Below are 114,022 nucleotides of genomic sequence, written 5' to 3' on the forward strand. Positions count from 1 at the left end.
GTTCAATTCCTGCATCGAAATCAGTTCGTCGTTCTGACGCCGGCATGCGCCGGCTGCAACGGGCGATGGCGCACGTCGCGCCATCCGGCGCGATCGCGGCCGCACGCCGCCATAGGGCGGACGCGGCGCCCGCGCACACCGGCGGCACGCCGGCACGGGCGCCTTGCGGCGAACCGGACGGCTGCCGGACACCGCGTGGCACACGCGGAGCCCGACGCCAGCCGGCGCCGATCAAGCGTGTCGCGCTCGTACGCGACACGCCGTCATGCAGTTACGCAGCCGATTCGCGTGCGGCAGCGTCCTTGCGGGCGGCGGCAGCCGTCTGCTTGGCGCCGCGCGTGGCCGTTTCGCTGACCGCATCGAAACCGCTCTGCGCGGCTTCGATCGCCTGACCCGTCGCTGCACGCACCGAATCAGCCGCGGCCGTCGCCGCGGACAGCGCCGAATTCAGCGCGGCCACCACCGGTGCCGAGCCGGCCGGTGCATGCTTCGACAGCTCGCCGAGCGCGTCCTTCAGGCGCTTGTCATTCTGTTCGTACTGCGCCTGCGCGACCTTCGCCCATTCGGATTGCGTCGACACCGCGATGTCGAACAGATGGCGGCCATACGACACGACCTTGCCGGCCGCTTCCTGCGGTGCGGCGATCTGCTGCGCGAAGCCGGCGGCCGGATTGTTGCTGTTGAACGCGTTCTTCAGCTTGTCCTCGTACTCTTCGAGCGCCGTCCGGGCCGCCTGCAGGTTGAGTTCGACGACAGCCTCGAGACCGTGGATCGCCGGACGGGCAATCGCGAACCACGCAGCGATACCGGACTGATAATCGGCGGTGAGTTTTTCGGGGGCAAATACGGACATCGGGCACGCTCCTGTTAGCAATGCGAGAGACGACGTAAAGAAAAATGGAAGCTCGATCGACAACGGCTTCCTTATTGGCAACCCGTCACTCATTTGAGTGCGGGAAGTTGAAGGAGGCCCATTCTAGATCGATTAATTGTCAATTAAATGGCATTAATGCTAGGTATAAACCCTTATTACCGTTTCAGGCAGTCGCCGGAACCCGCGACTCGCCGACATCGCGGAGAGGATCCCTCAGACGTTCGATCCCGCAATGCCTTTTTACCTTTTTACAGGATAGCGCATCGTGACGTCGCGCAACATTTACCAATTCATTATTCCGTTTATTAGAAAACCGGCACGCATTGAAAATGGAGCAGTCACTTATGTAATCGTTTTTTCTGGATTTATTATGAAATCGTTTTCGGGATTATTAATGACGAAATCAATGATCGGACGAATTGCGGGTCGCGATGAAAATACGGCCGCATGAAGCGGCCGCGGTCGATGCGGGGAAAGCGTGGAATCAGCCGGCCAGTTCGCGATGCAATGCGCGGAATTCCTGCGCGAGCTTGTGCCCCGGCTCGAGATGGATCACCGGCGTCGACTGCTGATGCGACTCGCGGATCTTCACCGACGCCGACAGCCGCGACGCAAGCACCGGCAGCCCTTCGTCGACGAGTTCGTCGACCAGCCGTTGCGGCAGGCTTGCGCGCGGCTGGAACTGGTTGATGACGATCCCTTCCACCTCGAGCGCCGCGTTGTGGTCCTGCTGGATTTCCTTCACGTTCTCGAGCAGCGTGTACAGCGCACGGCGCGAGAAATCGTCGCAGTCGAACGGGATCAGGCAGCGCTCGACCGCGATCAGCGCCGAGCGCGTATAGAAATTCAGCGCGGGCGGCGTGTCGATGTACACGGCGTCGTAGGTGTCGAGCTCGTTCAGCGCGTCGCGCAGCTTGTAGATTTTGTAGCGCGACTCGAGCTTGCCGTGCAGCGTGTCGAGATCCGGATGCGCCGGCATCACGTCCAGCCCTTCGAACGGGGTCGGATGAATGAACGACGCGACGTCGACCGGACGAAAGTTGAAGGTCAGCGCGGTTTCGAAGAAGCCGGCGACGCCCGGTTGCGCGTCGGCCGCGGCATCGCCGAGCAGGTAGCGCGTGGAGTTCGCCTGCGCATCGAGGTCGATGACGAGCGTGCGCAGCCCTTCGCTGGCACTGATCGCCGCCAGGTTGCAGACGATCGTCGACTTGCCCACGCCGCCCTTCTGGTTGAATACGACCCGCCGCATGGTGTCTCCCTCGATCGAACGTCGAAAGGAACAGCTTAGCCGGTCAATAATGGCGGCCGCGTGACGCAGGTCGAATTGTGTGCGACTTGCGCGCGGCCTGTGTGCCGCGCGCATCAGGTGCGCGCCAGCGCCCCCGACACGTACCGGTTGCCGGGCACGCACCATCGCCACGGGAAATCCTGGCCGACGCGAATGCCGATGCGCGGCCCGGCTTCCGGATTGGCGGGCGGCGCCATGCCGTCGTCGACGATCGCGAACCCTTCGCGCGCATCGACCAGGTCGGCGCCGTCCTGCGCGCCGCCGATCCCCATCGCCTGGGTCAGCCGCGCCGGTCCGCGGCACAGGTCGCGATCGCGCGTCTGCGGCGGCCGGGCCGCGCGCATCCGGTCGAGGCCGTGCAGCGGCTCCAGCGCGCGGATCAGCACACCGGTGCCCGTGCCGTCCGGGCCGCACACGCAGTTGCAGCACCAGTGCATGCCGTACGTGAAATAGACGTACAGATGCCCCGGCGGCCCGAACATCGTCGCGTTGCGCGGCGTCCTGCCGCGATAGGTATGCGCCGCCGGATCGATCGCACCGGCATAGGCTTCCACTTCGACGATGCGGCCGGCGCGGCCGTCCGCTGCCGCGAGGATCTTGTTGAGCAGTTCCGGCGCGACGTCGGTGGCCGTGCGGTCGAAGAATGCACGCGGCAGCACGATGCCCGGCCAACGGGAAGCCGTCTCATTGCGCCGCATGCTGCGCCGTCTTCGTCGCGGCCAGGCAAAGCTGGCGGTACGCGTCGACCAGTTCGTCGAGGCTGAACGCGAGATTTCTCCCGCTCGGATTGGGGAGCACCCAGACACTCGCGCCCTGCATGCGGGCCGATTGCACCCCCCACGCGACTTCGCGCTGCCCCGACAGCGCCGAATACGCGGCCTTGCCGAGAAAGGCGACGAAGCGCGGCTGGTAACGCGCGATCTTCTGCTCGAACGCCGCGGCGGCGGCGACGAATTCCGCGCGCGAAAGCTGGTCGGCACTTGCCGTCGGCCGCTTCACGACCGCCGTCAGGCCGCAGCCGTACCCGAGGATCGCGCGATCGTCCTGCGGCGAGATTTCCGCCGGCGTGAAACCCGCGAGATGGATCACGCGCCAGAAGCGGTTGTTGCGCCCCGCGAAGTGATGCCCGGTCGCGGCCGCGGTCAGGCCGGGGTTGATCCCGCAGAACAGCACGTCGAGTTGTTCTGCAATGAGGTCGGGAAGTTCGTCAGCCACGTTTTACCCGGAGTGCGACGTACAGGAAAAGGGACAGGAACGACGTAAACGAAGCAGGGCCCGAAGACCCGGGCCAAGCAAGCGGCTTGACTCGGACATTCGGGCCCATCGTGATGCGGGATGCCGACTTGGCGATCAGAACGGGATATCGTCGTCCATCTCGTCGAAGCCGCCGCCGGCCGGTGCGCTCGGACGGCTTTGCGCGCCGCCGCCTGCACCGCCACGCGCCGCGCCGCCGGCACGACCGCCGCCGCCACCGCCGCGTTCCATCTGCTCGCCGCGACCGCCGCCACCACCACCGTAGCCGCCGCCGTAACCGCCTTCGTCACCGCCACCACCGCCGCCGCCGCCGCCCGCACCGCGGCCGCCGAGCATCTGCATCTGTTCTGCCACGATTTCGGTCGAGTAACGATCCTGGCCGTCCTGGCCCTGCCACTTGCGCGTGCGGATGCGGCCTTCGATATAGACCGACGAACCCTTCTTCAGGTATTCGCTGACGATTTCCGCCAGACGGCCGAAGAACGCGACGCGATGCCACTCGGTCATTTCCTTGAAATCGCCGCTCGTCTTGTCCTTGTAGCGATCGGTCGTCGCGAGACGGATGTTCGCAACCGCGTCGCCGCTCGGCAGGTAACGGACTTCAGGATCGGCGCCGAGATTGCCGACGAGGATGACCTTGTTGACGGATGCCATGTGTTTCTCCAGTAAATTCGATGCCGGGCCGCCCGCGCCTGTTGCCGGGACGGCCCGCCGGGCAAGCCGGCACGCGGCCGGTGCCTGCCCGAAATAAGGTTCAGGCCTTGCGCGGCGGCGCCTTCATATTGGCCGCGATTATAAGCCACGCGGCCACGAGCCCCGAACACGTGTAGAACACCGTGTTCGCGCCGCCGTGCTTCAGCAGCCAGCCGCCCACGATGCCGCCGAGCGCGAGCCCGATCGACTGCGTGGTGTTGTAGACGCCCGTGGCCGCGCCCTTGCGCGAACCCGGCGCGAGCTTCGACACGAGCGACGGCTGCGATGCTTCCAGGATGTTGAACCCGAGAAAGTAGACGAACAGAATCGCCGCCACAATCAGGATGGTATGCGGTGCGCTGCCGAGCAACAATTGACCAATCAGGATAGCCAGAATGCCGCCGAGCAGCACCGGCTTCATCTTGCCCCGTTTTTCCGCGACGATGATCGCCGGGACCATCATCACGAACGCGAGCCCCATCACCGGCAGGTAGACCTTCCAGTGCGCGGCGACCGGCAGCCCGCCGTCGACCAGCAGGCGCGGCACGACGAGGAACAGCGCCGTCTGCGTCGCATGCAGCACCAGCACGCCGAAGTTCAGGCGCAGCAGCTCGACGTTGTGCAGCACCTCGGCGAACGGCGCCGGCACGTGCACGGGCTTCGCCGCGTCGGGCACGATCCACAGCACCACGCCGATCGCGAGGATCGACAGCACGCCGACGATCGCGAACAGCCCGCTCATCCCGACCCAGTGGAACACGATCGGCGCGCCGACGATCGCGACCGCGAACGACACGCCGATCGACCCGCCGACCATCGCCATCGCCTTCGTGCGGTTCTGCTCGGAGGTCAGGTCGGCGATGAACGCGAGCACCGCGGACGATACGGCGCCCATCCCCTGGATCACGCGGCCGACGATGATCCAAGTGATGTCGTGCGCGGACGCGGCGACGAAGCTGCCGATCGCGAAGATCACGAGGCCCGTGGCGATCACCGGCTTGCGGCCGAACTTGTCGGATGCCCAGCCGTAGAAGATGTAGAACAGCGACTGCGTGACGCCGTAGGCCCCGAGCGCGATGCCGACGAGCAGCACGTTGTCGCCGCCCGGGATGGTTTTCGCATAGACCGAGAACACCGGCATGATCATGAACAGGCCGAGCATGCGCAGCGCGAAGATCGCCGCGAGCGACGTGGTCGCGCGCAGTTCGGGCGCGGTCATGCGGGAAGACGTGGCGGACGGATTGGACATCGGGAATGAATTTCGAATGATCGGAATGTCCGCCCGGCGGCGGGCGGCGGAAGATCAGGACCGGCGGCCCGGGAGGCCTGGCGGGCGACACGTCGGGGCACGATGCAGGCAGCCTGCGGGCCGCCCGGAACCGTGCGGCGCGACCGCTTTCCCCGGTGCGGGTGTCGCCTTGCTGCCACCTGCCGTAAAGGCGGGGGGCCGTAAACGACGGTCTCGAAAAGCCGTTATAGTAGCAGGTTTGGTTCCCTCCATTTTCGCCAGGTTCATGGAACAGATCCGTATCCGTGGGGCACGCACCCACAACCTGAAAAACGTCAATCTCGACCTGCCGCGCCACAAGCTGATCGTGATTACCGGGTTGTCCGGGTCGGGCAAGTCGTCGCTCGCGTTCGACACCCTTTATGCCGAGGGCCAGCGCCGCTACGTCGAAAGCCTGTCCGCGTATGCCCGCCAGTTCCTGCAGCTGATGGAGAAACCCGACGTCGACCTGATCGAGGGCCTGTCGCCCGCGATCTCGATCGAGCAGAAGGCGACGTCCCACAACCCGCGTTCGACCGTCGGCACGGTCACCGAAATCCACGACTACCTGCGACTTTTGTACGCACGTGTCGGCACGCCCTACTGCCCCGACCACGAGATCCCGCTCGAGGCGCAGAGCGTGTCGCAGATGGTCGACGCAGCGCTCGCGCTGCCCGAGGAAACCAAGCTGATGATCCTCGCGCCCGTCGTCGCCGACCGCAAGGGCGAGCACGCCGAGCTGTTCGAGGACATGCAGGCGCAGGGCTTCGTGCGCTTTCGCGTGCGCTCGGGCGGCGGCGCCGCGAACGAAGGCGTCGCGAAGATCTACGAGGTCGAATCGCTGCCGAAGCTGAAGAAGAACGACAAGCATACGATCGACGTCGTCGTCGACCGCCTGAAGGTGCGCCCGGACATGAAGCAGCGGCTCGCCGAATCGTTCGAGACGGCGCTGCGCCTCGCCGACGGCCGCGCGATCGCGCTCGAGATGGATACCGACAAGGAATACCTGTTCAGCTCGAAGTTCGCGTGCCCGATCTGCTCGTACTCGCTGCAGGAGCTCGAGCCGCGGCTGTTCTCGTTCAACAACCCGATGGGCGCGTGCCCGGAATGCGACGGCCTCGGCCAGATCACGTTCTTCGACCCGAAGCGGGTCGTCGCGCACCCGTCGCTGTCGCTCGCCGCCGGCGCCGTGAAGGGCTGGGACCGCCGCAACCAGTTCTACTTCCAGATGCTGCAGAGTCTCGCGGCGTTCTACGAATTCGACATCGACGCCGCGTTCGAGGACCTGCCGGAAAAGATCCGGAAAGTGCTGCTGTTCGGCTCGGGCAAGCAGACGATCCCGTTCTCGTACATCAACGAGCGCGGCCGCACAACGATCCGCGAGCACGTGTTCGAAGGGATCATCCCGAACCTCGAGCGCCGCTACCGCGAGACCGATTCGGTCGCGGTGCGCGAAGAGCTGTCGAAGTACCAGAACAACCAGCCGTGCCCGTCGTGCGACGGCACGCGCCTGCGCCGCGAGGCGCGCCACGTGCGGATCGGCACCGGCGACTACGCGCGCGGCATCTATGAAATCAGCGGCTGGCCGCTGCGCGACGCGCTCGGCTATTTCGACGGCCTGACGCTCGAAGGCGCGAAGCGCGAGATCGCCGACAAGGTGATCAAGGAAATCGTCGCGCGCCTCACCTTCCTGAACAACGTCGGCCTCGACTACCTGTCGCTCGAGCGCAGCGCCGAGACGCTGTCGGGCGGCGAGGCGCAGCGCATCCGGCTCGCGTCGCAGATCGGCTCGGGCCTGACGGGCGTGATGTACGTGCTCGACGAGCCGTCGATCGGCCTGCACCAGCGCGACAACGACCGCCTGATCGCGACGCTCAAGCACCTGCGCGACCTCGGCAACTCGGTGATCGTCGTCGAGCACGACGAGGACATGATCCGCACGGCCGACTACGTCGTCGACATGGGCCCCGGCGCCGGCGAGCACGGCGGCGTGATCGTGGCCGAAGGCACGCCGAAGCAGGTGCAGTCGAACCCGCAGTCGCTGACGGGCCAGTACCTGGTCGGCAAGCGCGTCATCGAATATCCGGACGAGCGGCTCGCGCCCGATCCCGAGCGGATGCTGCGCATCGTCGACGCGCACGGCAACAACCTGAAGCACGTCGACCTCGAGCTGCCGGTCGGCCTGCTGACCTGCATCACCGGCGTGTCGGGCTCCGGCAAGTCGACGCTGATCAACGACACGCTGTATCACGCGGTCGCGCGCCACCTGTACGGTTCGTCGGCCGAGCCGGCGCCGCACGAGGCGATCGAGGGCCTCGAGCACTTCGACAAGGTGATCAACGTCGACCAGTCGCCGATCGGCCGCACGCCGCGCTCGAACCCGGCCACGTACACGGGCCTGTTCACGCCGATCCGCGAGCTGTTCTCCGGCGTGCCGACCTCGAAGGAGCGCGGCTACGATCCGGGCCGCTTCTCGTTCAACGTGAAGGGCGGCCGCTGCGAATCGTGCCAGGGCGACGGCGTGCTGAAGGTCGAGATGCACTTTCTGCCGGACGTCTACGTGCCGTGCGACGTGTGCCACGGCAAGCGCTACAACCGCGAAACGCTCGAAGTGCAGTACAAGGGCAAGAACATCAGCGAAGTGCTCGACATGACGGTCGAGCACGCGTACGAGTTCTTCAGCGCGGTGCCGGTCATCGCGCGCAAGCTGAAGACGCTGCTCGACGTCGGCCTCGGCTACATCCGCCTCGGCCAGTCGGCCACGACGCTGTCGGGCGGCGAGGCGCAGCGCGTGAAGCTGTCGCTGGAGCTGTCCAAGCGCGACACCGGCCGCACGCTGTACATCCTCGACGAGCCGACCACCGGCCTGCACTTCCACGACATCGCGCTGCTGCTCGAAGTGATCCACCGCTTGCGCGACCAGGGCAACACGGTCGTGATCATCGAGCACAACCTCGACGTGATCAAGACGGCCGACTGGGTGATCGACCTCGGCCCCGAAGGCGGCGCCGGCGGCGGCCAGATCATCGCGCAGGGCACGCCCGAGCAGGTCGCGAAGACGAAGGCGAGCTTCACCGGCAAGTACCTCGCGCCGCTGCTCAAGCGTCCGACCCGCAAGGTCGCGGCCGGCTGACGCGCCGGCCCTTCCCGCGCGCGGCCGCCCGGCCGCGCGCGCGTCCCTCCGCGCCGCCCGACCGGCCTCCCCTCGTTTTCCCTTCTGCGTTTACACCACGCGCCAAACGGCCCGGTTGCGGACCATAATGGCAGCTATACTTTACGGTCGTAAGGTTCGCCGTACGCACCAATCCGGTGCGGCGCCGGGCGAACGCGGCTCTGCCGCGCATTCCGCGGCATGACACACGAACGACAGGAATCCACGATGGAGAAGCAACCAGACTCGTCGCGCGATGCGCAGAATCGCGAACCGCACCTGCGCAGCGTGCGGCTGACGAGCGACTTCAGCCTGCCGAAGCTGTCGGCGCTCGAGATCGGCAGCTACGTATTCGCGCTCCTCGCCATGTGGCTCGTGATCGAGCTCAAGCTGCTCGGCGGGATGCTGGCCGGCCTGCTCGTCTACCAGCTGATCCACACGATCGCGCCCGTGATCGAGCGCCACACCACGAGCATGCGCGCGCGCTGGGTCGCCGTCGTGCTGCTGTCGATCGCGATCGTCGGCGCGCTCACCGGCCTGACGCTCGCCATCATCGAGCATTTCGAGCACACGGTGCCGAACCTGCAGAGCCTGCTCGGCCAGCTGATGCAGATCGTCGAGCAAACGCGCGCACGCACGCCGGCCTGGATCGCGAACCTGCTGCCCGTCGACGTCGAGCAGATGAAGACGAAGGCGGCCGTGCTGATGCACTCGCACATGGACCAGCTCCAGCAGAGCGGCAAGAGCGTCGCGCGCGGCTTCGGCCACGTGCTGTTCGGGATGATCATCGGCGCGATGATCGCGATCGGCGTCGAGCACGGCAAGGTGCGCCGGCCGCTGTCGACCGCGCTCGTCACGCGCGTGTCGCGCTTCGCCGACGCGTTCCGCCGGATCGTGTTCGCGCAGATCAAGATCTCGGCGATCAACGCGGTATTCACGGGCATCTACCTGCTCGTCGCGCTGCCGATCTTCCACCAGCGGCTGCCGCTGTCGAAAACGCTCGTGCTCGTCACGTTCATCGTCGGCCTGCTGCCGGTGATCGGCAACCTGATCTCGAACACGCTGATCGTCGCCGTGTCGCTGTCGGTCAGCATGGGCACCGCGATCGCGTCGCTCGCGTTCCTCGTCGTCATCCACAAGCTCGAGTATTTCCTGAACGCGAAGATCATCGGCGGCCAGATCGAGTCGCGTGCGTGGGAGCTGCTGCTCGCGATGCTGGTCATGGAAGCCGCGTTCGGGCTGCCCGGCGTGATCGCCGCGCCGATCTTCTATGCGTACCTGAAGCGCGAGCTGTACCTGCTGCGGCTGATCTGAAGCAGACTGCCGCGCTCACGCAATAAAAAACGCCGCACTCCGCAGGAGGCGGCGTTTTTGTTTGCCGGGACCGACGGGGCCGACCATCCGGCCGCCGTCGCATCAGCGGAACACGACCGTCTTCGTCCCGTTCAGCACGATCCGGTGCTCGACATGCCACTTCACCGCACGCGCGAGCGTCACGCACTCGACGTCGCGGCCGATCGCGGTCAGCTGGTCGGGCGTCATGCTGTGGTCGACGCGCTCGACTTCCTGCTCGATGATCGGGCCTTCGTCGAGATCGGTCGTCACGTAGTGCGCGGTCGCGCCGATCAGCTTCACGCCGCGGTCGAACGCCTGGTAGTACGGCTTCGCGCCCTTGAAGCTCGGCAGGAACGAATGGTGGATGTTGATCGCGCGCCCGGCGAGTTGCTCGCACATGTTCGGCGACAGGATCTGCATGTAGCGCGCGAGCACGACCAGATCGGCCTGGTGCTCGTCGATCACTTCCAGCACGCGCGCTTCCTGCGCGGCCTTCGCGGCATCGGACGAGCCGCCGATCAGCGGGAAGTGATGGAACGGAATGTTGTAGCTCGCGGCGAGCTGGTAGAACTCCTTGTGGTTCGACACGATCGCCGGGATCTCGATCGGCAGCTGGCCGGTGCGATAGCGGAACAGCAGGTCGTTCAGGCAATGGCCGATCTTCGACACCATGATCACGACGCGCGGCTTCACGGCCGCGTCGTGCAGCTCCCAGCGCATCGAGAACTGCTCGGCGAGCGGTGCGAACTCCTTGCGCAGCGTGTCGAGCGCCGTCGCGGCATCCGTGCCGTTGCCGTCCTGCTCGAAGTGCACGCGCATGAAGAACTCACTGGTGCGGCTGTCGCCGAACTGCGCCGAATCGAGGATGTTGTTGCTGCGCTCGAACAGGAAGCCCGAGACCGCATGGACGATGCCGTGCCGGTCGGGGCACGACAGTTTCAAGATAAAGCTGTGATCGGTCGGCATGACCGCTACTCCCTTTGTTTCCGTATTCGTCAAATGGTCCGTTCGCCGCGGCTGCGTCACGCGGCCGGTGCGAACAGCGCGTCGATCCCGGCCGCATCGGCCGCCGGAATCCAGCGGTGGCGCAGCAGCGTGTCGAGCGTCGCGAGGCTCGCGTCCATCGTCGCGCGGCCGTCGCGCAGCCAGCCGATCACCTCGGGCACGCCGGCCAGCAGGTGCTCGGCCACTTCGCCGTCCTGGTTGCGCGGCGCGAAATCGTGCGGCAGCGGCAGGTCGTACACGAAGATCAGTTCGGACTGCGTGCCTTCCGGCAGCGAGTTCAGCACCTGCACCGCGCGGCCCGCGATCGCGCGCGCGGCCAGTTCGGGCGGAATGCCGGCTTCTTCCCAGCATTCCTTCGCGAGCGTCTCGTGAACGCCCAGCCCCCAGCCGATGCCGCCGGCGACGACGTTGTCGAGCATGCCGGGGTCGGTGGCCTTGGTCGCGCTGCGACGGCCGAGCCACATCCGCGGCACGGCTGCGGCGGGCGGCTCGCCCGGCGCAACCGCATATTCTACGATGCCGTTCACGTGCACCGCATAGGTCTGCGTGCCGAAGAAGCGCGATGCGGCGCGCTCGATGTACGCGAGCGGCGGATCGTCGAAGCGGTTGCGGATCGCGTAGATCTCGTCGCGCCAGCCGGGAATCGCGCCCTCGGCCGCCAGTGCGCCGATCGCGCTTGCGAGCGCCATGCTGCGCGCGTCGACCGAGTCGTAGCGCGCCGACAGCACGACGCGCTCGCAGGTCAGCTCGAACACGTCGGGCCAGCGCGCGAGCTTCGCGACGTCCTGGCGGCGCACCCAGCCGACCGCCTGGCCGGCGATCTCGAAACGCAGGTGCGCGGCCGGATCGAAGCGGCGCGCGGCCGCGATGCACGGAAACGTCATCGTGATCAGTCCTTCAGCGCGACGCGGATGCCGATCGCGATGAACGTCGCGCCGGCAATGCGGTCGAGCCACACGCCGGCCTTCGGGCGGCGCTTCAGCCACGCGCCGATCATGCCCGCGCCCACGCCGAACAGCGAGAAGACCACGGCCGTCTGCAGCATGAACAGCGCGCCGAGCTCGAACATCTGCAGCGTCACGCCCTGCGCGCCGTGCGGATCGACGAACTGCGGCAGGAACACGACGAAGAACAGCGTGACCTTCGGGTTCATCAGGTTGCCGATCACGCTCTGCCGGAAGATCGTGCCGAGCGGCTGCTGCGGGCGCGCATGCGCATTCGCGAGGCCCTGGCTGCGCAGCGCCTTGATGCCGATCCACACGAGGTACGCGGCGCCCGCGAGCTTCAGGATCTCGAACGCGACGGGCGACGAACGCAGCACGGCCGCGACGCCGAGCGCCGCGAGCGTCGTGTGGAACAGGATCCCGGCGGTGAAGCCGAGCGCGGCGACGAAGCCGGCCGCGCGGCCCTGCGAGATGCCGCGTGCGAGCACCTGGAGGTTGTCGGGACCGGGCGCGAACGTGATCGCGACCGACGTGGCGAGAAACAGCATGAAGTTGGGCATCGTGACCTCGCTGCGTAACTTGAACCAATGCGACGAACCCGGGCGACGTGCCCGGGTGGACCGGCGCTCAGTGGCCGGCGAATTCGGTAACGGTATAGACGGGCAGTCCGGCGTTGCGCAGCAGCGTCGAGCCGCCGAGATCGGGCAGGTCGATGATCGCCGCGCCTTCGACGACCACCGCGCCGAGCCGCTGCAGCAGGTTGCGCCCCGCCATCATCGTGCCGCCGGTCGCGATCAGGTCGTCCATGATGATCACGCGGTCGCCGGGGCGGCACGCGTCTTCGTGGATCTCGACCGTCGCGCTGCCGTATTCGAGGTCGTACGATTCCGAGCGCGTCTTGTACGGCAGCTTGCCGACCTTGCGGATCGGCACGAAGCCGACGCTCAGTTCATACGCGACGATCGGCGCGATGATGAAGCCGCGCGCATCGAGGCCCGCGACGTAGTCGAGCTTCGCATCGACATAGCGTTCGACGAACAGGTCGACGAGGATGCGCAGCGCCTTCGGGCTTTGCAGCAGCGTCGTAATGTCGCGGAACTGCACGCCCGGCTGCGGCCAGTCGGGCACCGTGCGGATCTGGCTGTGGATGAAGGCGACCGGATCGAGCGGTGCGCCCGGCGACGAATGCGGCATGAAACTCTCCGAAAAAAACGGTGCGCGAAGATCGGGCACCGTTTCGAATAAATACGGGTCGGGTTGTGAATCGCGACTCAGGCGGCCGCGGCCGGCGGATCGCGCCGATGGCGCGACAACCGCTCCTCCGCGAGCGCGAGCGCCTCGGGTAGCCCGCGCAGCACCACGATGTCGCTCGCGCGCAGCTTGGTCTGCGGATCGGGTTCGACGCCGCGGATGCCGTGCCGGCGGATCGCCGTGACTTCCAGCCCGAGCGCATACAGCCCGAGTTCTTCCAGCGAACGCCCGACCGCGTCCGCGCGCGCATCGACCGGCACCGATTGTAGCCGCACCTGCTCGTGGTCGTCGTCGTCCGCGTCGTCCGCGCCGCGGAAATAGCCGCGCAGCAGGCTGTAGCGCTCGTCGCGCATTTCCTCGACGCGCCGCACCACCTTGCGCATCGGCACGCCGACCAGCACCAGCGTGTGCGACGCGAGCATCAGGCTGCCCTCGACGATCTCCGGAATCACCTCGGTCGCGCCGGCCGCGAGCAGCTTCTCGAGATCGGCATCGTCGACGGTACGCACGATCGCCGGCAGCGTCGGCTCGAGTTCATGCACGTGATGCAGCACGCGCAGCGCCGACGGCGTGTTCGCATAGGTGATCGCGACGGCCGCCGCGCGGTGGATACCGGCCGCGAGCAGCGACTCGCGGCGCGCCGCGTCGCCGAACACGACCGATTCGCCGGCCGCCGCGGCCGCGCTCACGCGATCGGGATCGAGGTCGAGCGCGACGTACGAAATGCCTTCCTGTTCGAGCATCCGCGCCAGGTTCTGCCCGGCCCGGCCGTAGCCGCAGATGATCACGTGGCCGCGCTGCTTCAGGCTTTGCGTCGCGATCCGCGTCATCTGCAGCGACTGCTGCATCCATTCGGTCGACGACAACCGCATCACGATCCGGTCGGCGTTCTGGATCAGGAACGGCGCGGCGAGCATCGACAGCAGCATCGACGCGAGGATCGCCTGCAGCAGCGTCGAATCGACGAGATGGCGGTCGAGGATCAGGTTCAGCAGCACGAAGCCGAATTCGCCGGCCTGCGCGAGGCCGATGCCGGTGCGCATCGCGACGCCCGGCGTCGCGCCGAACAGCCGCGCGAGCCCGGTGATCGTCGTCGCCTTGAACAGGATCTGCCCGACGAAGAAGCCGAACACGAGGAGCGGGTGCTCCCAGATCACGCGCGGATCGAGCAGCATGCCCGTCGTCACGAAGAACAGGCCGAGCAGCACGTCGCGGAACGGCTTGATGTCCTCTTCCACCTGATGGCGGAACGGCGTCTCGGAAATGAGCATCCCCGCGATGAACGCGCCGAGCGCGAGCGACAGGCCGAAGCGGTCGGTGATGAACGCGGCGCCGAGCGTGACGAGCAGCAGGTTCAGCACGAACAGTTCCTGCGAGCGGCGCCGCGCGACGACGTTGAGCCAGCGCGTCATGAAGCGCTGGCCGATGACGAGCAGCAGCGCGAGCGCGATCACGATCTTGACCGCCGCGAAGCCGAGCGTGAGCGCGAGATCCTTCGACGATTCGGCGCCGAACGCGGCGATCACGATCAGCAGCGGCACGACCGCGAGATCCTGGAACAGCAGCACGCCGAAGATGTTGCGGCCGTGCTCGGTCTCGATCTCGAGCCGCTCGGCGAGCATCTTCGACACGATCGCCGTCGACGACATCGCGAGCGCGCCGCCGAGCGCGATGCTGCCCTGCCACGTGATGTGCACCCAGTGCTCGAACAGCGCGCCGAGCACGAGCGCGAGCACGAGGGTCGCGACGACCTGCAGCAACCCGAGCCCGAACACGAGCCGCTGCATCGCCCTCAGCTTCGCGAGCGAGAATTCGAGGCCGATCGAAAACATCAGGAACACCACGCCGAACTCCGCGAGGTGCTCGGCCCGTTCGAGATCCGCCGCGATGCCGAACGAATGCGGGCCGACCAGGATGCCGACGGTCAGGTAGCCGAGCATCGGCGGCAGGTTCAACGAACGGAATACGACGACGCCCACCACCGAAGCCAGCAGCAGCAGCAGAGTCATTTCGAGCGGGGAAATCACAGGCGAAGCGTCCTCGTTCGTCGGGGCCACGGCAATGCGGGCGCGGGTGGTGGCGGTGGACAGGCGGCATCGGACGAGTCCGAAGGCCCGGCGCGGCGAACAAACGCCTTTGCTATACTCCGCGCATGATAGCGAAAATCAATGATGATCGGGCGCTCGCGCTCGCCCGCGACGTGCTCGACATCGAGGCGGACGCCGTGCGCGCGCTGCGCGACCAGCTCGACGGCGGCTTCGTCCAGGCCGTCGCGCTGCTGCTCGGCTGCCGCGGCCGCGTGGTGGTGTCCGGTATCGGCAAATCGGGGCATATCGCCCGCAAGATCGCAGCCACGCTGGCCAGCACCGGTACGCCGGCCTTCTTCGTCCACCCCGCCGAGGCCAGCCACGGCGACCTCGGGATGGTCACCTCCGACGACGTCTTCATCGGCATCTCCTATTCCGGCGAGTCGGAAGAGCTCGTCGCGATCCTGCCGCTCGTGAAGCGGATCGGCGCGAAGCTGATCGCGATCACGGGCCGCGCGGGGTCGAGCCTCGGCACGCTCGCCGACGTGAACCTGAACGCGGCGGTGTCGAAGGAAGCGTGCCCGCTGAACCTCGCCCCCACCGCGAGCACGACCGCCGCGCTCGCGCTCGGCGATGCGCTCGCCGTCGCCGTGCTCGATGCGCGCGGCTTCGGTTCGGAGGATTTCGCGCGCTCGCACCCGGGCGGCGCACTCGGCCGGCGCCTGCTCACGTATGTGCGCGACGTGATGCGCTCGGGCGACGACGTCCCGTCCATCGGGCTCGACGCGACGCTGTCGGACGCGCTGTTCCAGATCACCGCGAAGCGCCTCGGCATGACGGCCGTGGTCGACGCCGGCGGCAAGGTCGTCGGCATCTTCACGGACGGCGACCTGCGCCGCGTGCTCGCGCGCGACGGCGATTTCCGCACGCTGCCGATCACCGACGTGATGACACGCGACCCGCGCACAATCGCACCGGATCACCTCGCGGTCGAAGCCGTGGAACTGATGGAGCGCCACCGGATCAACCAGATGCTGGTGGTCGATGCCGACGGCGTGCTGATCGGCGCGCTGAACATGCACGACCTGTTTTCGAAGAAGGTGATCTGATGAGCGCAGCGCTGACTGCGGCCGAACGCGCGAGCCGCGTGAAGCTGATGATTTTCGACGTCGACGGCGTGCTGACCGACGGCGGCCTGCTGTTTACCGCGACCGGCGACACGATGAAGTCGTTCAATTCGCTCGACGGCCACGGCGTGAAGCTGCTCGGCGAAGCCGGCATCGCGACCGCGATCATCACGGGCCGCCGCTCGGACATCGTCGCGGCGCGCGCGAAGGAAATGAAGATCGCGCACCTGTTCCAGGGCGTCGAGAACAAGCTCGCCGTGTTCGCCGATCTGATCGCATCGCTCGGCCTCACCGCCGACGCGTGCGGCTACATGGGCGACGACTGGCCCGACCTGCCCGTGATGCTGCGCTGCGGCTTCGCGACGGCCCCCGCGAACGCGCACCCCGAGGTGATCGCCCGCGCGCACTGGGTCGCCGAGGCCCGCGGCGGCCAGGGCGCCGTGCGCGAAGTCTGCGACGCGATCCTGCGTGCGCAGCGCCGCTACGACGCGCTGCTCGCAGCGGCCTGCGGAGCCTGACGGATGAGTACGCATTTCCGCTGGACCCAGCTGCTGCCGCTCGTCGCGGTCGCCGCGCTCGCGGGCATCACGTGGTGGCTGCTGCAGGCCACGCTGCCGCCGCCCGGCGAGGGCACCGTGCAGCCGAAGCGCCACACGCCCGACTATTTCGCGGACAACTTCTCGGTCACCGAGCTCGACCAGTCGGGCTCGACCCAGTACCGGCTGACGGCCGCGAAGCTGATCCACTACGAAGACACCGAAAACAGCGACCTGACCGATCCGGCCATGCGCGCGTTCCAGCCCGGCAAGCCGGTCGTCACGACCACCGCGAAGCGCGGCACCGTCAACGGCGACGTGTCGATCGTCGATTTGTACGACAATGCACGCATCCTGCGCGCGGCCGGCGGCGGCGATCCGCAGATGCAGGCCGATTCCCAGCATTTCCGGATCTTCGTCAATGACGATGTGATCCAGACCGAAAAGCCGGTTAAACTTCAGCGCGGCCTGTCGCTCGTCAACGCGACCGACGGCATGAAGTACAACAACGTCACCCGGGTCATCGAGCTTTACGGCAACGTGCGCGGCACGATTGCCGCCGCGGACACGTCCGGCGGCTCGAAAGGTCAACCCAAGTGACGCATCCCTCACGTGACTGCATGAACGAACCGTTCCCTCGACAGATTTCCGGCGGCGCTGCGCGCGCCGTCCGCGCCGCGCTCGCCGCGACGCTCGTGGCGCTCCCGCTCATCGGGCTGGCGCCGCTCGCCCATGCCGAGAAGGCCGACCAGAGCAAGCCGATCAACGTCGAGGCCGACAACCTGACCTATGACGACCTGAAGCAGGTCACGGTCGCGACCGGCAACGTCGTGATCACGAAGGGCACGATCATCATCAAGGGCGATCGCGTCGAAGTGCGCCAGGACCCGGAAGGCTATCAGTACGCCACCTCGTACGGCAGCGGCAAGAAGCACGCGACGTTCCGCCAGAAGCGCGAAGGCCTCGACGAATACATCGACGGCGACGCCGAGCGCATCGACTACGACGGCAAGCAGGACCTGACCACGCTGACGACCGCCGCGACCGTACGCCGCCTGCAGGGTACGTCGACTGTCGCCGACACCGTGCACGGCAGCGTGATCACGTACGACGGCCAGCGCGACTTCTACACCGCGAAGGGCGGCAAGGACGTCGCCGCGCCGGGCAACCCGAACGGCCGCGTGCGCGCGATGCTGTCGCCGAAGAACGGCGGCCCCGCGCCGCTGAACGGTGCGCCGGCGAAGCTGTCGCCGTCGACCACGATCCAGGGAGCGCCGGGCCAATGAACGCGCTACCGAACCGCCAGCCGGCCGGCACCACGAGCTCGCTCGTCGTCCGCAACCTGAAGAAGCGCTACGGCTCGCGCACGGTCGTCAAGGACGTGTCGCTCGACGTGAAGAGCGGCGAAGTCGTCGGCCTGCTCGGCCCGAACGGCGCCGGCAAGACCACGTCGTTCTACATGATCGTCGGCCTCGTGCCGCTCGACGCGGGCGAGATCTCGCTGAACGGCAGCTCGATCAGCCTGCTGCCGATCCACAAGCGCGCATCGCTCGGCCTGTCGTACCTGCCGCAGGAAGCGTCCGTGTTCCGCAAGCTGACCGTCGAGGAGAACATCCGCGCGGTGCTCGAGCTGCAGCACGGCGAAGACGGCAAGCGGCTGTCGAAGGACGCGATCTCGTCGCGCACCGAAGCGCTGCTCGACGAACTGCAGATCGGCCACCTGCGCGAGAACCCCGCGCTGTCGCTGTCGGGCGGTGAACGGCGCCGCGTCGAAATCGCACGCGCGCTCGCGACCAACCCGAACTTCATCCTGCTCGACGAACCGTTCGCCGGCGTCGACCCGATCGCGGTGCTCGAGATCCAGAAGATCGTCAAGTTCCTCAAGCAGCGCAACATCGGCGTGCTGATCACCGATCACAACGTCCGCGAAACGCTCGGCATCTGCGATCACGCGTACATCATCAGCGACGGCTCGGTGCTCGCCGCCGGCGCACCGAGCGAAATCATCGAAAACGAAAGCGTGCGCCGCGTGTACCTCGGCGAACACTTCCGCATGTAACTCCCCATCGTGGCTGGCTGCACCCCGCCCGGCATCGCCGTGCGGGGCCGCGCCCGGCTTTGCATCCACGCCCGCGGCCCTGCCCGCGGCCGGGCGGCGCGCCGCGCGTAATCGCGGATGGCTCAATGCGCCTGGGTCGTGGCAAACTGCCGGTATGACTCCCTCCTTGCCATGAAAGCCAGCCTTCAACTCCGCCTGTCGCAACATCTGGCGCTGACGCCGCAGCTGCAGCAGTCGATCCGGCTCCTGCAGTTGTCGACGCTCGAACTGCAGCAGGAAGTCGCGATGGCCGTCGCGCAGAACCCGCTGCTCGAGAACGACGACGAATGGATCGCGAGCCCGCTGCGTGTCGCGGCGGACGGATCGCTGATCGCGCAGACGCCGCCCGCGCAGAACACCGAACCGGCCGCGACCAACGGCAGCAGCACGTCCAGCGATCGCGCCGAGCGCGACGAGCCTGCCGGCGCCGACGAATACGACGGCTACGGGTCCGGCGACGGCAACGACGGCCCGCAATGGAATCTCGACGAATTCGGCCGCGCGAGCGGCGCGTCCGACGACGACGACCTCCCGCCGCTGCAGGTGCAGGAAGCCGCCACGTCGCTGCGCGACCACCTGTCCGCGCAGTTGCGCGTCACGCAGGCCGGCCCGCGCGATCGCGCGCTCGTGATGTTCCTGATCGAGTCGCTCGACGACGACGGCTACCTGACCGCGACGCTCGACGAAGTGCTCGCCGACCTGCCGCCCGAACTGGAGATCGACTGCGACGAACTGAACGCGGCGCTTGCGCTGCTGCACAGCTTCGACCCGCCCGGCGTCGGCGCGCGCTCGGCGTCCGAATGCCTGAAGCTGCAGCTGCTGCGCCTCGATCCGTCCCCGACGCGCACGCTCGCGCTCGAGATCGTGTCGCAGCATCTCGAACTGCTCGCCGCGCGCGATTTCACCCGGTTGCGCAAGCACCTGAAGGCGAGCGACGACGCGCTGCGCGACGCGCATGCACTGATCCGCTCGCTGGAGCCGTTCCCCGGCGCCGCGTACGGCAAGGCCGAAGCCGACTACGTCGTGCCCGACATCATCGTGAAGAAGGCCGGCCAGGGATGGCTCGCGGAGCTCAATCCCGAGGTCGTGCCGCGCCTGCGGATCAACAACCTGTACGCGAACATCCTGCGCAACAGCCGCGGCGATCCGTCGGCCGGTTCGCTGAAGCAGCAGCTCCAGGAAGCACGCTGGCTGATCAAGAATATCCAGCAGCGTTTCGACACGATCCTGCGTGTCGCGCAGGCTATTGTCGAGCGTCAGAAGAATTTCTTTGCGCACGGTGAAATTGCCATGCGCCCCTTGGTTTTGCGGGAAATAGCTGATACGCTGGGCCTACACGAGTCGACTGTCAGCCGTGTGACAACCGGGAAGTACATGCTGACCCCGTTCGGGACGCTTGAATTTAAGTACTTCTTCGGATCTCACGTCTCGACCGACACCGGTGGCGCCGCCTCGTCGACCGCCATCCGAGCCCTCATCAAGCAACTGATAGGAGCTGAAGACCCAAAATCGCCACTTTCGGACAGCCGCATTGCCGAGCTGCTGGCAGAACAGGGTTTCGTGGTCGCACGCCGCACGGTTGCGAAATATCGCGAAGCCCTCAAGATCCCGGCAGTGAATCTGCGCAAGTCTCTTTAAGCCTGCTGCCTGCCCGGCGGCAGGCGTGTCCCGGCCACCGCGCACACGGGGAACAGGCCGGACGATCTGTCCGCGATATACGCCGCTTCGTGCGGCACGGGCAAGTCGACCGGAGCGCCGCCTCGATGCGGCCGGGTGGCCACTCGCTTGGAGAAGCACTATGAACCTGAAGATCAGTGGACATCATCTCGAAGTCACGCCTGCAATTCGCGAATACGTGATCACCAAGCTGGACAGGGTGCTACGGCATAGCGATCAGGTGATCGATGGCACTGTGATCCTCTCGGTCGACAACCACAAGGAAAAGGACAAGCAGCAGCGCGCGGAAATCAACCTGCACCTGAAGGGCAAGGACATCTTCGTCGAAAGCGCGAACGGCAACCTGTACGCTGCGATCGATTTGCTGATCGACAAGCTGGATCGCCAGGTCGTCAAGCACATGGAGCGCCTGCAAACGCACGCGCACGACCCGATCAAGCTTCAACCGTCGATCGACCAGATCGAACTGCCGCCGCAATAACCTTTACCGCAACACGTACGCCGCCCGGTTCGCCGGGCGTTTTTTTTGCGACTCCGCGCAGGGGTGCAACCGGTCGGTCCGGGCTGCGCCACGCACGCGGCTGTGCTCTATAATGTTTCGGTTATCGCCGGGGGGCGCTGGGTGCGGTAGCTGCGTAGCAGGTTGCCGATGCCACATGCCTTGATATCGCCGAACATGGAAAATCAGTCTGCCGCAGCAAGGAGACCCCAGGCCGCCCAATCGCCTGCCAACATGAATCGCCTAGCCAAAATCCTGCCCATAGAGAACGTCGTCATCGACCTCTCAGTCACCAGCAAGAAACGCGTCTTCGAACAAGCCGGGCTGATGTTCGAGAATCAGAACGGCATCGCCCGCAGCACCGTCACGGACAACCTGTTCGCGCGCGAGCGCCTCGGTTCGACCGGGCTCGGCGAAGGGGTCGCGATTCCGCACGGCCGCATCAAGGGTCTCAAGCACCCGCTCGCCGCGTTCGTCCGCCTCGCCGATGCGATCCCGTTCGAAGCGCCCGACGGCCAGCCGGTCGGTCTCCTGATCTTCCTGCTCGTCCCCGAGCAAGCCACCCAGCAGCACCTCGAAATCCTGTCGGAAATCGCGCAACTGCTATCCGATCGCGACGCGCGCGAGCGTCTGCACAACGAAACGGATATCGCCGAGTTGCATCGCCTGCTCACTCAGTGGCAACCTTGAGTTGATCCGGGCGGAATTTTTTCCGGTACGAGGCGGCACATGCCGCCGTCCAGGGCCGCCCGGCGCCGGCCCGGCATGGCGACGCCCGTCGCCGCGCGCATGCACCGGCTCATTGGAGTGACGAGAGTCATGGATACGTCCAGCATCAACGCCCAGAGCATCTTCGACGACAACGCGGCCACGCTGAAACTGAGCTGGCTGACGGGGCATGAAGGCTGGGAGCGCGGCTTTTCCGCCGACACGGTCGGCAATGCGACATCGAGCGCCGACCTCGTCGGCCACCTGAACCTGATCCACCCGAACCGGATCCAGGTGCTCGGCGAAGCCGAAATCGACTACTACCAGCGCCAGACCGACGAAGACCGCTCGCGCCACATGGCCGAGCTGATCGCGCTCGAACCGCCGTTCCTCGTCGTCGCCGGCGGCGCCGCGGCCCCGCCCGAGCTCGTCCTGCGCTGCACGCGCTCGTCCACCCCGCTGTTCACGACGCCGATGTCGGCCGCCGCGGTGATCGACAGCCTGCGGCTCTACATGTCGCGCATTCTCGCGCCGCGCGCGACGCTGCACGGCGTGTTCATCGACATCCTCGGGATGGGCGTGCTGCTCACCGGCGATTCGGGCCTCGGCAAGAGCGAACTCGGCCTCGAGCTGATCAGCCGCGGCCACGGCCTCGTCGCCGACGACGCAGTCGATTTCGTCCGACTTGGCCCCGATTTCGTCGAAGGGCGCTGCCCGCCGCTGCTGCAGAACCTGCTCGAAGTGCGCGGCCTCGGCCTGCTCGACATCAAGACGATTTTCGGCGAGACCGCCGTCCGGCGGAAAATGAAGCTGAAGCTGATCGTCCAGCTCGTGCGGCGCCCCGACGGCGAATTCCAGCGCCTGCCGCTCGAAAGCCAGACCGTCGACGTGCTCGGCTTGCCGATCAGCAAGGTCACGATCCAGGTCGCGGCCGGCCGCAACCTCGCGGTGCTGGTCGAGGCGGCCGTCCGGAACACGATCCTGCAGTTGCGCGGAATCGACACGTTGCGCGATTTCATGGATCGGCAACGACTCGCGATGCAAGATCCCGACAGTCAGTTCCCCGGCAAACTGGTGTAACCCGCACGCGCCGGCCGCGCAACGCCGACGCGTCGAGCCGGTGCTATGATGAAACGTCAGGATTCTCTGCTTCCCATGCGCATCGTCCTTATCACCGGCATCTCCGGCTCAGGCAAGTCCGTCGCGCTGAACGCGCTCGAAGACGCAGGCTATTACTGCGTCGACAACCTGCCGCCGCACGTGCTTCCCGAACTCGCCCGTTACCTCGCCCAGAACGGCCAGCGCCGGCTCGCGGTCGCGATCGACGCGCGCTCGAGCGCGTCGCTCGACGAAATGCCCGGCCTGATCCGCGAACTGTCGGGCGAGCACGACGTGCGCGTGCTGTTCCTCAACGCCAGCACGCAGGCGCTGATCCAGCGCTTCTCCGAAACGCGCCGCCGCCATCCGCTGTCCGGCTCGCGGTCGCACGATGCGGACGTCGGCCTGCTGTCGTCGCTCGAGGAAGCGATCGAGCGCGAGCGCGAACTCGTCGCGCCGCTCGCCGAATTCGGCCACCAGATCGATACGAGCACGCTGCGCGCGAACGCGCTGCGCACGTGGGTCAAGCGCTTCATCGAGCAAAAGAACAACGACCTGATGGTCATGTTCGAATCGTTCGGCTTCAAGCGCGGCGTGCCGCTCGACGCCGACCTGATGTTCGACGTGCGCGCGCTGCCGAATCCGTACTACGACCACCAGTTGCGCCCGCTCACCGGGCTCGACCAGCCGGTCATCGCCTTTCTCGACGCACTGCCGATCGTCCACCAGATGATCGACGACATCCATGCGTTCCTGATGAAATGGCTGCCGCACTTCCGTGATGACAACCGCAGCTACCTGACCGTCGCCATCGGCTGCACGGGCGGCCAGCATCGCTCGGTGTTCATCGCGGAAACGCTCGCCGCGCGCCTTGCGCACGAGGCGAACGTGATCGTGCGGCATCGTGACGCGCCAGTGGATGTCGACGCGTCGTCGCGGCTCGTCTCCGAGGTCGCCCGACCCTAGCGACGCCCGCCCCCTTGTCAGCGCGCCATGTCCTCCCTATCGACCACCCTGATCGACCTGCCGCTGTTTCCACTGCACACGGTATTGTTTCCGGGCGGTCTGCTCCCGCTCAAGGTGTTCGAGGCGCGCTATCTCGACATGTCCCGCGCGTGCCTGCGCGACGACGCGCCGTTCGGCGTGTGCCTGCTGAAGAGCGGGCCCGAAGTCGCGCAGGACGGCGCCGTATCGGTGCCCGAGACCATCGGCTGCATGGCACGCATCACCGAGTGCGATACCGGTGAATTCGGGATGCTGTACCTGCAGGCGGTCGGCACGCAGCGTTTCGAGCTGCTGTCGTATCGCGTCGAAGGCAACGGGCTGCTGGTCGGCATCGCGGAGCCGCTGCCCGACGACATCCCGCTCGAAGGCGAGCAGGCGCTCGCGCAGTTCGGCTCGTGCGCCGAGGTGCTCGAGCGCATCATCAACGCGCTGAAGAAGTCCGATCCGGAGAAAATGCCGTTCGGCGAACCGTTCCGCCTCGACGATCCGAGCTGGGTGTCGAACCGCCTCGCAGAACTGCTGCCGCTCGACCTGCGTGCGCGGCAGAAGCTGATGGAGTTTCCGGACGTCGGGGCACGCATCGACGCCGTGCACCACGTGCTCGACCGGCACGGCTGGCTGTAAAACACGTCGGCCCGTCGCGTCGCGCCTGCCCGCCCGAAGGGCTCTCCTGCGTGACGCAAGCCCGGTAGTCCGACGCTTCCGGGCGTGCGACCGGCGCAGCGCCCTTCCCCCTTCGTGTTACAGCAGCGGCCCGCTCAGCGCGTCGAGCAGCTTGCGCACGGGCGCCGGCACGCCGTACGCATCGAGCCGGCCCAGCGGCACCCACGCGGTATCGGCGTCCCGTGCGGACGAAGGCAATCCGCCGCCGCCCGTCATGTCGCTCAGCCGCGGCTCGATCTCCAGCCGGAAATGCGTGAACGTGTGCGTGAGCGGCGCGAGCGGCACCGTGCCGCCGCCGCCGAAACCGCGCGCGAGCTCCGCGAGCGCGGCATCACCGTCCGCTTGCGGCAGGCTCCACAGCCCGCCCCAAATGCCGGTCGGCGGACGTCGCTCCAGCAGCACCGCGTCGCCGTCGCGCAGCACGAGCATCCAGGTCTTGCGTGTCGGCACGGCCTTCTTCGGGCGCGCGGCCGGCAGTTCGCGCTGGCGGCCCGTCGATTGCGCGACGCAGTCGCCCGCGAACGGGCAGCGCGCGCAATCGGGCTTGCCGCGCACGCACAGCGTCGCGCCGAGATCCATCAGCCCCTGCGTATAGGCACTCACGTCAGCGGCGTTCGCGGCGTCGGGCAGCAGCGATTCGGCGAGCGCCCACATGTCGTTCTCGACGCGCTTCTCGCCCGGAAACCCCTCGACGCCGAACACGCGCGCAAGCACGCGCTTCACGTTGCCGTCGAGGATCGTCGCGCGCGCACCATAGGCGAACGATGCGATCGCCGCGGCCGTCGAGCGGCCGATGCCCGGCAGTTCGGCCAGCGCGTCGGGCGTCGCCGGAAACGCGCCGCCATGCTCGGCGACGACGACCTGCGCGCAGCGGTGCAGGTTACGGGCGCGAGAGTAGTAGCCGAGCCCGGCCCACAGCGCCATCACGTCGTCGGTCGGCGCAGCCGCGAGCGCGGCGACGTCGGGGTAGCGTTCGAGAAAGCGCGTGTAGTACGGAATGACGGTCGACACCTGCGTCTGCTGCAGCATGATTTCCGACAGCCAGATCCGGTACGGATCGCGGGTGTTCTGCCACGGCAGGTCGTGGCGGCCGTGCTCGCGCTGCCATGCGACCAGGCGTGTGGCGAACGTGTGATGCAGCGGCGTGACGGGGAACGGAGCGGGGGCGATGCGGGGCGGCTTCAAGTTGTCTAATTGTGGAAAAAGGTTTCAACGCTGGCAGGTCGGACAGAAATAGGTCGACCGCTGGCCCTGCACGATCTGGCGGATCGGCGTGCCGCACACGCGGCACGGCTGGCCCGCACGGTCGTAGACGAAGCAGTCGAGCTGGAAATAGCCGCTTTCGCCGTTGCTGCCGACAAAATCGCGCAACGTGCTGCCGCCGCGCTCGATCGCGTCGGCCAGCGTCGCACGCACGGCGTCGGCCAGCCGCTCGTAGCGCGGCAGCGAGACCTTGCCGGCGGCCGTCGTCGGCCGGATGCCGGCGCGAAACAGGCTCTCCGACGCATAGATGTTGCCGACGCCGACGACCATGTCGCCCGCGAGCAGCGCCTGCTTGACCGACACCGTGCGGCCGCGCGTGCGCGCGTGCAGCAGCGCGCCGGTGAACGCGGGCGAGAACGGCTCGACGCCGAGGCTCGCGAGGAGCGGGTGCGCATGCACGTCGCCCGCTTCGCGCGGGTGCCACAGCACGGCGCCGAAGCGGCGCGGATCGCGGAACCGCAGCACGAATTCGTCGAAGATCCAGTCGATGTGGTCGTGCTTCGCGGCGACCGGCACGCCGGCCGCGGGCAGCACGCGCAGCGTGCCCGTCATGCCGAGATGGACGATGAACCAGCCGGCATCGACCTCGAACAGCAGATACTTGCCGCGACGCTCGACGGCGAGCACCTCGCGCGCGCGCAACTGCTCGGCGAACTCCGCCGGCACGGGCCAGCGCAGCATCGCGGTTCGGACGTCGACACGCTCGACGCGGCGGCCCGCGACAAAGGGCTCGATGCCCCGGCGCGTGACTTCGACTTCTGGCAACTCTGGCATGTTTTGGTGGTCTGAACCGAGGGTCTGGTTACATGTGGAACGCGCATGCGTTGCCACGAGAACGGCCGCTCGCGAGGCGCGCGACGCCGCGAATACTGACGTATTCGCATGGAGCGCAACGCGGCGAGCGGCCGTTCTCGTGGCAACCCCAAATTAAAAAAATCATGTCACGGGAATGCCCGAAATCGCCCGCCTGGCGGCGTCGCTCGTCGCTTGTTTGACTCGCCAAACGGCGCTCCTCGCTTCTTGCCAGGCGGGCGATTTCGGGCATTCGCATGTGCGTTCCACATGTAAACAGACCCTATCACGATCGTGCCTGTATTGTAGCGAGCGCGTTACAATCGGTTGAAACATCGAACGGATTTCCATGACTCTGCCCTCGAAGCTGCTTCAGAAGCGCCCCGCCGCCGTGCGCGGCGTGCACGCCTTCCCGGTCCGACGTGCGCTCGGCGCCGCGCTGTTTGCCGCCTGGACCCTCACCGCCTTCCCGGCCCACGCGCAAGATCCGGCATCGGACGACGCGGAGCCGCAGGGCGCGTTCGAGCATGTGATGCCGGACGAGCAGAAGAATCTCCCCGGTGTGCCGCTGACGAGCCAGATCGTCTACCAGGTGCTCGCCGCCGAGGTCGCGCTCCAGCGCAACCAGCCGGCGCCGGCCTACCAGACCTACCTCGCGCTTGCCCGCGATACGCGCGATCCGCGCATGGCGCAGCGCGCGACCGAGATCGCGCTCGGCGCGCAGAGCCCGGCCGACGCGCTGTCCGCCGCGAACCTGTGGCGCCAGTACGCGCCGGACTCGAACCGGGCGTCGCAGGTCGATGCCGCGCTGCTGGTGCTCGCCGGCAAGCCGGCCGACGCGCAGCCGATGCTCGCGCGCGAGCTGGCCCGCGCGACCGGCGAGACGCGCGGCCCGGCGATCCTCGCGCTGCAGGCGCTGCTCGTGCGCGGCTCCGACCGCGTCGGCGGCCTCGCGGTGCTGAAGGACATGCTGAAAAGCGACATGAACCGACCCGAGGCGCAGCTCGCGATCGCACGGCAACAGCTCGCGGTCGACGACAAGGACGGCGCCGCGCAGTCGCTGAAGCAGGCGCTGGCGCTGCGCCCCGACTACCTGCCGGCAGCGCTGATGCTGTCACAGATGGGCCCGGCGGAACGCGCGGCCGGCATCGCGTCGTTCGAGAAGTATGTTCAGCAGAATCCGAAGTCGCGCGATGCGCGGCTGGCGCTGTCGCAGCTGTATCTCGCCGACGATCGCCTCGACGACGCGCAGAAGCAGTTCGAGACGATGCGCAAGCTCGATGCGAAGGATCCGACGCCGCTGATGGCGCTCGCGCTGATCAAGATCCAGCAGAAGAAACTCGACGAGGCGACCGGCTACCTGAAGCAGTACGTGCAGCTCGGCGACAAGCAGCCGAACCTCGACGTCGGCCAGGGCTACATCTACCTCGCGCAGATCGCGATCGACCAGAACAACGACGCGCAGGCGTCGCAGTGGCTCGACAAGGTCGACCAGACGAGCCAGCACTACCTGCCCGCGCAGATCACGCGCGCGCAGCTGCTGCAGAAACAGGGCAAGACCGACGAGGCGCGCAAGGTGCTCGACAACCTGCCGATCTCGGATCCGCGCGACGCGGCCGTGGTCGCACGCACGGACGCGTCGATCCTGTTCACGGCGAAGCGCTATCCGGAAGCAGAAGCGCGCCTCGGGCAAGCCGTCCAGGACTTCCCGGACGATCCCGACCTGCGTTACGACTACGCGATGGCGGCCGAGAAGACCGGCCACTACACGACGATGGAAAAGCAGTTGCGCGAGCTGATTCGCACGCAGCCCGACAACCCGCAGGCGTACAACGCGCTCGGCTATTCGCTGGCCGACCGCAACCAGCGCCTGCCGGAGGCCAGCAAGCTGATCGACAAGGCGATGGCGCTCGCGCCGAACGACGCGTACATCATGGACAGCCTCGGCTGGGTGAAGTACCGGATGGGCGACACGGCCGGCGCGACGAAGGTCCTGCGGCGCGCGTACGAACTGCAGCCGAACGCCGAAATCGGCGCGCACCTCGGCGAAGTGCTGTGGAAGAGCGGCGCGCAGGACGACGCGCGTACCGCGTGGCGCGACGCGCAGAAGCTCGAACCCGACAACGACACGCTCGTGCAGACGCTGAAGCGCCTCCAGGTCAACGGCCTCTGATGCGGATGTTCCCGATGCTTTCCCTGTCCTCCCGCGCGCAGCGCACGCTGGCCGCGGCCGGCGCGGCGCTCGCGCTCGCCGGCTGCGCGAGCACACCGCCATCGGCCAGCGCGCCGGCGACGGGCGCGGTGCTGCAAACGGCCGCGACGCACGCTTACCACGGCCGCTTCGCGGTGCAGTACGACGACCGTCTCGGCAAGCAGCAGCACGTGTACGGCAACTTCGACTGGCAGGAGCGCGGCGACGACGTGTCGCTCGAGCTGCGCAGCCCGCTCGGCCAGACGCTCGCGATCGTGAAATCGACGCCGCAGGCGGCCTCGCTCGAACTGCCGAACCGTCCGACGCAATATGCACCGGACGTCGGCGACCTGATGCAGAAGACCCTCGGCTTCGAGCTGCCGCTCGCCGGCCTGCGCTACTGGCTGCTGCCGACGGCCGCGCCCGCGACGCACGCGGAAACCGTGCGCGACCCGGCCGACGGCACGCGCGTGAAGCAGATCCGCCAGGACGGCTGGACCATCGACTACCTTGCCTACGCGGATGCCCCGGCCACGGGCGTCAAACGCGTCAACCTCGTGCGCGCGACACCGCCGCTCGACATCAAGCTCGTGCTCGACCAGTGAGCACCGGCCCAGCCCAGACCTACGCATGACCGATTCGACCCGCTCGCTGCGCAACTGCCTTGCGCCCGCGAAACTCAACCTGTTCCTGCACATCACCGGCCGTCGTCCGAACGGCTATCACGATCTGCAGAGCGTGTTCCAGCTGCTGAACTGGGGCGATACGCTGCACTTCACGCTGCGCGACGACGGCCGTGTCGCGCGCGTCACCGACGTGCCCGGCGTGCCCGAGGAAAGCGATCTCGTCGTGCGCGCGGCCAACCTGCTGAAAGCGCATACGGGCACCGCGCACGGCGTCGACATCGAGATCGACAAGCGCCTGCCGATGGGCGCCGGCCTTGGCGGCGGCAGCTCCGACGCGGCGACGACGCTGCTCGCGCTGAACCGCCTGTGGCAGCTCGACCTGCCGCGCGCCGAACTCCAGTCGCTCGCGGTCAAACTCGGCGCAGACGTCCCGTTTTTTATTTTTGGAAAAAATGCGTTCGCAGAGGGTATCGGAGAAGAATTAGCTGAGGTACAATTGCCGACTCGCTGGTTCTTGGTTGTGACGCCAAGCGTTCATGTCCCCACCGCTGAAATATTTTCAGATGAGTTGTTGACAAGAGATACGAAGCCCGTCACAATTGCTGACTTTCTTGCACAGCAAACCAGCGATGCGGGATGGCCAGATAGTTTCGGCCAAAACGATATGCAGGAAGTTGTAACAAGGAAGTACGCGGAAGTTGCGCAGGCGGTTAAATGGTTGTATGATTTGGCCCCCGCGAGGATGACCGGCTCCGGAGCGAGCGTGTTTGCAGTGTTTCACAGCAAGCACGAGGCAGAAGCGGCGAAAGCCAAGCTGCCCGCCAGTTGGAATGGCGCAGTTGCCGAGAGTCTGAACGAGCATCCGCTCTTCGCTTTCGCGTCATGAAGTTTTACTTTGCCGAACGGCCTACACAAGTTCGGTGAAGCAGTCAGTTAAGTGTAGGGGAGTCGCCAAGTTGGTCAAGGCACCGGATTTTGATTCCGGCATGCGAGGGTTCGAGTCCTTCCTCCCCTGCCAAAAATTTTCCCGCATTTCCCGCCCAAGCCTGAAGCAGGTGCACGATGAGCAGCCACAGCCATGATGGCCTGATGGTCTTTACTGGCAACGCGAATCCCGCGCTCGCCCAGGAAGTCGTCAGTATCCTTGGTATTCCCCTCGGCAAAGCAATGGTCAGCCGTTTCTCCGACGGCGAAATCCAGGTCGAGATCCAGGAAAACGTGCGCGGCAAGGACGTCTTCGTCCTGCAATCCACGTGCGCACCGGCGAACGACAATCTGATGGAACTGATGATCATGGTCGATGCGCTGAAGCGCGCATCCGCCGGCCGGATCACCGCAGCCATCCCCTACTTCGGCTATGCCCGTCAGGATCGACGCCCGCGTTCGGCGCGCGTCGCGATCTCGGCGAAGGTCGTCGCGAACATGCTGGAAATCGCCGGCGTCGAGCGGATCATCACGATGGATCTGCACGCCGACCAGATTCAGGGCTTCTTCGACATCCCGGTCGACAACATTTACGCAACGCCGATCCTGCTGGGTGACCTGCGCAAGCAGAACTACTCGGATCTGCTCGTCGTGTCGCCGGACGTCGGCGGCGTGGTGCGTGCCCGGGCACTCGCGAAGCAGCTCAACTGCGATCTCGCGATCATCGACAAGCGTCGTCCGAAGGCGAACGTCGCCGAGGTGATGAACATCATCGGTGAAGTCGAAGGCCGCACCTGCGTGATCATGGACGACATGGTCGATACGGCCGGCACGCTCTGCAAGGCCGCACAAGTGCTGAAGGACCGCGGTGCGAAGCAGGTATTCGCGTACGCGACGCACCCCGTGCTGTCGGGCGGCGCCGCAGATCGCATCGCCGCATCGGCACTCGACGAGCTGGTCGTCACCGATACGATCCCGCTGTCGGCCGAATCGCTGGCCTGCTCGAAGATCCGCTCGCTGACGAGCGCGAGCCTCCTCGCCGAGACGTTCTCGCGGATCCGCCGCGGCGATTCGGTGATGTCGCTGTTCGCGGAATCCTGATCGCGAATCGACTGAACAAAGTATGCGCGGAAAGCGAAGCGGCGACGCTTCGCTTTTTGCACAATCGGACGGGATAGACGAAACCCCGGCCGTTTCATCAGGGGCCGCCGTTTGACGGCCCCGTTTTACTGCCTGGTCGCGGGCAGCTATTGGAGAATCATATGAAAGTCGTCGCTTTCGAGCGCCAAGAGCAAGGTACGGGTGCGAGCCGCCGCCTGCGCAACGCCGGTAAGACCACGGGTATCGTTTACGGTGGCGAAGCAGCCCCGCAAAAGATCGAACTCGATCACAACGCCCTGTGGCACGCCCTGAAGAAGGAAGCTTTCCACTCGTCGATCCTCGACCTCGAAGTGGCTGGCCAGTCGCAACAGGTCCTGCTGCGCGACGTGCAATACCACCCGTTCAAGCAACTGGTGCTGCACGTGGACTTCCAGCGCGTTGACGCGAAGAAGAAGCTGCACACGAAGGCTCCGCTGCACTTCCTGAACGCGGAAATCAGCCCGGCCGTGAAGCTGTCGAGCGCGATCGTTTCGCACGTCGCGACGGAAATCGAAATCGAGTGCCTGCCGGCTGACCTGCCGGAGTTCCTCGAAGTCGACCTGTCGAAGATCGAAGCCGGTCAATCGCTGCACGCGAAGGACATCACGCTGCCGAAGGGCGTCGCGCTGGTCGCGCACGTCGACGCGGAAAACCCGGTTGTCGCATCGGCGACGATCCCGGCTGGTGCCGTGTCGGACGCAGCTGAAGGCGAAACGCCGGCTGCCTAAGCGGCTGCCTGCTCGCCCCATCGATCCGTTTTACGAAACGGTCGACGCAACCCGCCGCGGCTTGCCCGGCGGGTTTTTCTTTTTCTGCGCCCAGGCGGCCGCTGCCGCCTTCGAAACGTCATGATCAAACTGATCGTCGGCCTCGGCAATCCCGGGGCGGAATACACCGCGACGCGCCACAACGCCGGCTTCTGGCTGATCGACCAGCTCGCCCGCGAAGCCGGCGCGACGCTGCGCGACGAACGCCGCTTCCACGGCTTCTACGCGAAAGCGCGCCTGCACGGCGAGGAAGTCCATCTGCTCGAGCCGCAGACCTACATGAACCGCTCCGGCCAGTCGGTCGTCGCGCTCGCGCAATTCTTCAAGATCCTGCCCGACCAGATCCTCGTCGCGCACGATGAGCTCGACCTGCCGCCCGGCACCGTGAAGCTGAAGCTCGGCGGCGGCAGCGGCGGCCACAACGGCCTGAAGGACATCACCGCGCACCTGTCGTCGCAGCAGTACTGGCGGCTGCGGATCGGCATCGGCCATCCGCGCGACCTGATTCCGGAAAGCGCGCGCGCCGGCGCGAAGCCCGACGTCGCGAACTTCGTGCTGAAGCCGCCGCGCCGCGAGGAGCAGGACGTGATCGACGCATCGATCGAACGCGCACTCGCCGTGATGCCGATGGTCGTCAAGGGCGAACTCGACCGCGCGACGATGCAGCTGCATCGCAACTGATCTCGGCTCGCACCGGCCCGGTGCACCGGGCCGTCCGCCCCACCGCGACGCGCACATGCGGTAATCTCGACGTTTTGCCCGACAGGAGCCAAGCGGTGAGCCGTTACTGGAGCGACGTCGTTCAGCAACTCGTGCCTTACGTGCCGGGCGAGCAGCCTGCGCTCGCGCACCCCGTCAAGCTGAACACCAACGAGAATCCCTATCCGCCGTCGCCGCGCGTCGTCGCGGCGATCGCACGCGAACTCGGCACGACCGGCGACACGCTGCGCCGCTATCCGGACCCGGTCGCGCGCGCCCTGCGCGAGACGCTCGCGGCCCATCACCGCATCGGGCCCGAGCAGGTATTCGTCGGCAACGGCTCCGACGAGGTGCTCGCGCACACGTTCCAGGCGCTGCTGAAGCACGACCGGCCGCTGCGCTTCCCGGACATCACGTACAGCTTCTATCCGACCTACGCGCGCCTGTACGGCGTCGAGACCACGATCGTGCCGCTCGCGGACGACTTCTCGATCCGCGTCGAAGACTATCTCGACGACGCCGGCGGCGTGCTGTTTCCGAACCCGAATGCGCCGACCGGGCGCGCGCTGCCGCTCGCGGACGTCGAGCGGATCGCGGCCGCGAATCCGTCATCGGTCGTCGTGATCGACGAGGCGTATGTCGACTTCGGTGCGCAGTCGGCGATTACGCTGATCGACCGTCATCCGAACCTGCTCGTCGTGCACACGACGTCGAAGGCGCGCTCGCTCGCGGGCATGCGCGTCGGCTTCGCGTTCGGCGATGCGGCGCTGATCGACGCGCTGAACCGCGTGAAGGACAGCTTCAACTCCTATCCGCTCGACCGGCTCGCGCAGGTCGCCGCGCAGGCCGCGTATGAGGACACCGACTATTTCGACGCGACCTGCCGACGCGTGGTCGACAGCCGGACGCGGCTCACGCACGCGCTCGACGCACTCGGCTTCGACATCGTGCCGTCGGCCGCGAATTTCGTGTTCGCGCGTCATCCCGCGCACGATGCGGGCACGATCGCGGCGAAGCTGAAGGAACGGGAAATTTTCGTGCGGCACTTCCGGCTGCCGAGGATCGACCAGCACCTGCGCATCACGGTCGGCACCGATGCCGAATGCGATGCGCTCGTCGCGGCATTGCGCGAGCTGCTGGCCTGATACGGAAGAACCGGCGCCGGACGGCGCCGATCTGAAAGCGGAACGCGCGCTCGCCAGTCAACGGGCGCGCGTCACCGCCGGATCACGACGCGTCGTCGCCTTTCACGGCGATCAACGCGTGATACTTCTCCATCAATTGCGCGTGCGATTCGTCATGCTGCGGATCGCGCGGAATGCATTCGACCGGACACACCTGCTGGCACTGCGGTTCGTCGAAATGGCCGACGCACTCGGTGCACTTGTTCGGGTCGATCACGTAGATGTCCGGGCCCATCGAAATCGCACCGTTCGGGCACTCGGGCTCGCACACGTCGCAATTGATGCACTCGTCGGTAATCATCAAAGCCATACTGATCTCACTTCTTCAGGCCAACGGCCGGCTTCACGACGAAACCGGCCGGCGCCGCATTACGCGGCAGGGCCTCCCATCGCCGTCACTTTCTCGGTCAGCCACTTTTCGACGGACGGGAACACGAACTTGCTGACATCGCCGCCCAACTGCGCGATTTCGCGCACGATCGTGCCCGAGATGAACTGGTACTGATCGGACGGCGTCATGAACATCGTCTCGACATCGGGCAGCAGGTAGCGGTTCATCCCCGCCATCTGGAACTCATATTCGAAATCGGACACGGCGCGCAGGCCGCGCACGATCACCCGCGCGTTGTTGGTCCGGACGAAATCCTTCAGGAGGCCGGTGAAACTCATCACCTTCACGTTCGGATAATGGCCGAGCACCTCGTTCGCAATCGTCAGACGTTCTTCGAGCGAGAAGAACGGCTTTTTCGCGCGGCTGTCGGCGACGCCTACAACCAGCGTATCAAAAATGCTCGACGCACGCCGCACGAGGTCTTCGTGCCCGCGCGTCAGCGGATCGAACGTACCGGGATACACGGCGACTACCATGTCGCTCCTCCTGTCATCACGCAAACGGGATGGCAGCCGCGCGATGCGCACGCCACTGCCGAGATGGGCATGCGTCGCCTTTGCGGCGCGCCGCCTCGTATGGAACGCGCATTATTCATCATTTTCGCGCCGCAGCAAATGATAGTGAACCGCCCCCGCCTTGCCGTGCTTCACCACCTGCCAGCCGGCGAGCGCGTCATGAGCGGCCGGGTCGAGTTCCGCCCCCGTTTCGACGTACAGCGCGCCGCCCGCCGCGACGAGCGGCGCCGCCAGCGCGATCGAGCGATCGAGCACGGCCGGTTCGCCGAACGGCGGATCGAGGAACACCACGTCGAACGCACCGGGCGTGAGGCCGGCCGCGAGCCGCAGCGCGTCGGCCTCGGCCACCTCGACCGAGCGCGCGCCGAGCTTGTCCTTGATCGCCCGCAGCTGCTGCGCGGCGCGCGGGTGGCGCTCGACCATCACGACGCTCGCCGCGCCGCGCGACGCGGCCTCGAAGCCGAGCGCGCCGGTGCCCGCGAACAGGTCGAGGCAGCGGCGGCCTTCGAGATCCTGGCCGAGCCAGTTGAACAGCGTCTCGCGCACGCGATCGGGCGTCGGCCGCAGGCCGTCGAGATCGAGCACCGCGAGCGGCGTGCGCTTCCAGTCGCCGCCGATGATGCGGATCGTGTGCGGCTTGCCGCGGGCAGGAGGGGCCGCCGGGCGGCCGGAAGAGGAACGGGACATACGGAATATCGACGACGGAGGGACCGGGCGCGCGCAGGGGCGCACCGCCAAACAGGCGCACGTTACCACAGCGGCGGCGCGCACTGACGCGGGCGCCACGCCGCACTGATAAAATGCACGGTTTCGGCCGCCGTGCGCCGCGCCCGCGCGAACGCAGAACGGCCCGTCCAGCGCCCCGCTCTTCTCGGCGGGCCTGCCCTCTTCCCGACGTCAGACCATGTTCAGTTTCTTCAAACGATTCAAGAAATCGCAGGAGCCCGATCCGGCGGAATCGCAATCGGCCGACGCGCAGCAAGCGGACGAATCGTCCGACGCGCCCGCGCTCGAGGCCCCGCCCGCGGCCGAGGTGCCGCAGGCGCCCGCGCAACCGGCCGCACCGGCCGTCGTGATGACGGTCACGCCGACCAACGACGGCCGCGACGAAGTCGTCGAGACGGTCGAGATCGTCCCGCCGCCGCTGCAGGATGCCTCCGCGAAGAAGTCGTGGCTCGCGCGCCTGAAAACGGGGCTCGCGAAGACGGGCTCGAGCATCACCGGCGTCTTCGTCAACACGAAGATCGACGAGGACCTGTACGAGGAGCTCGAAACCGCGCTGCTGATGTCCGACGCGGGCGTCGATGCGACCGAGTACCTGCTCGGCGCGCTGCGCGAAAAGGTGCGCACGGGCCGGCTGACCGACCCGCAGCAGGTGAAGGACGCACTGCACGACCTGCTCGTCGAACTGCTGGCGCCGCTCGAGAAATCGCTGATGCTCGGCCGCGCGCAGCCGCTCGTCATGATGATCACCGGCGTGAACGGCGCGGGCAAGACGACCAGCATCGGCAAGCTCGCGAAGCATCTGCAGAGCTTCGACCAGTCGGTGCTGCTGGCCGCGGGCGACACGTTCCGCGCGGCCGCACGCGAACAGCTCGCGGTCTGGGGCGAGCGCAACAACGTGACGGTCGTGCAGCAGGAAAGCGGCGATCCGGCCGCGGTGATCTTCGATGCCGTCAGCGCCGCGCGCGCGCGCAAGATCGACGTGATGATGGCCGACACGGCCGGCCGCCTGCCGACGCAGCTTCACCTGATGGAAGAGCTGAAGAAGGTGAAGCGCGTGATCTCGAAGGCGCACGACGGCGCGCCGCACGAAGTGCTGCTGGTGATCGACGCGAACACCGGCCAGAACGCGCTCACGCAGGTAAAGGCATTCGACGACGCGCTCGGCCTCACGGGCCTGATCGTCACGAAGCTCGACGGCACCGCGAAGGGCGGGATCCTTGCCGCGATCGCGCGGCAGCGCCCGGTACCCGTCTACTTCATCGGCGTCGGCGAAAAGGTCGAGGACCTGCAGCCGTTCAGCGCGGTGGAATTCGCGGACGCGCTGCTCGGCTGAACCGCGCCGGCACGCATCGCACGGGGCGCCTTCGGGCGCCCTTTTTCATGCGCGCCCGCTCACGCTCGCGGCGGGCGCGCCGCGCTCATTCCGCGTCGGGCTGCACGCCGGGCTCAGCAGCCTTGAACGCATCGAGCGTCGCGGCATGGTCGACGATCCGCTGGATCGTCGGAAAGCGCGTGGTATCGATCGAGAAGCGGTTCGCGTTGAACACCTGCGGCACGAGGCACACGTCGGCGAGCGTCGGCGTGTCGCCGAAGCACAGCTTGCCGGTGCGCGGATCGCCCGCGAGACGCGTCTCGAGCGTCTCGAAGCCGGCCTCGATCCAGTGCCGGTACCACGCGTTCTTCGCGTCCTCGGGCACCTTCAGCGTGTGCTTCAGGTACTTCAGCACGCGCAGGTTGTTGAGCGGATGGATTTCGCACGCGATCTGCAGCGCAACCGCGCGCACGTACGCGCGGTCGACCGGCTGCTTCGGCAGCAGCGCGGGCTCGGGATGGGTTTCCTCGAGATATTCGATGATCGCGAGCGACTGCTGCAGCGTCGCGTCGTCGTCGATCAGCGTCGGCACGACCGCGTCCGGATTCAGCGCGCGGTACGCATCCTTCAATTGCTCTCCGCCGTCGCGCAGCATGTGCACGGGGACATAGTCGAACGGCAGCTGCTTCAGGTTCAGGGCAATCCGCACACGGTACGACGCGGAACTGCGGAAATAGCTGTAGAGCTTCATGGGATGTCTCTCGTAGTCGTATTCGGCCGGCAACGGCACGGGCGCGGCGCAGCCGGCACGCGCACCGCCGGGACCCAGAGTGTAGCGCGGCACGATGCGCGCCTGCGCCCGTGCGATACTCGGGGCATTCCTCACCGCCCACCGCGCGGCCCGCTGCGGGCCGACCGCTCCACGTACCGATGACCGCTTCCCACGATCCCGCCACCGCTCCGTTCCCGTGCGCCCGCTTCATCAAGGAAATCGGCCGCGGCCCGAACGGCGCGCGCGCGCTGTCCGCCGAGGACACGTTCGAGCTCTATCGCGCGATGCTCGACGCGCGCGTGTCGGACGTCGAACTCGGCGCGATCCTGATCGCCTACCGGCTGAAGGGCGAATCCGCCGACGAGCTGGCCGCGATGCTCGCCGCCGCGCAGGCCTCGTTCGAGCCCGTGCACGTGCAGGACGCCGCGTTCCGCCCGGTGGCGATCCCGAGCTACAACGGTGCGCGCAAGCAGCCGAACCTCGTGCCGCTGCTCGCGCTGCTGCTCGCACGCGAAGGCGTGCCGGTGCTCGTGCACGGCGTGGCGCGCGACCCGGGCCGCGTGACGAGCGCGGAAATTTTCTCGGCGTTGTCGCTCGCGCCGTCGACGTCGCACGACGCAATCGAGGACATGCTCGCCGAGCGCCGCGTCGCGTTCGCGTCGATCGAAGTCCTGGCGCCGCGCATCGCACGCCTGCTGTCGATGCGCAGCGTGCTCGGCGTACGCAACTCGACGCACACGCTCGTGAAGATCCTGCAGCCGTTCGCGCCGGCAGGCCTGCGGCTCGTCAACTACACGCATCCGCCGTACCGCGACAGCCTCGCGCAGCTGTTCCGCGATCATCCGGACGCCGCGCTCGGCGGCGCGCTGCTCGCGCGCGGCACCGAGGGCGAAGCCGTCGCCGACACGCGGCGCCAGGTGCAGGTCGACTGGCTGCACGACGGCGTGTGCGACACGCTGATCGAGGCCGAACGTTCGTCGACCGACGCGCCGCCCGTCGCCCTGCCCGAATCGCGCGATGCAGCGACCACGGCCGCGTGGACAGACGCCGTGCTGCGCGGCGAGGTGCCGGTGCCGGACACGGTCGCGCGGCAGGTCGCGACGATCGTGCAGATCGCCCGTATCGCGCGCTGACGGCACGGGCGGCGACCCGCCCCTTTATCCCGACCATTTGACACACTGCCGCATCCTGGCATAGAGTGGTCGCCATGCGTTCCTTTCCGAACACCCTCCGAATTACCTCCGGCCGCCTAGCGCGGCCGCTATCGCTACGACTAGCCTAAGGCTGTCGTAGCGCCGTGTGCTGTCCGCACGGTCCCTCCCAGCAGTACCTCGCAGTACCCCTCTCGTAGTTTTTACAACCGAAGTCGTCAGCATTCGTCCGTCTATCCGTCGGCCGATTCGCGAAGATCATCCGCATCCGCGGCGCCGTTGCGCGCGGCGGTGCGAGGCAGCGCCAACCGTCGCCCATGCCGCCCGTCTTCGCTCGCGACTTGAGACCCGAGGTCCAGAAGATGCAGCGCAATCCGCAAGACAAGTACCGTCCGTTCGAGCCCGTCCGCCTCAATGGCCGCCGCTGGCCGTCCCGCACCATCGAGCGTGCGCCCGTGTGGATGAGCACCGACCTGCGCGACGGCAACCAGTCGCTGATCGAGCCGATGAGCATCGAGCAGAAGCTCGAGTTCTTCGAGATGCTGGTTGCGATCGGGTTCAAGGAGATCGAAGTCGGTTTTCCGTCGGCGTCGCAAACCGACTTCGATTTCGTCCGCAAGCTGATCGACGACAAGCGGATTCCCGACGACGTGACGATCGAGGTGCTCGTGCAGGCGCGCGAAGACCTGATCGCCCGCACGTTCGACGCGCTCGAAGGCGTGCCGCGCGCGATCGTGCACCTGTACAACGCGGTGTGCCCGTCGTTCCGCCGCATCGTGTTCGGGATGTCGAAAAACGACGTGAAGGCGCTCGCGATCGACGGCACGCGCATCATCAAGGAACACGCGGCCGCGCGCCCCGACACGCAGTGGACCTTCCAGTACTCGCCGGAAACCTTCAGCATGACCGAGCTGACGTTCGCACGCGAGATCTGCGACGCGGTCGCGCAGACGTGGCGCCCGACCCGCGATCACAAGATGATCGTCAACCTGCCGGCCACCGTCGAAGCCGCGAGCCCGAACGTGTTCGCCGACCAGATCGAATGGATGGACCGCAACCTCGCGTATCGCGACAGCATCGTGCTGTCCGTGCATCCGCACAACGATCGCGGCACCGCGGTCGCGGCGGCCGAACTCGCGCTGCTCGCGGGCGCCGACCGCATCGAAGGCTGCCTGTTCGGCAACGGCGAGCGCACCGGCAACGTCGATCTCGTCACGCTCGCGCTGAACCTTTACACGCAGGGCATCGACCCGGGCCTCGACTTCTCCGACATCGACGCGGTGCGCCGCGTCGTCGAGCGCTGCAACCAGATTCCCGTGCATCCGCGCCACCCGTACGCGGGCGATCTCGTGTTCACCGCGTTCTCGGGCTCGCACCAGGACGCGATCCGCAAGGGCTTCGCGCAGCAGCGCCCCGACGCGGTCTGGGAAGTGCCGTACCTGCCGATCGACCCGGCCGACCTCGGCCGCAGCTACGACGCGGTGATCCGCGTGAACAGCCAGTCCGGCAAGGGTGGTGCGACGTTCCTGCTCGAACGCGGCATGGGCTTCACGCCGACGCGCCGCGTGCAGATCGAATTCAGCCACGCGGTGCAGACGCTCGCCGACACATCGGGCGAGGAAGTGACGGGCGACGCGATCTGCGCGCTGTTCGCACGCGAATTCTTCGAGACCGACGGTCCGGCCGCGCGCAACGGCAGCGGCGCTCGCTGGCAGAACCGCGAGATCGCGGCAGCGGCGCCCGCCGCCGATGCGACGCCCGAAGACACCGTGCGACGTTTCGCCGCGGCATTCGCGGCGGCCGCCGGCGCCGCGATCGACGTGGCGTCGTGCGAATCCGTGCGCACGACGGACGGACGGTTCGCGGTATCGGCCGGCTGCCGGGTCGGCGACGCGCCGCTGCGGCACGGCGTCGGCCTGCATGCCGATGCGGCGAGCGCCGCGCTCGACGCGGTCGTCAGCGCGATCAACCGCTCGGCCTGGCACTGCGCGGATCGCCGCGCGGCAGCCTGACGGCCGGCATCGACTCATGGTTTCAAACGTCAGCGAGCGGGGCGTGACCGCCCGTGCGCCGCGCGATCCGCGCCGCACGGGCCAGCAAAAAGCGGCCCAGAAGGCCGCTCGATCGGGAGACACGAAAAGGAGCGCGACGCGCGCTCATGTCTCGGTTGCGCACCGCGTCGCCTGCCACGCGAGCAGGCACCAGCGCCCCTGCTCCTCGGTATGGACGGACGTATAGGCAATCGGAAATACCAGGCCGCCGTTGTTCGTTTCCATCTCGATCAACGCGCGCCCGGTGACGACGCAGGTTTCGCCGCCGGCCGGCAGCACGTCCTGCGACTGGATCTCGATCTGGCGGTAGCGGCGGCGACCGGCGACGATGGCATCGATGAACTGCTGCTTGGTTTCGCGTTTGCCGTTGGTGTGTACGAAGAACACCTTGTCCGACAGCAGCGCGTCGAGCGCCTCGCCGTCCCCGTCCACCATCGCCCGGAACCGATCGCGCTCGAGCGCGCGGATCGCATCGACCACCTTCGCCATCGCCTGACTCCTCGGCAACGCGCCCGCCGTGCGCGGGCGTGCGGATCAGAAGTTGTACTGCACGTAGAACTGGTGGAAATTTATACCAGGATTCGGCTCTTTGATACCCGCGTTAGACACATGTTCAAAACGGTAGCCGACCTGATACTGTTGCCGTTGGCCGAACTGCACGCCGACGCCCGCGGTCGGTGCGAACTGGAACGCGGTCGATAGCGAGAAATTGTTCGAAATCGTCGGATGAGTCAGGAGCCGGACGCCACCGCCGGCCTCGATGAACGGGCGAACCTCCCCCGCGCTCCTGATGAAGCGGAACATCGGCGTGACGCCGAATTCGCCGATGCTGCTGTGGACGTTGCCGCCCGTGTGCCAGTAGCCGACGTGCCCTTCGACGACGAACGCGAAGTGCCAGCCGCCGACCTGCCACCAGTTCCAGCCCGGATCCCACACGACACCGAGATCGCCCTTGTCGATCCCGCGGCGATCCGAAAACCCGCCGCCCGCCTGGATCCCCCATCGATCCGCGAACGCCGCGCCCGATCCGCCCAGAAGTGACGCCGCCAGCAACGCATGCAGCGCAAGCCGGCTGCGGGGTCGGCGATTCTTCTTGTTGTTCATTCTGACACTCCAACTTTTTGGGTTGAATGGAGCCGGCCGCGACGGCCTGGCCCGAGCGAACTGAATGGTATGGTAAAGGACTTTTCGGATCGGCATCACGAAGCGAAATGGCTTCCTTCCAAAACGACAAAAATCGAAATCGTCTACCGATTACCATCAGAAACAACGGCTTACGGAACTTCGCGCCCCACCCCGTGTCGCAGATTAGACTATCGATTCGACTTCTTTGATAGAAAAATCGGGAACTCGGATGCCCCCGCCCGCTCTAAGGAATTAGCACTCGTCTTGCGGGAGTGCTAAGATGGCCCACGGAATCTCATTCGAGACCGGGGGTTTGTCCCTGATTCCAAAGGAGTTTTTAGTGAGCAACGCCCTGACCCTCCCGAACACCCTGAGCCCGGCGCCGGCCAAGGCCGAATCGGCAGGCTCGCTGGCGCTCGCAGCCCAATCGATGTTGCCCGGCCAGCTCGGCAACATCGACGCGTATATCCAGGCCGTCAACCGCATCCCGCTGCTGACCGCCGAAGAGGAACGCCAGTACGCAACCGAATTCCGTGAAGACAACAACCTCGACTCGGCGCGCCGCCTCGTGCTGTCGCACCTGCGTCTGGTCGTGTCGATCGCGCGCAACTATCTCGGCTACGGCCTGCCGCACGGCGACCTGATCCAGGAAGGCAACATCGGCCTGATGAAGGCGGTGAAGCGCTTCGACCCGGCGCAAAACGTGCGCCTGGTGTCGTACGCGATCCACTGGATCAAGGCCGAGATCCACGAGTACATCCTGCGCAACTGGCGCATGGTGAAGGTCGCGACGACGAAGGCGCAGCGCAAGCTGTTCTTCAACCTGCGCAGCCACAAGAAGTCCATGCAGGCGATGACGCCCGAGGAAATCGACGGTCTCGCGCAGGAGCTCAACGTCAAGCGCGAAGAAGTGACCGAGATGGAAACGCGCCTGTCGGGCGGCGACATCGCGCTCGAGGGCCAAGTGGAAGACGGCGAGGAGTCGTACGCGCCGATCGCCTACCTGGCCGACTCGCACAACGAGCCGACCGCCGTGCTCGCCGCACGTCAGCGCGACATGCTGCAGACGGACGGCATCGCGCAGGCGCTCGAGGCGCTCGATGCGCGCAGCCGCCGCATCATCGAGGCGCGCTGGCTGCACGTCGACGACGACGGCTCGGGCGGCTCGACGCTGCACGATCTCGCGGCCGAATTCGGCGTATCCGCGGAACGCATCCGCCAGATCGAAGCGAGCGCGATGAAAAAGATGCGCACTGCCCTCGCCGAATACGCGTAAATCCCCGGCGATTCAGAGCGCCTCATCGAAAACCGCTGCCCCTCCGGCAGCGGTTTTTTTTCGCCCGTCTTTTCGCGTGTTTTCACACGCTTCCGCGCGTGTTTTTCCGCCTGCTTTTCCGCCTGTTTCTCCGCCGATTAATTGACCTGATTCATCAGGTATATGGTCGTTTCCGGGCCCCTTCCGCATAAGCTTGATCTGCCTCAACTTTTGCCCCGCGTTTCGCGACGGTCTGCCGCAGCGCAGCACTCGGCATCGGAAAGCCGTCCTTTTAAAATTGGCATGTCTGGCGCAAAAGGATTAAAACAGCTTCACGGCCGTCATAAATCCGACGTAAAGTCGCCCCAAATCCGACGTAAATCGATTCAGGATAATCGCCTTGATCTCGATCAATAAAAGGCCTGCGCCGCCGTCGTCCCCGCGACCGCCCGGCACGATCGGCTGGCGCGCGCGCATCGCCGCGTGGGCACGCGGCCCGACCCTCGCCCGCGACATCACCCTGGTGCTGATCGTCAAGCTGATCCTCCTGATGTCGCTCAAATACGCATTCTTCAATCATCCGCAGGCCGAGCACATGTCGCTTCCGCCTGCCGCCGTGGCCGAGAAGCTGCTCTCGGTACCGGCGCCTGCATCTACCGAGGGAGACCACCATGATAAGTAGTGAAGTCGTCGATCTGTCACGTCTGCAGTTCGGCATCACGGCGCTCTACCACTTCCTGTTCGTGCCGTTGACGCTCGGCCTGTCCTGGCTGCTCGTCATCATGGAAGCCGTCTACGTGATGACCGGCAAACAGGTCTACAAGGACATGACCCAGTTCTGGGGCAAGCTGTTCGGGATCAACTTCGCGATGGGCGTGACGACCGGCATCACGCTCGAATTCCAGTTCGGTACGAACTGGTCGTACTACTCGCACTATGTCGGCGACATCTTCGGCGTGCCGCTCGCGGTCGAAGGCCTGATGGCGTTCTTCCTCGAATCGACGTTCGTCGGCCTGTTCTTCTTCGGCTGGAACCGCCTGTCGAAGGTCAAGCACCTGATGGTCACGTTCCTCGTCGCGCTGGGCTCGAACCTGTCCGCGCTGTGGATCCTCGTCGCCAACGGCTGGATGAACAACCCGGTCGGCGCCGAGTTCAACTATCAGACGATGCGCATGGAGATGACGAGCCTGTTCGACGTGCTGTTCAACCCCGTCGCGCAGGTAAAGTTCGTGCACACCGTGTCGGCCGGCTACGTGTCGGCGGCGATGTTCGTGCTCGGCGTGTCGTCGTGGTACCTGCTGAAGAAGCGCGACGTCGACTTCGCGCTGCGCTCGTTCGCGGTCGCGGCCGGCTTCGGCCTCGCGGCGACGCTGTGCGTGATCGTGCTTGGCGACGAATCGGGTTATACGACCGGCGAAGTGCAGAAGATGAAGCTCGCCGCGATCGAATCCGAATGGGAAACGCAGCCGGCGCCCGCCTCGTTCACGCTGATCGGGATTCCGAACCAGGAAGAACAGCGCACCGACTACGCGATCAAGATCCCGTACGCGCTCGGCCTGATCGCGACGCGCTCGATCGACGAACCGGTGATCGGCCTGCGCGAACTCGCGAAGCACAGCGAGGAGCACATCCAGAGCGGGATGGTCGCGTACGGCGCGCTGCAGAAGATCAAGCAGGGCGACACGAGCGACGCGACCCGCGCGCTGTTCGACCAGCACAAGCAGTATCTCGGCTACGGGCTGATGCTCAAGCAGTTCACGCCGAACGTGGTCGATGCAACGCCCGAGCAGATCAAGGCCGCCGCGAAGAAGACGATCCCGCCGGTCGCGCCCGTGTTCTTCTCGTTCCGGATCATGGTGGCCCTCGGCTTCCTGTTCGTCGCGACGTTCATTGCCGCGTTCTGGTTCTGCGCGCGCCGCGAACTGCTGCAGGACAACCGCCGCTGGTTCCTGCGCTATGCGGTGTGGGCGATCCCGCTGCCGTGGATCGCGATCGAATTCGGCTGGATCGTCGCCGAACTCGGCCGCCAGCCGTGGACGATCGCCGGCGTGCTGCCGACGCACCTGTCCGCGTCGAGCCTGCAGCCGTCCGACCTGTACCTGAGTCTCGCGGGCTTCATCCTGTTCTACACCGCCCTGTTCGTCATCGAGATCAAGCTGATGTTCAAGTACGCGCGCCTCGGCCCGTCGTCGCTGCATACCGGCCGCTATCACCACGAACTCGCGGCCGCCAGCGAGCGCGCCCCGGCGTGAGCACGCACCTGAAACCGAACAAGGAATCGCTATGGACTATGCAACTCTCAAGCTGATCTGGTGGCTGCTCGTCGGCGTACTGCTGATCGGCTTCGCCGTCACCGACGGCTTCGACATGGGCGCGACCGCACTGCTGCCGTTCCTCGGCAAGACCGACGACGAGCGCCGCATCATCGTCAACACCGTCGGCGCGACGTGGGAAGGCAACCAGGTGTGGCTGATCACGGCCGGCGGCGCGATGTTCGCCGCCTGGCCGCTCGTCTACGCCGCGTCGTTCTCCGGCTTCTACTTCGCGATGCTGCTCGTGCTGTTCGCGCTGTTCTTCCGGCCGGTGGGCTTCGACTACCGCAGCAAGCGGCCCGATCCGCGCTGGCGCGCCGGCTGGGACTGGGGCCTGTTCGTCGGCGGCTTCGTGCCGGCGCTCGTGTTCGGCGTCGCGTTCGGCAACCTGCTGCAGGGCGTGCCGTTCAAGTTCGACAGCGACCTGCGCGTGACCTACTACGGCGGCTTCTGGGCGCTGCTGAACCCGTTCGCGCTGCTGTGCGGGCTCGTCAGCCTCACGATGCTCGTCGCGCACGGCGCCGCGTTCATCAAGATGAAGACCGACGGCGTGATCGCGCGCCGTGCGTCGATCGCGCTGCGCGTGGCGTCGTTCCTCGCGGTCGTGCTGTTCGCGCTGGCCGGCGTGCTGATCGCATCGTATGTCGGCGGTTTCCACATCACGCACGCCGCGCCGAACGACACCGTCGCGAACCCGCTGCTCAAGGACGTCGCCGCCGGCTCGGGCCTGTGGCTCGCGAACTACGGCGAATTCCCGTGGATGATCGCGGCGCCCGTCGTCGGCATCGCGGGCGGCCTGCTCGCGATGCTGCTCGCCGGTTCGAAGCAGGAGAAGACGGCGTTCTTCTGCACGGGGCTGATGATCGCCGGCGTGATCCTGACCGCGGGCTTCTCGATGTTCCCGTTCATCATGCCGTCGTCGCTCGACCCGCGCAGCAGCCTGACCGTGTGGGATTCGACGTCGAGCCACATGACGCTGCAGGTGATGCTGTTCGCGGTGATCGTGTTCCTGCCGATCGTGCTGCTCTACACGAGCTGGGTGTATCGCGTGATGCGCGGCAAGGTCACGCGCCAGACGCTCGAGGAAAACAAGCACTCGATGTATTGAAGAACCGGGCCGGGGCGCGCCCGCGCCCTCGCCCACCGTTTCGCAAGGAGTCGGACCATGTGGTATTTCAGCTGGATTCTCGGTATCGGCGTCGCGCTGTCGTTCGGCATCGTCAACGCGATGTGGCTCGAAGCGCGGCAGAAGGCCCAGGAAGCGCCCGCGCGCGCGCGCCGCGACTGACGATGCCCGCCTGACACGTGCGGCCGAGCGCGCCGCCGCCGTCCGGAACGAACCTCGCCTCGTGCGAGGTTTTTTTTCGTCCGCCCCGTGCGGACAGGCGCTTCACGTCGATGCCAATTTAGCGCCAGATTGATACCACTTGAATACCAATAAAAGGTTTCATAAGATCGTTGGACACGGCCGCCGACAGGCCGATTCCTTCTGGTGGGGGAGACATGCGAATCCCGTATGTGGCGCGCGCCTGCGCGCCGTGTCGACGTCCGCGCACCGCGGCGTCTGCCGTCGCGCTCATGCGCGGCCGGCCGCGTGCCGTCGGCTGCGGCTGCAGTTGCGTCCACACCGCGGCGATTGCCGCGCACCGACGATGATCATGCGCACACCACCCCGCCGATCCGATCGGCACGCGTGTCCGCCTCCCGTTCCGTAACGCACGCCTTTGCGTGCAGCGTGCGCGCGGTGCGGCCGTATCGCCCCGCGTGCCGGTATCTCCCGCAGCGCCACTGAAAGACCCGATCGCAGCGACGTCGCCCCACGACGCCGCTACGCCCCCTTTTTTGTGAGGAGTTCGAATGAAGCGCACCTTGCCATCCCTCATTGCCGGCCTGCTGATCGCGGTGCTGCCGCCCGCTGCGATCTCCGCGCAGCCGGCATCGCCCCCCGCCATCGCAATCGCCGGCACCGCGCAGTCGGGCGCATCGGCGGCCAGCCTTGCGACGCTGCTGTCGAACGGCCTCGCGTTGCGCGTGGCCGTCGACAACAACCATGCGGCCACGGCCGGCGTGCCGTGCGCCGATCTCGGCGCCGACGGCGCGGCCTGCGCGACGGGCCGCCTGATCCTGCAGAACCGCGGCCACCAGGCAATCGCCGACGGCGGCTGGAAGCTCTACCTGCACAGCATCCGCCGGCTGCTGCGAATCGACCGCCCGGGCTTCGCGCTGCGGCGGCTCACCGGCGACCTGTACGAACTGACGCCGCAGCCGGGCTCGGTGCGGCTCGCACCCGGCGAGCGCATCGAGCTGCCGTTCGTCGCCGAATACTGGCTGCTGCGTTACAGCGACGTGATTCCGCGCCCGTATGTCGTCGTCGACGGCGCGCCGCCGGCCGTGCTCCGCTACAACGACACCGACGACGAACTGCGCTACGTCGAATCGCTGCCGGCCGACGCGCAGAACAACTCGACCGGCAATGCGCCGCCCGTCGCCGCACGGCCCGACGCGAGCCGCGCGCTGCCGAGCGTGAAGCGCGAACAGCCGCTGCCCGGCACGCTCGACCTGCGCGGCGTCGAACTCGCGCTGCCGGACCTGCCGGACGCGCAGGTCGCGGCGCTGCGCGACCGCGCGACGACCCTCGGGCTCGACGGCGCGCGCGTGCCGGTGCGCGGCGCCGTCGCGCCGCGCCGGCTGCCGGCCGACATCGCGACGCCGGGCGGCTACCGGCTCGCGATCGGGCCGCGCGGCGTGCTGATCGAAGGCTACGACCGCGCGGGCCTCTACTACGGCGTGCAGACGCTCTACTCGCTCGCACCGGCCGGCGGCGGGCCGATCCCCGCGATGCTCGTCGAGGATGCACCGCGCTTCACTCATCGCGGGATGCACGTCGACCTCGCGCGCAACTTCAAGCACCCGGCGACGCTGCGCCGCCTGATCGACCAGATGAGCGCATACAAGCTCAACCGCCTGCACCTGCACCTGTCCGACGACGAAGGCTGGCGCATCGAGATTCCCGGCCTGCCCGAGCTGACCGAGATCGGCGCTCGCCGCTGCCACGACCCGAGCGAGACGCGCTGCCTGCTGCCGCAGCTCGGCTCGGGACCGGACAACCGTTCGGGCGGCGGCTACCTGACGCGTGACGACTACGTCGCGCTCGTGCGCTACGCGGCCGCACACTTCGTGCAGATCATTCCCGAGATCGACATGCCCGCGCATGCGCGTGCGGCCGTCGTGACGATGGAGGCGCGCTACCGGCGGCTGCATGCGGCCGGCCGCGAGCAGGAGGCGAACGCGTACCGGCTGCTCGATCCGCAGGACACGACGAACCTGACGACGGTGCAGTTCTACGACCGGCGCAGCGACCTGAACCCGTGCGTGCCGGGCGCGCTCAATTTCGCGTCGAAGGTGATCCGCGAGATCGCGGCGATGCACGCGGACGCGCAGGCGCCGCTGCACACCTGGCACTACGGCGGCGACGAAGCGAAGAACATCTTCCTCGGCGGGGGCTTCCAGCCGCTGAACGGCACCGATCCCAACAAGGGGCGCATCGACCTCGCCGCGCAGGACAAGCCGTGGGCGCGTTCGCCCGCGTGCACGGCGCTGCTCCAGCGCGGCGAGATCAAGTCGATCGACGAGCTGCCGACGCGCTTCGCGAAACAGGTGAGCGCGGCCGTCAACGCGAACGGGATCGACACGATGGCCGCGTGGCAGGACGGCATCAAGCATGCGAACGGGCCGCAGGACTTCAGCACGCGCCACGTGATGGTGTCGCTGTGGGACACGATCTTCTGGGGCGCGTCGGACAGCGCGCGCGACCTGAGCGGCAAGGGCTACCTGACGGTGCTCGCGCTGCCCGACTACCTGTACTTCGACTTCCCGTACACGCTCAACCCGCGCGAGCGCGGCTACTACTGGGGCTCGCACGCGACGGACGAGTACAAGGTGTTCTCGCTCGCGCCGGAGAACCTGCCGCAGAACGCCGAGGTGATGGGCGACCGTGACGGCAATCCGTTCGAGGTGACCGGCACGGGCCCCGCGCCGCGTATCGAAGGCATGCAGGGCCAGGCGTGGGGCGAGGTGATGCGCAACGACACCTTCCTCGAATACATGGCCTATCCGCGACTGCTCGCGCTCGCCGAGCGCGCGTGGCACCGGGCCGACTGGGAGCTGCCGTATGCGGCCGGCGTGCGCTTCAAGCGCGGCGACACGCATCACGTCGACACGGCCGCGCTGCAGCGCGACTGGGCCGGCTTCGCGACGCTGCTCACGCAACGCGAACTGCCGAAGCTCGACCGCGCCGGTGTCGGCTACCGGAAGCCGACCTTCACGCTGACGAATCCGTGATCGGCTGAACGCACGGACGACGCGCGAGGCGGGCGAACGCAGCGCGCCATCGCCCGCGCCAAGGAAAAACGGCTTGCGACGCGTACGTCGCAAGCCGTTTTCGTTTTACCGCCCGGCCGGACCCGCCGCGCGGATCCGGCCGGTGTTCATCGCATCAGGCCGGTTGCGCGGCCGCGCCACCGCTCGACGGCGGCAGGCGCGCGCCGAGCTGTTCGGCATAGCGTGCGGCCGCGTTGCCGCAGACGATGTGGAACGTGTCGAGCGACACCCATGCGACGTCGAGCGCAGCGAGGCGATCGCGATCGACCGCCGACGGATCGCGCACGACGACGCGCAGGCGCGTGGTCGCCACCGCGTCGAGCGATGCGACGTTGGTCGCACCGCCGAACACCGCGAGCCAGCGCGCCGGTTCCGGGTCGAGCGGGCCGGCGGCCGCGCCCGTGACGGGCTGCGCGGCGGCGGCCGTCGCGGTCGACGCGACACCGGTCGCGCCGCTGCCGATCGCGGCACGCATCTCGTCGGCGATGATGTCCGCTTCCGGCCCGATGATCACCTGCACGCTGTTGCCGCCGCGCTTGAGCACGCCGCGCGCGCCGATCGACTTCAGTTCCGGCTCCGAGACCTTCTCCGGATCGACGACGGTCAGGCGCAGGCGCGTCGTGCAGGCGTCGACGACCGACAGGTTGGCCGCACCGCCGAGTGCCGCGATGTAGCGTTGCGCGCGCGGTGCGGCGGCCGTCGCAGCGGCGCCGGCCGCCGGCGCGACGAAGCCGCCCGATGCATACGATTCGGCGGCCGCATCGGCCGATGCCGGCTCGCGGCCCGGCGTCGCCATGTTGAACTTGCGGATGAAGAAGCGGAACAGCCCGTAGTACGCGACGCCATACGCGATGCCGAGCGGAATCGCGATCCAGCCCTTCGTCGACAGCCCGTAGTTCAGCACGTAGTCGATCGCGCCGGCCGAGAACGTGAAGCCGAGCTTCACGCCGAGGATCTGGCAGATCGCGAGCGACAGCCCCGTCAGCACCGCATGGATCACGTACAGCACCGGTGCGAGGAACATGAAGCTGAATTCGATCGGCTCGGTCACGCCGGTCAGGAACGACGTCAGTGCCATCGAGAACAGCAGGCCGCCGACCATCGCGCGGCGTTCCTTCGGCGCCTCGTGCAGCATCGCGAGACACGCCGCCGGCAGGCCGAACATCATGATCGGGAAGAAGCCGGCCATGAAGGTGCCTGCAGTCGGGTCGCCCGCGAAGAAGCGGTGCAGGTCGCCGTGCACGATCTCGCCGCCGGCCGGCGGCGTGAAGTTGCCGAACACGAACCACGCGAGCGAGTTGATGATGTGGTGCAGGCCCGTGACGAGCAGCAGGCGGTTCAGGAAGCCGAACACGAACGCACCGATCGCGCCCGCCGTCGTCAGCCACTGGCCGGCCGCGTCGATCACATGCTGGACCGGCTGCCACACGTATCCGAACACGATGCCGAGTACCACGCACACCAGCCCCGTGATGATCGGCACGAACCGCTTGCCGCCGAAGAACGCGAGGTAGTCCGGCAGCTTGATGTCCTTGTAGCGGTTGTACAGCAGGCCCGCGACGACACCCGCGATGATCCCGGACAGCACGCCCATGTTCAGCTTGGGATCGATATCCTTCATGATCGCGGTTTCGATCAGGTAGCCGATCGCGCCCGCGAGCGCCGCCACGCCGTTGTTGTCCTTCGCGAAGCCGACCGCCACGCCGATCGCGAACAGCAGCGGCAGGTTGTCGAAGATCGCGCCGCCGGCGTCGGCGATCATCTTGATGTTGAACACGTCCGGCTGGCCGAGTCGCAGCAGGATGCCGGCGACCGGCAGTACCGCGATCGGCAGCATCAGTGCCCGGCCCAGGCCCTGTATTTTCAGAAACGGATTCCCGTTCATTCAGTCCTCCAATCCTTGTCTCGTCGTTGATCGTCGTTGAGCTGATGGCTTTCGTCGTAATACGGGTCGCGAACCTGCCGCCGACGTTCAGTCGAGCGGCCAGACCTCGCGACTTGCTGCCCTTACCGCCTGTGCCGAATCGAGCGCGAGCAGGTCCTGCGCGCGCTGACGGCACAACTGGTAATCGAGACGGCGCACACGCGCCTTGATGCCCGGCACCGATACGGGGTCGACCGACAGTTCGGTCACGCCGAGGCCCACCAGGATCGGCACCGCGAGCGGATCGCCGCCGAGGGCGCCGCACACGCCGACCCACTTGCCGTGCTTCGCGGCGCCGCGCACCGCGATGTCGACCAGGCGCAGCACGGCCGGATGCAGGCCGTCGGATTGCGCGGCCAGGTCGGCCTGGCAGCGGTCCATCGCGAGCGTGTACTGCGTCAGGTCGTTGGTGCCGATCGACAGGAAATCCGCGTGCTGCGCGAGCTGGTCGGCCAGCAGCGCGGCTGACGGTACCTCGATCATCACGCCGACCTCGATCGGCTCGGTGCGGCCCTGCGCACGCGCGAATTCGTCGATGCGCCTGCGCAGCCGCACGAGCTCGCCCGCGTCGGTGACCATCGGCAGCAGGATGCGCACCGCGCCGAACGGCTTCACCGCGAGCAGGCCCTGCAGCTGGTCGTCGAGCAGATCGGGGCGCACCTGCGCGAGGCGGATGCCGCGCAGGCCGAGCGCCGGGTTCGGTTCGGGCGGCAGCGTCAGGTAGTCGACTTCCTTGTCGGCGCCGACGTCGAGCGTGCGGATGATCGCGGTGCGACCCTGCAGCGCGTCGACGATCGACTGGTAGCTCTGCTGGTGTTCGACGACCGTCGGTGCGGCCTGGCGATGGATGAACATCAGCTCGGTGCGCAGCAGGCCGACCGCGTCGGCGCCGTTGTCGACCGCGGTGTTCGCGTCGTCGAGCGTCGCGATGTTCGCGGCAACCTCGATCGCGCGGCCGTCGACCGTCTCTGCTGCGACACCGGCCAGTTGCCGGTTCGCCTCGCGCACGCCGTCCAGGCGCTGGCGCTCGTGCCGCGCGCGTTCGACGTCGAGGGCGGTCGGCGCGTGTTCGAGCCGGCCCGCGCTCGCATCGACGACGACCTGCGTGCCGTCCGGAATCGCGTACAGCGCATCGCCGACCGCGACCAGCGCCGGAATGCCGAGCTGCCGCGCGATGATCGCCGCGTGCGACGTCGCGCCGCCGCGCGCCATCACGAGCGCGGTCACGCGCTGGCGATCGAGCGACGAAAGATCGGACGGCGTGAATTCCTCGGCCGCGAGCACGGCCTCGTCGGGCAGCGCACGCGCGGCGCCGTTCGTGTGGCCGAGCGCGCGCAGCACGCGCTTCTCGATGTCGCGCAGGTCGGCCGCGCGTTCGGCGAGCAGCGCGTCGTCGAGCTTCGACAGCGTGTCGATCTGCGTGCGGATCGTCGCGCGCCATGCAAAGCCCGCGCTCTTGCCGAGGCTGATCAGGTCGCGCGCCGCGTCAATCAGCGTCGGATCCTCGAGCAGCACGCGATGCACCGCGAAGATGCCCGCTTCGCCGACCGCGCCGCGCGCCGATGCGTTGCGCACCGTTTCGTCGAGTTCGGCATCGACCGCCTTCAGCGCCTGGTCGAGCTGGCGGCTTTCGGCGGCCGGTGTGCCGGCCGCCTGCTCGGGCGGCACGATTTCCGCATGGTCGAGACGCACCAGCGTGCCGACCGCGATGCCGGGCGCCGCGCACACGCCGGCGAGCGTGTTCGGATCGATGGGTGCGCCAGTGTTGCGTGCGATCGTCTGCGGCACGGGCGACGACATCCGCGCCGGCCGCTCCTCGACTTCGCCGTGCGCTTCGCGCAGCAGCTCGTGCTCGACCGCCTCGACGGCCTGTTGCGCGTGCGCGCCGCGGCCGACGAGTTCGACCGTCGCGCCTTCGCCAGCGCCCAGGCCGAGCAGGCCGACGACGCTCGCGATCGACGCCTTGCGGCCGTCGAACAACACGTCGACGGTCGCGTCGAACCCGCGCACGGCTTCACGCGCACGCGCGGCCGGCCGCGCATGCAGACCGCCCGGCTGCGCGAGCACGATCTCGCGGCGCACTTCGTTCATGGCCGCCGCGCCGGTTTGCGCCGCCTGCGCAGCGGCTGCGCCCTTGCCGCGCAGCGCGAGCAGCGGCGTCTCGCCGGCCGTCGCGAAACCGCTCGCGCGATCGACGACCTCGAACGCGTCGGAGTTCGCGATCGCGACCACCGACACGAGCGAATGCGCATTGCGCGCCACCGCGTCCTGGTCGAACTCGATCAGCAACGCGCCGGCTTCGACGCGAGCGCCGGCCTCGACGTGCGCGATGAAGCCCTGCCCGTTCAGCTCGACCGTGTCGATGCCGATGTGCAGCAGCACTTCCGCGCCTTGCGGCGTCGTGATCGTCACCGCATGGCCCGTGCGCGCGAGATGCGACACGACGCCCGCGCACGGCGCGACGAGTTTGCCCGCGAGCGGGTCGATGCCGATGCCGTCGCCGAACATCCCGCCGGAGAACACCGGATCGGGCACGTCGGCCAGCGCGACGATCGGCCCCGTCATGGGGCTAAGCAGGACGATCTGATCGTGGGTGGGGCTCTTCAACTGGGACTCCTCGGCGCGTCTCATCGGCTGTCTCGGCTATCAGTGCGTTTCGGTGACTTTGTTCAGGTGGCGCGGCGTGTCGGGATTGCGGCCGCGCGCGACGGCGAGATCGGCTGCCATCACGTAGAACGAAAGAATGGCGGCGATCGGGTCGAGCGCCGGATGGGCGGACTGCGCGAGCGGCAGCACGGTGCCCGATACGCCGGGCGTGCCGGCGGGCGCCGCGAGCAGCACGGCCGCGCCGCGGGCGCGCATGTCGTCGGCGAGCTGCAGCAGGCCGGCCTGCTCGGGGCCCGGCGGCGCGAACACGAGCAGCGGATAGTCGCGGTCGATCAGCTCCATCGGGCCGTGGCGGACTTCGGCGCTCGAGAACGCCTCGGCCTGGATGCCGGACGTTTCCTTCAGCTTCAGCGCGGCTTCCTGCGCGATCGCGAGGCCGAGGCCGCGGCCGATGACGATCATCCGCTCGACGCCCGCGAGCGCGGCGACGGCCTGCGACCAGTCGAGCCGGCCGGCCTGCGCGAGCACGTCGGGCAAGCCGCGCAATGCGGTGATCAGCGCGGCGTCGCGCTGCCAGTACGCGACGATCTGCGCGGACAGCGACAGCATCGCGATATAGCTCTTCGTCGCGGCGACCGACAGTTCGGGGCCGGCGAGCAGCGGCAGCTGGTGCTCGCATGCATCGGCGAGCGGCGACGGCAGCACGTTCACGGCGGCGACGGTGCGCGCGCCGGCTTCGCGCAGCGCGGCCATCGTGTTGACGAGATCGGGGCTCTTGCCCGACTGGGAGAACGCGATCGCGAGTTGATCCTGCACCTTCAGCGGCGCCTGCTGCAGCGTCGCGACCGACATCGGCAGCGACGCGACCGGCACGCCGAGGCGGCTCATCGTCAGGCTCGCGAAATAGCTCGCGGCGTGATCCGAGCTGCCGCGTGCGACCGTCAGCGCGACGGCCGGCGGGTGATCGAGCAATTGGCCGGCGAGCGCTTCGACGCGCGAGGTGTCGGCGATCTGCGCGGCGACGACCTGGGCGGACTCGCGCGCTTCCTTAAGCATATTCGACAATCGATTCTCCTTCGACGTAGGTCGCGGTGAGGTTCAGGTCGCGGTCGAACACCGCGAGGTCGGCCCATGCGCCGCGCTCGAGGCGGCCGCGATCGGCGACGCCGAGGTAGTCGGCCGCGTAGCGCGACATCCGGTTCGACACGTCGGCGATCGGCAGGCCGAGCGACACGAGGTTGCGCAGCGCCTGGTCCATCGTCAGCGTGCTGCCGGCGAGCGTGCCGTCGGCCAGCCGCACGCCGCCGAGGCACTTCGTCACGTGCTGGCTGCCGAGGCGGTATTCGCCGTCGGGCATGCCGGTGGCCGACGTGCTGTCGGTCACGACGTACAGGCGCGGAATCGCGCGCAGCGCGGCACGAATCGCGCCCGGGTGCACGTGCAGCAGGTCGGGGATGATTTCCGCGTATTCGGCGTGAGCAAGCGCCGCGCCCACCAGGCCCGGATTGCGGTGATGCAGCGGCGACATCGCGTTGAACAGGTGCGTGAAACCGCATGCGCCGTGCTTGAGCGCGGCGACCGCGTCGTCGTAGGTCGCGAGCGAGTGGCCGAGCTGCACGCGCACGCCGCGCGCGGCCATCTCGCCGATGATCTCGATGTGGCCCGCGATCTCCGGCGCGAGCGTGACGACGCGGATCGGCGCGATCGACAGGTACTTCAGCACTTCGTCGAGCACGGCCGATACGGCCGCGTCGGGCTGCGCGCCGAGCTTGCCGGGATTGATGTACGGCCCTTCGAGGTGCACGCCGAGCACGCGCGCGCCGCCCGGCGTACGCGTGCGCGCAACGGTGCCGAGGTTCGCGACGACCTGCATCAGCTCGTCGCGCGGCGCGGTCATCGTCGTCGCGAGCAGGCTCGTCGTGCCGAATTGCGCGTGCGTGCGGGCGATCGTCTCGATCGCGTCGCCGCCTTCCATCACGTCGGCGCCGCCGCCGCCGTGCACGTGCAGGTCGATGAAGCCGGGCAGGATGTACGGCGAGTCGTTCTTCGCGGGATCGACGGGCGTGCCGTCGAGCGTGGTGATGCGGCCGTTCTCGCTATCGAGCGAACCGTGAATCCAGCCGTCGGGGGTGAGGATGTTTCCAGTCAGCATGACGTTCTCTTGATGATCTGGTGACGCGGGCATCCGCGTCGTGATTTGCAAATTCGGTGCGATTCATTGCGCGCGATTGCGTTCCATCGCGCGTCAGCGTTTCAGTTCGGCGACGAAGTCGTAATAGTCGTCGCGGCAATACGTTTCAGTCACTTCGATCGCGCGCTGGTCGGCGCCGTAGCCGATTCGCGTGATCACCAGCAGCGCCGAGCCCGGCTTCACCGCCATCCATTTCGCGATCGCATGCGGCGCATTCGCCGCGCGAAAGTGCTGCAGCGCGCGCACGACGGTCATGCCGCGCGCGTCGAGGAATTCGTACAGCGACGCGCCGAGCGCCTGCGGATCGGGCACCACCGCGGCCGGCAGCGTCGAATGCTCGACGGCCATCACGATGCCGTCCGCGCGGCGCAGCCGTTCGAGCCGCGCCACCGACGCGCCTGGCGCGAGGCCGAGCCGCGTGATCTCGTCGCGGCTCGCGGTGCGCAGCGTGCGCGACAGCCACACCGAATCGGGCACGAAGCCGCGCTGCTGCATCTTCGCGGTGAAGCCGACGAGGCGCGACAGCGGATCGGCGACACGCGGCGTGATGAAACTGCCGGCCCCGCGCGCCCGCTTGATCAGCCCCTGCTCGACCAGCAGCGCCAGTGCGCGACGGGCCGTGATCCGCGACACGCCGACCGACACCGACAACAGCCGCTCCGACGGCAGCGCCTCGCCGGCCCGCCACGCGCCGCCGTGAATCGCGCTCGCCAGGTTGCGGGCGAGCTGCAGATAGAGCGGCGTGTCGTCGAGGGGATCGGGCGCCAGTTCGGACCAGCCGGTTTCCATGTGCCTCCGGGTGTCGGACGACGGCCTCGGGCCATCGAAAGTGAACGCATTATATAACCACCATAATACCAGTCAACGAACTGGTATTAGCGTCGCGAAAATCTCCGAAAGCCTTGCCCCGCAAGCGTTTTAGTACTGAGAAAACCTTTGTTTACAACGAAGTGCGGGATAGGGATTTACCCGGAGTGGTATGCAAGGGGACAGTTCCAGCGTGCGGTCCGGCCAGGTTTTGGGTGCGGATATGAGACCGGAATAGAACCAATTTGAGCAACTGGTATGCATCGGCTGCGGGTGTGCCGTGCGACTCGCGTGTCAGTGAAACTCGCGGCTCGACGTGCGCAGGCCGCCGAGCAGCGGCGTCAGATCCTCGAAATGCTGCACGACGAGGTGCCTCACGTCGCTCGCGACCTGCCACACGCCGGACGCCGCGAGCAGCCGCGAATCGAGGGTTTCGCGGCGCTGCCGTGCGAGCAGCTCGGGCCGGACGATCAGGTTCACGCAGCCCGTTTCGTCCTCGAGCGTCATGAACATCACGCCTTTCGCGGTGCCCGGCATCTGCCGCGCGGTCACGAGCCCGCACGCTCGCGCGAGCCGGCCGTCGGGCCGGTCGTGCAGTTCGGCCGCGGACGACAGCCGCCGCGCGCGCAGCGCGGGCCGCAGCAGCGCGACCGGGTGGCGGTTCAGCGTGAGGCCGGTGGTGTGATAGTCGGCGAGGATGTCGTCGGCTTCCGACGGCGCGCCGAGCGCGGGTTTCTCCGCTTCGTCGATCGGCGCGGCAGCGAGCAGGTCGCGCTCCGGCGCCGCGGCGACGGCCTGCCACAGCGCGTCGCGGCGATGGCCGGCGAGCGTCGCGAGCGCATTCGCGGCGGCGAGCGCTTCGAGGTCGCGGCGTTCGAGCTGCGCGCGGCGCGCGAGCGTGTCGACGCTGTCGAACGGGCCGGCGGCGCGTGCGGCTTCGATGCGGCGCGCGGCGGTTTCGCCGAGGCCGCGCACGAGCGACAGGCCGAGCCGCACGGCCGGCTGGCCGTGCGGCGGCAGCTGGCCGGGCAGCGCTTCGAGCGCGGCTTCCCAGTTGCTGTGCGTCACGTCGATCGGCAGGACCTGCACGCCGTGGCGCTTCGCGTCCTGCACGAGTTGCGACGGCGGGTAGAAACCCATCGGCTGGCTGTTCAGCAGCGCCGCGAGGAAGATCGCGGGTTCGTGGCACTTGAGCCAACTGCTCGCGTACGCGAGTTTCGCGAAGCTCGCCGCGTGGCTTTCGGGGAAACCGTAATCGCCGAAGCCCTTGATCTGCTCGAAGATCTGCTCGGCAAATTCAGGCGGATAGTCGCGCTCCCGCATCCCGTCGACGATCTTGCGGTGATACTGCTCGAGATTGCCCTTGCGCTTCCAGGCGGCCATCGCGCGACGCAGTTCATCAGCCTCGCCGGGTGTGAAGCCTGCCGCGATCATCGCGATCTGCATCACCTGCTCCTGGAAGATCGGCACGCCGTACGTACGTTCGAGTGCAGGCTTCAGGTCCTCCTTTGGATAACTGACCTTTTCGATGCCCTGGCGCCGCTTCAGGTAGGGATGCACGGCCCCGCCCTGGATCGGCCCCGGCCGCACGATCGCGACCTCGATCACCAGGTCGTAATAGGTACGGGGCCGCAGGCGCGGCAGCATCGACATCTGCGCGCGCGATTCGATCTGGAACACGCCGACCGTATCGGCGCGGCAGATCATGTCGTAGGTCGCTTCATCGTCCTGTGGAATGTGCTTCAGCGTGAACGGCTCGCCGTCCGGTTCCGGCGGCCCGCGCCACGCGGTGCGCATGTCGAATGCGCGATGCAGCGCCGACAGCATGCCGAGCGCGAGCACGTCGACCTTCATCAGCTTGAGCGATTCGAGATCGTCTTTATCCCACTGAATCACGCGACGCCCATCCATCGCCGCGTTTTCAACCGGCACGAGCCGCGTGAGCTTGCCGCGACTGATCACGAACCCGCCCGAATGCTGCGACAGGTGGCGCGGAAAGTTGAGGAGCCGCGCGGCGAGTCGGGCCCATGCCTGGATGAGCGGCGTCTGCGGATCGAGCCCGATCGTCCCGAATTGTTGCAGCAGATCGCGACTACCGTCGAACCAGCGGTGCCCCTTCGCGACACGATCGACCAGCATCGGATCGACACCGAGCGCCTTGCCGGTTTCGCGCAGCACACCGCGCGGACGGTAGGTCGATACAGCGGCCGCGAGTGCGGCACGGTCGTTCCCATATTTCTTGTAGATGTGCTGGATCACTTCTTCCCGGCGCTGATGCTCGAAGTCGACGTCGATATAGTACCTGTGTGCGCTCTACTGATTTTCGCGCATGCGGGCACAACCGAACCGCTCTGACACATAACGGTGGATGAGCGATATGCGGCTTCCGGCCAATAGTTCCCGCTCGCTCGTCGCTCAAACCCGCCACGCGAACGGCTTATTCACTATGTGGATGCAGCCCGCCCGATGCTCAATGCAGGAATCCCGACCGTCGTGACAAAAGCACCGAGGGTGACATACGACTAACCAGCTGAAACAATATTCCGATCAACTCTGATTTCGTCCCCGAAGGATTTCGCGACGGCATGCGCACATGGATTAGATCACTTGGCGAACATCCTTGACTTGCGAGAATCGTTGTGAAAGTATCCATCCAACAATACGGGTACCACACTTTCGGGGAAGGTATGGAGCACATCCGGCAGGTGCAATCGACCCACGTGTTCAGTCGCGCAGCTCCTGAAGCCGTGCTACTGCTTAATACGGACAACCTTCCCTATTTGGCAGATATCCGTCTCACCTTCTGGCTAGAATCCACATTCCCCTCAAGCAATCTGCAGACTAGTGAAATCTCAGACCTTCGCATCTATCTCGATGGCGAAGATATCTCCGCTGCTGTCGCGAGTGGATTGGCTGATGCCCTAAGAGCGAGTCCAACCGCGACGACTCAATACGCAGCAGCCCTCAACCGATGGCTGACGGTCTTTGACAGAGAAGCCCCACTTGCTGGCCTATCTCCCGAAATGGTGTCACAAACCAAGACCTTAGCATCGAAGTATCCCACTCTGGATTGGAGCACCTTCTTCAGCAAGTTGGCGACAAAGGGCTTTGGCTACCGTGGGGGACTACATCCTCTCCATTTCATTCATCGCGACATTGTCATTGCGCCACTGTCTTTACGCCAGATTCTGTTTCCAAATACAAAGGATGAGGAACGACCATTCAGCAAACTTCGCGACTCGCGACTTGTGTTTTCACACGGCCCATCGAGATTCTATTCCAGCTCCTGGAGTCCCGTTGATTTGCAGTATGAAGGTCTGCTGACCGCCTCTGCTGCGTCGGTATTTGACGATGCTTGGGAAGAAGAAATGCGTGAGCGCATGCTCCAGCTAGCGTCTAAAATGGCTGACATATCCGACCAAGTGACAGAACTCCGGAAAATGTATTCGGACTTTGAAAAGCGTGCGACGGAATTCAAGGCGATATCTGATGGTATAGACTCCTCATTGCAAGAACTGATTACCTGCCGAGACCAGCCCCAAGGGGGATAACGTGCAAACTCGTGAAGAGCGCCGTTACAACACCTTCAGATTAACGGTCGATGCACTGATGTTCGACCTTGAGCAGCGCTCGGCACTCGTTCAACGTTCGCTGGCTGCTACGATAACGGCGGCAAGTTGCGTTCCGGAGTTGTTGACCCCAGTTGAGAAGAATCCGCTGCTGGCAAAGCGGGCGGCCGTTCGCAAGTATCTTTGGCCGCTGATTGCCGGTAGTCACACTCTCGAAATATGCTTGGACGTGCGACATCCGAGCCTCTTTCAAAAGCTGCGTGAAAGTCTAAGTAACCTCGCGGGAAGCAATGTAGCGCTTCTGGAGTCAACCATTGCGACTAGCAGTGGAGATCTACCCCATGCCGGCTTACGGGTCGACGAGGTCATCTTCTCGCAGAAGCTGTTTGTGAGGTACCCGCAGCCCTCCCAGGCCAACGCCAGCGCTACTCCCTCATCAGCGGCGGGCGCGGCAGATGAACAAGGTGTCGAACTGTTAGTGCACCAATCGTTTTTCATAAAACTTCCTCGCGACACATCGAAGAAGCCCGCTGTAGAAGCACTTTCAACCCCCATCGTCGTCACCAACTCCCCTGACGGCGAATTGCTAGTGCCTGCATTGGAGTCGAAACTCGTCAGCAGCATATTTGCCGGCGAGATACAGGGAAACATTCCAGTGGATCTCCCGAAGGAACTCTCGACACTGGGCCTCAGTCTACACGCGGTGCGTCTTCAAGGCGGCCTTGGCCGACTCTACTACTCCAATCGCAACAGAACCCCCGTCGGGCATGACGCCCCTGCCCCTGCGGTGAAGGAGCAAATTTCTATCAAGTTGACCGCCCAGCTTCTTGTTGACGTGTTTCGACCAAAAGTAATTGCTGCTTTGACCAGCTCTGGAGTTTCACTCGAAAGTTTGGCGATTCTGCCTAACGTTGCGTCGCAGGTCCTCGTCGCGATGATTGTAGGAAGCCAGCGTGAATCCAGCTACGTTGGCATGGTCAAGTTCTGGGGAAAGGGCGCAGCAAGAGTAAAGCAAGTGATGAAAGCAGCTGCAGAGTTCGGCAACATTAGGATGCGGTCCGTCGGCTCGCCTGCGACGGTAGGCGAGCCGTGGGTCATGGAAGCTGGAGCCCACCTCGATACAGGAATTGGCGGAGGCGTTGGCGTCTCGTTGCCCGACGAGGCAGTTGATATTCTGTACAAGTTGGCGAAATCGGTCGGCCTGAGGCTACCTGTTTCATTGCCAAACTCAACGTTTGCCGAATCCATTACGATGTCGCCATTTGGGGTGGTGGAGGTGCAAGTTCGTGATACCGACATCATTTTGACGCTAGAGAATTAGAGAAATGACGGGTCGCGACGAACCTTAGTTATTGGGAGTGCGTACCGAGACGAACAGATGTCGAAATCCCAAATGAGTGACTAGGCCTACGAAAAACAACGACTGGGGGCTACCGGCCCCTTGTGCTACGGCGATCATTAGGCAGATGCCGGCGGTGAAGGACAAAAGTGCTTCCATCTTCTGCAACTCCACCCGGGCGCGTAACCCTGAAAACATTCGAAGTTTCGTAGGATCGGACGTCCATCCACAGCATCCCAGCCGATAACAACCTTGCTTGGCACAACCATAGCTAAGCAAGAGGAGCGCCCCGGCGCATCCTAAATATCTGTCCGAAAGGTATTTCGCAAAACCCAGCTGAATTATCAAACTTACGACGATGAAAAGGTGCATTGAGCCGTCCCAGGTCCTGAGTTGAGGTAGTTGGGAGTGGTTCCTGGAAAAGGCTAACCAGCTTATGGCCCCGGGCATTCCACCAAAAAATATAGCTGCCAGTTGCAGCATAACGGTTACCGTCGTGATTACAGGACGACCGTCATGGTAAATTTGAACCCCAGCGCTTGCGAGAGCAGCAATAGCAATCAAGAACCTGCGCCCGTATGTCACTTCTTGGGAGGCGTACATACGTCTTTGTACTTCGTATTCATCGCTTGGCTTGCGGCCTCCATAGAACGGAAGCCGCCCGCAACTACTGCGTACTCATTCATGGGCGGAGGATTGCTTGGCTTCACTTCTAAGATCGAGCACGTTCCTGAGGTAGGAGGAACGACCCGTCTAACGATTGAATAGGTTGTGTTCACCTGGTCATCGGAGCCGACGCCTCCATTTCCGTCCGTACAAATCCCGTTGCAACATACCGAAGTGTTCGCGGCCAACAGCATTACAGCCTCCGCGGTCGATAACTTGTCCGTTGACGCAAGCGTGACCCGTGCGAGTGCTGAATGTCCAGTGAAGAGTTGCATCTCCAATAGACCAGTGTTCACTGAGTTCGAGAGCACAATCCGTGTTCCATCCGCTTTGAACGAGAGTGCTTTTACCCGTAAGGACTTGGGCATAAAGAGATCTTGTGGGATATTCCAGATGACTACCTGTGCCAACTGGTCATCATTCCCTTCAAAGTCGAATCGAATTTCTTCCGCGGATGTTACGTATTTCGCAGAAAGTCGCGTAGGAAGAATGACAGACACCGCCCCGATGGCGTCGTCCTTGAAGTCTAAGGAATCGTACTTCCCCTCTGCCACTGCGATACCCGACGCAAAAGCGACGTCACTACGTTTGGCTAGGCGCTGAAAGGCATCTGGCGTAGTTGGATTGAGCGGAAAGTACCACATCACCGAGGCGACGGGAAGGCTACCGCCCGCCTTGGCAGAATCTTGCAGCAAGTCAAAAAAACTGCGAATCCCAGAAGTATAGTTGGTTGCGTTGATGCGCCATACTCGATTGCCGTCTGCTCGGGCAGATAGACCTAGAAGCCCCGAAACGGCGTACACGAAGAGCGAAGTTATCGGCAACCCGAGGAAGGTCCGGCGGCGCAAAGGGAACCCCATCACTTTCATTTACCCCTCCCCGAAGGTTTCGGCGTTTTCATGCACTATAGCCTTAGACTGGGGAATTTTCACCATCCGTAGATCGTATTAGTTATGTCACCGCTACGGCAGTACATATGTCACAACGCCCTACTGGTTGAGAATCGCCGGTGTCGTTATGCGACCTGCACTTGCACGCTGAAGCACGTGAGCACCTAGCACACGCTATCACATCGGAAACGACCGACTTGGAATACATACTTCAATATGTTCGTTGCCATGCTCGGATTTTCAACATTCGATGATGCACGGAAGATGCTGGTGCGGAGTTCCGAACGTTCCACCAACAGCTTACGCTACGCACTATCCGGCAACCGATCTGGACGCCAAGACCAGGTTGCACATCGACATTCTTAGGCAGGATAACGAGAGGCTTGCGCGGGAAAACAAGAGATTAGCGCGGCTGCTCGAGCGAGAATCCCTGCGGTGCCCTTTTTCGTTGACCGAGGCATTTAGCCATGCTCCCACGGAAGAGCTAGGACTGGATATCAAGCCGTCCGGGGAGCGTCGTGACGTCCCTCCATGCCTGCTGGACGCCTTGGAAGTTGTGTTTAACAAGCAGCCTCCACTAATCCAAATCCAGCGACGAGGACAGTCAACCCGACTCTCGTGTGAAGCAGACGGAATTGTTCAGACGTTACTCACCCCCAGCTCAATGGGCCGAGACACTCCAATGGGTCCAGACCGAACGAGACAAGGGGTAGGGACACGTCCCCGCTAGCTCGACCACGGGTTTCCGGACCACGCCGTCTTACCCCCTTGCCAGCTTTCGTGAATGTACGCGGTCGCTACATCCAGAGGTTGCAGAGCTATAATCGTTTTCGCTCTGCGAGAACTAAGAACAAGGAGGCGTATGGGCGAGGGGGAATGGTTTGCCACCTTCTGCAGCAACCTGCGGATCGGTCGAGAGAAACGCGAATCAATCGCGTATAGAACTGCGCGCATCATCACTCAATTGAATAGTGACCTTCGTGGTCTTACGTCAGGTAACGCAAACCGCTTCTACGCCGGATCATATGGCCGAAACACTGCAATTCCCAGCGTCAGTGATGTGGATCTCGTGTACGAACTTCCGGCCACACTATATCAACGGTTCAACAACCATGTTGGTAATGGTCAATCTGCATTGCTGAGTTTGATCAAAAACTCCATCCGGAACACGTATCGCGTCACTGATATGGTTGGAGACGGCCAAGTCGTCGTGATCAGGTTCGATGATGGTACCCGGTTCGACGTCTTGCCCGCCTTTCTAAATGTCGACGGTTACTACACCTTCGCAGACTCGAACAACGGTGGAAGTTGGAGGGCATGCAAACCCAAGCAAGAGATGGAAGCATTCTCGTTACGTGACGGAACGTGTAACGGCAACCTCATAGAATTAGGCAGGATGACGCGGGCTTGGCGTGATTGCAACAACGTTGGGATAAGCGGCATGCTAATCGACACTCTGGCCTACCAGTTTCTCGCGACGTGGGTGTATCGCGACAAGTCGTATGTCTATTATGACTATATGACTCGGGACTTCTTCCACTTTCTCGCAAACCTCAACATCAACCAAGGATACTGGTTGGCCCCCGGAAGCAACTCCTACGTTTCACGTGGGCTAGTGTTCCAGCACAAGGCGCGTTCGGCCGAGCTGCGCGCGCTCGAAGCTATCACTCATCAGCTTCGTGGTGAGAATTGGTCTGCTCGAAAGAAATATAGGGAAATATATGGAACAGCTTTCCCAGCATAGCGCGAACGTGGGCCTGCCCGAGGCAACGCTTGATGGTCAGGTACGCGAGATGTATGGGCGTGTCGCGTACACCCACAAGACCCATGAGAAGATGGCGGATCGATATACCACTCGACATCGTATCTTCAAGTCGGTTGAAATTCTGCTCTCGGCAATCACTACCACCAGCCTACTTTTGGCCGTTTTTGGCGACACCCATTCTGGCACGGTGGTTGGTGCAGTATGTTCAACGATACTGCTAGGTGTTACGCTGTACTTTAAGGAAGCCAGCCTCGCAGAAAAGATTCAAAAGCATAACGAAGTTGCGTCGAAACTTTGGGCCGTTCGCGAGGCATTGCTATCACTTCTGGTGGACCTGAAGGATGGACGCGAACTCGCCGAAGTCAGGCAGGAGCGTGATCGGTTCAACGCAGCACTCGAGGCAATTTACGGCGTTGCACCCCGGACAGATGCGGCGGCTTATCTGGCTGCACAGAAAGCGCTCAAGGATGCCGAGGAGTTGTTCTTTACCGATGAAGAACTTGATCGAATGCTTCCTCGACAACTGCGCAAATCCGATTCTTGACGAACAATACTTGCTCCAGAACGATGGACGATATTGTGCTTGCCTAGCAGACGGGCTTCGTACCATGCCATGCGCAGTTGCTCAACGAACGTACAGTCTGCGTACGGCAGCCTAGCCCGACAGTACATGGTAGGCGTCGGGTGACGAGGGGTTGATTGGATACTTCCGCATGTAGTCCATCAAACTGTATTGCTCAATGAGATGCTCACCATAGTCGACGGTAAACACCAGTGGCAAGTCAATTGGAGGTTGAGGTAGGCCGTGGCCAAGCGCCACGACTTCGACTTGGGACCCATACAACCGTGTCGCCAATCCGACGCCGCATGTTTGTCCGTGCCATGGATGAGCTGAGATCAAAAAGCCATGATGCGTGTTAGGCAACCCTGAAAAGAACATTCGAAAAGGGGCCTTTGCTTCGTCCATGTAGGGCGGAATAGATGGCTCACCTGTCTTGATCGCTTTCTTGATGTTCTGGAACGCTGGGTGCCCGACATAGTCTGCCCCCAAGAGATGCCCCAGAATATTAAGTCCAGTCTTGGCGAGTACTCGAGCGGTCACATCGAGTTGAAATGAGAAGCCTATGTTGACGAGAGGATTCCGGAGATCGCTTTCCACAAGCGTCGCTAGATCAAGCCCCTCGACGACCTTTCGGAATGCGGTCAGAGCTTTGTCGAGCGGCAGGTCGTTCCTAAGACGCAATACTACTTGTCCGTTAGGACGCCGGAAGAGTCTGCTGTTGGACGTGAATTTTCCGTGCTCATTTGGCTCGATGGGAAAGTGCAGAAAGCTGGCGGCCGGTAACTCGTCTGCGGCAATTTGACTATGTTCTATGTAACTCCCGTCTTCCCACACAAATGCTGTGATCTTGAACTTGCGTGTTGACGTCCCGCCGAGCTTGGACGCACATGATATCGATGCCCCCAATCCCTCCTGAACCTGGGAAATGAACCGATCGAACTCCTCTTTTTTCGAGCCTGTCACACTGCACTGATGCTCATCAACGAGAATCATCTGCGGAAGAATTGTCGCTTTACCTTGGTAGCCTATTTCTGCCTCGGCTGTATAGCCTTCCGGCGTAACTACGACCTTCGTTCCTGCCCCTAGTTTCGGCGGGTTTTCCTTACTACCGCGCTTTCGCCCCTGCGCCTGCATAAAAATTCGGCCGATCGCCGTCGGAGAGTTCCGCAACCACTCAAGTTCGAGTGGTGAGAAGACGGTTGTGTTGCACGTCTTGCAAACCATGTTGCGAAGAAGATATCGCTTGTCGTCAGCGCCTAATCCCGCGGGAATCATATGCTCGGCACTGAATGGCCCAAGGCTCGAACAGTAAATGCATCTGCTCTCGATGCTTTGTGTCGACATCGTGTTCTCCTCCTCGTTGATTTCTCTCTAGTGAAAATTACGACTGACCGTCGGCAACTCGCCTAGAAGATGGGAGAGATCCACCAGACGCTTGGCAACCAGATGTTGCACCCCGTCAACACTTTGCCAAACGCCCAACGCCGCTAACAGCCTAGCACCAAGGACTTCCTTACGCTGCATCTCTATCAACTTCGGCCAGATAATAACGTTCACGTTTCCGGTTTCGTCCTCAAGCGTGACGAAGATTACGCCCTTCGCGGTTCCCGGCCGCTGTCGTACGGTGACCAACCCACATGCACGCGCAAGCCTTCCGTTTGGGTAGGTGTTTAACGTAGCGGCCGGCATGAGCTTCTTCGCATGTAGCATCGGACGCAGCAACGCTAGGGGGTGTCGTCGCAGCGTCAGCCCCATAGACTGGTAGTCACTCTGTATCTCGTCCCCTTCGGATGCCCATCCGAGATCAGGTGTTTCATCAACCACATTTGCTGAAGCAAGCAGATCCTTGTCCGGAGCAGCGACAACGGATTCCCACAGCGCACTTCGACGACCGCCAGCCAGCGACGCAAGCGCATCGGATCGAGCCAGAACATGCAAATCATGTCGATCCAACTGAGCCCGCCGAGCCAGATCTATCGTTGACGAAAATAGCTCAACGGCTCGGGCCATTTCAATGCGATCAGCCGCCTCCGCTCGCATCCCGTGCAGAAGAGAGAGACCAAGCCGAACAACGGGACGACAGCCCACTTCTGGATATTCCAGAGACGACTCCCAGTTGCTGATCGCGACGTCTGCAGGCAAGACCGTAACCCCATGACGTTTCGCATCTTGGATAAGCTGTGAGGGCGAGTAGAACCCCATTGGCTGGCTATTCAGTAACGATACAAGGAACGCCTCTGGTTCGTGACATTTCAACCAGCTGCTGACATAGACAAGCAACGCAAAGCTTGCCGCATGGCTTTCCGGGAAACCATAGTCGGCAAACCCCTTTATCTGAGCAAAGATCGCTTCGGCAAATTCCCTTTCGTAGCCTCGTATCAACATGCCACTCACCAGGCGATCGTGATATGGCTCCAGCCCGCCTTTGCGCTTCCAGGCTGCCATCGCGCGCCGTAGTCCGTCGGCCTCCCCGGGAGAAAAACCGGCCGCGAGAATTGCGACCTGCATCACTTGCTCCTGGAAGATCGGCACGCCGAGCGTTCGAGCTAGTGCTGTTTCCAGATCCTTGCTCGGATAGCTAACCGGATCTATTCCTTGACGTCGCTTCAAATACGGATGGACAGCACCTCCTTGAATCGGACCAGGACGCACGATCGCCACCTCAATTACGAGGTCGTAGAACGTCCGTGGCTTCAATCGTGGCAACATCGACTGTTGCGCTCTCGACTCGATCTGAAATACGCCAACCGTATCCGCGTTCGAGATCATGTCGTACGTCTCCGAATCCTCTGACGGGATATTCTGCATCTCAAACGGTTCACCACGGTGCAAGGATATGAGATCAAGCGCCCGACGAATGACGCTCAGCATTCCCAACGCCAACACATCCACTTTGAGCAACCCGAGCGACTCAAGGTCATCCTTATCCCACTGAATCACGCTACGGTCCTGCATTGCTGCGTTCTCGATCGGCACAAGGCGTGACAACTTTCCTCGACTGATGACAAAGCCACCGGAGTGCTGGGAAAGGTGTCGAGGAAAACCACACAGCTGCGCAGCAAGCGATGCCCACGTTTGAATGATGGGTGCTGATGGATCAAGCCCTGACTCCGAGAATCGCTCGAGTAAGTCTGCCGTACCGTCGAACCAGTGATGTGCCTTGGCAACTCGATCGACAATCTGCGCATCAACACCGACTGCCTTCCCTACGTCCCGAAGCACACCTCGTGCACGGTAAGTCGATACCGCGGCAGCGATAGCTGCGCGGTCACGTCCATACTTTCGATAGATGTATTGCATAACGATTTCTCTCTTTTGATGCTCGAAATCGACATCTATGTCCGGTGGACTATTGCGTTCCCGGCTGATGAACCGTTCGAACAGCATCGTCGATCGCGCAGGATCCACCTCCGTTATGCCAAGGCAATAACAGACCGCGGAATTGGCTGCTGACCCGCGGCCCTGACAGAGAATTCCTTCGCTACGTGCGAATTTGACGATGTCGTACACCGTCAAAAAATATGGCTCGTAGCTCAATTCCGTGATGAGCTCTAGCTCATGTTCGAGCTGCGCCTGCACGTTGAGAGGGATGCCGTTCGAGAAGCGACGATGCGCTCCACTGTATGTTTCTTGTCGTAGATATTCGGTTGGTGTGAGCCCAGCCGGCACTAGTTCATCGGGGTACTCGTAACGCAACTCATCGAGCGAGAACCCGCAACGTGAAAGAATCGCGACCGTCTCGTTTAACGCGTTTGGATGATGGAGATGCGCCAAGCGCATCCTCGACCGCAGATGCTGCTCGGCATTCGGTGCAAGCTCATAGCCGCATTCTGCGACGGGCTTACCTATACGGATCGCCGTCATTGTGTCCTGGAGCGGCTTCCTGGAACGGACATGCATGGTTACATGCCCGACCGCAACGACTGGGACACCGTTGCCATACGCTATGTGCTCGACAACACCAGCATGGGGATTGTCCATTGCGCGCTGATGCAGACATAGGCCGACCCATGCACGCCCTGGGAACGTCTCCAACAGCCACTCAACTTGAGCGTCCAGCGCTTCCGGTTTCGCGGGGAACTTGGGAATCAGGATCGCGAGGCACCCTGGCATGCCTCTCAGATGGGCATGCGCCTTCTCCGGTTTCAAGAGATCCTGTGGCGTGAGGCGATATCCACCTTTGGGTGATCGCATGCGTGCCAGCGTAATGAGCTCGGACAGATTGCCATACCCTTCGCGGTTCTGGGCCAGCAAGATTAGGTCAAGGGCAGGAGACGAATCGGCCTGAGTCAGCTTGAAGTACGAACCGATGACCAACGGAAAATTTAGGTCCTTGGCCGCTACATGCGCCCGTACAACCCCCGCCAAAGAGCATTCGTCCGTGATGGCAATCCCGGAGTAACCCAGCTGAGCGGCTCGCTTGACCAACTCCTCCGCATGCGAAGCCCCCTCCAAGAAGGTGAAGTTCGATAAGCAGAAGAGTTCGGCATATGCCGGCAACGAGAGAGGCAATGTGTTCATGAGATGTACAACCGATGCAGAACATTTCCATCGAACAAGGCATCCGGGCGCATCGTGTGGCCGACGCCCTGGAAAACGGTGCTCTTTCGCGCTATCCCGATTGATTCCGTATATCTACCGATTCATCTAAGGGGGTGAAGTACCGAGACAAAAGGCTGACAGGCAAACGCGCCGCTCATCGGTAGAAAACAGGGTTCTATATACGTCGATATCGGGCGGCTCGCCCCGCTCCGCGCTGATGAAGCGTTCGAACAGCATCGTGCTCTGCTCGGGATTCACCTCGGTGATGCCGAGGCAGAAGCAAACGACCGAGTTCGCCGCCGAGCCTCGCCCCTGGCACAGGATGTTCTGGCTGCGCGCGTATTTGACGATGTCGTAGACGGTCAGGAAGAACGGTTCGTAGCTCAGCCGCGCGATCAGGTCGAGTTCATGGCGGATCTGCTTCTCGACTTTCTCCGGGATACCCTGCGGATAGCGCTCGGCCGCGCCTGCCAGGGTTTCCTGCTCCAGATAACTCGTCGGCGTATGCCCCTTCGGCACGATCTCGTCGGGATACTCGTAGCGCAGCGAGTCGAGTTCGAAATCGCACGTATCGAGAATCGTGCAGGTCTCCTCGATCTCCGCCGGCGAATACAGATTCCCGATCCGGTTCCGCGCGCGCAGATGCTGTTCCGCATTCGGCGCCAGCGCATAGCCGCACGCCGAAACCGGCATGCCGACGCGGATTGCCGTCATCACGTCCTGCAGCTCCTTGCACGAGCGCCGGTGCATCGTCACGTCGCCGAGCGCAACGACACGCACGCCGCGCCGCTCGGCCGCAGCGCGAATCTCCTCGCGCTGCGCGCCGTCCAGCGCACGCTGCAACTGCACGAGCCCGAGCCGCGCACGCTCGCCGAACGTCGCGCGAAACCACGCGACCTGCGCATCGAGCACGTCGGCCCGCACCGGGTACGCGGGCACGAGAATAGCGAAACAGTCGGGCATGCCGCGCAAGTGCGCAAACTCCGCAGGCGGTGCCGACAGCATCCGCGACGTCAGCTTGTAAGTCCCCTTCGGAGACGCCATCCGCCGCCACGAAATCAGTTCGGACAGGTTGCCGTACCCCTCGCGGTTCTGCGCGAGCAACACGAGCCCGAACGCACCGGGGCCCGGGTCGTGGCCGGGCGCGACGTCATCCGGCGTGACTTCGAAGTACGAACCGATGACGAGCGGCAGCCCTTTCGCCTTCGCCGCGACATGCATCCGCGGCGCGCCGGCGAGCGAGCATTCGTCGGTGATCGCGATGCCGCGATAGCCGAGTTCCACCGCACGTTCGACCAGTTCGTCCGCATGCGACGCGCCATGCAGGAACGAAAAGTTCGAACGGCAGAACAACTCCGCGTAATCGGGCAGCCAGCTGAATTCCGCCACCATCTCCGTTCACCCGAACAAGCCGTGCAGGAACCAGTGCGGTTCGATCCCGCCACTGCTGCTCGGCAGTTCCTGAAAAATCCAGTAGCACGCACCGGCTTCGTCCTGCGCAACGTAGTAATCGCGCGCAGCGAGCTGGCCATCGAACCATCCGGCCTCGATCCGCTCCGCCGACGACATCCTCCTCAGCGGTGTATGGAATACCGGCCGCTCGCCACGCATCAGGAGCAGCAACGGCTCGGCCAGCAACCACGCCGGCCGCGGCGGCACCGCCGGCGGCCCGCCGGCCGGCTTGCCGGCCTGCGCATCGAGCGGCAGCCAGCGGTTCGCGGCCTCGGGCCGGTGATCGGCCACCGGCGCCGCGCGCAATACGTTCTCCGCACCCAGCCGCGCGACCAGCAACTCGAACAGCCGCGCACGCGTCTCGCGCGTGCCGCCCGGCTCGGGGAAAAGATCGTCGGCCGGCGGTGCGACCGATTCGACGCGCGTGGCCTTCAGACGCACCGCGATCACGGCGGCCGGCAATTCGACGCGCGCGAGCCGCTCGCCGAGCAGCCGCATGAAGTGCACCTCGTCGCGCACCGGCGCGGCGAATGCCAGCTCGAGCGGCGTCGGCGGCACGGCCTGGCGGCCGCGCTCGTGTTCGAGATCGAACGTCATCGCGGCCAGCGACAGCTGCCGCGCGGCCAGCCAGCCGCACAGCTGCACGACGAGCCGGCGCGCGGCGAACAGCACGGCTTCCGCGTATTCGACGCGCTCCGGCAATTCGAGCCGCACGTCGAACACGGGCGGCACCGCCATCCATGCCAGCGGCTCGACCGCGTCGCCGTACGCGCGATCGAGCGCGGCCAGCAGCGCGGGGCCGCAACGGCGCTGTAACCCCGCGCGCGGCAGGCCGCGCAGATCGGCGAGCGTGCGGCAGCCGAGGCCGTCGAACCAGCCCGCATACGGACGCGCATCGGGCAGCAGCACGCAGGGCAGCCGGTCGAGCGAACGGACGAGCGAGGCCCGGCCGGCGACGCGGCGCCGGATGCGCGAGCGCGCCGACGTGCGCGCGAGCAGCCACGCACCTTGCCCGGTCGGCGCGGCGGACAGGCGCGCCGCATAGCCGAGCGCCGCGAGCGTCGCGCGCACCTGGCGGCACAGCGACGGCAGGCCGCCGAACAGGCGCAGGCTCGGGCCGACGTCGACGAGCAGCGTGGCTTCGTCGTCGAGCGCGACGCACGGCGAGAAACGCAGCAACGCGAGCGCGACCGCGCGCAACGCGTCGGCCTCGCGTGCGGGATCGCGTTCGACGAGCTGCGTCTCGGGCGCAAGCGTGAGCACGCCGCCGCGCTTCATGCCCGCGCGCACGCCCTGCCGCCGCGCGGCCGCATCGGCGATCAGCACGACACCCTGCTCGAGCACCGCACGGCCCGCGCCGCCGGCCGCTGCGTCAGACGGCGGCGGGGCGCACACGTCGAGCGGCAGGCGCGGCAGATGGATGCCGAGCAAGACGCGCATAGCGGCTCTCCACGATAGGCGACGGCAGGTCGAGCACGAGCGGCTCGCTGCGCGCGGGCCCGCGACGCTTGACGATGTCGAGCGACACGCCGCCCGGCACGGGATACAGCGCGACGCGCAGCACGGCCGGCGACGGCTGCCGCGCGGCCGACAGCGGGCGCAGCATCACGAACAGCGTGTCGCCCGTGCGCGCGGCCGCGAGATGCAGGCGCCGCAGCGCATCGGGTCGCGCGTCCTGCCAGAGCAGCAGCGCGCCGCAACAGCCGGTCCTGAGTGCCTGCTCGGCGGCCCACAGCGCGTCCGCACGGCTGCCGGCGCGCAGCCACAGCAGCGCGTCGGCCGGCACGCCGAGGCTGGCGAGCGCGGTTGCATGCGGCGATTGCGGCGGCGCGACGAGCGCGAGCGGACGCCGGGCGCTGACGGTGCGGGCAAGCGCGGGCGCGAGCAGCCGCATCTCGCCGCAGCCCGGCTGCGCGGCCAGCAATTCGACGAGCCCGCCGACCGGCCAGCCGCCGCCCGGCAGCTCGGCCGACAGCGGCGCGAAGCCGGTCTCGATCGTGCGCGGGCCGCCGCGCGCGAGCTGCGAGCCGCGCCAGAGCGATGGATGAAGGGATTCGGGAGAAATGGAGGATGCGAGCATGACGCCACCCACAACTGTATGGATATACAGTATATGGCAATGCGCCCGCGTCGCACAGCACCGGTGCGAAACCGATTTTCGTCAGAGGAAAAGCGGCGCAAAAGCCGGTGCGGCCATCATGTTACGCCGCATCGGAGCGGGTGCGGCCGGATCGTATCGCCCGGCAGAACCCGCACGCCCACCCGAAGGCAAACCGGCACGATGCAGCACCTCGCACCGCGCCGGCCGCCCGTCAGCCGAGCAGCAGCGCGTCGTCGTCGAGCTGCTCGTGACGCACCTTCTCGAACATCTGCAGCAGGTCCGGCACGTCGAGCCCCTTGCGCGCGTCGCCCGACACGTCGAGCACGACCTGCCCCTGGTGCAGCATCACCGTGCGGTCGCCGTAGTCGAGCGCCTGCCGCATGCTGTGCGTGACCATCATCGTCGTCAGCTTGCTCTCGGCGACGATGCGTGCGGTCAGCTCCAGCACGAACGCGGCCGTCTTCGGGTCGAGCGCGGCCGTGTGCTCGTCGAGCAGCAGGATCCGCGACGGCCGCAGCGACGCCATCAGCAGGCTCACGGCCTGCCGCTGGCCGCCGGACAGCAGCCCGATCCGGTCGGTCAGCCGGTTCTCGAGGCCGAGGTTCAGGAGCCGCAGCTTGTCGCGGAACAGCTCGCGCGACGGCCGGTCGAGCGCTGCGCGGAAACCGCGCCGCACGCCGCGCGCCATCGCGAGCGCCATGTTCTCCTCGATCGTCAGCGCCTCGCAGGTGCCGGCCATCGGATCCTGGAACACGCGCGCGACGAGGTGCGCGCGATCCCACGCGGCCTTGCGCGTCACATCCGTGCCGTCGATCGCGATGCGCCCCGCGTCGACCGGCTGGTCGCCGCTGACCGCATTGAGGAAGGTCGACTTGCCGGCGCCGTTCGAGCCGATCACCGCGACGAACTGGCCGTCGGGAATCTCGAGCGACAGCCCGCGCAGCGCGCGTGTCTCGATCGGCGTGCCGGGATTGAACGTGAGTTTGAGATCTTGTGCGGACAGCATGTCATGCCCCTCCGTTCTTGCGCGCGAACAGCTTCTTGCGCGTCGCCGGCAGCACCAGCGCGATCGTGACGAGCGCGGCCGTCACGAGGTTCAGGTCCTGTGCCTTCAGGCCGATGAATTCGCTGTTCAGCGCGAGCGCGATGAAGAAGCGGTAGACGATCGCGCCGAGCACGACGGCGAGCGTCGTCAGCACGAGCCGGCGCGCGGGCAGCAGCGTCTCGCCGATGATCACGGCGGCCAGCCCGATCACGATCGTGCCGATCCCCATCGAGATGTCCGAGCCGCCCTGCGTCTGCGCGAACAGTGCGCCGGCGAGCGCGACGAGCGCGTTCGACAGCGCCATCCCGGCGAGCGTCGCGCGGCCGGTCGCGATGCCTTGCGCGCGCGCCATCCGCGGGTTCGCGCCGGTCGCGCGCATCGCGAGGCCGAGCTGCGACGAGAAGAACCAGTCGAGGCCGAGCTTCGCGACCACGACGACGATCGCGAGCAGCGCCGGGCGCAGCACGTAGTCCGGCATCCAGTCGGGCTGCAGCACGGTGAACAGCGTCGGCTCGGTGATCAGCGGCACGTTCGGCCGGCCCATGATCCGCAGGTTCACCGAATAGAGCGCGATCATCATCAGGATACTGGCGAGCAGATCCATGATCTTCAGGCGCACGTTCAGCCAGCCGGTGATGAAGCCGGCCACCGCGCCCGCGACGATCGCGATCAGCGTCGACGTGAACGGATCGTAGCCGGCCGAGATCAGCGTCGCGGCGACGGCGCCGCCGAGCGGAAAGCTGCCGTCGACGGTGAGGTCGGGGAAGTTGAGGATGCGGAACGAGATCAGCACCCCGAGGGCGACGAGACTGAAGATCAGGCCGATCTCCAGCGCGCCCAGAAACGAGAACAGAGACATGATGGGGAAATCCTGTTGCTTCCCGGCCGGACGTGTACGGCCGGGCGAAGCGAACGGGCGGCTCCGGGTGGGAGCCGCCCGTCCGGCGATGTCGTCCAGGCCCCGATCGGGCCTGCAAGCGCGGCAGTCGGCCGCTTACTTGATGACCGTCTTCGCTTCCTTCACGAGATCCGGCGCCAGCGTGACGCCCTGCTTCGCGGCCGCGCCCGTGTTCGCGAACAGTTCGAGGTTGCTGCTCGTCTCCGATGCGATCGCGCCCGGCTTCTCGCCCTTCAGGATCCGCGCGACGACCTTGCCCGTCTGGCGGCCGAGGTCGCCGTAGTTGATGCCGAGCGCCGCGATGCCGCCGCGCTTCACGCTGTCGGTGTCGCCCGCGACGAGCGGGATCTTCGCCTCGTTCGCGACCTTCACGAGCGCTTCGTACGCGGACACGACGTTGTTGTCGGTGTTCGTGTAGATCACGTCGACCTTGCCGATCAGGCTCTTCGCGGCCGGGCCGATGTCGACGGTACGCGGCGCGGCCGCTTCCTTCAGCGTCATGCCCTGCTTCGCGAGGATCTCCTTGAGCGCCTTCACGACGACGACCGAGTTCGCCTCGCCCGGGTTGTAGACCATGCCGACCGTCTTCGCATTCGGCACGACGCGCTTGATCAGCGCGACCTGGCGATCGAGCGGCAGCTTGTCGGATACGCCCGTCACGTTGGTGCCCGACGGGCCCCAGCCTTTCACGAGTTGCGCGACGACCGGATCGGTGACGCCCGAATAGACGACCGGCACGCTCTTCGTCGCGGCAACGACCGACTGCGCGGCCGGCGTCGCGATCGCGACGATCACGTCGGGCTTGTCGCCGACGAACTTGCGCGCGATCTGCGCGGCCGTGCCCGTGTTGCCCTGCGCGCTCTGGTATTCCCACTTGAGCTTGTCGTCGCCGTAACCTTCCGCCTTCAGTTCGGCGCGCACGCCGTCGCGGATCGCATCGAGTGCCGGATGGTCGACGATCGACAGCACCTTGACGGTCTGTGCATGCGCGGCGCCTGCCAGCGCGAGTGCGGCGACGCCGGCCGTGATCGAACGGATGGCGAAATTCTTGAAACGCTGCATGGGTGTGTCTCCCCCGTATTGTGTTGGTTCTGGATGATGGATTCCCGCCGCCGTCGGGCGGGCGCCGCCGCACGTACGAGACGCGGCGAGCGGCCCGCGCACGCTCCGGGAAAGCGTGCGGCGGCGAACGCACGAGGATACCATTTCCGCAGACCACCGCCTGACTACCTGCTTTCGCCAGACACGCCGATGCGCAGCCGCGCTGCGCTGCCACGAAATGCCTGGGCAGCCCGGCTGGCGGCGCTCGGCGCCGATCCAGGCGCAACGCGCCAGCCGCGTCGACAGCTTTACGTTATGCTGTCCGCCGACCCGATCCACCCCATCGGAGGGGACATGAAAAGAACGATTCGTGCGATCGCATTCGCAGCCGTCGCGCTGGCGCTGCCCGGTGCGGCATTCGCGCTGACCGACGGCAGTGAGCAATACGACAACTGCATGCTCAATGCGCTGCGCGAGAGCCGCAACGGCGCGGCGGCGCAGCTGATCCAGCGCTCGTGCGACGCGCTGTACCGCAACAACGCGATGCTGCTGCCGCGCGAACGGCGCTTTCACGAGTGCGTCGTGCAGTCGCTGCCGGGCGTGCGCGACAACTACGCGATCCAGCAGATCATGTCGATCTGCTCGCGGCGCGGGGAGATGTGAACGGGCGGCGGACGCCGCGCCGTCGCCCCGCCTTCACGCGCACCGATATGAAAAAAGGGGCTGCGCGATGCTTGCATCAACGCCGCACGGCGCCCCCCTCAGGCCGCAGGCAAACCCGGTGAGCAGTCAGTCGTAGAGCCAGCGTCCCGCTTTTGCCGATGCGATCAGCATTCGAATATTCAGATCCGGTACACGATGGATCACTTTTTTCTTAAATGGATTGATCAAGTCAAGAAACGAAGAATCGTCCTCCGGATAATACTTTTTTATATCGAATCCACTTATATCAACATTGAATTTCATCGAATACTCCCGCATCAGATCCTCGACCTCACAATCGTCAAAATCCAAGTCCAGATCCAAATCGGTACTTTCCGTTATCTCATCAGCCATGAACGATATAGAGAATCCGGACTTTTTCCTTATAAATTCAATCACCTCCTTCTCAAGATCTACCATAGCCCATCCTCCTCCGTTGCAACTCTATTGTAGTGAGCCACCGTCTTGCCAGCAATAATGGAAATATCCCTTGCAAGAATTACCCAACCCAGCACGGGGATCGTTCTTCCTGCAAAGGTTCCGATGTTTCTGACCAACCTGATTTTCAAATTTCTCACCGGGCCGCCCACCAGTGTTGGCAATTTCAAACCAAACGGGAATTGAGCCTTTTGAAAAACTCTTCTAGAGTATTTGCTTGCAAGCGAAGTTCCCTGTATCGCGCCGATCGGCTTTGTCCTGGTCGGCAAATTATTTCTACCAAGCAAGATCATGCCAACCGACACGGCATCATCGACGCCCAACTGATTCATCGTTTCGTCGACCATGATCCAGAAGAACAGTTCTCCCGCAGTCAAATTGACCATCCCATAATAATGGTAAGCCCCATTCAATTTCCCGACAGCATCCATTCAGCGTCCTCGTTCATAATTTTTAAAACTGCTTTTTAGTCTAACGAAGACATACGGTTACCGTGCCGACAAACCCGGCCGATCGATTGGCTGATCGCACCGCAACGATGGCGGAATTTCACGCGAAAAGAATCGTTATTCGGCTCGGCGTGAACAACGACGGGACGCGGCGGGATGCCGGAGAGAGAATGTGCATACCGATTCCGAATTGGAGCGGCCGTGCACACTCGCCATATGAACGTGACGAACCGTTATCAAACGGCTTTTATCCATGAGCGCCAATGCCATTGCGGCGTGTAATCTTCAAGCTGCTCCTGAATCTCGAAAGCACCCCGATCGCACATAAAAAAAGGCCTGCATATATGCAGGCCTTCGTTCGGTCGCCCGATCGCGTTCAGAACGACGCGACCATCGAGCCCTTGAACTGCTTCTTGATGAATTCCTTCACTTCCGGCGACTGGTACGCCTTGACCAGCTTCTTCACCCACGGCTGATCCTTGTCCTTCGCGCGCACGGCGATCAGGTTCGCATACGGGCTCGTCAGCGCTTCGAGCGCGATCGCGTCCTTGGTCGGCTGCAGGTTCGCGGCCAGCGCGTAGTTCGTGTTGATCACGGCGGCGTCGACGTCCGACAGCACGCGCGGCAGCTGCGCGGCGTCAAGTTCGGAGATCTTCAGCTTCTTCGGGTTCTCGGCGATGTCGAGCACCGTCGCGTTGTTGCCGCCCGTGCCGGCGCCGGCCTTCAGCTTGATCACGCCTTGCGTCTGCAGCAGCAGCAGCGCGCGGTTCTCGTTCGACGGATCGTTCGGCACCGCGATCTTCGCGCCTTGCGGCAGGTCCTTCAACGCCTTGAACTTCTTCGAGTACACGCCGATCGGCGAGATGTAGGTCAGGCCCGCGCTGACGATCTTGTAGCCGCGCTGCTTCACCTGGCTGTCGAGGTAGGGCTGGTGCTGGAAGCTGTTCGCGTCGAGGTCGCCCGAGTCGAGCGCCGCATTCGGCTGCACGTAGTCGTTGAACTCGATGACCTTCACGTTCAGGCCTTCCTTCTCCTTCGCGACCTTCTGCACGAGCTGCCACACTTCCGAATCCGGGCCCGCGACCGTGCCGACCTTGATCACCTTGTCTTCGGCGTGCGCGCCTGCCGACAGCGTCAGCGCGGCGCCGGTGGCCAGCACGGAAAATACCTTCAGGAGACTGCGACGCTTCATCTGTTTCTCGCTTTCTTGCTTGACTGAAATGGGGCGCGATACGGGTAAGCCCCGACTCGCAGGAAGGGGCAAATGGTGTCACAGGATCAGCGGGAAGTGAAATACATCCCGCTCATATGGGTATGCACCGCAGCGGTGCTGCCGGTCGCTGCACGACTCGTCCGTTAGTTGCGTTTCTGGCGTGCCGCGCCTCGGCCGGCCCGCGTCACATCGCTACCGCCTCGTCGGCCGCCTGCCCGCCGGTCCGACGCAGCGCCAGCCCGCCGGTGTCGCGGACCCGGAACGCGCCGACCGCGTCGCGCAGCCGCGCGGCCTGTTCCTGCAGCGACGCGGCGGCCGCGGCGGCCTCCTCGACGAGCGCCGCGTTCTGCTGCGTCACCTGGTCCATCTGCGTGACCGCGCGCCCGACCTGCGTGATGCCGCTCGCCTGCTCCTCGGACGCGGCCGCGATCTCGCCCATGATGTCGGTCACGCGCGCGACGGCCTGCAGGATCTCGCCCATCGTCGTGCCGGCCTGGCCGACCAGCGTCGAGCCGTTGCGCACGCGCTCGACCGAGTCGACGATCAGCTCGCGGATCTCCTTGGCGGCCGTCGCACTGCGCTGCGCGAGCGAACGCACTTCGCCCGCGACCACCGCGAACCCGCGGCCCTGCTCGCCCGCGCGCGCGGCCTCGACCGCCGCGTTCAGCGCCAGGATGTTGGTCTGGAATGCGATGCCCTCGATCACGCCGATGATGTCGGCGATCTTGCGCGAACTGTCGTCGATCTCGCCCATCGTGCCGATCACGCGGTTCACGACGTCGCTGCCGGTGCGCGCGATGTCCGATGCGTTGTTCGCGAGCCCGCTCGCCTGCCGTGCGTTGTCGGCGTTCTGCTTCACGGTCGCGGTCAGCTGCTCCATGCTCGCGGCCGTTTCTTCCAGCGACGCGGCCTGCTCCTCGGTACGCTGCGACAGGTCGTCGTTGCCGGCCGAGATCTGGCGGCTCGCCGACGCGATCGATTCGGCCGACTGGCGGATCCCGCCGATCGTCGCCTGCAGCCGCGCCTGCATGTCGTGCATCGCGGCCATCATGCTCGTGCGGTCGCCCGCGCGCACCGGCACCGGCTGCGTCAGGTCGCCCTGCGCGATGCGCGCCGCGAGCGCGGCCGCTTCGTCGGGTTCGCCGCCGAGGCTGCCGCGGACGTTGCGGATGATCACCAGCATCGCCGCGCTGATCACGAAGCCGATCACGAACACCACCGCGAGGTGGCCCAGAAGCGTCCGGTAATAGAGGGTGTCGATGTCCTTCAGGAACACGCCGCTCGAGATGTTCCAGTCCCACGGCGCGAACCGCGTGACATAGCTGATCTTCGGCACGGCCGTCTCGCTGTGCGGCAGCCGCCCGCGGTATTCGGCGAAACCGCTGCCGGTCGCCTTCGCGGCGTTCAGGATCGTCACGAACAGCGGCTTGCCGTCCGGATCGAGATAGTCGCCGACCTGCGTGTCGACGAGCTTCGGCAGCGTCGGGTGCATCAGCACGACCGGCTTCGAGTCCATCACGAATACGTAGCCCGAATCGCCGTAGCGCATCGCGGCGAGACGAGCGAGCGCATCGCGCTTCGCGTCGGCCTCGGGCAGCGTGCCGCTCTGCGCGAGCGCGTGATACGCCTTCACGATGCCGGCCGCGGAATCGACGAGATTCGCGATGCCTGCCTTGCGTTCGGCGAGCATCGTCGCGCGCGTCTCGTACGCGCTCCATGCGCCGACGCCCAGGAGACCGATCCATACCAGCGCAAGCGCGAGCCACAGCTTGCGGTTCAAACTCATTTTGCTCATCTGCGTGCCTCTGTCGATGTCGATGCGCGCGAACGGCCTGTCCCGCGCAAACGGTTGCTCATTTATTTACGGCAACGAGGCTTACAACTTGAATACACGCCCGCATGGCGAACCGGCGCACGACGGGCCGCGCCGGCGCGACAGCCGCGATCCGCTGTGCTACAAAGACCGGCTGACCGGCGCGCCACGCGCCGGCGTCATCCAGGGCCATCCATGTACGTCATCGACATCCACTACACCGCGTCGCTCGAGCGCATCGACGACGCGCTCGAACGCCACCGCGCGTATCTGCAGCCGCAGTTCGACAAGGGCATCTTCATCGCGGCGGGGCCGAAGGTGCCGCGCGAAGGCGGCGTGATCCTCGCGGCCCGCATCGATCGCGACGAACTCGACGCGATCCTCGAGACCGACCCGTTCGTCACCGAAGGGCTCGCGACGTATCGCGTGACCGAATTCCGGATCACGCGCGCCGCGTCCGGCTTCAACGTGCCGGCGCTGCCGTAACGCGACACCGGCGCATCACGCGCGCAGGCAAACGCGCCGCCCGGCGGGCAGCGCGTGCAGACAACGGGAAAGGAGGGAAAGCGTGACGGCGCGGGTTGGCCGTCACGTGATCGCCGGGCCGTGCGCCCGGCGGCTGCCGGTCAGCCGACCAGCAGCTTCAGGTCGTGGACCCACGGGGCGGGACCCTGGCCGTCGCGCACGAACAGGCGCAGCTTGCCGTCGCGGTCGAACACATAGCTCGCGGCCGTGTGATCCATCGTGTAGCTGTCGGGCGTCTTGCCGGGCACCTTCGCGTAGTACACGCGGAAATCCTTCGTGACCTTCTTCAGCGCCGCTTCGTCGGCCGGCCGCAGGCCGACGAATGACGGGTCGAACGCGGGCACGTACTGGCCGAGCAGCGCCGGCGTGTCGCGCTCCGGATCGATGGTGACGAACAGCACCTGCACGCGCTTCGCGGCATCGGGCCCGAGCTGCTTCAGCGCTTCGGACAACTCGGCCATCGTCGTCGGGCACACGTCCGGGCAGTGCGTATAGCCGAAGAACATCACGACGGCCTTACCCTTGAAATCGGCGAGCGTACGCACCTTGCCGGCCGTATCGGGCAGCGAGAAATCGCTGCCGAACTGCGTGTTGCCGGTGATGTCGAGATTCTGGAATTTCGGCGCGTTGTCGCATCCGGCGAGCAGCAGCGCTGCCGTGAATGCGCACGCGAGCATCCAGCCTTGGCGCGCGCGGCGCCCGAACCGTGAATGGAGCATTGCGTTCAAACCGTGCGGTTACACGCCGAGCAGCGGGCGTGCGTAGTGATCGACGAGCAGCGCGGCGAACAGCAGCGACAGGTAGACGATCGAGTAGCGGAAGGCCTTGCGGGCAAGTTCGTCCGAATAGTCGCGGTGGATCTTCCACGCATACGCGAGGAACACCGCGCCGAGCAGCACCGCGCTCGTCAGGTAGACGGCCCCGCTCATCCCGGAGATGAATGGCATCAGCGTGACGGCGAACAGGATCACCGTGTACAGCAGGATGTGCAGCCGCGTGAATTTCTCGCCGTGCGTGACGGGCAGCATCGGCAGCCCCGCGTTCTCGTAATCCTTGCGGCGATAGAGCGCGAGCACCCAGAAATGCGGCGGCGTCCACACGAAGATGATCAGCACGAGGATCCACGCGTCGCCCGGCACCGCGCCGGTGACGGCGGCCCAGCCGAGCGCCGGCGGCATCGCGCCCGACGCGCCGCCGATCACGATGTTCTGCGGCGTCATCGGCTTGAGCAGCAGCGTGTAGATCACCGCGTAGCCGACGAACGTCGCGATCGTCAGCCACATCGTCAGCGGGTTCGTGAACGTATAGAGCGTCCAAGCGCCGACGCTGCCGAGCACGGCCGAGAACAGCAGGATCTGCGGCGTCGTGATCTCGCCGCGCGCGGACGGGCGCCACGCGGTACGGCGCATCATCGCGTCGATCTTCTGTTCGACGAGGCAGTTGATCGCGAACGCGGCGCCGGCCAGCAGCCAGATGCCGACCGTGCCGCCGATCAGCACATGCCAAGGCACCATGCCCGGCGTCGCGAGGAACATGCCGATCACCGCGCAGAACACCGCGAGCTGCGTGACACGCGGCTTCGTCAGCGCCATGTACTGGGAAAAGCGGCTACCGGGCGATTGGGAGAGGGTGCTTTGCATGGGGACGGTCACGCCGGGGCGGCGTCGCGCGCAGGCTGCGCGACACGGCCGGGGCGGCTTGAAAGGATGCGAAAGTTTAACATGACGACGAGCAGCAGCAGGACCGCGGCCCCGCCGTTGTGCGCGACGGCGACCGGCAGCGGCCACTGCAGCACGATGTTGGTCAGGCCCGTCACGAACTGCAGCAGCACGACCAGCAGCACGCCGTTCGCGGGCCGCCGCAGCGATTCGAAGCGGCGCATCTTCAGCGCGAACGCGACCAGGTACGCGACCACGACGAACGCGAACGTGCGGTGCGTCCAGTGGATCGCGACCAGCGCGTCCTGCGTGATCGCGTCGCCGTCCTTCGTCATCCCGAGCGCGCGCCACAGATGGAAGCCGTGCTGGAAATCCATCGGCGGGATCCACTGGCCGTTGCAGGTCGGGAAGTCGGTACACGCGAGCACCGCGTAGTTGGTGCTCACCCAGCCGCCGAGCGCGATCTGCACGACCAGCAGCACGAGCGCCGCGAGCGCGGCCGCACGGAAGCGCCCGGCCTCCGGGTCATACGACGGCAGCGGGGTCTGCCGCGCCGCGAGCCAGCCGAGCGTGCCGAGCAGCATGAGGCCGAGCAGCAGGTGGATCGTGACGATCACCGGCTGCAGCTTCATCGTGACCGTCCACGCGCCGAACGCACCCTGCACGAGGATCAGCAGCAGCAGGCTCGTCGGCCACCACGGCGACACGTGCAGCGGGCGGCGGCGCAGGCGCGCGGCCCACGCGATCACGACCTGCGCGATGATCAGCACGCCGATCGCCATCGCGAAATAGCGGTGGATCATCTCGATCCACGCCTTCGTCATGCTGACCGGCCCCGTCGGCATCGCCTGGTGCGCGGCCGAGATCGCGGCGTGCGCGATGAACGGCGACGACGTGCCGTAGCAGCCGGGCCAGTCGGGGCAGCCGAGCCCCGAATCGGTCAGGCGCGTGAAGCCGCCGAACATCACGAGGTCGAGCGTCAGGAACGTGGTGATCCACACCAGCTTGCGAAACTTGTCGTCGTCGGCCTTCACCCACACGTACGACAGCGGCAGCAGCGCGATGCAGAAGCCGATCAGGCCGAGTTGCAGTAGATACGACATCGGAATGGTGCCTCGTTCTCTCGCCTTAACCGATGCTCGACCACTTCAGCAGCTTCGTCACGTCCGACTTGATCTTGCTGGGATTCGGGTCTTTCGGGAAACGCATCATCAGGTTGCCGTTCGGATCGACCATGTAGATGTGGTCGCTGTCCTTCGTGCCGGCGTCGGCCGGCAGCCATGCGGCCACCGCGGCCGGATCGGCGACGAGCCGGCGCGTGTCCGGATAAGCATCCAGCACCTTCTGCGGCGTCGCGCCTGCGTCGCTGCGCAGCCACACCATCGTGATCCGGTGCCGCTCGCCCGCCTGCGTGACGCGGATCTGGCGCATGAAATAGAGCTTCTGCGCGCACGCGTCGTCGCACGCGCTGCGGTCGGTCATCACGAACAGCCACACGCCGCGCAGCGACGACAGCGGCACCGTCTTGCCGGTTTCGTCGGTCACCTGCAGATCGGCCGGGATCGGGCGCTGCGGCTCGATCAGCGTGCCGTAGTTCGTCGACCCGCCCTTCGGCTTGATCACGTAATAGGTGAAGTACGACGCGATCATCGGTGCGGCGCACACGAGACCCAGCAGCACGAGCATCCAGCGGCCGCGCTTGCGGGCCGCAGGCGAGATCGGCGCAGCGGCCGGACCCTGACGGGAAGATTGCATGGACAAATCAGACCTCTCGAAACGAACCCGCGGCGCCGGCGCCGCGTCCTGGGATGGCGCTCATGCGCCGGCCGACTTCTTCGCCGCACGCCGCGCGGCGTACAGGCCGAAGCCGAGCGCGGCCGCCGCCATCGCCCACCACTGAAACATGTAACCGTAATTGCGCTCGACGCCGGTCGTCGCCGCCGGCCAGTCGCGCACGAGCTTGTCGCCGTCGTCGCTCGTCTGCTGGATCACGAACGGCTGCAGCGGCAGCCCCGTTTCCTTCGCATACGCGGCGACGTCCAGGTTCTGCCGGATCTTCTGGTGCGCGGCCGACCCGCCTTCGCCGAGCTCGAACGCACGCGATGCGTCGGCACGCGCGATGCCGACGATCTCGACGTCGCCCGCCGGCGTCGCGAACGGCTCGATCGCCGTGCGATCGGCAATATTGCGCGGCAGCCAGCCGCGGTTCACGAGCACGACGCCGCCGCCCGTGAGTTTAAACGGCATCACGACGTAAAAACCCGGCTGGTCGTTATACGGCCGATTGTCGAGGAACACCGCCTGCTCGGGCAGGAACCGGCCCCTGGCCCGCACGCGATGAAACTCGATCGACGCGAGCGGCATCGGCTGCGCGCCGACGTCGACGGGCACCGCCTGCTCGTAGCGCGCGATGCTCGCCTGCAGCGCTTCCTTCTGGTGCGCGCGGTCGCGCTGCCAGAACCCGAGCCGGATCGTGACGGCGACGACGACGAGGATCAGCAGCGCGGGCAGCCAGCGGATCTTCATCATGCGGCCCGCCCGGCACCTGCGCGAAAGCGAAGTGCGATAATTATCCTCTTCCTTTCGAATTGCCGTCGTCCGGTTCGCGTCATGCACATACTCGTTCCCATCGCCTTCGTCCTCATCATTGCCAGCATGGGCTCGGCGCTCTACTTCATGATGCACGACCGCGGCCACACGAAGCGCATGGTCTGGTCGCTCGCCACCCGCGTCGGGCTGTCGGTGTCGCTGTTCCTGCTCATCCTGGTTGCGAACTGGATGGGCTGGATCCATTCGACCGGCCTGCCGATCGGGCGTTGATGCCGTTGCCGCGGCCGCCGCTGTGACATTTCGCCGCATGGCCGCGCCACCAAGCAAAAGCGCCGCCTGACTGAGTCGCGGCGGCGCCAGGGTGGTATCGGCAGGCAGCGGCGCTGCCCGGCGACACCAATGAAAACGGCCCGCGCATTGCTGCGCGGGCCGTTGTTCCATTTACAGCCAGTAGACGACGACGTACAGGCCGAGCCAGACGACGTCGACGAAGTGCCAGTACCACGCGGCGCCTTCGAATGCGAAGTGATGATCGGGCTTGAAGTGGCCGCGGATCATCCGCACCAGCACCACCGCGAGCATCGTGCCGCCGAGGAACACGTGGAAACCGTGGAAGCCCGTGAGCAGGAAGAACGTCGAACCGTACACGCCCGAGTTCAGCGTCAGGTTCAGTTCGTTGTACGCGTGGTAGTACTCGAAGCCCTGCAGGAACAGGAAGCAGATACCGAACACGAGCGTCGCGGCCAGCCAGGCGATCGCCTTCTTGCGATGATCGTCACGCAGTGCGTGGTGCGAGATCGTCAGCGTCACGCCCGACGACAGCAGGAACGCGGTGTTCAGCGTCGGGACCGGCCACGGGCCCATCGTCTTGAAGTGACCGGCGAGCGCGGCGGGGCCTTCGTTCGGCCACACGGCGGAGAAATCCGGCCAGATCAGCTTGTAGTCGAGGCTGCCGAGCTGGTGCAGCGCGATTTCACGTGCATAGAACAGTGCGCCGAAGAACGCGCCGAAGAACATCACTTCCGAGAAGATGAACCAGCTCATGCTCCAGCGGTACGACTTGTCGACGTTCTTGCCGTAATGACCGCCTTCCGATTCGGCGATCGCGTCGCCGAACCAGTGATACAGCGTGAAGAGCAACCACAGCAGGCCGAGCAGCGCCGTAAACGGCGCCCAGTCGTGACCGTTGATCCACAGCGCCGCCGATCCGAGCATGACCAGCAGGCCGATGGCTGCACTGATCGGATGGTGCGACGGATGCGGCACGAAATAGTACGGGGTCTGGTTTTGACCGCTCATGCTTGATTCTCCACTTCTGTCCAATTTGTGTACCGGAAACCGCTCCGGCTTTATTTCTTGCGCGGCACGACTGCACCGCTCTTTCCTGCGCGCAGCACCGTGGCGCCGCGCACTGCATTCTTTCGTGGCCGCCGGCCGCTCTAGCCGCTGGCCGCGCGCCTCAACCCACGACGGCACGCACGATCAGGATCAGCACGCCGATGAACATGCCGGCCGCGAGCAACGCGACGATCAGCACGTGCAGCGGATTGAGCTGCGTCGCGTCGGCCTCCAGGTCGCGCCGCTTGCGCACCCCGAAGAACGACCAGAGCACCGCTTTCAGCGCCTGGCCGAACGTCCCGCTCCGCTTAACTTCCGTCATCGCCCCGCCTCCGTCGTCATGCGTCCGGCTTCGCCGCGCCCTGCGCCGCGGTACTCCGCTGCGCCGGCGCCGGCGTGGCCGGCGTATTCAGCTCGAAGAACGTGTACGACAGCGTGATCGTCTTCACGTCCTTCGGCAGTTTCGGATCGATCACGAACACCACCGGCATCTTGCGCGACTCGTTCGCGGCCAGCGTCTGCTGCGTGAAGCAAAAGCACTCGATCTTCTTGAAAAACTCCGTCGCCTGCTTCGGCGCGTAGCTCGGAATCGCCTGCGCCACGACCGGCCGGCCCTGCCCGTTCGTCACGTCGTACACGATCGTCGTCAGTTCGCCCGGATGCACGTCGAGGCTGTTGTGCTCCGGCTTGAAACCGAGCGGCCCGCGCGCGTTCGCATCGAACTCGACCGACACCGTACGGCTGGTGTCGACCTGCGAGTTCTTCACCTCGCGCTCGCTGACGTCGCGCTGCACCAGGTTGTTGATGCCGGTGATCTGGCAGATCGCCCGATACATCGGGATCAGCGCGAAGCCGAAACCGAACATCAGCGCGGCCACGACAAAGAGCTTCACCAGCATCGAACGATTGAACGCGCGATCGACGGCGCCCTCTTCCGGCTTCGACATACGACTACTTCCTCGCTACTGCGTCAGTTACTGCATCAGTGAGTGGACAGCCACCACTGCTTGATCACGACACCCACAAAGAAAACGGCGGCGATGACGAGCAGGATGAGGCCGAGCCGCTTGTTGCCCGCGCGAATCTGCTCGGGCGTTCGTCTTTCTTGTGGATTCCGGGTCATCTGAAACTTCGCTGAAACTTCAGTTCCGCGCCCGCCGCGCCTGCCTGCACGGCAGGCAGCGGCGGAGCGCACTGTGCAACTTACTCGACGTGCGGCGGTTGCTCGAACGTGTGGAACGGAGCCGGGCTCGGCACCGTCCACTCGAGGCCCGTCGCGCCATCCCACGGCTTGTCCGACGCCTTTTCCAGCTCGCCGCCGCCACGGTAGGCCGGCAGCGCGACTGCGAACAGGAAGTACACCTGCGCGAGGCCGAAGCCGAATGCGCCGATCGTCGCGACCTGGTTGAAGTCCGTGAACTGCGCCGGGTAGTCCGCATAGCGGCGCGGCATGCCCGCGAGACCGACGAAGTGCATCGGGAAGAACGTCAGGTTGAAGAAGATCATCGACGCCCAGAAGTGGATCTTGCCGCGCGTCTCGTTGTACATCCAGCCCGTCCACTTCGGCGCCCAGTAGTACCAGCCCGAGAACAGCGCGAACAACGAGCCGGCCACCAGCACGTAGTGGAAGTGCGCCACCACGAAGTAGGTACCGTGATACTGGATGTCGAGCGGCGCCATCGCGAGCATCAGGCCCGTCAGGCCGCCGAACGTGAACACGAACAGGAAGCCGATCGCGAACAGCATCGGGGTTTCGAACGTCATCGAGCCGCGCCACATCGTCGCGAGCCAGTTGAACACCTTCACGCCCGTCGGCACCGCGATCAGCATCGTCGCGTACATGAAGAACAGCTGGCCGGTGACCGGCATGCCCGTTGCGAACATGTGGTGCGCCCAGACCATGAACGACAGGATCGCGATCGATGCCGTCGCGTACACCATCGAGCTATAGCCGAACAGCGTCTTGCGTGCGAACGCCGGGATCACCTGCGACACGATCCCGAACGCCGGCAGAATCATGATGTACACCTCGGGGTGGCCGAAGAACCAGAAGATGTGCTGGTACATCACCGGATCGCCGCCGCCTGCCGCGTTGAAGAACGACGTGCCGAAGTGGCGGTCGAACAGCACCATCGTGATCGCGCCTGCCAGGACCGGCATCACGGCGATCAGCAGGTACGCGGTGATCAGCCACGTCCACGCGAACATCGGCATCTTCATCAGCGTCATGCCCGGTGCGCGCATGTTCAGGATCGTCACGACGATGTTGATCCCGCCCATGATCGACGACGCGCCCATGATGTGGACCGCGAAGATCGCGAAGTCCATGCCCGGGCCCATCTGCGTCGACAGCGGTGCATACAGCGTCCAGCCGGCGGCCGTCGCGCCGCCCGGCGCGAAGAACGAGCCGACCAGCAGCACGGCCGCGACCGGCAGCAGCCAGAAGCTGAAGTTGTTCATCCGCGCGAACGCCATGTCGGATGCGCCGATCTGCAGCGGAATCATCCAGTTCGCGAAGCCGACGAACGCCGGCATGATCGCGCCGAACACCATGATCAGGCCGTGCATCGTCGTGAGTTCGTTGAAGAACTCCGGACGCATGATCTGCAGGCCCGGCTCGAACAGCTCGGCACGGATGCCGAGCGCCATCACGCCGCCCGACAGGAACATGATGAACGAGAACAGCAGGTACAGCGTACCGATGTCCTTGTGGTTGGTGGCGAACAGCCAGCGACGCCAGCCGTGCGGCATTTCGTGCGCGTGGTCGTCGTGCGCGTGGTCCGCGGCTACGTCGTGCCCGATGCTAGACATGAGAATCTCCTAATGCGAATACGTCGACTAACTCAGCGACACGTCAAGCCGCCGGACCGATCTCGACACGCCGGGCTTCCTTGGCGTCAGCCCCGCCCGTGATCGTTTCCGGCTTTTTCATGATGATGTGGTCTTCCGCCACGCCTGCTGCCTTCAGCGCGTCGCGCACGGCCTGTGCACGATGCTTCGCCAGTTCGGCGTTTGCGTCGGCCGAGCCCGTCTTGTCGGTGAAGCCCGACAGCGCCAGCTTCGCGTCCGGATGTGCCTTCGCATAGTCGACTGCGGCGGCGATCGCCGCTTTCGCGTCGGCCGGCAGCACGCTCTTGCCCGTTTCGAAGTAGATCGTCGACAGCGCGGCCGATGCCGCTGCAGCCGGCTGCTCGGCGGCGCCCGACGCGGCTTGCGCCGGTGCCGAAGCCGCTTCCGCCGGAGCGGCTGCCGCGCCTGCCGTGTCTTCCGGCATCTTGCCGTTGCGCGCGTCAGCCACTTGCTTCGGCTGCAGCAGGTCGTTCTTGTGGTTGCCCCACGAGTTGCGTTCGTACGTGACGACCGAAGCGATGTCGAGGTCCGACAGTGACGCCCACGACGGCATCGCGCCCTTGCCGTGCAGCACGCGCTCGACGTGCGCGGCGATCGGGCCGTTCACGATCGGGCTGCCGTCCATGGCCGGGAACGCGCCGAGGCCCTTGCCGCTCACCTGGTGGCAGGCCGCGCAGTTCGCCTTGTAGACTTCCTCGCCGTGCGCGACGAGTTCGGCCATCGTGTAGACCTTGTTCGGGTCGACCGCCGCGCTGGCCAGCTTGGCCTTCTGCGCGGTAACCCACTTCGCGTAGTCGTCTTCCGACAGCACTTCGACCACGACCGGCATGTACGCGTGTTCCTTGCCGCACAGCTCGGTACAGAAACCGCGGAACGTACCGACCTTGTCGGCCTTGAACCACGTGTCGCGCACGAAGCCGGGGATCGCATCCTGCTTCACGCCGAACGCCGGCACGTACCACGAGTGGACGACGTCGTTCGCGGTCGTGATGATGCGGATCTTCTTGTTGACCGGCACGACGAGCGGGTTGTCGACTTCCTGCAGATAGGTGTCGGTGATCGGCTTCTTGCCCATCACTTCGTCACGCGGAGTGGTCAGCGTCGACAGGAAGCCGATGCCCTCGCCCGGGCCCTTCACGTAGTCGTAGCCCCACTTCCACTGGTAGCCGGTGACCTTGATCGTGAGATCGGCGTTCGTCGTGTCCTTCATCGCGACGACGGCCTTCGTCGCCGGCAGCGCCATCAGCACGACGATGACGAACGGCACGATCGTCCAGATGATCTCGACGGTCGTGCTTTCATGGAAATTGGCGGCCTTGTGGCCCTTGGATTTGCGGTGCGCGAAGATCGAATAGAACATCACGCCGAACACGCCGACGAAGATCACCGTACACAGGATCAGCATCATCGTGTGGAGATCGTAGAGCTCCTCGGCGATCTTCGTGACAGGCGGCTGAAAGTTGATCTCGTTGACACGGGGGCCGCCCGGGCTATCACCGACCGCCAGGGCCGCACCGGCAAAGAGCAATCCGCTGCATGCCAGCACGCCCGCGAGGGCTCGCTTGATTGTTTTCATAGCATCCTTACCCAAAATTTCCATTCAAACCCTCCCCCGTCGCAAGCCGCCGGCCTGTTCCCGGCCGGTGCCCGCGCCTCGTCAGCCGCAGCGCCTGAGCGACACGCGCAGTTCGTCGGCGAACTGCGCGCGCTTGTACTGCGCGAGATGCTGCCCGATTACGACGGTCTGCCCGCGCGATACCAGCCGAATCGGATCGCGTGGCGTCGCACCCGGCTCGACCCGCACCCAGCGCGGGTTGAATTCGATCTGCGTGAGCCGCTCCGCATCCATCCGCTCGATCACGAGCCGATGCGGATACAGCCTGATGCGCTCGTAGTCGACCGCATGGCGAGCATAGATCGCAAATGCGACACCCACTGCCAGCAACTCGACTCCGGTAAAGGGCATGACGAGCCAGGCCCCTCTCCACATCAGCAACGTCGCGATCGCCAGCGAGAAGCCCGCGAGCGACGCGTAAAACAGCACGAACTGGCGTGGCGACACCGAACAGTTGCGTTTCATCAGCCAGTCTTCGAGAACCGGCTCGCCGTTCGTCGTCTCCGCCGAAACCCTCGCTGCTTCCATCGCCGCCTCACGCGAATGGCATGCGATGCATGCCTGCATCGGACTCGTCGCCCCGTATTGCGGGGACCCCGGGACGACAAGCTGACGCATTATAGGCGGGTTCAATGGCATCCACAAGCAAGCGGCTATCGCCCGCCAAGCCAAGCGCGACAAGCTTTTCGGCCATTTTTCGCGCCATTTCGACCGCGCCTCGCGCCGCTAATTTCAGACATAACAAAACCCCTCTTTACCGCTTTACCGATTCTTCGGACGCCCCTTGCCGATATCCTCGATGCGCACGATCCCGTGCCCTTCGGCGGTCGTGCGCGGTACGGCCTTCCATGCGTGGCCGTAGATCACCTCGAAGGTCAGCGGAATCGTGCCGTCCTCGCGCCGGCGCGCCTCCAGCGCGTCGCCGAGCGCCGCGCGAAAGCGCCGCGTCGCGTGCCGCGGCGCCGTGCGCTCGAACGGATAGGCGCCCCAGCGGCGCACGTCGGCCAGCAGGGAATCGGGGGATTTGTAGGTGACGGTCAGCACTTCCTGATCCATCACGGGAATCTCGAAGCCGCTCTCGACGAGCATGTCGCCGAGGTCGTGCATGTCGACGAAATCGATCACGCGTGCGGCCGGCGGCGCCATGCCGAGCGCCGCTTCGGCATCCGCGCAGGCCGCGCGCAGCTCGCGCAGCGTGTCGGGGCCGAGCGTGCTGAACATCAGCAGGCCGTTCACGCGCAGCACGCGCTGCCATTCGGGCAGCACCGCGTCGGGACGTGAATGCCAGTGGAGCGCGAGATTCGACCAGATCAGGTCGAATGCGCCGCCCGGGAACGGCAGCGCGGCGAAATCGGCCTGCGCGACGCGCGGGCCGCGCTGGCCCAGCGCGCGGCCGAGCGACGCCGGCAGCCAGCGGCGCCAGCTGGCCTGCTCGACCTCGCGCTGACCGGCCCGCGCGAGCATCGCGCCGGACAGGTCGACGCCGAACACGGGGGCTTCCGGAAAGCGCGCACGCAGCGCCGGCAGGTCGTCGCCGGGGCCGCAGCCCGCATCGAGCACGGCCGCGGGGCTCACCTTGATGTATTCGAGACGCTCGTTCATCCGCTGCGCGATCTCGCGCGGCAGGAACGCGACCGCGTCGAAGGTGGCGGCGCGGCGGTCGAAGATCCGCCGCAGGCGCCTGGCGTCATTGGCCGGACGGCCGGTGGAAGTCGAAGCTGGGGACATGTCGGGCACACTGGCGAAGAGCCCGAAGTATACTCGCTCGCCCCGGAAGCTTCATTGAGGCGGGGTGGCAGGAGTGTTGCGATGATCCGCAGTTCCGCCGAGCGCACGATGCGCGTCGTTTTGTCGCAGGTTCGCGTGCTGGCGACGAAGGTCGCCGCCGTCGCGCTGCCGAATCGCTGCGCACTGTGCGGCAATTTGTCACATGCCGTGATATGCGATGCTTGCGACGCCGCGTACTGGAATGAAGCGCGATTGCGCTGCGACGCCTGCGCGCTGCCGCTGGGCGTCGGGCAGGCGCATGCACGCCGTGGCGCGGGAACTGCCGCCGGCCACCCGGCCGCGTATCGGTGCGATGCGTGCCGCACCGCCCCGCCGCCGTTCGATGCGACGCTCGCGCTCGCGGATTACCGCGCGCCGCTCGACGGGCTCGCGCGCGGCCTGAAGTTTCACGCGCGGCTCGCGCTCGGCGCCGAATTCGCGGCGCGGCTCGCGCGGCTGGTCGACGATACGCCGGACGCGAGCGGTTTCGACCTGGTCGCGCCGGTGCCACTGTCGCGCCGGCGGCTCGTTGCACGCGGCTACAACCAGGCGTGGGCGATTGCACGTCCGCTCGCCCACCGGCTCGGCGTCCGCGCGGACGCGGCACTGCTCGCGCGCGTCGCCCACACGGCACCGCAGTCGCGGCTCGACCGGCAGGCCCGGCGCGACAACGTGACAGCAGCGTTCGCGGTGGCAGGCGACGTCGCCGGTCGCCACGTCGCGCTCGTCGACGACGTGATGACGTCCGGCGCGACGCTCGCGGCCGCCGCGCACGTGCTGAAGGCGGCGGGCGCCGCGCGCGTGACGAATCTGGTTGCGCTGCGCACCGCCAGGGATTAATTAGATAGGGAGGCCGGCCGCGCCAACGCGGCCGCTGCCGTCACGAACCGGCCGGCCGGGAACGCGCACGTTGCGCCGCCCCGGCCGGCCCAGCCAAACCGAAATATGTTCAACGTCGTCCTCGTCGCCCCCGAAATTCCGCCCAACACCGGCAACGTGATCCGCCTGTGCGCCAATACGGGCGCGCACCTGCACCTGATCGAACCGCTCGGCTTCCCGCTCGACGACGCGCGGATGCGCCGCGCCGGCCTCGACTATCACGAGTACGCGCAGATGCGCGTGCACCGCGACTGGGACGCATTCGTCGCGTCCGAGGCACCCGATCCCGCGCGGATGTTCGCGTTCACGACACGCGGCTCGGGCCGCTTCCACGATCATGCGTTCCTGCCGGGCGACTGGTTCGTGTTCGGTTCCGAGACGCGCGGCCTGCCCGCCGAACTGCTCGAGCGCTTTCCGAACGAACAGCGCGTGCGCCTGCCGATGCGGCCGGACAACCGCAGCCTGAACCTGTCGAACACGGTCGCGGTGGTCGTATTCGAGGCGTGGCGCCAGGCCGGCTTCGAAGGCGGCGCCTGACGCTCGTCGGCCATCACCCGCCGCGCGGAAGGCATCAGGCCCGCGTGAGCCGCACGCGATACAGGTCGTAGATGTCGGGGGAAAAGCACGCGAACACCACGCGTGCGAGGCTCGGCGCCTGCGGCAGCATTTCGGCGACGGTGCCGACCGCGATGCCGACGGCCTCTTCAACGGGATAACGGTAGATTCCGCAGCTGATTGCGGGGAATGCGATCGACGTCGCCGCGACCTCCTCGGCCAGCTCGATCGCCCGCCGGTAACACGACGCGAGCAGGTCGGCCTCGCCGCGCCCGCCGCCGTACCACACGGGGCCGACCGCATGGATCACGTAACGCGCCGGCAGCCCGTGGCCGCGCGTGAGCTTCGCGTCGCCCGTGTCGCAGCCGCCGAGCGTGCGGCACTCGGCGAGCAGGCCGGGGCCGGCTGCGCGATGGATCGCGCCGTCGACGCCGCCCCCGCCGAGCAGCGAGCCGTTCGCCGCGTTGACGATCGCGTCGACCTCGAGCGCCGTGATGTCGACGACCTGCGCGTCGAGCGTGGTGGAACCGATCTGCAGCATGACACCCTCCCGAAACGCCGGAGACTGTTCAAGCGTAGTCCGCTTTGGCGCCGCGCGCCCGGTGCAACCGCACCGGGGAGCAGCGGTTCGCGCTACTCGGCGCGCGCGTCGCGCCGCAGCAGGCCGCTGACCGCGTCGCGCGGTGCGATGCCGTCGAACAGCACGCCGCACACGGCTTCGGTGATCGGCATTTCGATCGACTGCGCACGCGCGAGCGCCAGCACGGCCTGCGCGCAGCGCACGCCTTCGGCCACGTGGCCGAGCGCACCGAGGATGTCGTTCAGCGTGCGGCCGGCCGCCAGTTGCAGGCCGACCGTGCGGTTGCGCGACAGGTCGCCCGTCGCGGTGAGGATCAGGTCGCCGAGGCCCGTGAGGCCCGTGAAGGTTTCCGCGCGGCCGCCGAGCGCGACGCCGAGCCGCGACATTTCGGCGAGGCCGCGCGTGATCAGCGCGGCGCGCGCGTTCAGCCCGAGGCCGAGGCCGTCGGCAATGCCGGTCGCGATCGCCAGCACGTTCTTCACCGCGCCGCCGACCTCGACGCCGACCACGTCGTCGCCCGTATAGATCCGCATGGCGCCGTGATGGAACGCGGCGAGCGTGCGTTCGCGGCACTCGGCCGACGTGCTCGCCACCGTCAGCGCGACGGGCAGCGACTGCCCGACCTCGCGCGCGAAGCTCGGGCCCGACAGCACGCCGTTGCTCTGCTGTTCGGGCAGCTCGGCCGCGATCACCTGGTGCGGCAGCAGATGCGTGTCGGCCTCGAAGCCCTTGCAGACCCAGACGATATGCGCAGGCACGCAGCCCGCGTCGCGCATCGCGTGACACAGCGTGCGCAGCCCGGCCACCGGCGCGGCGATCACGCACAGCGCGTCGTCCGCGGCGCCATGCGCGAGCGCGGCGCCGAGATCGGCGTCGTAGCGCAACGCGTCAGGCAGCGCGATGCCGTCCAGATAGCGGGAATTTTCGTGCCGGGCCTGCAGCCCGGCGATGAGCGCGGCATCGCGCGCCCACAGAAGCGTATCGTGCCGCGCGGCCAGATGGCCCGCGAGCGCGGTGCCCCAGGCACCGGCGCCGAGAACGGCTACTTTCATACCCAGCACCGGTCCGAGTGAAACGTCAGTTCAGCGTCGTGCCGTTCGGCGCGCCTGCTGCGGCGCCGGCCTGCTGCTGAAGCTGCGCGAGACGCTGCTCGTACAGCGCCTGGAAGTTGATTTCCGCCAGGTGGATCGGCGGGAAGCCCGCGCGCGTGATCGCGTCGGCGATGTTCGAACGCAGGTACGGGAACAGGATCGTCGGGCATGCGATGCCGACGAGCGGGTCGAGCTGTTCGTCCGGAATGTTGCGGATGTCGAAAATGCCGGCCTGCTTCGCTTCGATCAGGAACGCGACCTTGTCCTTCACCTTCGCCGTGACGGTACCCGACACGACGACTTCGAACACGCTTTCCGCGAGGCGGTCGGCCTTCACGTCGACTTCGACTTCAACCGACGGCATGTCCTGCTCGAGGAAGATCGCCGGCGAATTCGGCTGCTCGAGCGACATATCCTTCAGGTAGACGCGCTGGATGTTGAAGAACGGTTGGTTTTCGACGTCGGACATGGTGTTTCCCTAAAAGTGGTGACGGAGCGGCCCGGCTTCTCGCCGGCCGCCACGGATGAATCCTGCGGCGCCCAAGCCGCGGCGCGGCCGGCGGCCATTCTGCCCTAATCAGGCCGCTTGCAGAAGCGGAACGAGGCCGCCTTCGCGGTCGAGCTTCGACAGATCGTCGTAGCCGCCGACGTGCGTGTCGCCGATATAGATCTGCGGCACCGTGCGGCGCCCCGTGCGCGTCATCATTTCCTCGCGGCGGGCCGGATCGCGATCGATCAGCACCTTTTCGATCTGCTCGACCCCGCGCAGCTTCAGCAGGCGCTCGGCCTGCATGCAATACGGACACACCTGCGTGCTGTACATCAAAACCTTGTTCACTTCGCCACTCCTTGTTTGACGACCGGCATCCCGGCCTGCTGCCAGGCGGCCACGCCGCCTTCGAGCACGTGCACTTCGGCGTAACCCGCCGCCTCGACCTCACGCGCCGCCTTCTGCGACTGCTGGCCGTTCTGGCAGACGAGCAGCACCGGCGTGCTCTTGTTCTTCGCGACCTGCGCAATTTTCGCGCCGATCTCGCCCGCGGCGACCTGGCGCGCCGACGGCAGGTGGCCGGCGGCGAAATCGGCCGCGGCACGCACGTCGATCACGATCGCGTTGCGGCGGTTGATGAGTTGCGTCGCCTCTGCGGCCGACAGGCCGCCACGGCCGCGGCGCAGTGCGGGCCAGGCCAGCAGGCCGCCGGAGACCACCAGGATCGCGATGAGGGCCAGGTTCGTGTAATCGGTAAAGAACGTCACGGAATTCCGCCGGAAAAAGAGAAATCGGATGAGGACAATCCCGCCATTATAAAATAACCGTCTTGCGCGATGGCGGGCCCGGGTCGGGTCCTGCACGACGCGCCACAGCTTCCTTCACTACCGACCGCAAGATCCATGTACAAACTCGTTCTCATCCGCCACGGCGAATCGACGTGGAACAAGGAAAACCGCTTCACCGGCTGGGTCGACGTCGACCTGACCGAACAGGGTCGCAACGAGGCCTACCAGGCCGGCGAATTGCTCAAGGAGGCCGGCTACACGTTCGACATCGCGTACACGTCGGTGCTCAAGCGCGCGATCCGCACGCTGTGGCACGTGCAGGACAGGATGGACCTGATGTACCTGCCGGTCGTCCACTCGTGGCGCCTCAACGAGCGCCACTACGGCGCGCTGTCGGGCCTGAACAAGGCGGAGACGGCCGCGAAGTTCGGCGACGAGCAGGTGCTCGTGTGGCGCCGCAGCTACGACACGCCGCCGCCCGCGCTGGAGCCGACCGACGAGCGCGCGCCGTTCAACGACCCGCGCTATGCGAAGGTGCCGCGCGAGCAGCTGCCGCTCACCGAGTGCCTGAAGGACACGGTCGCGCGCGTGCTGCCGCTGTGGAACGAGTCGATCGCGCCGGCCGTGCGCGCCGGCAAGCAGGTGCTGATCGCCGCGCACGGCAACTCGCTGCGCGCGCTGATCAAGTACCTCGACGGCATCTCGGACAGCGACATCGTCGGCCTGAACATCCCGAACGGCGTGCCGCTCGTCTATGAACTCGACGAGAACCTGAAGCCGATCAAGCACTATTACCTCGGCGACCAGGACGCCATCGCGCAGGCGCAGGCCGCCGTCGCGAAGCAGGGCAAGGCAGGCTGACGCCCGTCGCGCCGGGCAGGCCGCGTCCGGCGCGGCGTGCCCGGCCGCCGTCAGGCACGCCGCGCGAACCTTCGCGCCCCCGGCGCGGTCGAATCCGCTTTCGAACCCGCAGCGCGTCCGGCGGTGCCGTGCCGGGCCGGCTCCAGGCCCTTTTCGACGCATTTCGCGCCGTTCCACTGAGTTATCGGACGAACAGTTATACTTGTCCGCTACATCCCCGCTACCGCCACGCGCTTCCCGACCGCACCAGATCTCTATGCGAATGAAATTGAAGAACATCGGCCTGATTGCCGCGGGCCTCGCCACGGGCGTGTTCGCCACGCTGCAGGTTTCCGCATCGGCCGAGCAGACCGCCACGGCGCCGCTTCCTCTCGACCAGCTCCGCCTGTTCGCGGAAGTCTTCGGCCAGATCAAGCGCGAGTACGTCGAACCGGTCGACGACAAGAAACTGCTGACGGCGGCGATCAAGGGCATGGTGTCGAGCCTCGACCCGCACTCGTCGTTCCTCGACAAGACCGACTACGACGAGCTGCAGGAGCAGACGAAGGGCCGCTTCGCGGGTCTCGGCATCGAGATCTCGCAGGAAGACGGCCTCGTCAAGGTGATCTCGCCGATCGAGGATACCCCCGCGTTCCGCGCCGGCCTCCGTCCGGGCGACCTGATCACGCGCATCAACGACAAGCCGGTGCGCGGCATGACGCTCGACAAGGCCGTGAAGCAGATGCGCGGCGAGCCGGGCACCAAGGTCACGCTGACGATCTTCCGCAAGAGCGACGACCGCACGTTCCCGGTCACGGTCACGCGCGCGATCATCAAGGTCCAGAGCGTGAAGATGAAGATCCTCGATCCGGGCTACGCGTATATCCGGATCACGAGCTTCCAGGAACGCACGACGCCTGACCTCGCGGCGAAGCTGCAGGACATCGCACGCCAGCAGCCGAACCTGAAGGGCCTCGTCCTCGACCTGCGCAACAACGGCGGCGGCCTGCTGCAGAGCGCGGTCGGCGTGGCCGGCGCGTTCCTGCCGCCCGACTCGGTCGTCGTGTCGACCAACGGCCAGATCCCCGATTCGAAGCAGGTCTACCGCGATACGTACGACAACTATCGCCTGCCGTCTTTCGACGGCGATCCGCTGAAGAGCCTGCCGCCAGTCTTCAAGACCGTGCCGATGATCGTGCTGACGAATGCATATTCGGCGTCCGCATCGGAAATCGTCGCCGGTGCGCTGCAGGATTCGAAGCGTGCGCAGATCATGGGCAAGACGACGTTCGGCAAGGGTTCGGTGCAGACGGTTCGCCCGATGACGGCCGACACCGCGCTGCGCCTGACCACCGCGTACTACTACACGCCGAGCGGCCGTTCGATCCAGAACAAGGGCATCACGCCGGACGTGCCGGTCGATCAGTACGCCGACGGCGATCCGGACGACGTGCTCGTGACGCGCGAGGTCGACTACACGAACCACCTCGCGAACACGCAGGACCCGAACGAGAAAAAGGAACAGGAAGAGCGCGAGCAGCGCCGGATGGATCAGCTGCGCGTCCTCGAGGAGCAGAACGACAAGAAGACGCCGGAGCAGCGCCAGAAGGATCGCGATCGCAAGCCGATCGAGTTCGGCAGCACCGACGACTTCATGATGCAGCAGGCGCTCAACAAGCTCGAAGGCAAACCGGTCCAGGAATCGAAGTCGCTGCTCGCCGAGAGCACGACGAAGAGCCCGGCCACCAAGGCCGCCACGGGCGCGAAGGCATCGGGCGCCAGCGCGAAGCCGGCTTCCGCACCGAAGCCCGCGTCCGCGCCGAAGTAAGCACCGGCCGGCATCCGACGGGCCATCGCGGGAAGACCGCGATGGCCCGTTTTTCATGCGCGCCTAAAATAACGAAACGTCCGCCCGCCTCGCCCCCGACTCCCCATGAACGACGATCAACTCCTGCGCTACTCCCGACACATCCTCGTCGACGAAATCGGCATCGAGGCGCAGCAGCGCTTTCTCGATGCGCATGCGATCGTCGTCGGCGCGGGCGGCCTCGGCTCGCCCGCCGCGATGTACCTCGCGGCATCGGGCGTCGGCACGATCACGCTCGTCGACGCCGATACGGTCGACCTCACGAACCTGCAGCGACAGATCCTGCACGTGACGGCATCGGTCGGCCGCAGCAAGGTCGAATCGGGGCGCGACACGCTCGCGCAACTGAATCCCGAGGTGAAGGTGAACGCGGTCGCGGCGCGCGTCGACGATACGTGGCTCGATGCGCACGTCCCGCACGCGAGCGTCGTGCTCGACTGCACCGACAACTTCGCGACGCGCCACGCGATCAACCGCGCGTGCGTCGCGCACGGCGTGCCGCTCGTGTCGGGCGCCGCGCTGCGTTTCGACGGCCAGATCAGCACGTTCGACTTCCGCGACCCGGCCGCGCCCTGCTATGCGTGCGTGTTCCCGGAAGACCAGCCGTTCGAGGAGGTCGCGTGCGCGACGATGGGCGTGTTCGCGCCGACGGTCGGCATCATCGGCGCGATGCAGGCCGCCGAAGCGCTGCGCGTGATCGGCGACATCGGCAAGACGCTCAACGGGCGGCTGATGATGCTCGATTCGCTGCGGATGGAATGGACGACGATGAAAATCACGCGCCAGGCCGACTGCCCCGTGTGCGGGGGCCGGCACTGACGCGCGACGGGCATGCGCCGGACAGCGCATGCGTGACACTTCACTACAGTTAACGGCGGCCTGAACGCCTATGCGGCTGCATCCGCGCGCGGCTCGGCGACCGACAGGCGCTGCAGTGCCGCCTGCACTTCTTCCGGCTCGAACGCGGCCAGCACATCGGCCGTCGGCTTCTCGAGCGCCTTCAGATGCGCACGCAGGATCTCCTGCTTCACGACGAGCAGTTGGCTCGGGTGCATCGAGAACTCGGTGAGCCCCATCCCGAGCAACAGGCGCGTGAGCGCCGGATCGCCGGCCATCTCCCCGCACACCGATACCGACACGCCCGCGCGCTTCGCTTCGCGCAGCGTATAGGCAATCAGGTGCAGCACCGCTGGATGCAGCGGGTCGTACAGGTGCGCGACCGCGTTGTCCGCCCGGTCGATCGCGAGCGTGTACTGGATCAGGTCGTTCGTGCCGATCGACAGGAAATCGAACCGCTTCAGGAACAGCGGCAGCGCGATCGCCGCGGCCGGAATCTCGATCATCGCGCCGATGCGCACGTTCGGATCGTACGCGAGCCCCGCATCGTCGAGCTGGTGCTTCGCCTCGCGGATCAGATCGAGCGTCTGGTCGATTTCCTGCGCGTGCGCGAGCATCGGGATCAGGATCTTCACCTGGCCGAACGCGGACGCGCGCAGGATCGCGCGCAGCTGCGTGAGGAACATCTGCGGCTCGGACAGGCTCCAGCGGATCGCGCGCAGGCCGAGCGCCGGGTTCGGCGCCGTCTCGTAGCCTTCGTCGAGCGCCTCGAGCGGCTTGTCCGCGCCGACGTCGATCGTGCGGATCGTCACCGGCATGCCCTTCATCCACTCGACGGCGCGCTTGTACGCGGCGAACTGCTCCTCCTCTTCCGGCATCTCCTTCTGGTGCATGAACAGGAACTCGGAGCGGAACAGCCCGACGCCGACCGCGCCGGCCTCGACGGCCGCCTTCGCGTCGTCGGGCAGCTCGATGTTCGCGTACAGGTCGATCTTGGTGCCGCACAACGTTTGCGTCGGCGAGAACTTCAGGCGCTGCAGCTTGCGCTGCTCCAGCAGCTTCTCGGACTGGCGGTACGAATATTCCTCGAGGACGATCGGCGCCGGATCGACGATCACGATGCCCTGGTCGCCGTCGACGATGATCAGGTCGTCCTGGCGGATCAGCGCGCTCGCGTGCTGCACGCCGACCGCGGCCGGGATGCCGAGGCTGCGCGCGACGATCGCCGTGTGCGACGTGCGCCCGCCGAGGTCGGTGACGAACGCCTGGAACGACTGCGTCTTGAACTGCATCATGTCGGCCGGCGCGATGTCGTGCGCGACGACGATCATCTCGTTCGTGCCGTTCTTGGCCGCGCGGTCGAGTGCCTGTGACGCGGACGGCGCGCCGGCGAGCGCCTTCAGCACACGCTCGACCACCTGCTCGATGTCGGCCTTGCGCTCGCGCAGGTATTCGTCCTCGATGTCGTCGAAATGGCGCGTGAGCAGCTCCAGCTGCTCGGTCAGCGCCCATTCGACGTTGTAGCGGCGCGTGCGGATCAGGTCGATGGTTTCCTGGACGAGCATCTCGTCGCCCAGGATCATCGCGTGGACGTCGATGAATGCGCCGACTTCGCTCGGGGTGTCGTCGGTCAGGTCGGCGCGCAGCGCTTCGAGTTCGTGATGCACGACGTCGAGCGCCGTGCGGAAGCGCTCGACCTCGGCGTCGATCTGGTTGGCCTCGACCAGGTAATGGGCGACGTCGAGCGCCGCCGGCGCGATCAGATACGCTCGCCCGATCGCGATACCACGTGAGACGGGAATGCCATGCAGCGTGAAGGACACGCGCACCTCCTCTGTACAAGTAAAGCCGCGGCACACTGCTGCGATGCGCTTATGACCCCGGTTAGCGATTATAAATTCCGCGACTCACTGCTGACTGCATGCACCGCAGCATTGCGTATTTCGCATCAATGCTTCCGACGAAAAAAATGCCGCGAAATCCGCGGCATTCTGGCTGGAAACGGCAACGATCGCGCGTGGTGATCACTGGCCTTCGCCGAACTTGTCGGCGATCAGCTTCAGCAGCGCGTCCATCGCTTCCCGCTCGTCGGCTCCGTCGGTCTCGATCGTCACGGTGCTGCCGATGCCGGCCGCCAGCATCATCACGCCCATGATGCTCTTCGCATTGATCTTGCGCCCGTTGCGCGTCATCCAGACTTCCGACTGGAAGTTGCCGGCCAGTTGCGTAAGCTTGGCCGATGCGCGCGCATGGAGCCCCAATTTATTGACGATGGTGGTTTCTTGTTGAAGCATGATTCTCGGTCGGGTCGGTCGGGGCCGCCGGCGACGCGCGTCGGCGGTGCGGTCTAAAACGGAAAACGGGCAATCAGTGCGATTCGGTGCGCGGCTGCGGTTCGGGCGGAATCGGCGCGCACTGGCCGCAGCCGGTTTCCGTCGGCGGCGGCGGCGTACCGGCCGACACCTCGTGGACGCCCTTCGCGCCGCCGGACAGTGCCTTGTCGACCAGCTTGTCGAGCGGCACGGTGCGGTAGCAGACGGCGCGCACGAGCATCGGCAGGTTCACGCCCGCCAGCACGCGCACGTTGTCGAGCTTGGCGAGCTGGCCGGCGATGTTCGCGGGCGTCGCGCCGTACATGTCGGTCAGCACGACCACGCCGTTGTCTTCCCTGAGCCGCGCGAGTTCCGCGTGGGCGAACGCCATCACCTGGGTCGGATCGCTGTCCGCCGTCACGTCGATACAGCCGATGCGCGCGGGCACGCCGCCGTAGATGTGCGCGATGCAGTCCCGCAGCGCGGTGGCGAGCGGGGCATGCGCGATGATCAGAATCCCGGCCATGTCAGATCGCTCCCGGCCGCCCTTGGCGGACCGACACCCCGCGGCGGGGCAATGAGCGTAGCGAGTATGGGAAACGTTTCATGTTCAGCCTTGCAACAGTATCGGCCCGACCGCCGGGCCTTCGGTGCGCCGATCACGGCACCTGGCAAGCGGGCATTGTAGCAGGCCGGTCAAGCTGCTCCGGCGACGGGGGACCTGCGCGGCCGCCGCCGGAGTTGCGCGGGAAGCGGCCTACGCGGCCGCCCGCTCCAGCGCGTCGATGAACATCGCGGCGACGTCGAAGCCCGTCTGCTCCATGATCTCGCGGAAGCACGTCGGGCTCGTGACGTTCACCTCGGTCAGCCAGTCGCCGATCGCATCGAGGCCGACCAGCAGCAGCCCGCGCGACGCGAGCACCGGGCCGAGCGTCTCGGCGATCTCGCGATCGCGGGCCGTCAGCGGCTGCGCGACACCCAGCCCGCCGGCGGCCAGGTTGCCGCGCACCTCGCTGCCCTGCGGAATCCGCGCGAGCGAATACGGCACGGGCTCGCCGCCGATCAGCAGGATGCGCTTGTCGCCGGCCTTGATCTCGGGAATGAATTTCTGCGCCATCACCGAGCGCGTGCCGTCGTGGCTCAGCATCTCGATGATCGAACCGAGGTTCATGCCGTCCGGCTTCACGCGGAACACGCCCATCCCGCCCATGCCGTCGAGCGGCTTCAGGATCACGTCGCCGTGCTCGGCGTGGAACGCGCGCAGCCGTTTCGCGTCGCGCGTGACGAGGGTCGGTGCGACGAACTGCGGAAACTCGCCGATCGCGAGCTTCTCCGAATGGTCGCGGATCGACTGCGCGTTGTTGAACACGCGGGCACCCGCGCGCTCGGCCAGCTCGAGCAGCCAGGTCGACGTCACGTACTCCATGTCGAACGGCGGATCCTTGCGCATCAGTACCGCGCCGAACGATTCGAGACGGCGCGCATCGACCGTGCCTGCGTCGAACCAGGTCTCGCGATGCAGGTCGTCCAGTTCGCCGACGAACGTGATGCGCCGCACGTCGGCCTCGACCGACGCGCCCGTCCACGCGAGGTGGTTCGGCTCGCATGCGTACACCGCATGCCCGCGACGCGCGGCCTCGGCCATCATGGCGTAGGTCGAATCCTTGTAGATCTTGAAGCGCTCGAGCGGGTCGGCGATAAAGAGAATGTCCATGCGGGTCCTGTACGTAGCGAAGGTCCGTTATACCTGGATGGCTTCGGGATCGGTCTTTTCCAGTTCGATCGACGACGCGATCAGCGACAGCCGCGCGACGACGCCGTACATGTAGAACCGGTTCGGCGGCGCGGCACCGGGCTTAGCGCCGGCATCCGGCAGCGCGGTGTGCTCGAAGCCGAGCGGCACGTAGTGCATGCCGGGCGCGTTCAGGTTCTGGTCGCGCTCGCGGCCGCCGTGCGTGCGGTAGAAGCCGCCGACCACGTAGCGGTCGATCATGTACACGACGGGCTCGGCCACTTCGTCGCCGACGCGCTCGAACGTATAGACGCCTTCCTGCACGATCACGTCGCGCACCGCGAGGCCGGCCTTCGACTCGGCCATCTGCGCGCGCTCGGCCTTCGACATCCGGCCGATCTCGGCCGCGTCGTGCACGGTCATCACACCGCGCCCCGCCGTGCCCGCGTCGGCCTTCACGACGACGTACGGCTTCTCGCTGATCCCGTATTCGCGGTACTTGCGCGCGATCTTCTTCAGCACGCCGTCGATCGCGTCGGCGAGCGCCTGCTCGCCCTCATGCGCCTGCCAGTCGACGCCTTCGACGTGCGCGAAATACGGATTCACCATCCACGGATCGACGCCGACCATCTTCGCGAACTTCTTCGCGACGTCGTCGTAGCACGAGAAGTGCGTCGACTTGCGGCGCACGGCCCAGCCCGCATGCAGCGGCGGCAGCAGGTACTGCTCGTGCAGGTTCTCCAGCACGGCCGGGATGCCGGCCGACAGGTCGTTGTTCAGCAGGATCGAGCACGGGTCGAAATTCTTCAGGCCGAGGCGGCGCTGCGAACGCTCGAGCGGTTCGAGCACGATCTTCTGGCCGTCAGCCAGCGTGATCGGCGTCATGTCGGTGATGCTCGGGTCGAGCGAGCCGAAGCGCACGTTCAGGCCGGCCTGGCGCATGATCGTCGCGAGGCGCGCGACGTTTTCGAGGTAGAACGCGTTGCGGGTCGGCAGCTCGGGAATCACGAGCAGGTTCTTCGCGTCCGGGCAGATCTTCTCGATCGCGGCCATCGCCGCCTGCACGGCGAGCGGCAGCACTTCGGACGGCAGGTTGTTGAACGCGCCGGGAAACAGGTTCGCGTCGACGGGGGCCAGCTTGAAGCCGGCATTGCGCAGGTCCACCGAACAATAGAACGGCGGGGTATGTTCCTGCCATTCGAGCCTGAACCAGCGTTCGATCGCAGGCGTCGCGTCGAGGATCTTCTGCTCGAGTTCGAGCAGCGGACCGTTCAACGCGGTAACGAGGTGGGGAACCATGAATCACTCGCGAGCGGGAGAATGAAGATTGTAGAGCAATTGCCCTGCCCATTTGGGGATTGTTCCCGGCTTCACAAGGATATGGAGGAAGTTTTCGGCTATTGACCCGATAGAGTGAAGGGTTATCCGCTACGGCAGTGGATGACAGGAGAAAAAAAGCCCGCCGGGTGGGCGGGCCGAAGTCGCTGCGCTCATTCAGTGGCGGGCGCCGTCTTCGCGGCGGCCCGCCGGTCATCCTTGTGACTTATTCGACATGCTCGCCGTGCAGGATCACGTCGAGACCTTCGCGCTCTTCCTCTTCGGTCACGCGCAGGCCGATCGTCAGATCGATCAGCTTCAGCAGCACGAAGCTCAGCACGCCGCTGTAGACCAGCGTGATCAGGACGCCCTTCGCCTGCAGCAGCAGGCTGCCGTCGGCACCGCCGATATCCTTGACCGCGAACACGCCGGTCAGCAGTGCGCCGAGAATCCCGCCGATGCCGTGCACGCCGAACGCGTCGAGCGAATCGTCGTAGCCGAGCTTCGACTTGAGCCACGTCGCCGACCAGAAGCACACGACGCCCGCCGCGATACCGATCACGAGCGCGCCTGCCACGCCGACGAAGCCGGCTGCCGGCGTAATCGCCACCAGACCCGCGACCGCGCCCGACACGATGCCGAGCACCGACGGCTTGCCCTTCGCGATCCATTCGGCAAACATCCAGCCGAGCGCCGCGCAGGCCGTCGCGACTTGCGTCGTCAGCATCGCGAAGCCGGCACGACCGTCGGCCGCGACCGCGGAGCCTGCGTTGAAGCCGAACCAGCCGACCCACAGCATCGAGCCGCCGATCATCGTCAGCACGAGGTTGTGCGGTGCCATCGATTCGCGGCCGTAGCCGACGCGCTTGCCGAGCACGAGGCACGACACGAGGCCCGCGATACCGGCGTTGATGTGCACGACCGTGCCGCCCGCGAAGTCGAGCACGCCGTCAGCCGACAGCCAGCCGGTCGGTTCCCACACCATGTGTGCGATCGGCACGTAGACGATCAGCGACCAGAGCGTCATGAACACGAGCATCGCCGAGAACTTCATCCGGTCGGCGAACGCGCCGCAGATCAGTGCCGGCGTGATGATCGCGAACGTCATCTGGTAGACGAAGTAGACCGATTCCGGAATCGTCGTCGCGAGATGGCTGACGGTCAGCGTCGTCGCCTTGTCGCCCTTGATGTAGTTCATGCCGTGCAGGAACGCGCGCGACAGGCCGCCGATGAAGCCGTTGCCCGGCGTGAACGCGAGGCTGTAGCCGACCACCGTCCAGAGCACCGTGATCACCGCGGTGATCGCGAAGCTCTGCATCACGGTCGCGAGCACGTTCTTCTTGCGGACCATGCCCGCGTAGAACAGCGCGAGGCCGGGGATCGTCATGAACAGCACGAGCGCGGTGGACGTCAACATCCACGCGGTGTCGCCCGCGCTGATCTTCGACGAATCGACCGAGAACGGGGCGGTCGGCGCAGCCGGTGCGGCAGGCGCGGACGCGGCGGCGGCAGCCGAAGCGTCGGCGGCGCCCGAGGCCGGTGCGGCGGCAGCGGCGGTCGCGGATGCGTCGGTCGCAGCCGGTGCCGAAGCGGCCGGCGCGGCGGCGGCCGATGCGTCGGAAGCCGTGGCGGCAGGTGCGGACGCAGCCGCGGCGGACGCCGCGTCGTCGGCGAGCGCGGGGCCGACGCCGGCCGCGATCAGCGAGCCGGCCATCAGCAGGGACATCAGAAGTTTGCGCATCTTGGGTTTCCTCTTGTCGCTTGTCTTTGGTCTGTTCTGTTACAGCGCGTCGGCGCCGGTCTCCCCGGTGCGAATCCGGATCACTTGTTCGATGGGCGTGACGAAAATCTTGCCGTCGCCGATCTTGCCGGTGCGCGCGGCCCGCTCGATCGCTTCCACCGCCTGGTCGACGAGATCGTCCGACACGGCCGCTTCGATCTTCATCTTCGGCAGGAAATCGACCACGTATTCGGCGCCGCGGTACAGCTCGGTATGCCCCTTCTGGCGCCCGAACCCTTTCACCTCCGTCACCGTGATGCCCGAGACGCCAAGCGCCGACAGCGCTTCGCGCGTCTCATCGAGCTTGAACGGCTTGATGATTGCGGTAATGAGTTTCATGAAGTCCTCTCGCTGGGTTGTCCCGTCGAATTGGTTGGAATGTTGTAACGGACTCTTCTCAGCAACTCGCATGCCATGTCCGCTCGAACACCGTCTCGAAGGGCTCGGGAACAGGGTCACATCCCGCGATGTAAGGCGCGGAAGCCCGGCCGAATGGCCAACGTGGCCCGGTTTGCTGGCGCGGCGAAAGGAACGTTGCTAGAGTGCACGCACGTCCCGGCTCGCCGGGCCATTCACCCATGCGGGCGCCATGCCCGGAATTCGCGCCCTGCGCGCACCATTTCCGGTCATGCGTGCATCATGGGCACGTACGCAACTGAAGATGCACAATTTTTGTGCAAGGAAGGGGAATCACATGAAGCAACCCAGCGACGTTTTCAACGATCTGCAGTCGCGCGTCAGCGACCTGCTGAAAAACTCGCCGGCCAAGGACGTCGAGCGCAACGTGAAGGCCATGCTGTCGCAAGGCTTCTCGAAGCTCGATCTCGTCACGCGCGAGGAATTCGACACGCAGGCCCAGGTGCTCGCCCGCACCCGCGTGCGCCTCGAGGAACTCGAAAAGCGCGTCGCGGAACTCGAGCAGAAGCTCGCCGCGCCGCAGGCCTGACGCCCCACCCGGCAGCAAGGTCCGGGCGCGGGCCGCCTCGTGCGGCCCGCGCCCGCCGCCCTGAAGGCGTTCCGCCGCTCCCCGTAGTCCGTCGTTCTTCGCAGCATCCTCGCTCTTCGCAGTCCATCGCTCTTCGCAGTTCCTCGTTCCGCAGTTCGTCGTTCCGCAGTCCCTCGTTCTTTCCCCGCGCCACGCCGGCACGCGCGCACCGATTTCTCCCATTTCCGCGGCATGCGGCCCCGAACGGCCGTCGTCCGCCTGTCACGCAGGAGCCTCGCCATGTCGCTTGCCGTGGTGCGCAGTCGCGCGCCTGCCTCCGGCCGCGCGCCGGACGTCACCGTCGAAGTCCATCTCGCCAACGGGCTGCCGTCGTTCTCGATCGTCGGCCTGCCCGATCTCGAAGTCCGCGAAAGCCGCGAGCGCGTCCGCGCCGCGCTGCAGAACTGCGGCTTCGAATTTCCCGTCCGCCGGATCACCGTCAATCTCGCGCCGGCCGACCTGCCGAAAGAGTCGGGCCGGTTCGACCTGCCGATCGCGCTCGGCATCCTCGCCGCGAACGGCCAGATCCCGGCCGACGCGCTGGCCGGCCGCGAATTCGCGGGCGAGCTGTCGCTGACGGGCGCGCTGCGGCCGATGCGCGGCGCGTTCGCGATGGCATGCGGCGCCGCGCGCGACTGGCGCGCGGAAGCATCCGGTGTAGGCGTCGCCGGCGGCGCGGGCCTGGATTCCGGCGCCCCGCGCGACTCCGTCGCGACCTCACGTCCGCCCGAGTTGTACCTGCCGTTCGACAGCGCGGCCGAGGCCGCGCTCGTCCCCGGCGTGACCGTGTACGGCGCGCGCGACCTGCCCGCGCTGTGTGCGCACCTCGCCGATGCGCCGGACGGGCGGCTCACGCCGGTCGCGGCGCCCTGCCTCGACGGCCTGCCGGCGCCGGCCGCGCCCGACCTCGCGGACGTGGTCGGCCAGCGTGGCGCACGGCGCGCACTCGAAGTCGCCGCCGCGGGCGGTCATCACATGCTGATGGTCGGGCCGCCGGGGGCCGGCAAATCGATGCTGGCCGCACGGCTGGCCGGCCTCCTGCCGCCGCTGACCGACGACGAAGCGCTGACGTCGGCCGCGCTGCTTTCCGCGAGCCGCCTCGGCTTCTCGCCCGCGCAGTGGCGCCGGCGGCCGTTCCGTTCGCCGCATCACTCGTCGAGCGCCGCCGCGCTGGTCGGCGGCCGCAATCCGCCGCAACCCGGTGAAATCACGCTCGCGCACCTCGGCGTGCTGTTTCTCGACGAACTGCCGGAATTCGACCGGCACGTGCTCGAAATGCTGCGCGAGCCGCTCGAAGCCGGCCGCATCACGATCTCGCGCGCGGCCCAGCAGGCCGACTTCCCGGCCGCGTGCCAGCTGATCGCCGCGATGAACCCGTGCCCGTGCGGCTGGCACGGCGATCCGTCCGGGCGCTGCCGCTGCTCGCCCGACGTCGCCGCGCGCTACCTGCGCAAGCTGTCGGGGCCGCTGCTCGACCGCATCGACATCCAGATCGACCTGCCCGCGCTGTCGCCGGCCGAACTCGCGTCGCGCACCACGGCGCCCGGCGAGCCGAGCGCGGCGGTGGCCGCCCGCGTCGCGCAGGCGCGAGCGCTGCAGCTCGACCGGCAGGGCAAGACGAATCACATGCTGAGCGGCCGCGAAACCGACGACCTGTGCCGGCCGACCGACGAAGGTGAGCGGCTGCTGCGCGAAGCGGGCGAGCGCTTCGGCTGGTCGGCGCGCGCGTATTTCCGCGTGCTGAAGGTCGCGCGGACGATCGCCGACCTGGCCGGCGACCCGCTGCCGACGGCCGCGCAGATCGCCGAGGCGATCCGTTACCGGCGCGCGCTCACGGCGCTCTGAGCGCCATCGGAGGACAAAATCCGGCTGTCAAGACTTGACTTATGCACAATTTCACGAATCCGGCCCCGGATCGAGGCTCGCCGCGGCCTTTGCCGGACGGAATTCGTATCCCGTTGTTTTGATTGACTTTTCCCAAAGGCCGAACGGGCGATCAAACAGGCCGGAGGGCCGTCCGGCGCGGCTCAGCGGGACATCCGGGCTACTTTTCAACAAAGTTATCCACATGCGCTGTGGATAGCTGAAAAACCCTCGCAAAATCCGGCGATTAGCGTCGAAAGCTGCGAATGAACTTTCAGTTGTCACAGCGTGTCCGAGGCACCCTCGCCGACCGCGGTCAATCGAGTTTGAACGAGCCGAAAAACTGGTCGAGCTGCTCCTGCGTGAGCGACCCGTCGGCAATCACGACGGCCTGGTACGCGTGCCGGCCGCGCGCGGCGAGCCGCGCGACGATCGTCTTGCGTGCGCGATCGCCGCCGGCAGCCGCCCCCGCGACGCGCAGCTCGATCCCGTTCACCGCGCCGCCGGCCGCGAGCGGCACCGGCACGGACGCCGTCTGCGGCGCGCCTTCGAGATTGCGCGACAGTCCCGCGCGCAGGAATTCGAGCGCCGCGCGGCGCGTGTCGTCGCGGTCGTCCGGCAGCGTCAGCGTGCCGACCGCGAACACCGCGCCGTCGACGTGCGCGGCCTGCATCCGCATCGGCATCGACGTGCCGCCGATCGCTACCGGCTGCTCCTCGACGGTCGGCTTCGCCGGCAGGTCGATCGTGTAGCCGGCGTCGTTGTGCAACGTGCGCCAGTCGAACGACGGCGAGCACGCGGCCAGCGCGGCGCTCACGCAGGCAAGCGCGGCGAAGTGCCGCAGCGGACGAAAAAGGGGGCGCAACGATTCGATGACTTCCTTCGGCATGGCGTGGGTCGAGCAGGCAAAAACGGGCATTATCCGCCGAACCGGAAACCCGGGATGCGTGGCGGCGGCCGGTGCGCGCCCCGCATTCGCGCTAAAATGAGCGCGAATTTCAACGTCGATTTCGACGTCCTTTGCATCGACCCGCGTCATCGACCGACTCCGAGAGCACCAGATGAACACCACGCCTCCCGCCCGCCGCAGTGCCGGCCCCGTCCGCTACCTCGTCGCGGCTGCCGTCGTCGCGGCCATCGCCGTCGCCGGCTTCTTCGCGTTCAACGGCAAGTCCAGCGTGCCGGACGCGACGTTCACGCTGCTGTCGGGCCAGAAGGTCTCGACCGCAGGCGACCTGAAGGGCAAGGTCTATCTCGTGAACTTCTGGGCGACGAGCTGCGCGACCTGCATGCAGGAAATGCCGCAGATGGTCGATACCTACAATCGCTTCAAGGGTCAGGGGCTGGAATTCGTCGCGGTCGCGATGAACTACGATCCGCCGATGTACGTCGCGAACTACGCGCAGACGCGCCAGCTGCCGTTCAAGGTCGCGCTCGACGACGGCAGCGTCGCGAAGCAGTTCGGCAACGTGCAGCTCACGCCGACGACCTTCGTGGTCGACAAGGACGGCAAGATCCTGAAGCGCTACGTCGGCGCACCGCAGTTCGCGGAACTCGACGCGCTGCTCAAGAAGGCGCTCGACGGCAACGCGGCCTGAGCGCCGCACGCCGTCGCACGACAGGACTCGCAGGGCCGCACGCCGCGCCCTGCTCCGCGAAACGGACCGCACTGCGGTCCGTTTGCTTTTCAGCGCTCGGTTTCGCCTTTCGCCG

109 protein-coding genes, 1 tRNA gene and 2 pseudogenes (1 of these 112 cut by a window edge) are annotated in these 114,022 nt (G+C 65.8%); 46 read left to right on the plus strand and 66 right to left on the minus strand.

Annotation, left to right across the window (positions count from 1 at the left end; all coding sequences use genetic code 11):
* Positions 1–271: 271 nt before the first annotated feature.
* Positions 272–853: a TIGR01841 family phasin gene (phaP, locus tag U5798_RS16050; protein WP_322082637.1), complete on the minus strand. Its 582-nt coding sequence runs from the start codon at positions 851–853 to the stop codon at positions 272–274.
* Positions 854–1,139: 286 nt separating this feature from the next.
* Between phaP and U5798_RS16055 the strand changes: the two genes are divergently transcribed.
* The gene (locus U5798_RS16055) at positions 1,140–1,325 is read left to right on the plus strand and encodes a hypothetical protein (RefSeq protein WP_124452026.1); all 186 of its coding nucleotides are present in this window, start codon (positions 1,140–1,142) and stop codon (positions 1,323–1,325) included.
* 33 nt (positions 1,326–1,358) lie between these two features.
* On the opposite strand, the gene U5798_RS16060 is transcribed toward U5798_RS16055, so the two are convergent.
* The 5 genes from U5798_RS16060 to U5798_RS16080 all read right to left on the minus strand — a co-directional run bounded on the left by U5798_RS16060 (position 1,359) and on the right by U5798_RS16080 (position 5,358).
* A complete protein-coding gene (locus U5798_RS16060) occupies positions 1,359–2,123 on the minus strand; it encodes a ParA family protein (RefSeq protein WP_122168431.1) in 765 nt (254 codons plus the stop codon).
* A 113-nt stretch (positions 2,124–2,236) separates the two neighbouring features.
* Positions 2,237–2,860 carry a DNA-3-methyladenine glycosylase gene (locus U5798_RS16065; RefSeq protein ID WP_322082638.1) on the minus strand — a complete coding sequence of 208 codons (624 nt, stop codon included), beginning with the start codon at positions 2,858–2,860 and terminating at the stop codon, positions 2,237–2,239.
* The gene (mug, locus tag U5798_RS16070; RefSeq protein WP_322082639.1) at positions 2,847–3,377 is read right to left on the minus strand and encodes a G/U mismatch-specific DNA glycosylase; all 531 of its coding nucleotides are present in this window, start codon (positions 3,375–3,377) and stop codon (positions 2,847–2,849) included. Before mug ends, U5798_RS16065 begins: the two co-directional genes overlap by 14 nt.
* A 135-nt stretch (positions 3,378–3,512) precedes the next feature.
* Positions 3,513–4,070 (minus strand): single-stranded DNA-binding protein, encoded by a 558-nt coding sequence (locus tag U5798_RS16075; RefSeq protein WP_322082640.1) that lies wholly within the window; start codon positions 4,068–4,070, stop codon positions 3,513–3,515.
* Between the two features lie 100 nt (positions 4,071–4,170).
* Complete coding sequence (locus U5798_RS16080) at positions 4,171–5,358, minus strand: MFS transporter (protein WP_124452034.1); 1,188 nt, start codon at positions 5,356–5,358, stop codon at positions 4,171–4,173.
* A 265-nt stretch (positions 5,359–5,623) separates the two neighbouring features.
* On the opposite strand from U5798_RS16080, the gene uvrA reads away from it, so the two are divergent.
* Positions 5,624–8,509: an excinuclease ABC subunit UvrA gene (gene uvrA / locus U5798_RS16085; RefSeq protein WP_124452036.1), complete on the plus strand. Its 2,886-nt coding sequence runs from the start codon at positions 5,624–5,626 to the stop codon at positions 8,507–8,509.
* Positions 8,510–8,755: 246 nt separating this feature from the next.
* Complete coding sequence (locus U5798_RS16090; RefSeq protein ID WP_185658173.1) at positions 8,756–9,841, plus strand: AI-2E family transporter; 1,086 nt, start codon at positions 8,756–8,758, stop codon at positions 9,839–9,841.
* A 102-nt stretch (positions 9,842–9,943) separates the two neighbouring features.
* Here U5798_RS16090 and purU read toward each other — a convergent pair whose 3' ends face one another.
* The 5 genes from purU to U5798_RS16115 all read right to left on the minus strand — a co-directional run bounded on the left by purU (position 9,944) and on the right by U5798_RS16115 (position 15,089).
* Positions 9,944–10,828: a formyltetrahydrofolate deformylase gene (gene purU, locus U5798_RS16095; RefSeq protein WP_124452038.1), complete on the minus strand. Its 885-nt coding sequence runs from the start codon at positions 10,826–10,828 to the stop codon at positions 9,944–9,946.
* Between the two features lie 56 nt (positions 10,829–10,884).
* Positions 10,885–11,751: an NUDIX hydrolase gene (locus U5798_RS16100; RefSeq protein WP_322082641.1), complete on the minus strand. Its 867-nt coding sequence runs from the start codon at positions 11,749–11,751 to the stop codon at positions 10,885–10,887.
* A gap of 5 nt (positions 11,752–11,756) precedes the next feature.
* Positions 11,757–12,371, minus strand: a complete 615-nt coding sequence (locus U5798_RS16105; RefSeq protein WP_322082642.1) for a LysE family translocator — start codon at positions 12,369–12,371, stop codon at positions 11,757–11,759.
* Between the two features lie 67 nt (positions 12,372–12,438).
* Positions 12,439–13,005, minus strand: coding sequence for an adenine phosphoribosyltransferase (locus U5798_RS16110; RefSeq protein ID WP_011657958.1), 567 nt, complete (start codon positions 13,003–13,005; stop codon positions 12,439–12,441).
* A gap of 77 nt (positions 13,006–13,082) precedes the next feature.
* Positions 13,083–15,089 (minus strand): cation:proton antiporter, encoded by a 2,007-nt coding sequence (locus U5798_RS16115; RefSeq protein ID WP_322082643.1) that lies wholly within the window; start codon positions 15,087–15,089, stop codon positions 13,083–13,085.
* A 125-nt stretch (positions 15,090–15,214) separates the two neighbouring features.
* On the opposite strand from U5798_RS16115, the gene kdsD reads away from it, so the two are divergent.
* The 11 genes from kdsD to U5798_RS16170 all read left to right on the plus strand — a co-directional run bounded on the left by kdsD (position 15,215) and on the right by U5798_RS16170 (position 24,461).
* The gene (kdsD, locus tag U5798_RS16120; RefSeq protein ID WP_124452045.1) at positions 15,215–16,198 is read left to right on the plus strand and encodes an arabinose 5-phosphate isomerase KdsD; all 984 of its coding nucleotides are present in this window, start codon (positions 15,215–15,217) and stop codon (positions 16,196–16,198) included.
* Complete coding sequence (locus U5798_RS16125; RefSeq protein WP_124452047.1) at positions 16,198–16,734, plus strand: KdsC family phosphatase; 537 nt, start codon at positions 16,198–16,200, stop codon at positions 16,732–16,734. The genes kdsD and U5798_RS16125 overlap by 1 nt, the downstream gene beginning before the upstream one ends.
* 3 nt (positions 16,735–16,737) lie before the next feature.
* Positions 16,738–17,352, plus strand: coding sequence for an LPS export ABC transporter periplasmic protein LptC (lptC, locus tag U5798_RS16130; RefSeq protein WP_124452049.1), 615 nt, complete (start codon positions 16,738–16,740; stop codon positions 17,350–17,352).
* 20 nt (positions 17,353–17,372) lie between these two features.
* On the plus strand, positions 17,373–18,038 hold the full coding sequence (gene lptA, locus U5798_RS16135) for a lipopolysaccharide transport periplasmic protein LptA (RefSeq protein WP_124452051.1): 666 nt from the start codon (positions 17,373–17,375) through the stop codon (positions 18,036–18,038).
* The gene (lptB, locus tag U5798_RS16140; protein ID WP_034189275.1) at positions 18,035–18,811 is read left to right on the plus strand and encodes an LPS export ABC transporter ATP-binding protein; all 777 of its coding nucleotides are present in this window, start codon (positions 18,035–18,037) and stop codon (positions 18,809–18,811) included. The genes lptA and lptB overlap by 4 nt, the downstream gene beginning before the upstream one ends.
* 171 nt (positions 18,812–18,982) lie before the next feature.
* On the plus strand, positions 18,983–20,488 hold the full coding sequence (locus tag U5798_RS16145; protein WP_322082644.1) for an RNA polymerase factor sigma-54: 1,506 nt from the start codon (positions 18,983–18,985) through the stop codon (positions 20,486–20,488).
* Positions 20,489–20,648: 160 nt separating this feature from the next.
* A complete protein-coding gene (hpf, locus tag U5798_RS16150) occupies positions 20,649–21,008 on the plus strand; it encodes a ribosome hibernation-promoting factor, HPF/YfiA family (protein ID WP_006477786.1) in 360 nt (119 codons plus the stop codon).
* A 195-nt stretch (positions 21,009–21,203) separates the two neighbouring features.
* Positions 21,204–21,716, plus strand: a complete 513-nt coding sequence (locus tag U5798_RS16155) for a PTS sugar transporter subunit IIA (protein WP_034195643.1) — start codon at positions 21,204–21,206, stop codon at positions 21,714–21,716.
* Between the two features lie 129 nt (positions 21,717–21,845).
* Entirely contained in the window at positions 21,846–22,814 is a 969-nt protein-coding gene (gene hprK / locus U5798_RS16160; protein WP_011353227.1) for an HPr(Ser) kinase/phosphatase, read from the plus strand.
* A 75-nt stretch (positions 22,815–22,889) separates the two neighbouring features.
* Positions 22,890–23,798 carry an RNase adapter RapZ gene (rapZ, locus tag U5798_RS16165; RefSeq protein WP_124452055.1) on the plus strand — a complete coding sequence of 303 codons (909 nt, stop codon included), beginning with the start codon at positions 22,890–22,892 and terminating at the stop codon, positions 23,796–23,798.
* Between the two features lie 27 nt (positions 23,799–23,825).
* Positions 23,826–24,461, plus strand: a complete 636-nt coding sequence (locus U5798_RS16170; RefSeq protein ID WP_124452057.1) for an LON peptidase substrate-binding domain-containing protein — start codon at positions 23,826–23,828, stop codon at positions 24,459–24,461.
* A 117-nt stretch (positions 24,462–24,578) separates the two neighbouring features.
* On the opposite strand, the gene mutY is transcribed toward U5798_RS16170, so the two are convergent.
* Both mutY and mutM read right to left on the minus strand, forming a co-directional pair.
* Positions 24,579–25,685 (minus strand): A/G-specific adenine glycosylase, encoded by a 1,107-nt coding sequence (gene mutY, locus U5798_RS16175; protein WP_322082645.1) that lies wholly within the window; start codon positions 25,683–25,685, stop codon positions 24,579–24,581.
* 24 nt (positions 25,686–25,709) lie between these two features.
* Positions 25,710–26,537, minus strand: coding sequence for a bifunctional DNA-formamidopyrimidine glycosylase/DNA-(apurinic or apyrimidinic site) lyase (gene mutM / locus U5798_RS16180; protein WP_124452061.1), 828 nt, complete (start codon positions 26,535–26,537; stop codon positions 25,710–25,712).
* 367 nt (positions 26,538–26,904) lie between these two features.
* On the opposite strand from mutM, the gene U5798_RS16185 reads away from it, so the two are divergent.
* The 8 genes from U5798_RS16185 (at position 26,905) to hisC (ending at position 34,047) form a co-directional block, all read left to right on the plus strand.
* The gene (locus U5798_RS16185; protein WP_124452065.1) at positions 26,905–28,728 is read left to right on the plus strand and encodes a tetratricopeptide repeat protein; all 1,824 of its coding nucleotides are present in this window, start codon (positions 26,905–26,907) and stop codon (positions 28,726–28,728) included.
* Positions 28,728–29,351, plus strand: a complete 624-nt coding sequence (lolB, locus tag U5798_RS16190; RefSeq protein ID WP_322082646.1) for a lipoprotein insertase outer membrane protein LolB — start codon at positions 28,728–28,730, stop codon at positions 29,349–29,351. Before U5798_RS16185 ends, lolB begins: the two co-directional genes overlap by 1 nt.
* 25 nt (positions 29,352–29,376) lie before the next feature.
* Entirely contained in the window at positions 29,377–30,258 is an 882-nt protein-coding gene (gene ispE / locus U5798_RS16195) for a 4-(cytidine 5'-diphospho)-2-C-methyl-D-erythritol kinase (protein WP_322082647.1), read from the plus strand.
* A 55-nt stretch (positions 30,259–30,313) separates the two neighbouring features.
* Positions 30,314–30,390: transfer RNA gene (locus U5798_RS16200), tRNA-Gln, on the plus strand.
* Between the two features lie 44 nt (positions 30,391–30,434).
* Positions 30,435–31,397 carry a ribose-phosphate pyrophosphokinase gene (locus U5798_RS16205; RefSeq protein ID WP_059575643.1) on the plus strand — a complete coding sequence of 321 codons (963 nt, stop codon included), beginning with the start codon at positions 30,435–30,437 and terminating at the stop codon, positions 31,395–31,397.
* A 161-nt stretch (positions 31,398–31,558) separates the two neighbouring features.
* Complete coding sequence (locus tag U5798_RS16210) at positions 31,559–32,164, plus strand: 50S ribosomal protein L25/general stress protein Ctc (protein WP_124452071.1); 606 nt, start codon at positions 31,559–31,561, stop codon at positions 32,162–32,164.
* Positions 32,165–32,284: 120 nt separating this feature from the next.
* Entirely contained in the window at positions 32,285–32,884 is a 600-nt protein-coding gene (gene pth / locus U5798_RS16215) for an aminoacyl-tRNA hydrolase (RefSeq protein ID WP_021163050.1), read from the plus strand.
* Positions 32,885–32,979: 95 nt separating this feature from the next.
* The gene (hisC, locus tag U5798_RS16220) at positions 32,980–34,047 is read left to right on the plus strand and encodes a histidinol-phosphate transaminase (protein WP_322082648.1); all 1,068 of its coding nucleotides are present in this window, start codon (positions 32,980–32,982) and stop codon (positions 34,045–34,047) included.
* An 82-nt stretch (positions 34,048–34,129) separates the two neighbouring features.
* On the opposite strand, the gene U5798_RS16225 is transcribed toward hisC, so the two are convergent.
* The 3 genes from U5798_RS16225 to rsmD all read right to left on the minus strand — a co-directional run bounded on the left by U5798_RS16225 (position 34,130) and on the right by rsmD (position 35,679).
* On the minus strand, positions 34,130–34,396 hold the full coding sequence (locus tag U5798_RS16225; RefSeq protein ID WP_006477774.1) for a YfhL family 4Fe-4S dicluster ferredoxin: 267 nt from the start codon (positions 34,394–34,396) through the stop codon (positions 34,130–34,132).
* Positions 34,397–34,455: 59 nt separating this feature from the next.
* Complete coding sequence (gene coaD / locus U5798_RS16230; RefSeq protein ID WP_021163047.1) at positions 34,456–34,953, minus strand: pantetheine-phosphate adenylyltransferase; 498 nt, start codon at positions 34,951–34,953, stop codon at positions 34,456–34,458.
* 111 nt (positions 34,954–35,064) lie between these two features.
* The gene (gene rsmD / locus U5798_RS16235) at positions 35,065–35,679 is read right to left on the minus strand and encodes a 16S rRNA (guanine(966)-N(2))-methyltransferase RsmD (RefSeq protein ID WP_322082649.1); all 615 of its coding nucleotides are present in this window, start codon (positions 35,677–35,679) and stop codon (positions 35,065–35,067) included.
* Between the two features lie 217 nt (positions 35,680–35,896).
* On the opposite strand from rsmD, the gene ftsY reads away from it, so the two are divergent.
* Positions 35,897–37,051, plus strand: coding sequence for a signal recognition particle-docking protein FtsY (gene ftsY / locus U5798_RS16240; protein WP_124452077.1), 1,155 nt, complete (start codon positions 35,897–35,899; stop codon positions 37,049–37,051).
* A gap of 85 nt (positions 37,052–37,136) precedes the next feature.
* Here the strand turns inward: ftsY and maiA are convergent, their stop codons facing one another.
* The gene (maiA, locus tag U5798_RS16245) at positions 37,137–37,781 is read right to left on the minus strand and encodes a maleylacetoacetate isomerase (protein ID WP_124452079.1); all 645 of its coding nucleotides are present in this window, start codon (positions 37,779–37,781) and stop codon (positions 37,137–37,139) included.
* Positions 37,782–37,960: 179 nt separating this feature from the next.
* Between maiA and ybiB the strand changes: the two genes are divergently transcribed.
* Positions 37,961–38,935, plus strand: coding sequence for a DNA-binding protein YbiB (gene ybiB, locus U5798_RS16250; protein WP_322082650.1), 975 nt, complete (start codon positions 37,961–37,963; stop codon positions 38,933–38,935).
* Between the two features lie 380 nt (positions 38,936–39,315).
* Entirely contained in the window at positions 39,316–40,965 is a 1,650-nt protein-coding gene (leuA, locus tag U5798_RS16255) for a 2-isopropylmalate synthase (RefSeq protein WP_322082651.1), read from the plus strand.
* A gap of 144 nt (positions 40,966–41,109) precedes the next feature.
* On the opposite strand, the gene U5798_RS16260 is transcribed toward leuA, so the two are convergent.
* Together U5798_RS16260 and U5798_RS16265 are read right to left on the minus strand one after the other, a co-directional pair.
* Complete coding sequence (locus U5798_RS16260; protein ID WP_124452085.1) at positions 41,110–41,493, minus strand: nuclear transport factor 2 family protein; 384 nt, start codon at positions 41,491–41,493, stop codon at positions 41,110–41,112.
* A gap of 45 nt (positions 41,494–41,538) precedes the next feature.
* The gene (locus tag U5798_RS16265) at positions 41,539–42,108 is read right to left on the minus strand and encodes an acyloxyacyl hydrolase (RefSeq protein WP_124452087.1); all 570 of its coding nucleotides are present in this window, start codon (positions 42,106–42,108) and stop codon (positions 41,539–41,541) included.
* A gap of 361 nt (positions 42,109–42,469) precedes the next feature.
* Here U5798_RS16265 and rpoH point away from each other — a divergent pair, with 361 nt between their 5' ends.
* The 6 genes from rpoH (at position 42,470) to U5798_RS16295 (ending at position 50,037) form a co-directional block, all read left to right on the plus strand.
* Entirely contained in the window at positions 42,470–43,405 is a 936-nt protein-coding gene (gene rpoH, locus U5798_RS16270) for an RNA polymerase sigma factor RpoH (protein WP_124452091.1), read from the plus strand.
* 379 nt (positions 43,406–43,784) lie between these two features.
* Positions 43,785–44,066, plus strand: coding sequence for a cytochrome oxidase putative small subunit CydP (gene cydP, locus U5798_RS16275; RefSeq protein ID WP_124452093.1), 282 nt, complete (start codon positions 43,785–43,787; stop codon positions 44,064–44,066).
* Positions 44,056–45,636, plus strand: a complete 1,581-nt coding sequence (locus tag U5798_RS16280) for a cytochrome ubiquinol oxidase subunit I (protein WP_124452095.1) — start codon at positions 44,056–44,058, stop codon at positions 45,634–45,636. Before cydP ends, U5798_RS16280 begins: the two co-directional genes overlap by 11 nt.
* A 31-nt stretch (positions 45,637–45,667) precedes the next feature.
* Positions 45,668–46,804: a cytochrome d ubiquinol oxidase subunit II gene (gene cydB, locus U5798_RS16285; RefSeq protein ID WP_124452097.1), complete on the plus strand. Its 1,137-nt coding sequence runs from the start codon at positions 45,668–45,670 to the stop codon at positions 46,802–46,804.
* Between the two features lie 57 nt (positions 46,805–46,861).
* Positions 46,862–46,984, plus strand: a complete 123-nt coding sequence (cydX, locus tag U5798_RS16290; RefSeq protein WP_034189252.1) for a cytochrome bd-I oxidase subunit CydX — start codon at positions 46,862–46,864, stop codon at positions 46,982–46,984.
* A gap of 569 nt (positions 46,985–47,553) precedes the next feature.
* Positions 47,554–50,037 (plus strand): family 20 glycosylhydrolase, encoded by a 2,484-nt coding sequence (locus U5798_RS16295; protein ID WP_322082652.1) that lies wholly within the window; start codon positions 47,554–47,556, stop codon positions 50,035–50,037.
* A gap of 154 nt (positions 50,038–50,191) precedes the next feature.
* Here the strand turns inward: U5798_RS16295 and nagE are convergent, their stop codons facing one another.
* The 6 genes and pseudogenes from nagE to U5798_RS16325 all read right to left on the minus strand — a co-directional run.
* The gene (gene nagE / locus U5798_RS16300; protein WP_124452101.1) at positions 50,192–51,961 is read right to left on the minus strand and encodes an N-acetylglucosamine-specific PTS transporter subunit IIBC; all 1,770 of its coding nucleotides are present in this window, start codon (positions 51,959–51,961) and stop codon (positions 50,192–50,194) included.
* A gap of 87 nt (positions 51,962–52,048) precedes the next feature.
* Entirely contained in the window at positions 52,049–54,631 is a 2,583-nt protein-coding gene (gene ptsP / locus U5798_RS16305; protein ID WP_322082653.1) for a phosphoenolpyruvate--protein phosphotransferase, read from the minus strand.
* 15 nt (positions 54,632–54,646) lie between these two features.
* Entirely contained in the window at positions 54,647–55,663 is a 1,017-nt protein-coding gene (locus U5798_RS16310; RefSeq protein ID WP_124452395.1) for an SIS domain-containing protein, read from the minus strand.
* A complete protein-coding gene (gene nagA / locus U5798_RS16315; RefSeq protein ID WP_124452104.1) occupies positions 55,656–56,759 on the minus strand; it encodes an N-acetylglucosamine-6-phosphate deacetylase in 1,104 nt (367 codons plus the stop codon). Before nagA ends, U5798_RS16310 begins: the two co-directional genes overlap by 8 nt.
* Before the next feature lie 93 nt (positions 56,760–56,852).
* Positions 56,853–57,587 carry a GntR family transcriptional regulator gene (locus U5798_RS16320; protein WP_322082654.1) on the minus strand — a complete coding sequence of 245 codons (735 nt, stop codon included), beginning with the start codon at positions 57,585–57,587 and terminating at the stop codon, positions 56,853–56,855.
* A gap of 312 nt (positions 57,588–57,899) precedes the next feature.
* Positions 57,900–59,900, minus strand: a pseudogene (locus U5798_RS16325) (error-prone DNA polymerase); the annotation flags it as partial.
* 344 nt (positions 59,901–60,244) lie between these two features.
* Here U5798_RS16325 and U5798_RS16330 point away from each other — a divergent pair.
* Both U5798_RS16330 and U5798_RS16335 read left to right on the plus strand, forming a co-directional pair.
* Positions 60,245–61,156 carry a hypothetical protein gene (locus U5798_RS16330; RefSeq protein WP_322082655.1) on the plus strand — a complete coding sequence of 304 codons (912 nt, stop codon included), beginning with the start codon at positions 60,245–60,247 and terminating at the stop codon, positions 61,154–61,156.
* Between the two features lies 1 nt (position 61,157).
* Positions 61,158–62,495, plus strand: coding sequence for a hypothetical protein (locus tag U5798_RS16335; RefSeq protein WP_322082656.1), 1,338 nt, complete (start codon positions 61,158–61,160; stop codon positions 62,493–62,495).
* 599 nt (positions 62,496–63,094) lie between these two features.
* Here U5798_RS16335 and U5798_RS16340 read toward each other — a convergent pair.
* Positions 63,095–64,048: a hypothetical protein gene (locus U5798_RS16340; protein ID WP_322082657.1), complete on the minus strand. Its 954-nt coding sequence runs from the start codon at positions 64,046–64,048 to the stop codon at positions 63,095–63,097.
* Positions 64,049–64,931: 883 nt separating this feature from the next.
* Here U5798_RS16340 and U5798_RS16345 point away from each other — a divergent pair.
* Both U5798_RS16345 and U5798_RS16350 read left to right on the plus strand, forming a co-directional pair.
* Positions 64,932–65,813, plus strand: a complete 882-nt coding sequence (locus U5798_RS16345; protein ID WP_322082658.1) for an SMODS domain-containing nucleotidyltransferase — start codon at positions 64,932–64,934, stop codon at positions 65,811–65,813.
* Positions 65,791–66,378, plus strand: coding sequence for an SLATT domain-containing protein (locus U5798_RS16350; protein ID WP_322082659.1), 588 nt, complete (start codon positions 65,791–65,793; stop codon positions 66,376–66,378). The genes U5798_RS16345 and U5798_RS16350 overlap by 23 nt, the downstream gene beginning before the upstream one ends.
* 111 nt (positions 66,379–66,489) lie before the next feature.
* On the opposite strand, the gene U5798_RS16355 is transcribed toward U5798_RS16350, so the two are convergent.
* From U5798_RS16355 to U5798_RS16390, 8 genes and pseudogenes are all read right to left on the minus strand, one after another.
* Positions 66,490–67,740, minus strand: coding sequence for a hypothetical protein (locus U5798_RS16355; RefSeq protein WP_322082660.1), 1,251 nt, complete (start codon positions 67,738–67,740; stop codon positions 66,490–66,492).
* A 27-nt stretch (positions 67,741–67,767) separates the two neighbouring features.
* Entirely contained in the window at positions 67,768–70,917 is a 3,150-nt protein-coding gene (locus tag U5798_RS16360) for an error-prone DNA polymerase (protein ID WP_322082661.1), read from the minus strand.
* Between the two features lie 201 nt (positions 70,918–71,118).
* A pseudogene (locus U5798_RS16365) lies at positions 71,119–72,330 on the minus strand (PHP domain-containing protein); the annotation flags it as partial.
* A gap of 6 nt (positions 72,331–72,336) precedes the next feature.
* On the minus strand, positions 72,337–73,830 hold the full coding sequence (locus tag U5798_RS16370; RefSeq protein WP_322082662.1) for a DNA polymerase Y family protein: 1,494 nt from the start codon (positions 73,828–73,830) through the stop codon (positions 72,337–72,339).
* Positions 73,763–74,470, minus strand: a complete 708-nt coding sequence (imuA, locus tag U5798_RS16375) for a translesion DNA synthesis-associated protein ImuA (RefSeq protein ID WP_124452112.1) — start codon at positions 74,468–74,470, stop codon at positions 73,763–73,765. The genes U5798_RS16370 and imuA overlap by 68 nt, the downstream gene beginning before the upstream one ends.
* A 232-nt stretch (positions 74,471–74,702) precedes the next feature.
* Positions 74,703–75,497 carry an ABC transporter ATP-binding protein gene (locus U5798_RS16380; RefSeq protein WP_124452114.1) on the minus strand — a complete coding sequence of 265 codons (795 nt, stop codon included), beginning with the start codon at positions 75,495–75,497 and terminating at the stop codon, positions 74,703–74,705.
* Between the two features lies 1 nt (position 75,498).
* On the minus strand, positions 75,499–76,395 hold the full coding sequence (locus U5798_RS16385) for an ABC transporter permease (protein WP_124452116.1): 897 nt from the start codon (positions 76,393–76,395) through the stop codon (positions 75,499–75,501).
* A 135-nt stretch (positions 76,396–76,530) separates the two neighbouring features.
* Complete coding sequence (locus U5798_RS16390) at positions 76,531–77,496, minus strand: ABC transporter substrate-binding protein (RefSeq protein ID WP_322082663.1); 966 nt, start codon at positions 77,494–77,496, stop codon at positions 76,531–76,533.
* Between the two features lie 333 nt (positions 77,497–77,829).
* Between U5798_RS16390 and U5798_RS16395 the strand changes: the two genes are divergently transcribed.
* A complete protein-coding gene (locus U5798_RS16395; RefSeq protein ID WP_322082664.1) occupies positions 77,830–78,138 on the plus strand; it encodes a VF_A0006 family four-cysteine protein in 309 nt (102 codons plus the stop codon).
* Between the two features lie 126 nt (positions 78,139–78,264).
* On the opposite strand, the gene U5798_RS16400 is transcribed toward U5798_RS16395, so the two are convergent.
* The 4 genes from U5798_RS16400 to U5798_RS16415 form a co-directional block, all read right to left on the minus strand.
* Complete coding sequence (locus U5798_RS16400) at positions 78,265–78,597, minus strand: DUF1493 family protein (RefSeq protein WP_124452122.1); 333 nt, start codon at positions 78,595–78,597, stop codon at positions 78,265–78,267.
* Positions 78,591–79,046, minus strand: coding sequence for an STM2901 family protein (locus U5798_RS16405; RefSeq protein ID WP_322082665.1), 456 nt, complete (start codon positions 79,044–79,046; stop codon positions 78,591–78,593). The genes U5798_RS16400 and U5798_RS16405 overlap by 7 nt, the downstream gene beginning before the upstream one ends.
* A 394-nt stretch (positions 79,047–79,440) precedes the next feature.
* Entirely contained in the window at positions 79,441–80,256 is an 816-nt protein-coding gene (locus U5798_RS16410) for a MetQ/NlpA family ABC transporter substrate-binding protein (RefSeq protein WP_124452126.1), read from the minus strand.
* Positions 80,257–80,461: 205 nt separating this feature from the next.
* The gene (locus U5798_RS16415) at positions 80,462–82,072 is read right to left on the minus strand and encodes a methyl-accepting chemotaxis protein (protein ID WP_124452128.1); all 1,611 of its coding nucleotides are present in this window, start codon (positions 82,070–82,072) and stop codon (positions 80,462–80,464) included.
* A gap of 213 nt (positions 82,073–82,285) precedes the next feature.
* On the opposite strand from U5798_RS16415, the gene U5798_RS16420 reads away from it, so the two are divergent.
* Complete coding sequence (locus U5798_RS16420; RefSeq protein ID WP_006477740.1) at positions 82,286–82,576, plus strand: YciI family protein; 291 nt, start codon at positions 82,286–82,288, stop codon at positions 82,574–82,576.
* Positions 82,577–82,716: 140 nt separating this feature from the next.
* Here U5798_RS16420 and U5798_RS16425 read toward each other — a convergent pair whose 3' ends face one another.
* From U5798_RS16425 to U5798_RS16445, 5 genes are read right to left on the minus strand one after another with little or no spacing between them, the layout of a single operon-like run.
* A complete protein-coding gene (locus tag U5798_RS16425; protein WP_124452130.1) occupies positions 82,717–83,334 on the minus strand; it encodes an SCO family protein in 618 nt (205 codons plus the stop codon).
* 18 nt (positions 83,335–83,352) lie between these two features.
* A complete protein-coding gene (gene cyoE / locus U5798_RS16430; RefSeq protein ID WP_006477738.1) occupies positions 83,353–84,255 on the minus strand; it encodes a heme o synthase in 903 nt (300 codons plus the stop codon).
* Positions 84,256–84,263: 8 nt separating this feature from the next.
* The gene (locus U5798_RS16435; RefSeq protein WP_322082666.1) at positions 84,264–85,376 is read right to left on the minus strand and encodes a COX15/CtaA family protein; all 1,113 of its coding nucleotides are present in this window, start codon (positions 85,374–85,376) and stop codon (positions 84,264–84,266) included.
* Between the two features lie 25 nt (positions 85,377–85,401).
* Positions 85,402–86,028 (minus strand): SCO family protein, encoded by a 627-nt coding sequence (locus U5798_RS16440; protein ID WP_124452134.1) that lies wholly within the window; start codon positions 86,026–86,028, stop codon positions 85,402–85,404.
* A 60-nt stretch (positions 86,029–86,088) separates the two neighbouring features.
* A complete protein-coding gene (locus U5798_RS16445) occupies positions 86,089–86,799 on the minus strand; it encodes an SURF1 family protein (protein WP_260434902.1) in 711 nt (236 codons plus the stop codon).
* 84 nt (positions 86,800–86,883) lie between these two features.
* Between U5798_RS16445 and U5798_RS16450 the strand changes: the two genes are divergently transcribed.
* Positions 86,884–87,093 (plus strand): twin transmembrane helix small protein, encoded by a 210-nt coding sequence (locus tag U5798_RS16450; protein ID WP_059688661.1) that lies wholly within the window; start codon positions 86,884–86,886, stop codon positions 87,091–87,093.
* Between the two features lie 171 nt (positions 87,094–87,264).
* On the opposite strand, the gene U5798_RS16455 is transcribed toward U5798_RS16450, so the two are convergent.
* The 8 genes from U5798_RS16455 to U5798_RS16490 all read right to left on the minus strand — a co-directional run bounded on the left by U5798_RS16455 (position 87,265) and on the right by U5798_RS16490 (position 94,354).
* A complete protein-coding gene (locus tag U5798_RS16455) occupies positions 87,265–88,122 on the minus strand; it encodes a cytochrome c oxidase subunit 3 (protein WP_124452137.1) in 858 nt (285 codons plus the stop codon).
* Positions 88,123–88,282: 160 nt separating this feature from the next.
* On the minus strand, positions 88,283–88,483 hold the full coding sequence (locus U5798_RS16460) for a DUF2970 domain-containing protein (RefSeq protein ID WP_124452139.1): 201 nt from the start codon (positions 88,481–88,483) through the stop codon (positions 88,283–88,285).
* Positions 88,484–88,499: 16 nt separating this feature from the next.
* Entirely contained in the window at positions 88,500–89,108 is a 609-nt protein-coding gene (locus U5798_RS16465; protein WP_124452141.1) for a cytochrome c oxidase assembly protein, read from the minus strand.
* Between the two features lie 35 nt (positions 89,109–89,143).
* Positions 89,144–89,284 carry a cytochrome oxidase small assembly protein gene (locus tag U5798_RS16470; protein ID WP_034179107.1) on the minus strand — a complete coding sequence of 47 codons (141 nt, stop codon included), beginning with the start codon at positions 89,282–89,284 and terminating at the stop codon, positions 89,144–89,146.
* An 80-nt stretch (positions 89,285–89,364) separates the two neighbouring features.
* Positions 89,365–90,972, minus strand: a complete 1,608-nt coding sequence (ctaD, locus tag U5798_RS16475; RefSeq protein WP_021163746.1) for a cytochrome c oxidase subunit I — start codon at positions 90,970–90,972, stop codon at positions 89,365–89,367.
* 43 nt (positions 90,973–91,015) lie between these two features.
* The gene (coxB, locus tag U5798_RS16480) at positions 91,016–92,611 is read right to left on the minus strand and encodes a cytochrome c oxidase subunit II (RefSeq protein WP_322082667.1); all 1,596 of its coding nucleotides are present in this window, start codon (positions 92,609–92,611) and stop codon (positions 91,016–91,018) included.
* Positions 92,612–92,668: 57 nt separating this feature from the next.
* The gene (locus U5798_RS16485) at positions 92,669–93,193 is read right to left on the minus strand and encodes a DUF2244 domain-containing protein (RefSeq protein ID WP_124452145.1); all 525 of its coding nucleotides are present in this window, start codon (positions 93,191–93,193) and stop codon (positions 92,669–92,671) included.
* Between the two features lie 195 nt (positions 93,194–93,388).
* Positions 93,389–94,354, minus strand: a complete 966-nt coding sequence (locus tag U5798_RS16490) for a methyltransferase domain-containing protein (RefSeq protein ID WP_124452147.1) — start codon at positions 94,352–94,354, stop codon at positions 93,389–93,391.
* 81 nt (positions 94,355–94,435) lie between these two features.
* Here U5798_RS16490 and U5798_RS16495 point away from each other — a divergent pair, with 81 nt between their 5' ends.
* Positions 94,436–95,233, plus strand: coding sequence for a ComF family protein (locus U5798_RS16495; protein ID WP_322082668.1), 798 nt, complete (start codon positions 94,436–94,438; stop codon positions 95,231–95,233).
* A 105-nt stretch (positions 95,234–95,338) separates the two neighbouring features.
* Positions 95,339–95,809, plus strand: coding sequence for a tRNA (uridine(34)/cytosine(34)/5-carboxymethylaminomethyluridine(34)-2'-O)-methyltransferase TrmL (gene trmL, locus U5798_RS16500; RefSeq protein WP_124452151.1), 471 nt, complete (start codon positions 95,339–95,341; stop codon positions 95,807–95,809).
* A 34-nt stretch (positions 95,810–95,843) separates the two neighbouring features.
* Here the strand turns inward: trmL and U5798_RS16505 are convergent, their stop codons facing one another.
* The 5 genes from U5798_RS16505 to U5798_RS16525 form a co-directional block, all read right to left on the minus strand.
* Complete coding sequence (locus U5798_RS16505; protein WP_322082669.1) at positions 95,844–96,368, minus strand: O-acetyl-ADP-ribose deacetylase; 525 nt, start codon at positions 96,366–96,368, stop codon at positions 95,844–95,846.
* 92 nt (positions 96,369–96,460) lie between these two features.
* A complete protein-coding gene (locus tag U5798_RS16510; RefSeq protein ID WP_322082670.1) occupies positions 96,461–97,459 on the minus strand; it encodes an NAD(P)H-dependent glycerol-3-phosphate dehydrogenase in 999 nt (332 codons plus the stop codon).
* Positions 97,460–97,484: 25 nt separating this feature from the next.
* Positions 97,485–97,967, minus strand: coding sequence for a protein-export chaperone SecB (secB, locus tag U5798_RS16515; RefSeq protein WP_011353285.1), 483 nt, complete (start codon positions 97,965–97,967; stop codon positions 97,485–97,487).
* A gap of 108 nt (positions 97,968–98,075) precedes the next feature.
* Complete coding sequence (grxC, locus tag U5798_RS16520) at positions 98,076–98,336, minus strand: glutaredoxin 3 (RefSeq protein WP_006477722.1); 261 nt, start codon at positions 98,334–98,336, stop codon at positions 98,076–98,078.
* Positions 98,333–98,755, minus strand: coding sequence for a rhodanese-like domain-containing protein (locus U5798_RS16525; RefSeq protein ID WP_124452157.1), 423 nt, complete (start codon positions 98,753–98,755; stop codon positions 98,333–98,335). Before U5798_RS16525 ends, grxC begins: the two co-directional genes overlap by 4 nt.
* A gap of 135 nt (positions 98,756–98,890) precedes the next feature.
* Here U5798_RS16525 and gpmA point away from each other — a divergent pair, with 135 nt between their 5' ends.
* From gpmA to U5798_RS16540, 3 genes are all read left to right on the plus strand, one after another.
* A complete protein-coding gene (gpmA, locus tag U5798_RS16530) occupies positions 98,891–99,637 on the plus strand; it encodes a 2,3-diphosphoglycerate-dependent phosphoglycerate mutase (protein ID WP_309290630.1) in 747 nt (248 codons plus the stop codon).
* A gap of 256 nt (positions 99,638–99,893) precedes the next feature.
* Entirely contained in the window at positions 99,894–101,444 is a 1,551-nt protein-coding gene (locus U5798_RS16535) for a S41 family peptidase (protein ID WP_124452160.1), read from the plus strand.
* 105 nt (positions 101,445–101,549) lie between these two features.
* Positions 101,550–102,302, plus strand: coding sequence for a HesA/MoeB/ThiF family protein (locus tag U5798_RS16540; RefSeq protein WP_124452162.1), 753 nt, complete (start codon positions 101,550–101,552; stop codon positions 102,300–102,302).
* A 68-nt stretch (positions 102,303–102,370) separates the two neighbouring features.
* Here the strand turns inward: U5798_RS16540 and ptsP (U5798_RS16545) are convergent, their stop codons facing one another.
* The 7 genes from ptsP (U5798_RS16545) to U5798_RS16575 all read right to left on the minus strand — a co-directional run bounded on the left by ptsP (U5798_RS16545) (position 102,371) and on the right by U5798_RS16575 (position 109,800).
* The gene (gene ptsP, locus U5798_RS16545) at positions 102,371–104,143 is read right to left on the minus strand and encodes a phosphoenolpyruvate--protein phosphotransferase (protein WP_124452164.1); all 1,773 of its coding nucleotides are present in this window, start codon (positions 104,141–104,143) and stop codon (positions 102,371–102,373) included.
* Positions 104,144–104,344: 201 nt separating this feature from the next.
* On the minus strand, positions 104,345–104,614 hold the full coding sequence (locus U5798_RS16550; RefSeq protein ID WP_124452166.1) for an HPr family phosphocarrier protein: 270 nt from the start codon (positions 104,612–104,614) through the stop codon (positions 104,345–104,347).
* 73 nt (positions 104,615–104,687) lie between these two features.
* Entirely contained in the window at positions 104,688–105,158 is a 471-nt protein-coding gene (locus U5798_RS16555; protein WP_124452168.1) for a PTS sugar transporter subunit IIA, read from the minus strand.
* Between the two features lie 231 nt (positions 105,159–105,389).
* The gene (gshB, locus tag U5798_RS16560; protein ID WP_124452170.1) at positions 105,390–106,346 is read right to left on the minus strand and encodes a glutathione synthase; all 957 of its coding nucleotides are present in this window, start codon (positions 106,344–106,346) and stop codon (positions 105,390–105,392) included.
* Between the two features lie 27 nt (positions 106,347–106,373).
* The gene (gene gshA / locus U5798_RS16565) at positions 106,374–107,663 is read right to left on the minus strand and encodes a glutamate--cysteine ligase (RefSeq protein ID WP_044848231.1); all 1,290 of its coding nucleotides are present in this window, start codon (positions 107,661–107,663) and stop codon (positions 106,374–106,376) included.
* Positions 107,664–107,907: 244 nt separating this feature from the next.
* Entirely contained in the window at positions 107,908–109,422 is a 1,515-nt protein-coding gene (locus U5798_RS16570) for an ammonium transporter (protein ID WP_124452172.1), read from the minus strand.
* A gap of 39 nt (positions 109,423–109,461) precedes the next feature.
* Positions 109,462–109,800, minus strand: coding sequence for a P-II family nitrogen regulator (locus U5798_RS16575; protein ID WP_006398175.1), 339 nt, complete (start codon positions 109,798–109,800; stop codon positions 109,462–109,464).
* A 355-nt stretch (positions 109,801–110,155) separates the two neighbouring features.
* Here U5798_RS16575 and U5798_RS16580 point away from each other — a divergent pair, with 355 nt between their 5' ends.
* Both U5798_RS16580 and U5798_RS16585 read left to right on the plus strand, forming a co-directional pair.
* The gene (locus U5798_RS16580) at positions 110,156–110,407 is read left to right on the plus strand and encodes an accessory factor UbiK family protein (RefSeq protein WP_006489451.1); all 252 of its coding nucleotides are present in this window, start codon (positions 110,156–110,158) and stop codon (positions 110,405–110,407) included.
* Between the two features lie 279 nt (positions 110,408–110,686).
* Complete coding sequence (locus U5798_RS16585) at positions 110,687–112,291, plus strand: YifB family Mg chelatase-like AAA ATPase (protein ID WP_322082671.1); 1,605 nt, start codon at positions 110,687–110,689, stop codon at positions 112,289–112,291.
* Between the two features lie 51 nt (positions 112,292–112,342).
* Here U5798_RS16585 and U5798_RS16590 read toward each other — a convergent pair whose 3' ends face one another.
* Both U5798_RS16590 and U5798_RS16595 read right to left on the minus strand, forming a co-directional pair.
* Positions 112,343–112,594 carry a hypothetical protein gene (locus U5798_RS16590; protein ID WP_322082672.1) on the minus strand — a complete coding sequence of 84 codons (252 nt, stop codon included), beginning with the start codon at positions 112,592–112,594 and terminating at the stop codon, positions 112,343–112,345.
* 31 nt (positions 112,595–112,625) lie between these two features.
* Positions 112,626–113,198 (minus strand): hypothetical protein, encoded by a 573-nt coding sequence (locus U5798_RS16595; RefSeq protein ID WP_124452179.1) that lies wholly within the window; start codon positions 113,196–113,198, stop codon positions 112,626–112,628.
* 172 nt (positions 113,199–113,370) lie between these two features.
* On the opposite strand from U5798_RS16595, the gene U5798_RS16600 reads away from it, so the two are divergent.
* Entirely contained in the window at positions 113,371–113,907 is a 537-nt protein-coding gene (locus U5798_RS16600; protein ID WP_034189214.1) for a peroxiredoxin family protein, read from the plus strand.
* Positions 113,908–113,996: 89 nt separating this feature from the next.
* Here the strand turns inward: U5798_RS16600 and U5798_RS16605 are convergent, their stop codons facing one another.
* On the minus strand, positions 113,997–114,022 hold the 3' end of the coding sequence (locus U5798_RS16605; protein ID WP_322082724.1) for a sigma-54 dependent transcriptional regulator. The gene runs 1,330 nt beyond the window's last position; 26 of the gene's 1,356 nt are visible here — the last part of the coding sequence; its start codon lies beyond the right edge, outside the window; its stop codon occupies positions 113,997–113,999.

The organism is Burkholderia sp. BCC1972, from assembly GCF_905339605.1.
In the GTDB taxonomy this organism is placed as follows: domain Bacteria; phylum Pseudomonadota; class Gammaproteobacteria; order Burkholderiales; family Burkholderiaceae; genus Burkholderia.

Bases quoted from the DNA above. Each gene is read 5' to 3' on its own strand.
- maiA (WP_124452079.1), bottom strand. From the start codon at position 37,781: ATGAAGCTCTACAGCTATTTCCGCAGTTCCGCGTCGTACCGTGTGCGG.
- ctaD (WP_021163746.1), bottom strand. From the start codon at position 90,972: ATGTCTAGCATCGGGCACGACGTAGCCGCGGACCACGCGCACGACGAC.
- ybiB (WP_322082650.1), top strand. From the start codon at position 37,961: ATGACCGCTTCCCACGATCCCGCCACCGCTCCGTTCCCGTGCGCCCGC.
- U5798_RS16265 (WP_124452087.1), bottom strand. From the start codon at position 42,108: ATGAACAACAAGAAGAATCGCCGACCCCGCAGCCGGCTTGCGCTGCAT.
- U5798_RS16385 (WP_124452116.1), bottom strand. From the start codon at position 76,395: ATGTCTCTGTTCTCGTTTCTGGGCGCGCTGGAGATCGGCCTGATCTTC.
- U5798_RS16420 (WP_006477740.1), top strand. From the start codon at position 82,286: ATGTACGTCATCGACATCCACTACACCGCGTCGCTCGAGCGCATCGAC.
- U5798_RS16470 (WP_034179107.1), bottom strand. From the start codon at position 89,284: ATGACCCGGAATCCACAAGAAAGACGAACGCCCGAGCAGATTCGCGCG.
- U5798_RS16580 (WP_006489451.1), top strand. From the start codon at position 110,156: ATGAAGCAACCCAGCGACGTTTTCAACGATCTGCAGTCGCGCGTCAGC.
- gpmA (WP_309290630.1), top strand. From the start codon at position 98,891: ATGTACAAACTCGTTCTCATCCGCCACGGCGAATCGACGTGGAACAAG.
- U5798_RS16405 (WP_322082665.1), bottom strand. From the start codon at position 79,046: ATGGATGCTGTCGGGAAATTGAATGGGGCTTACCATTATTATGGGATG.
- U5798_RS16585 (WP_322082671.1), top strand. From the start codon at position 110,687: ATGTCGCTTGCCGTGGTGCGCAGTCGCGCGCCTGCCTCCGGCCGCGCG.
- hpf (WP_006477786.1), top strand. From the start codon at position 20,649: ATGAACCTGAAGATCAGTGGACATCATCTCGAAGTCACGCCTGCAATT.
- U5798_RS16435 (WP_322082666.1), bottom strand. From the start codon at position 85,376: ATGTCGTATCTACTGCAACTCGGCCTGATCGGCTTCTGCATCGCGCTG.
- U5798_RS16410 (WP_124452126.1), bottom strand. From the start codon at position 80,256: ATGAAGCGTCGCAGTCTCCTGAAGGTATTTTCCGTGCTGGCCACCGGC.
- U5798_RS16380 (WP_124452114.1), bottom strand. From the start codon at position 75,497: ATGCTGTCCGCACAAGATCTCAAACTCACGTTCAATCCCGGCACGCCG.
- U5798_RS16490 (WP_124452147.1), bottom strand. From the start codon at position 94,354: ATGTCCCCAGCTTCGACTTCCACCGGCCGTCCGGCCAATGACGCCAGG.
- U5798_RS16295 (WP_322082652.1), top strand. From the start codon at position 47,554: ATGAAGCGCACCTTGCCATCCCTCATTGCCGGCCTGCTGATCGCGGTG.
- U5798_RS16185 (WP_124452065.1), top strand. From the start codon at position 26,905: ATGACTCTGCCCTCGAAGCTGCTTCAGAAGCGCCCCGCCGCCGTGCGC.
- U5798_RS16575 (WP_006398175.1), bottom strand. From the start codon at position 109,800: ATGAAACTCATTACCGCAATCATCAAGCCGTTCAAGCTCGATGAGACG.
- U5798_RS16170 (WP_124452057.1), top strand. From the start codon at position 23,826: ATGTCCTCCCTATCGACCACCCTGATCGACCTGCCGCTGTTTCCACTG.
- ftsY (WP_124452077.1), top strand. From the start codon at position 35,897: ATGTTCAGTTTCTTCAAACGATTCAAGAAATCGCAGGAGCCCGATCCG.
- U5798_RS16510 (WP_322082670.1), bottom strand. From the start codon at position 97,459: ATGAAAGTAGCCGTTCTCGGCGCCGGTGCCTGGGGCACCGCGCTCGCG.
- U5798_RS16345 (WP_322082658.1), top strand. From the start codon at position 64,932: ATGGGCGAGGGGGAATGGTTTGCCACCTTCTGCAGCAACCTGCGGATC.
- coxB (WP_322082667.1), bottom strand. From the start codon at position 92,611: ATGGAAATTTTGGGTAAGGATGCTATGAAAACAATCAAGCGAGCCCTC.
- rsmD (WP_322082649.1), bottom strand. From the start codon at position 35,679: ATGTCCCGTTCCTCTTCCGGCCGCCCGGCGGCCCCTCCTGCCCGCGGC.
- U5798_RS16280 (WP_124452095.1), top strand. From the start codon at position 44,056: ATGATAAGTAGTGAAGTCGTCGATCTGTCACGTCTGCAGTTCGGCATC.
- secB (WP_011353285.1), bottom strand. From the start codon at position 97,967: ATGTCCGACGTCGAAAACCAACCGTTCTTCAACATCCAGCGCGTCTAC.
- U5798_RS16060 (WP_122168431.1), bottom strand. From the start codon at position 2,123: ATGCGGCGGGTCGTATTCAACCAGAAGGGCGGCGTGGGCAAGTCGACG.
- U5798_RS16155 (WP_034195643.1), top strand. From the start codon at position 21,204: ATGGAAAATCAGTCTGCCGCAGCAAGGAGACCCCAGGCCGCCCAATCG.
- gshA (WP_044848231.1), bottom strand. From the start codon at position 107,663: ATGGTTCCCCACCTCGTTACCGCGTTGAACGGTCCGCTGCTCGAACTC.
- nagE (WP_124452101.1), bottom strand. From the start codon at position 51,961: ATGAACGGGAATCCGTTTCTGAAAATACAGGGCCTGGGCCGGGCACTG.
- hprK (WP_011353227.1), top strand. From the start codon at position 21,846: ATGGATACGTCCAGCATCAACGCCCAGAGCATCTTCGACGACAACGCG.
- U5798_RS16535 (WP_124452160.1), top strand. From the start codon at position 99,894: ATGCGAATGAAATTGAAGAACATCGGCCTGATTGCCGCGGGCCTCGCC.
- lptB (WP_034189275.1), top strand. From the start codon at position 18,035: ATGAACGCGCTACCGAACCGCCAGCCGGCCGGCACCACGAGCTCGCTC.
- U5798_RS16495 (WP_322082668.1), top strand. From the start codon at position 94,436: ATGATCCGCAGTTCCGCCGAGCGCACGATGCGCGTCGTTTTGTCGCAG.
- lptA (WP_124452051.1), top strand. From the start codon at position 17,373: ATGAACGAACCGTTCCCTCGACAGATTTCCGGCGGCGCTGCGCGCGCC.
- U5798_RS16145 (WP_322082644.1), top strand. From the start codon at position 18,983: ATGAAAGCCAGCCTTCAACTCCGCCTGTCGCAACATCTGGCGCTGACG.
- U5798_RS16210 (WP_124452071.1), top strand. From the start codon at position 31,559: ATGAAAGTCGTCGCTTTCGAGCGCCAAGAGCAAGGTACGGGTGCGAGC.
- U5798_RS16320 (WP_322082654.1), bottom strand. From the start codon at position 57,587: ATGGAAACCGGCTGGTCCGAACTGGCGCCCGATCCCCTCGACGACACG.
- U5798_RS16310 (WP_124452395.1), bottom strand. From the start codon at position 55,663: ATGCTTAAGGAAGCGCGCGAGTCCGCCCAGGTCGTCGCCGCGCAGATC.
- U5798_RS16090 (WP_185658173.1), top strand. From the start codon at position 8,756: ATGGAGAAGCAACCAGACTCGTCGCGCGATGCGCAGAATCGCGAACCG.
- U5798_RS16555 (WP_124452168.1), bottom strand. From the start codon at position 105,158: ATGGCCGGGATTCTGATCATCGCGCATGCCCCGCTCGCCACCGCGCTG.
- U5798_RS16100 (WP_322082641.1), bottom strand. From the start codon at position 11,751: ATGACGTTTCCGTGCATCGCGGCCGCGCGCCGCTTCGATCCGGCCGCG.
- U5798_RS16415 (WP_124452128.1), bottom strand. From the start codon at position 82,072: ATGAGCAAAATGAGTTTGAACCGCAAGCTGTGGCTCGCGCTTGCGCTG.
- U5798_RS16225 (WP_006477774.1), bottom strand. From the start codon at position 34,396: ATGGCTTTGATGATTACCGACGAGTGCATCAATTGCGACGTGTGCGAG.
- U5798_RS16600 (WP_034189214.1), top strand. From the start codon at position 113,371: ATGAACACCACGCCTCCCGCCCGCCGCAGTGCCGGCCCCGTCCGCTAC.
- rapZ (WP_124452055.1), top strand. From the start codon at position 22,890: ATGCGCATCGTCCTTATCACCGGCATCTCCGGCTCAGGCAAGTCCGTC.
- kdsD (WP_124452045.1), top strand. From the start codon at position 15,215: ATGATAGCGAAAATCAATGATGATCGGGCGCTCGCGCTCGCCCGCGAC.
- nagA (WP_124452104.1), bottom strand. From the start codon at position 56,759: ATGCTGACTGGAAACATCCTCACCCCCGACGGCTGGATTCACGGTTCG.
- U5798_RS16355 (WP_322082660.1), bottom strand. From the start codon at position 67,740: ATGTCGACACAAAGCATCGAGAGCAGATGCATTTACTGTTCGAGCCTT.
- imuA (WP_124452112.1), bottom strand. From the start codon at position 74,470: ATGCTCGCATCCTCCATTTCTCCCGAATCCCTTCATCCATCGCTCTGG.
- U5798_RS16065 (WP_322082638.1), bottom strand. From the start codon at position 2,860: ATGCGGCGCAATGAGACGGCTTCCCGTTGGCCGGGCATCGTGCTGCCG.
- mutM (WP_124452061.1), bottom strand. From the start codon at position 26,537: ATGCCAGAGTTGCCAGAAGTCGAAGTCACGCGCCGGGGCATCGAGCCC.
- leuA (WP_322082651.1), top strand. From the start codon at position 39,316: ATGCAGCGCAATCCGCAAGACAAGTACCGTCCGTTCGAGCCCGTCCGC.
- uvrA (WP_124452036.1), top strand. From the start codon at position 5,624: ATGGAACAGATCCGTATCCGTGGGGCACGCACCCACAACCTGAAAAAC.
- trmL (WP_124452151.1), top strand. From the start codon at position 95,339: ATGTTCAACGTCGTCCTCGTCGCCCCCGAAATTCCGCCCAACACCGGC.
- U5798_RS16370 (WP_322082662.1), bottom strand. From the start codon at position 73,830: ATGCGCGTCTTGCTCGGCATCCATCTGCCGCGCCTGCCGCTCGACGTG.
- U5798_RS16595 (WP_124452179.1), bottom strand. From the start codon at position 113,198: ATGCCGAAGGAAGTCATCGAATCGTTGCGCCCCCTTTTTCGTCCGCTG.
- U5798_RS16080 (WP_124452034.1), bottom strand. From the start codon at position 5,358: ATGTCCAATCCGTCCGCCACGTCTTCCCGCATGACCGCGCCCGAACTG.
- U5798_RS16570 (WP_124452172.1), bottom strand. From the start codon at position 109,422: ATGCGCAAACTTCTGATGTCCCTGCTGATGGCCGGCTCGCTGATCGCG.
- purU (WP_124452038.1), bottom strand. From the start codon at position 10,828: ATGCCGACCGATCACAGCTTTATCTTGAAACTGTCGTGCCCCGACCGG.
- U5798_RS16440 (WP_124452134.1), bottom strand. From the start codon at position 86,028: ATGCAATCTTCCCGTCAGGGTCCGGCCGCTGCGCCGATCTCGCCTGCG.
- U5798_RS16465 (WP_124452141.1), bottom strand. From the start codon at position 89,108: ATGTCGAAGCCGGAAGAGGGCGCCGTCGATCGCGCGTTCAATCGTTCG.
- U5798_RS16395 (WP_322082664.1), top strand. From the start codon at position 77,830: ATGAAAAGAACGATTCGTGCGATCGCATTCGCAGCCGTCGCGCTGGCG.
- U5798_RS16105 (WP_322082642.1), bottom strand. From the start codon at position 12,371: ATGCCCAACTTCATGCTGTTTCTCGCCACGTCGGTCGCGATCACGTTC.
- lptC (WP_124452049.1), top strand. From the start codon at position 16,738: ATGAGTACGCATTTCCGCTGGACCCAGCTGCTGCCGCTCGTCGCGGTC.
- gshB (WP_124452170.1), bottom strand. From the start codon at position 106,346: ATGGACATTCTCTTTATCGCCGACCCGCTCGAGCGCTTCAAGATCTAC.
- cyoE (WP_006477738.1), bottom strand. From the start codon at position 84,255: ATGCAAAGCACCCTCTCCCAATCGCCCGGTAGCCGCTTTTCCCAGTAC.
- U5798_RS16125 (WP_124452047.1), top strand. From the start codon at position 16,198: ATGAGCGCAGCGCTGACTGCGGCCGAACGCGCGAGCCGCGTGAAGCTG.
- U5798_RS16455 (WP_124452137.1), bottom strand. From the start codon at position 88,122: ATGAGCGGTCAAAACCAGACCCCGTACTATTTCGTGCCGCATCCGTCG.
- U5798_RS16425 (WP_124452130.1), bottom strand. From the start codon at position 83,334: ATGCTCCATTCACGGTTCGGGCGCCGCGCGCGCCAAGGCTGGATGCTC.
- U5798_RS16485 (WP_124452145.1), bottom strand. From the start codon at position 93,193: ATGCAGGCATGCATCGCATGCCATTCGCGTGAGGCGGCGATGGAAGCA.
- U5798_RS16075 (WP_322082640.1), bottom strand. From the start codon at position 4,070: ATGGCATCCGTCAACAAGGTCATCCTCGTCGGCAATCTCGGCGCCGAT.
- U5798_RS16460 (WP_124452139.1), bottom strand. From the start codon at position 88,483: ATGACGGAAGTTAAGCGGAGCGGGACGTTCGGCCAGGCGCTGAAAGCG.
- cydB (WP_124452097.1), top strand. From the start codon at position 45,668: ATGGACTATGCAACTCTCAAGCTGATCTGGTGGCTGCTCGTCGGCGTA.
- U5798_RS16205 (WP_059575643.1), top strand. From the start codon at position 30,435: ATGAGCAGCCACAGCCATGATGGCCTGATGGTCTTTACTGGCAACGCG.
- ptsP (WP_322082653.1), bottom strand. From the start codon at position 54,631: ATGAGACGCGCCGAGGAGTCCCAGTTGAAGAGCCCCACCCACGATCAG.
- U5798_RS16340 (WP_322082657.1), bottom strand. From the start codon at position 64,048: ATGAAAGTGATGGGGTTCCCTTTGCGCCGCCGGACCTTCCTCGGGTTG.
- U5798_RS16260 (WP_124452085.1), bottom strand. From the start codon at position 41,493: ATGGCGAAGGTGGTCGATGCGATCCGCGCGCTCGAGCGCGATCGGTTC.
- U5798_RS16540 (WP_124452162.1), top strand. From the start codon at position 101,550: ATGAACGACGATCAACTCCTGCGCTACTCCCGACACATCCTCGTCGAC.
- U5798_RS16110 (WP_011657958.1), bottom strand. From the start codon at position 13,005: ATGCCGCATTCGTCGCCGGGCGCACCGCTCGATCCGGTCGCCTTCATC.
- U5798_RS16450 (WP_059688661.1), top strand. From the start codon at position 86,884: ATGCACATACTCGTTCCCATCGCCTTCGTCCTCATCATTGCCAGCATG.
- cydX (WP_034189252.1), top strand. From the start codon at position 46,862: ATGTGGTATTTCAGCTGGATTCTCGGTATCGGCGTCGCGCTGTCGTTC.
- U5798_RS16550 (WP_124452166.1), bottom strand. From the start codon at position 104,614: ATGCTTCAACAAGAAACCACCATCGTCAATAAATTGGGGCTCCATGCG.
- coaD (WP_021163047.1), bottom strand. From the start codon at position 34,953: ATGGTAGTCGCCGTGTATCCCGGTACGTTCGATCCGCTGACGCGCGGG.
- U5798_RS16400 (WP_124452122.1), bottom strand. From the start codon at position 78,597: ATGGTAGATCTTGAGAAGGAGGTGATTGAATTTATAAGGAAAAAGTCC.
- U5798_RS16360 (WP_322082661.1), bottom strand. From the start codon at position 70,917: ATGAACACATTGCCTCTCTCGTTGCCGGCATATGCCGAACTCTTCTGC.
- U5798_RS16390 (WP_322082663.1), bottom strand. From the start codon at position 77,496: ATGCAGCGTTTCAAGAATTTCGCCATCCGTTCGATCACGGCCGGCGTC.
- U5798_RS16505 (WP_322082669.1), bottom strand. From the start codon at position 96,368: ATGCTGCAGATCGGTTCCACCACGCTCGACGCGCAGGTCGTCGACATC.
- ispE (WP_322082647.1), top strand. From the start codon at position 29,377: ATGACCGATTCGACCCGCTCGCTGCGCAACTGCCTTGCGCCCGCGAAA.
- U5798_RS16445 (WP_260434902.1), bottom strand. From the start codon at position 86,799: ATGAAGATCCGCTGGCTGCCCGCGCTGCTGATCCTCGTCGTCGTCGCC.
- lolB (WP_322082646.1), top strand. From the start codon at position 28,728: ATGCGGATGTTCCCGATGCTTTCCCTGTCCTCCCGCGCGCAGCGCACG.
- U5798_RS16350 (WP_322082659.1), top strand. From the start codon at position 65,791: ATGGAACAGCTTTCCCAGCATAGCGCGAACGTGGGCCTGCCCGAGGCA.
- pth (WP_021163050.1), top strand. From the start codon at position 32,285: ATGATCAAACTGATCGTCGGCCTCGGCAATCCCGGGGCGGAATACACC.
- phaP (WP_322082637.1), bottom strand. From the start codon at position 853: ATGTCCGTATTTGCCCCCGAAAAACTCACCGCCGATTATCAGTCCGGT.